Raw genomic sequence first — 115,343 nt, 5'->3', positions numbered from 1 at the left:
TTGCTGATACCTGCTGTGGTTAGCCAGATGTCAGGTACGGGCGGTCTTTTGATCCTGGCCCTGGGCCTGAATATGCTCCGGGAAAAAAAGATAAAGGTGGGCAATATGCTTCCGGCAATCTTTCTCCCCCTGATTTATTACCTGATTTGCCAGTTGTTTTAATTTTCCCAAGGATACGAACATAAAAAAAACGCCCCGGAGTTCAAATGGTTCCGGGGCGTTATTAATTATCAGCTTTAGCGTGTTTGTTCTCTCATGGTGATATCGTGTTTGCGTTCCTGAAGGGTCTTATGCCCCAAACTCCTGTCATGTTCCTCGGAATAGGGGGATGCACAGACTTTTTTTAGTTTCTCAACCTTACCTTCAACATCTTCCCGGTCTGCGCTGGAGAGTTCTTCAATGCAACTATTATAAGTCTTTTCAACTCTATTTTTAGCTTTTGTTGTCTGGTGCCTTCTCAGTGCTCTATCTTTCATATTCTGGCTCCTTTATAATAGTGTAGTTAAAACCTTCAATGAACACCTTTGCTTTATTATGGAAGCAAAGTCTTTGTTCGTGTATTAAAGGATAAACATCATGAAACTCTTTTTCAAGGGATTGATGAAAAAAAGTTTGTCTTGCCTAATAAAAAAAGGAGTTTTGTCATATTTAAAGTTTTCCCATCATGGTTGACAGCCTTATTGTATTTTTAAACCATAGTTAAAAACCTGTCACCATAGTGGTTCCAGCAATTTCGTCAACAATACAGGAATATTCTTTTCTGCCGCTTGCACTTGCCGGATCAGAGGTTCCACCCGTATGATAAATGGTTGCAAAAAAAAGTGTCGCATTACCACTGGCCCCCTGATTGCTATCTCCAACAATTGATGCTGCAACACCCTGAGATAATACAAAAATCGGACTTCTCGGATTTCCTGCCGAATCCATCCCTCCGACAGCTCCGCCTGTATTAATCTTAGTATAGTCAATGTCTTCATTGCTCATGGCTGCATTCGTGATACTATTCACTAGATTACGGGCATCTGACATGGCTGCAGAATCCATAGCCTTTGCCCTCATGGGCATATAGTTAAACATGGCAATTGATGCCAACACACTAATTATAGCGATGATTATCATCAATTCAACGAATGTAAATCCGCTTGTATCTTTTAAGGAGGTTTTTATGTTTCCTTTAAATAAATTCATTTGATCCTACCTTTTCTCATTTATTCCTACCTAATCTTTAATACTGGAATTCTGGTAATCAGTGTACTCAAACCAACCTTTGTCCCGGTATATAGAAAATTCTTTTTCATCCGGATATTGAGTGTCACTAAATCCGATAAAGCCATTTTTGCCTTTCCAAATGTAGAACCGAGTATCATCAAATGAAAGCAGAAATTTTTCATCTCTACCCAGATCTTTTTTAAAACTGCTCAAGGATTGCTTTGGCTTGGAAGTTTTAATTTTATTATTTATTTTCAAATTCCCAACCGGTTTTATTTTTTTTGATGATACCACCCTTTTCAAGTCATCGAGTGTCGCTTTGTTTTTGATATCAAGTTTTATTTTTGGGTGTTTAGGAGTGTCTGTTTTTTTTAAAAATTGTTTATTTTGAGGGGCATTAGCAGAAACAATCCGATTTTTAGGGTTCCCTGTTTTTAATTTCAGGTTAGGCCCTATTGAGGAGAATCTTTGTTCACCCTCCACATTCTTTTGCAAAAGATAACTTCCGTTTTCAGGAGAGTATTTCCATTTAAGGGTTGAAATAAAAGATTTATCCGGGATGAATTCAGGATAAAGGCCCATAAGCTTGTCCGGATAATGTCCCTTTATTTGATGGAATTTATTTAGCGCAGAAGCCATTTCAAGCAAACCAGCATGACTGCTTTTTTCTGCAATCTTTGTGATTTGTTTGAACCTTTGCATATTGTGGGCGGTCAGTTCATTGTTTTGTTTTTTATCCTGAATTAAATAAAGACCTCCAACGATTGCCAGGATCACAATTAAAAACAAGATTACATTTTTTGCATTCATAAAACCTCCATTATTGAATTAATTATGGATTAAGCAAAAAACATACCATATGTCAAAATTTTACCGAGGCCTTACCCAGCCGTTTTTTTTGACGTGTTCATCCAATATCAGCAGATGCTTGAAAGTATAAAAAAAAGCTCTATGGGTGACAATTTTTGTATCTATTTAACGTGGGTTGAAAAAAAATGCTTAAATCTAAAGATAGATGAAAAGGAGAAAAAATGAAAAGGGTCAGTGGCTTAAGCCGAAGACCCTTATCGTTGGTGGTGCGCCTGGACAGATTCGAACCGCCGACCCCCTGATTCGTAGTCAGGTACTCTATCCAGCTGAGCTACAGGCGCGCAAACAACCCAGAGTATATACCAGGGTTGTTCAAGGATTTCAAGTTTTATTGTTTGTAACTGTTTAAATTATGGTGCTGTTGCCGGGCATTAGTTTAAAAAAATATAAACACACACATCTAATTACTTGAATATTGCTCAAAAACACCGATTTTTGATATCAAGATTAACAGAACTCCATTCGGAACATTTTATCCACATATCCCTGGGTTCCCCAATTGTTCGTCGTTTTTTGTTCATGGTTCTAAAGAGGGTGCCAATGTTTTTTGTTTTTGATTTATGACGGTTTTTCGGTTAATGCAGGATCTGATGATTTTCATGGATTTATTGCCTTATTTTGTTTGCATTCAAAAAAAAAATATGCCAAATTTCAAAGGATTATAAACAGAGATCAATTTATCCCATGAAATTTAATCGGGGAAACCTTGAATTTTGAAAATTATTTGACCTCGGGAAAAAAGACTTATATAAGTATAGGTTGGAATATGAATGATGAATTTTACATGATGCTTGCTTTAGAGGAGGCGCAAAAAGCAGAAGAGATGGATGAGGTTCCAGTGGGAGCTGTCATTGTGGATGAACATCACCAGGTGATTGGGCAGGGTTTTAACCGGCCCATTTCAACCAACGACCCCACAAGCCATGCTGAAATCAATGCCCTGCGAATGGCATCAAAAAGGCTAAACAACTACCGGCTGACACAGACAACTTTGTATGTGACCATTGAACCTTGTATCATGTGTATGGGCGCTATTATCCATGCGAGAATAAAGCGAGTTGTATTCGGGGCATCTGATCCCAAATGGGGGGCTGTGCTCTCCTTATATGCTATGGCATCTGATCATCGATTAAATCACCGCCCTGAGATTAAGTCCGGGGTGTGTGAAGACGAGACAAGACAAATCATAAAAAATTTTTTTATGAATAAAAGGAGTAAATAGTGGCAAATACAGTAGTTGTGGGAACCCAATGGGGAGATGAAGGTAAAGGGAAAATAGTGGACCTGCTGAGCGAACATGCAGATTATGTTGTCAGATTTCAGGGTGGCAACAACGCCGGTCATACCATGGTTGTGAATGGAAAGGAAATCATCAGTCATCTCATCCCTTCCGGCATTATCCAGCAAAAAAAATGTTTTATCGGAAATGGCGTGGTGGTGGATCCCTTTGTCCTGCTGGATGAAATTGATTATTTGATCGCAAATAATATTGATGTTTCTCCGGAAATGCTCAAAGTAAGCAACCGGGCACATATCATCATGCCCTATCACCAGGAAATAGACAAAGCCCGGGAAGAAAAAAAAGGAAAAAATAAAATCGGTACCACGGGCCGGGGAATAGGCCCCTGCTATGAGGATAAGGCCACCCGGCGGGGTATCCGGTTCTGCGACCTTCTGGATTTGGACCTTTTTAAAGAAAGAGTCGCAATCATTCTGGAAGAAAAGAACTTTTACCTGAAACATTATTTTAAGGTCGATACCATTGACCTGGATCTGGTTATTGACCAGATCCTTAAGATCAGAGACCGGCTTCTTCCCTATATTGACGATGTATCGGTTGCATTGTATGAGGGGATTAATGCTGGCAAAACAATTTTGTTTGAAGGGGCCCAGGGAACCCACCTGGACATTGAGCATGGGACCTATCCCTTTGTTACCTCTTCTTCAACCGTAGCAGGAAATGCAGCAAATGGATCTGGTGTCGGCCCGGGGAACCTGAATGAAATAATTGGTATTGTAAAAGCTTATACCACGCGGGTAGGAGCCGGTCCTTTTCCCACTGAGCTTTTTGATGAAATCGGCGACAAAATACAAAAAACCGGATCGGAATTTGGTGCCACCACTGGACGGAAAAGAAGATGCGGCTGGCTGGACATGGTTGTCCTAAGGAATGCCGTCCGTTTGAACAGCCTTACCGGACTTGCCATTACCAAGCTGGATGTTTTGGACGATCTGGATGAAATAAAAATTTGTACCGGCTATGAGTACCAGGGAGAAATTATTCATGATTTCCCACCGGAAATCAAAATTTTAGAACAGTGTACCCCCGTGTATGAAACCCATCCGGGGTGGAAACAGGACACATCTACGACAACTGAATATAAGGATTTGCCGGAAAATGGGAAGAAATACCTGGACAGGGTGGTAGCGCTGGCAAATGTCCCCATAAAAATTGTGTCCGTGGGACCTGGAAGGGAAGCCACCATCATAAAAGAAAATATTTTCTAAATTGACTTTCACATAATTATAATATATCTAATAACGTCTTACAGTCGGGATGTGGCTCAGTCTGGTAGAGCACAGCGTTCGGGACGCTGGGGTCGGAGGTTCAAATCCTCTCATCCCGACCATTTAATTTCCTGAAGTCGTTATTTGGAATGGAATAACGACTTAATCCATCTTGTTATTCCATTTTTGGGGACGTTTGAGCCCCTATTGTTTAATGCGGCAGGATGGGACTGGCGGTCCGGAGAAGGTTTCGGCTTGGAAGGCGTTTTTTCCCCTGGGGGAGACACACCGGTTATGCTTTCCGATTTTTCCCCCAGTGTGGTCAGTATTTCTTTAACAATCCCTTGCTGGAACTCTTTTTTTGCCAGTGGACTGTCTGCTTGTCCTAAAATCCAAGTGGATTCAAGATCCATAAGGATCCCGTCCCCATTGCTGCCAATTTGTGAAATTGCGGCAATTTTGTAAGCCAATTGGGTCAATCCGGCTATTTCTCTATATTCTTTTGGGGCGGCGCCTGGGTCCTGATAAAACTCGACAGCATTGCAAATTCGGGAAGGCAGGTTCCAGGCAGTCATTAGCTTTGCTGCAATCATATTGTCTGTGGTGCCCAATTCATCGAGAAATACGGTGTGCAACGGCAGTTTATGTGTTCTGGCCTTTTCGATGCACATAAAAAATTCCCTGGAATGATGAATGGCCAGAATCAATTTTCCAATACCATGAAGCAGTCCTGTGATATAGAGTTCTCCCGGCAGGGTATTTGTCGTTAGATTTGGGTGCCCGAGTCGTCTGCCTGCCATTGCGCAAGCCCAGGAGAACGCCCAGTAATCTTTTGCGGAAAAGCCATGGAGCTCAGATAAATTTGGAAGAAATCTTTGTAAAAAATAAAGATTAACAGAATTAATGGCCTCCTCGAGACCAATTCTCGTAATGGCACTGCGCAGGCTGACAATTTCATCTACTCCCCTGTAAAAAGGAGAATTTGCCAGTTGTAAAACCATTGAAAAAAGGCCTGGATCCGGTTCAATCAATTTGCAAAATTCTGAAATATCGATATTTTTTAATGGTTCCTGGGCCATTGACATGAGCTTTGAACCATTGGTAGGCATGGGCGGTACTTTTATATCAGAGTTTAAAATATCAAAGGTGATATCTTTTCCAAAGGTTACAGTCTCCTGAGTGCCTTCCTGATTTTTCATATTCCCTATCCTTTATTGAAAACATCGTGAAATACCGCTATATACAAATTTAGTTAGCATCACATCAAACGTAAATTGAGTGTCAACAAATTTCCGGAATGATTCTGTAGACATCTAAAAATTTTTTTTTGCCTTTTACTTTTAATCTTCCGAGGGATTTAATACTTTGAATGTTTTTAAACTGCTCAATATCCGGTTCTATGTCATTATATACTGTTTTTGAGAGGTATATCTGGTTGCCGTTTGCAATGGATTGAAGTCTCTGGGAGGAGTTTACGGTATCTCCTATGACGGTATAGTTCATGTGATTTTCTGAGCCCAGGAATCCGGCAATTAAATCTCCTGAATTTATGCCGACACTCATTTTTAAATGACGGTACCTTTCGCCTATCTCCTGTTTAAACACGTGAAACGCTTCAAACATCTGAAGCGTTGTTGTGACCGCCTGAAAACTGCATCTCCTATCATCAATAGGTGCTCCGAAAATAGCCATGATGCAATCCCCCATAAGTTTATCAAGGGTTCCCTTATTTTTGAAAACAATTGGAATCATCGAAGAAAAAAAATAATTTAAGATCTCAACAACCTCTTCTGGTGTGGTCTTCTCGGAAAGAGAGGTGAAGCCTTCTAAGTCTGCAAAAATCACGCAAGCTCTTTTTTTTTCTCCTCCTAGCTTTGGGCTGCCGCTTTTTAATATTGTTTTGACAACATCTTTGGAAAAAAACCTGGAAAACTGGAAAATATGTTTTTCTTCCTTTATTTTGTCAGAATAAAATCTTCTGAATGTGATGGTATTCATTAAATGATCCCGGACGATGGCGTAAAAAAAACGATCTTCATTCTTAAAACCGTATTTTTTATCGTTGAACAAAATAAGCGCACCATGGAATTCATCCCCTGAAACAACCGGCAGTGCGTACAGAGACCCGGTAAGTTGAATACAATCCTCCCACTCCTCAAGATTATCGATGAGGATATTTTTTTTCTCGTTGATAATTTTTTTTAAGAGTTTGGAATTTTTTAGAAAGGAATAGTTGATGCCCGTATCAAAACTTGCGGATATATAGTTTTCTTTTTTGTTTTGAAAATCTTTAAACAAATAAAAAACCGCTCCGGATAGATTCTTGTATTTAATCAGGCAGTCGAGCTGTTGACGCCAGACCAAATCAGGATCCGTTAAGTCAATTGATTTCATTGACTCAACCATCTCCTTTAATATTGATAACTCATCTATTTTTTCTTCATATTTTTTTTGGAGGGAAAGAAAATTTTTCCTGAATAATTCAGGATGAGTTGGGTTCAGCGGGTTTAGTTTGTATATATTGTCTGCCATGATAGCCTTATCTATGTCAAGATAATAAAGAAAAAATTGCTTTATTATCTTGGATAATAGTTTTTGAGTTTTCCACCTCTCGTTCAATGGAATTAATCGTAAAATCATCAAATACGGATTCCAGGATATCCAGGTGGTCTTTTAACAGAAGCGTTATTTTGGACGAATGCTTTTGGTCATCAATACTGCAAAGGTAATTTGCAAAACCGATAATGGCGGCCAAATCAGCATGACTTTCCGACGATGAAGGATGATGATGGAAGGATATCGCCTGGATCAGGGATTCAGGTAAATTCCATTTTCTGGCAATAATGCCGCTTATAACACCATGGTTATATCCAAAGACCTCTTCTTCAAGGTCATATATTGGCAACTGCATTTCTCTGGAGAGTTCAAAAATTTTTCGATATTTATCTGGGAAATTTTCAATCAAAAACAGTTTGCCAAAATCATGGAGAATACAGGCGGCAAAAATTCCTTGGTCTGCAAGAGCTTTCTTTTCGCGGCAAAGATATTTGCCAATCAAAGCTGTTTCAACCGAATGTCTCCAAAGTGTTTTAGGTTCAATCAATCCCTCTAAACCGGGTCCTTTAAAAGAGGCAGAAAGGCTCAAACCAAACGCCATATTTGTTATCTCATCCGTCCCAAGAATGATGACCGCTTCCTTCACTGAATTGATTCTCTGGGACAAACCGTAGAACGAAGAGTTTACCAGTTTGAGGATTTTTAAGGTCATAACCTGATCCAGTTGTATGATCTCTTGAATGTCATCAATTCCAGATTTCGGATCTATGGCAACATTATAAATCTGCATAGCGACTGAGGGAATCGTCGAAAGAGATTCAAGCCTGTTTATTTTTGCAATGACAGCTGCTTGTTTTTTTTTCCTTTCAGTCAGGTTTTTTTCAAAATCCATTGTGGGGATAAGATTTTCTATCCACTTTTTAACATCAATCCCTTTTTTTTTAGAAGGTGTCTTATTTTTTATTTTTTCTGCCAGTATGTTTGTCAGAGGAACATTATAGGGAAGTCTTAAACAAAAGCGTGTCTGATCGGCAAGGGAAAGCTCGTGCAGCCCGTCCCATAATAATTCCAGGTCCATTGTGATTAATTTACTGAAGAGCGATCCCCGGGCGTCATTAAAAATATTGCTGTAACTGCTGTTTTTTATCGGAAGGTTGTTATGGTTGAATTTTGATTTTTCCTGCGATTTTTTGTCCAAAGAAAGCAGCTCTAATCCTTTTTTGGGGGTGGCATAGGCATCAAGTTTTTTTTGAATAACATGAATCAATTCATAAAAAGAATACCCGTCCCTTGGGAAAATGGCGTGACCGATCCTGATGATAACATCTTTCTGGACAATGTTTTTGATATTTTTTGATATTTTTGGAATCACTATCTCTATGCCGTTCTCATCTGTTGTGAATCCAAGAAATAAAATTTTATTGTCATCAATGGCATAGACTGAATCACTTTCTCGGAATTCTTTTTCGAGATCATTTTCTTTTCCTGTCAAAGGAATCAACTCCTCGCCTTTGTTTTTAGGCAAGACAATTATATACAGGAGGGCTGAATCGACGCCGGCCCGGAGGGTCATGTTTAATAATTTTGAAATCCATTTCAGCTGCCATTGGTCGATATAAAAAGAGAGTCTTTTATCTTTGATCACCCTGTGGACGGACACCCTCGCACCCAGAGCCTCAAGGTTTTTCAAAGCTGTTTTTATAATATTTTTAGAGGGATTTTCACATAAAACGGCAGGGGGTGACTTTAATATCAGCTCAGCTTTTTTTTTTGAAAAATTAAATTCGCTGGAAATATATTCAATAAAATCATTGGTATTTTTTGAATACAATTTTTTAAATATTATTCTGTATATGAGTTCTTTCATTCTTTAATTTAATTAACGTTAATTAACATTTGATGCAATAGGTATTTATAACAATTGGGAATGGTATCAATTCGACAAGGATGAGTCTAATTACCTTCATTTTATTTTTCGTTTTAAATTATGGGGGCGATTAACAGCCAATAAATAAGTAAAAACAACTTGTCCTTAATGGAAACATGCAATCGGTGTATCATGATTTAATTTGTTTCCAAAATCAACTATTAACGATACCCCTTAATAAACATCAGATATTGAATAATCTGATTTACCGGGTTTTGTCAAGCAAATCAATTGCCCCCTATCCATTCGCTATTTTTTTATATCTGTCTGTTATACCAGGCTCTCTATAAAAGTTCGCTATAGGCGTCATAATGATTAGTTCACCCATTGAAAATTAAGTGCTTTTACCTATTGCAAAATTCTTTTTTCTCTATTAAGTGCTTAAGAATAAAAAATACGTCAACCATGAAGTATTTAAAGGTGCTGGGAATGAATACAAAAATATCTATTGATAACCTCATAGACATTGTTGCAGCTCATGGTAAAGTTAAGACTGGCGTGGATGTATACAGCCCAAATGGTGTTTTGCTCCTGGCCAGGGATGTTCTTGTTGAAAAAGTAAGAACCCTTGAAATTTTAAGAGAGGCCGGCCTATACTCGGTCTCCATTGATACCGCTTTAGATGGCTGTCTATTGGATGGCCATGGTAATTTAGTCACGATCAATTCAGATGAGTTGGAGAGTATCCCGGCTGTTGATTCCCAAACAGGCGATTCTATTTTTCCAGATATCGCAACCAATGAAATTGAAATGAAGCTGGTTGAAATTGAAGAAATTAAAAAACAGGCCTCTTTGAAATACAACGAAGCAAAAAAGAGTATTAAAAAGGTTATAGCGGAAATAAAAGCGACGGGGGGGCAATTTGATTTTGATGAAGTCGAAGCGAATGTTTCTGTCCTCATTGAATTTTTGACAATTGGGGATAACCCCTTTTCCTATCTGACCCAGGAAATATTTTCCTATGACGATTATCTGTATAACCATTCAATCAATGTCTGTGCCATAGGAACCGCTGTTTTGAACAGGTTTAATACCTATTTTTCAAATACAGTTTCAGACCTTCTTAGGGATAACAGGTCTGATCATTACACCCCGTTTGAACGAAAGAGTGAACCCCAACAAAATTTTTTTTACTGTTATTATCCGGATGAGCTCAGGGATATTTCTCTTGGTTTTTTTCTCCATGATCTTGGAAAGGTTATGGTTAGCGATGACATTTTAAATAAACAGAGCGGTTTAACAAAAGAAGAGTTTACTGAAGTCCAAAAGCATTCCTATGAATATGGTGCACAACTCCTTGAAAAAAATCGAATAAAAAGTTCAGCGATTAAAAATATTATTTATTACCACCATGCTTCTTTATATGAGGGAGAAGAGAACTGTTATCCTCTTGATATAAAGCATACCCAGATTCCCCTTTATGTAAGGATTTGTAAACTAGCGGATATCTATGATGCCATGACATCCAAAAGATGTTACAAAGAAGCGATTAGCCCAATCAGTGTCGTGACAAAACTCTTTAGAACCTATGCAAAAAAAGACAAAATGCTTCAATATATCCTTCATTCATTTGTAAAAAGCATCGGCATCTACCCACCCGGCAGCATTTTGTTTTTGCGAAATGGACAAATGGCATATGTGCTGGACAGCAAAGGACCTTTTGTGGTTCCCTTCACGGATGAACAGGAAAATACCTTAACCCGTAAACCTGATCCGTTTATTATCAGTGCACAAGAGAGCGATCCAGCACGGCTGATTGATAACCGAAAAAGCTTAAAAACACCTAAAGACGTATATACGATTCTCCCTTCTTATATAAAAAACATAATAAGAACTGCGTAAAAAAAAAGTGGAAGATAATAAAACCGGGGGCCCCGATGCCTGCCCCCGGGAGGTAATAATGGTTCTATTATTTTAAACTAATTTTTTTTCGTGGCCTTGTTTTCCCATTCCTGGATGTGGGTGGTTTCATAAATTTCTTCCCACCCCGAGATCATGCCTGCAATATGGCTGAACAAAGAATGGCCCGTGGTTGTCATGTACACGTGAATGATCAGAAAATTCACCAGGAGAAATGCGACCAGGGTATGTACCACTGCCAGGATCGACAGAGAGATGCTTCCGGGCATAAAATTATACAGATAGTAGACAAGACCGGTTGTCATTTGCAGGGGCAGCAGCATGGCGGAAATACCCAGGTATGCCAATCTTTGCAAGGGATTGTGCTTGGCGCCTTTGGACTTTTGCACCGGGTGTTCATGGCCCTTGAAAATCCCGAAGGCATAGTAAAAGATAACAACAAAGAGCTTTTTGGTTGTGGGGATATATTGTTTCCATTCCCCGGTGGTCAAGAGCCAGAACACAAAGAAGGCAAACAGGACGAGCCAGGCAAGCCCCACAAAATTGTGAACAGTCACGGCTGTCTGAAATCCCATGAGTTTAAAGGTGCCGTGGACCTCAAATCCTGTGACCATGAGGACAATGATCATCAATCCCTGGAGCCAGTGCCAGATGCGTTCAAACCGTGTGTACAAATATACTTTTTTTATTGTTTTAACCACCATATCCTACTCCTCCTTTCCGTTCCGGGTGAAAAATCGGCCAAGACCATGGAGCATCACTCCGGCAAGGGCGGCCAGCACGGCAATTATCCCTAAGGTGTCGATGAAATTGGAGCGGTCCCGTCCGGGCAGATAAATACCGGTGATACTGGCCAGTCGGGAATTTTCCCGGATGTGGCATTCGTTGCAGCTTAAAGCATTTTCTCTAGGGGCCACCATATGGGTGATGGGAAAGGCATAGGTGGTTTCCACATAGTCAAATTCACCAGAATAGGGCACATCCAAAGTTTTATTGCCCCTTATAATGGCATCGTTCATGTCAAAGGTGGTCCAGAATCCCTTGGGACCCGATAGCAACGGGGCTACCATCTGCTGGTTAATTTTGTCATAGGGCTGTTTTCCCCTGTGGATTTTAAAGGGATGAATCCGTGCATCTGGATCATTCTTATCGCCCAGGGGATGGCTGACTTCAACAATGCCCGAGGGGTCAATCTTCTCTTTTATCGTGGTATTGGCAAATGATCCATTGTACCAGAAATATTCAGGCTGAACATTTTTTTCCCATCTAAATTCCCCTTTAATGGATTTATAGGTGGGCTTGCCGAATTCCCCTTTTACCACATAGGGTTTTCCGTCTTTGAGGTCACCGGCCTTGGTCCAGTCCCACCACATTTTGGTGGGATTGACCCTGGCAAATTCAGGGATATGACAGGATTGGCAGGCCACTTTGTCTGTATGGTCGTTCATTTTTGAAGCGGTTTTATGGGGCAGGTTGCTGTGGCAGGATTCACAGGTGATTTTTGTGGCCATGTCATCTTCAATAAGACTCGTACGTTCCGCTGCCGCAGGACGGGTGTAAAGGCGTCCTGCAATATTGTGTTTCACCGTTGTGTGGCACCTTGTACAGGTAAAGTCTGCTCCTTCGGCTGCCATGTGAACATCCAGCATCTTGTTGGGTTTGGCAAGGGAGGTATCCAGATCCCCGTGTTTAACCCCATCCCCACCGCCGCCTTTAAAATGGCATTCCCCGCAGTTTTCCCGCTGGGGCATGGTGATCTGGTGGACGGCATTCTTAACCTCTTCCTGGACTTCCTTGACGATTTCAAGGGTGTCTGGGTCATCATCCCCTTCAAAGGCTTTCAGATCCTCAAAGGCTTCTTTATAATTGAATTTTTCTTTGCCGTGGCAGGCCAGGCAATTGACTTCCCCTTGGGTGCCGTTCCAGCCCGCATGACAGCTGAGACATCCCTTGTCTTCCATGGCATTTCCGGAAATACAAAAGTTGTTAATGGCGTGTCCTGCCTTGCCGTTCATGACTCCTTCCTTTTCCGAAGGGACTTTCCAGGTCCAGTGGATGGTTTCTTCAAACTGCATGGACGCATCTGTGTGGCAGGAAAGGCAGGCCTGGGTAATTTGGTCTCCCGAGGTGAAATTTTGCTTCAGGATTTCCATTTTTGAATGATCTGTGGTAGTCCAGTGTTTGTCGGACCGGACTGCTTGTTTGGCCAGTTTGATCCCCAGGGCCTCATCCGCACCTGAAACTTGCTGGGAGGCAATGGCCCCGGGTAAGATCCCTGTCATAAATATCAGGGCTGCAAATATCAGCAATAGTGTTGTCTTGGGTCTTTGTTTCCCGCAGCTGGTTTTTGTTTTTCCCATTATACCTCCAAGTTTGAGTGTACAAGCGTCCGGGGATGGGGGTGACCCCCTCCCCGGAAACAAGATTATTTGCAGGTAGCAGGGGTGGGAGAGTCTGCTGCAAAATTGTAAAAATAGGAATAAATATCCAGAGCATCTGCGTCGCTTATGTCCGCCCATTCCTGGTCGCAGCCAAATTCGCCAAAGTTTTTACCCTCAAAAATGGCTTTCCATTCCGCCTGTTTTTTGTCAGCCGGGCTGACCTTGGGAGAGGCAGAATCAACCGCTCCCCTTTCGAAACAGGCTTTTACCACTTTCCGATAGGTATATTTGCCTTTTCTTTTGTTGCCACCAGGGCCTTCTGCGGCAAAGGCGGCGGATAAAGATCCCAGTGTGAACAAAATGAGAATACCGGTGATGAATACTTTTTTAAACATGTTATATCTCCTTGTTATTTATTAATAATTAGTTTTTTTTGAGTGTAAAGGTCCCATCTCGTTTAAAATCAATTTCAGCTTCCACATAGTAGGTTTCCAGATCGGATCTGACTTCTTTGGCCATGTAGTAAGCTTCACCGCTTCTGGCACCGGTGGAGCATAAAAATACCACGGGTTTGTCTGAAGGCAGGTCTTTTATTTTGGGTTCTAATTTTTCAACGGGAATGTTTGTGGCGGTTTTTAAATGGCCCTTGGAAAATTCATCTGCATCCCGGACATCTATCAGGGTGAAGGCTTCAGGCGTGGTTGTCACAACTTTTTTAAACCGTTCAAGATCAATGGAACCTTCCACTTCTCCAGCTTTGACGGCAACACCGGCACTGCCGGCACCAAATTGTTTCTTCCAGGCGGGGTAGCCTTCCTCAAAAACAGAAACATTTTTATAGCCCATGACAATGGCCCTGGCAGCAGATTTATGGCTCAACTTGCATTTAAGGCCGCCGCAATAGAAAATAATGGGGGTGGAAAGTTCCCTGGGCAGTTTTCCCTTTAAGGCATCAAACTGGGAAAAGGGAATATTGATGGCCGAGGGGATATGGCCCTGGTCATATGTTGGTTTCTGGGGCCTGGCATCCACAATCAGGGTATCGTTGGCAGCAATTTGAAACGCCACCTGTTCTGCTGTTATTGCGGCATAGGCACCTTTTTGTTTTTTCCATTCGGGATATCCCTTGGCAAAAACTTTGACATTGGTGAAGCCTAAGGCCTTGGCTTTTTTGGCAGATTTATGGCTCAGTTTGCATTTAAGACCGCCGCAATAATAGATGAGCAGGGTGGATTTGTCCTTGGGCAACAAGTCTATTTTTTTGTCAAACTTAGAAAACGGAATACTGACGGCTCCGGGGATATGGCCCTTGGTAAATTTAACCTGGTAAGGTCTGGCATCGATGATCATGACATTTTTTGCCATGGGAACACTTACCTTTGATATTACAAACGCAGCATCCACGATCTCATCATACATCCAGGGTTCTTTGGCATCCTGGGCACTAGCCGAGAAGGTTCCTGCCAGGATCACAAGGCCTACAGCCATGGCCAGGATCAGTGTTTTAAATTTGGATTTCATTTTGACTCCTAAATTAATGGTTATGATGTTTGCTTTTATTTTTAGGTCCCGGATCATACGCCGGGTTTGTTTCTATTCTTTGCCTATTGCCCGTAAAGGTATGCAAATAGATAGCAAAGGATGTGCCAGGGGGAAAAAGAATAAAGAGAATATCAATTCAACTGCCTTTATTTTAAAGTAAATTTTATGTATTTGCAACATTTTTTCAGGGGGCCAAATTGGATTGGGTGTTGCCAATGTGTTAATATGTATTAACTTATTCGTTAACTATGTTAATTAAGGGGAATGAGGATGGATATTGGAAAGCATTGGCGGCCTATCATTGACTCCGCCCAGGACGGGATCATTATTGTGGATGCCAAGGGGAATTTTATCGCGGCGAATCATTCTGCCCAACTGATGACAGGGTATTCGGAAGAGGAACTTAAGGGCCAATCCTGCAGACTGCTCAATTGTACGGGATGTAAACTTATTGGCCAGGGGGAGGGCAAGCAGTGGTGCGGTCTTTTTTCCGCAGGTCTTATCCGGGATAAAAAATGTGTGATCACCGCGGCCAACAACAGGGCCATCCCTATTGTCAAAACAGCCACCGTTCTCGTTGACGACAAGGGAGAAATCGTGGGGGCAGTGGAAACTCTCAAGGATATATCGGAAAATATCGGTTATAAGAATGAGTTGGCGTCCATCCGGCGCATTTACCACATTGATGATGGATTCCACGGCATCGTTGGCCGGACCCCGGTCATGCAGAATCTTTTTGAGCACATTGAAAGCGTGGCATCCCTGGACACCCCGGTGATGATCCTGGGTGAAAGTGGAACCGGCAAGGAAATGGTGGCCAAGGCCCTCCACGAAATCGGAAACAGGGCAGATAAGCCCTTTATCAAGGTCAATTGCGCAGCCTTGAGTGAAAGCATCCTGGAAAGTGAATTGTTCGGCCATGTAAAGGGTGCCTATACCGGTGCCGATGTTGACCGGGTAGGACGGTTTGAGGCGGCCCATACCGGTACCCTTTTTTTAGATGAGATAGGGGATATCCCTTTGTCGGTACAGGTCAAGCTTTTGCGGGTATTGGAAGAGAGAATGATCCAGCGGGTGGGGGAAAACAAATCCATCCCCATTGATGTGCGGATCATTACTGCCACCAACAAAAATCTTGAAAGCCTCATTGAACAGGAAAAATTTAGAGAAGATCTTTTCTTCAGGATCAATGTATTTCCCATGACCTGCCCGGCCCTGCGTCTTCGCAGGGATGACATCACCTTGATTATTCAGCATTTTATCAGTATCCATGCTGAAAAAACCGGGAAAAATATTTTGGGATTTACCCCGGAAGCCATGCGGGCAATGGTTTCCTATTCCTGGCCGGGTAATATCCGGGAGTTGAGAAACGCCGTGGAATACGCATTCGTCCTGGCAAAGGGGAAGAGTGTACGGCCGGAACATTTACCTGAAAAGGTGGTGAACCGGAGAGCCTTGTTTTCGCCTTCACCCCAAAAGGCCATGGTCATAGAAGAGGAACCATTAAAAGAGGACCAAGTGGTTGAGGCTGCCCCTTTTGAGCTCCCAGGGACAGCAGTGGTTGTGAAGCAGAGCGCAAGGGATTCCCTGATCCATGCATTAAGGCAGGCAGATGGGAATCAGACAAAGGCTGCACAGTATCTGGGAGTTTCCAGGGTTACCGTGTGGAAGCGTATGAAAAAATATAATATTACCGTGAAAAGTCGGTGAAAGTTTTCTGTTCCCTTTGTGAGAAATATTTGGCCGGAAGCGCTGACTTTAATCCTGGCCACAGGGCGGTACTTTCTTTTTTCTTCGATGAAAGTATGGTATTATTAAACCTGTCATATTAACAAATGGTTAACACGCCGCGGGAGCAGGGGAAATCCCGGGGATGGAAAAAATATAAATTTATGGGTGCAAAGATTGGCTTGGCAATGGATGAGACTGTTATTTTTCTGACATGTCTGGTGATGGGTCATTCATTGGCACTATGTTTGCTGAATATTATTATTGATTAATTATTGATTAATAATGTTTGATTGAATCTGAATCGGAAGAAGATTTTTGGTGATGTTCTTCTAGGAAAATGGGCAAAGGATATTAAATGAAAAAAGAAAATGTACTGGTGGTGGTCCTCATAGCTTTGGCAATTGCAGGGGGAATCATCTATAATAGATCAGAATCGTCTGCGCCGGTTATACAAGTTGCCGTTGCATCGGAAGCTTCAGCTAAAACTTCAGAGAAAACAAATTTGGCGATGATAGGGACTGCCATCGGCTGGCAAGACTATACACCCGGTATGGCCACAGCTGCCAAGGGAAGTAAGTCGGTCTTTCTTTATTTCCATGCCCCCTGGTGCACCTATTGTAGAAAACTTAAACAGACCACCTTTAAAGATAAAAAAATTTTGGCATATCTTGCAAAAAACTTTGTCAGTATCCAGGTGAATACCGATAAGCACAAAGAGCTTTCCAATGAGTGGAAGGTCAAAGGGCTTCCCACTCTGTGGTTTCTGGAGCCTGATGGTACAAAGATCAATAGTATTCCCGGGTATCTGGATGCCGCTCAATTGCTTCTGGTTCTAAAGTATATCCATACCAAAAACTATGATAAAATGAGTTTTCAGGAGTTTATGAAACAAGGATAATATTATGTTTCATAAACTCATTTTTCGGTTAAGGGAGAGAACAATATGAGATCAAAAATTTCAAGAAGGGCATTTTTAAAAGGCTCTTTTACGGCGGTCGGATCCGTGGCTGTTGCAAACCCTGTGGTGCAAGCCGCCGCCTCTTTGGCAAAAGAAGAGACAGAGCCCCTGGTGACACTCATTGACATCAGCAAATGCATTGGGTGCGAGGAATGCGTTTATGCTTGTCGGGAAGCCAATGCCGCAAAGTACCCGGCTCCTGAAAAACCGTTCCCCAAAATGTTTCCCAAACGGGTGCCCGTCCAGGACTGGTCGGATAAACAAGATGAAACAGACCGGTTGACGCCCTATAACTGGCTCTTTATCCAGCCGGCAACGGCAATGGTCAACGGGGAAGAACTGGAACTGAACATACCCAGGCGCTGTATGCATTGTGAAAATCCCCCCTGTGTGAAGCTGTGTCCCTGGGGTGCTGCCAAGCAGGAGCCCAACGGGCTCTCCCGGATTGATGCCGACATCTGCCTGGGCGGGTCTAAGTGCAATGCGGTCTGTCCCTGGGATGTGCCCCAGCGTCAGACCGGTGTGGGGCTTTACCTGGATATCCTGCCGAGCCTTGCCGGGAACGGTGTCATGTACAAGTGTGACCGGTGTTACCAGAAACTTGAACGAGGAGAAACCCCTGCTTGTATTGAAGCTTGCCCTGAAAATGTCCAAACCATTGGTCCCCGGTCCAAGATGATTGAAAAGGCCCATGCCCTTGCAAAGGAAACCCATGGGTATATTTACGGAGAAACCGAAAACGGCGGCACCAATACCCTTTATGTCTCTCCGGTTCCCTTTGACCAACTTATTCTTGAAACGGGAAAGGGACGACCTGCCATGGACGAGGTCGAGAATATGATGGCAGACGGTAGCAACCTTGCCCGGGCCATGCTCATTGCCCCCATTGCAGGTGCAGCTGCGGCATTTGGAAAATTTTACAAACGGGTAAAGGAGGAGGATTAATGTCTTCTGACCATAAAATTAGAAAAATTGTTTATGGCATTACGCTTTTTTTTATTGCCCTGACCGGGTTTGCCCAGATGCCGATTTTTAAGCGGTATTATATTGCTGATATCCCAGGGCTTGGGTGGCTTGCCCAGTTTTATGTCACCCATGCCATGCATTATATCTTTGCCTCCATTCTCATTGCTCTCTGTGTTTATGGAGTGCTGGATTTTATTATGAGTAAAAATAGGGTTTCCAAGGTTACGGTTTCCGGGGGGATCAAGGTGGCTCTTCTCCTTGGTCTTGTGGTGTCCGGCGGGCTCATGGTGGTCAAGAACCTGTCCGGGGTCTATTTTTCCCATACCCTGATTTATGTGATGGATATTGGCCATATCAGTCTTTGCATGGCCCTGTTCATGGTAAGCGCCTATGCCCTGGTAAAAAAGAAAACCTGGGTTAAATAAGACCTATGTTTCTCTATAGGGATAGGGGTTACCAGGTGGAATAGGGATGCTCGATGAGGTTTGAATTATAATAGCGGGGGTCATGGCTTACTTCTTCGCCAGCCCAGGGAGGGGTCTCAAAGGCTTGGGATTCGTGTTCCAATTCAATTTCCGCCACAATCAATCCCAAACTTTTTCCGGCGAATTGGTCAATCACCCACTCAAATCCCTTGAATTCAATTTTAAACCGGGTTTTTTCCACCAGGGGGGGGGCACAGAAAAGGTCCAGCATTTGCTGGGCGTCGGTCAGGGGAATTTCATATTCAAATTCCTGGCGCCGTGTATGGATGGTTTTCCCCTTGATGGTTAAAAATCCTTTGTTTCCCTTTGTTCGGATTCTAACCACCCGGTCTTCCTGGTTGACCATATAGCCCTGGCAGATGACAAGGCCGGGAGAAAGGTCGGGGGGGAGTTGCTTTACAAGAAATTTTCGTTCGATTTCAATGCCCATGGCAAAAAATAAGTTCCCAAGGATTATCGGAGAAACCCTAATTGTTTAAATTTATCGACCATTCCCTTTTTATTAAAGGGCTTGATCACATAGCCGTCACATTTTCCCGCACAGGCCTTGACGGTTTCCATGTCAGAGTGGGCGGTCACCATGAGAATTTTTGCCTGTTCCTCTTTGTCCATTCCCCGCCCCTTTTCCATTTCCCGGATGGTGGTCAACACCTCTATTCCGCTGATGTCCGGCATGGAAACGTCCAGGGTTATCAGATCATAGAGTTTCCACTCTGCCAGGGCTGTTTTAACCATATCCAATGCAGTTCTTCCGCTTTCAACTCCTTCACAGACGCCAAACTCATTTATAATTCGCATCATTTTTTTTCGACTGACAATTTCATCATCCACAACAAGCATTCTCATTCAAATTTTCCTTTACCGGTACCCACAAAATTTCATGTTTTATTTTCATTTACTTTAAAAAGATCATATCATATTTTTTTATGCTTTTGAGTGAAATTTTTTCTTTTCTTGGGAACCAATGCCAGCCCCACTCCAGACAAAATTACGGCAGAAGAAATGAAAAGGCGAAGACTCACTGGTTCTGCTAAAAATAAGATCCCGCCGACCGCTGCAATCACCGGCACGGTTAGCTGGACACTTGCTGCTCTGCCGGGGGAGAGTCCTTTTATGGCTGCGTACCAGATGACATACCCAATGCCCGAGGCCAGGGTTCCGGATAATATCGCTGCCCAGAATCCGCTCCCGTCCAAATTTGTTGGCAGGGTAAAACCAGATAAAAAGAAGATGGGGGCAATGACCAGGGGAACTGCCCAGATAAAATTAAATGCCGTTGCCGCTATGGGGTTTCGGACCTGTTTTCCCAGGAGGGAATAGATCCCCCAGGAGATGCCGGCCAGGGTCATTAAAAAAGCGCCCAGGGGGGAGGGGGCAGATAACCCCGGGGAAACCAGGTAGATCAGTCCCATGAGGGCGGTTGCCATGCCAAGGATCCGGACGAGTCCCGGTCGCTCTCCGGCCAGGACGCCTGCAGTGATCATGGTTGTCTGTACCGCACAAAACAGGATCAGGGCGCCGGTACCGGTACTAAGGTTGACATAGGCATAGGAAAAAAATAGGGCGTACAGGGCCAGCATCAGGGGCATGGCCCACGGTTTGTCGCCGTCTGTGACTGGCTGTCGGAAGGCGTGTCTTCCCGAAAGAATTCCCAGGACAATGGCCCCTGATACCAGACGGATCAGGGCAAAGATGCCGGCATCCATACCGCCTTCCCCAAGGGCAAATCGGCAAAAAATGGAATTGGCTGCAAATGCCGTCATGGCAAGGCAGGTCAGGACAATGGTTTTAAGGGACATCTCAACTCCATATACAAATATTTTTTTTTGATTCCTGAAGCGTATGGATATACCAAACCGCCTGGTTTGTATACCATGAACCCCACAAAGACTTGATAAATTAAACCATTTATGGTAGGCGCAGGAGTGGTTTTTTTAAATAATACATGATGTTTGCAGATATATTTGGATATGTAAAGGAGAGTAAGATGACAGTGGTTGGTATAATTGGCGGGTCTGGGCTGGATGATCCTGATATTTTGAAGGATCCCAGGGAAATTGAAGTTAAAACACCCTATGGCAAGCCATCTTCAAATTTTTTGTCCGGTGAAATAAATGGGGTGGATACCCTGATCCTTGCCCGGCATGGCAGACGACATCAATTCAGCCCCACCCAGGTGAACAACCGGGCCAATATCGATGCCTTAAAGCGTGCCGGTGCCACCCATATCCTTGCTACTACCGCCTGCGGCAGCCTGAAACAGGAAATAGACCGGGGGCATCTGGTGGTCTTGGATCAGTTCATTGATTTTACACGGTTTCGTAAAAATACTTTTACGGATTCCTTTGAGGACGGAGTCGTTCATACAGCCATGGCCCATCCCTTTGATGAAGCGCTTAGACGCTGTTTTTATGAATCTGCAAAGATCCTGGATCTTGCCGTCCATGAACGCGGCTGTGTGGTTACCATTGAGGGTCCGCGGCTTTCAACGGTGGCGGAATCTAGAATGTTTCGTCTCTGGGGGGCAGATGTGGTCAATATGTCCACGGCACCCGAGGCCATGCTGGCCAATGAGGCGGGTATCCCCTATGCCGCTGTTGCCATGTCAACGGATTATGATTGCTGGAAAGAGGATGAGGCTCCGGTGACCTGGGATGAAATTTTGGCTGTGTTCAATCACAACGCAGACAATGTCAAACGCTTGCTTGTCAACACCATTGGTAATTTGATACCTTAACCCGATAACCCAATCCTTAAATCAGGAGAATAAAAAAAGAAGATGGATTTAAAAGAGACGATCAGAAGCATTTCAGACTGGCCCATTAAAGGGGTTATTTTCAGAGACCTGACAACCTTGATGCAGGATCCCGCGGCATTCAGGGAATCTTGTGACATATTGTACAACCGGTACAAAGACATGGGCATTGACAAGATTGTGGGGATTGATGCCAGGGGGTTTGTCTTTGGTGCGGTTCTGGCTTATAAGATGGGCATCGGGTTTGTGCCGGTGCGTAAAAAAGGCAAACTGCCTTGCAAAACCATCCAGGAGACTTATAATCTTGAATATGGTTCAGACACCCTTGAAATCCATGAAGACGCCATTGAAAAAGGTGAGAAGGTCATTATTGTGGATGACCTCATTGCCACGGGCGGGACAGTGGGGGCCACGGTGAAACTGGTGGAAAAACTGGGGGCAAATCTGATTGAATGTGCCTTTGTTGTGGAATTGCCCGATCTGAAAGGCCGGGATAAAATCCCGGGATGTAAGGTGTTTGCCATTACAACATTTGAAGGTGAATAATTAAATGGTTGGGCAGATACGGCCAATGGTATTTGAGCGGGGTATCTGACTTAGGGTATCTGACCGAAATATCTGGCAAGAATTTTTTAAGGTGATGTCATGAAAACATTTTTTTGCAAGGCCTCTTGGGTCATAAATTTTTTATTGTTGTTGATGTTTGCCGGTGTCCTGGCAGGATGTGTGGGAAATTACGGAACCATTCGGACCAATACGGCATTGCTGGAACAGTATAAGGGCGGCGCATTGCCGGACAATTACAATTACTATTATTGCGGCCGTTCCTCAATCCCCTATGCCGTTGTGGGTATTGACAATACCTATGGATTCTCTGACAGATTCTGGTTCAAGATAGAATCCAAAGAAGAGGTATATAAAAAGATCGCCAACTTAAGTGACCTTCACAGAGATGCTATCCGTCTTTATACCTCGGATATCCTGGATACCCAGGGACAAAAATTAGGGATCTGGTTTTCTTTTTATAGCTATAGCCCGGTGCTGGTGGACCATGAAACCCGGACGGTGGAAGTCTATAGCCCTTATAAGCCAAATGAGGATCGTCACGGATTTTGATGGTTCCGGGGTAAATTTAGGAACTTATTCCCCGCTTGCCATCAGGGTCAAATTTTACTCTTTCCTTGAACTTATGCGGTGAATACGGTAAGAAAGGGAGCAAATCCTGATAATCGGTCAGGATTTTTTTTAATTATAAAAACTGGAGACAAACCCATGGGCGATAATGGCGGAGCACCCAATAACCTGGATTTCCAGGTCGACAAAACAAATCTTTACCGGGAAATATCACTTACAGATCTTAAAATTGCCAATATCCGGCAATTGATCCCTGTGACAATTGATGGCAAGGATGACACCACTCGGGAAACGATTTTCATCGGTAATACCCAGCTGGGAACCCCCCAGGGACCCATCCCCATGCAGGCGAAATTAGAAGCTACCACCCTGGAAGAAGCAATGGACCTGTTCCCCAAAGCCATGGAACTGGAAACCCAGAAGGTGATTGAAAATTTCAAGCGTATGGAAGCCCAGCAGAAAAAAGAAAAATCCAATATTATTATGCCGGGTATGAATTAACGCCTGATTTCCTATGATCCGTTCAGGTCAGACCTGACCTGAACGGATCTCTTTTCCGACTCCCCCCCCCCCAAAAAAAAAACAAGGTTTAACGGGAGCAGGGGATCTGGGAAACAACTCCTTCCAAAGAACCTTTTTCCGGCAGGATATGGATGGCAAACCCCCTGTCCGCTGTTTGAATCATCCGCAATTTTGCTTTAAATTTATTTCCCTTTGGGTCTTTTAGAACATAGGGCCTTGTGGTTTTTCCCTTCAAAAGGGTTTCTATATTTTCCGATGTCAGTTTCTTGCCTGAAATTTCTTTCCAGATGACAAACAGGCAATTCCCCTTTTCAGGTCGCCAATTGGTGCATCCCACCCCTTTTTTACCTTCAATTATTTGTCCGCCGCACAAGGGGCAGACAGGGTCTCTGGGGGTTGTTGTTTCTTTGGTTTTGGGGGTGGCACCTGATGGGGAATCCGGTTTGGCAAAATCAAAAGCGACCTGCCATTTGCCCTCTTGCTGATGGAGGATCAGGGAGGCTGAAAACCGTTTCTTTTTTTTTGAATAGAATCCTTTAAAAGGGCCTGATTTCCGATATTTCAACAGATTACCAGCCATTTTGGGAGAGAGGGATTTTCCGGCTATTTTTTTCCAGATGACAAACTGGCAGTCTCGATTGTCACAGGTGTATGCCTTTTTGGTTTCCTTTATCGGGTTGCCGCAGGCAGGACATTTGCCAACCATTACCATCGGGGCATCAGCCTTAAAATTTTTTAATTCAAACTCAGCTGTTTTCAGCTCATTCACCGCCCGGGTGACAAATTGTTTTATCTTGACCAGAAATTGGGTGTTGGTATCTTCTCCAAGGGAGATTCGGTTCAGGTCCATCTCCCATCGGGCCGTTTCCGAAGGCGAGGTGAGAACAGAAGAAATAGGGCAGCGTCTGAGCATATCCACAAGATAGGATCCCTTGTCCGTTGCCAAAAGCTTTTTTCCGGATCTTACAATATATTTACGGGCAATAAGGGTTTCAATGATCTGGGCCCGGGTTGACTGGGTGCCGATTCCCATATCCCCCCGAAAGAATTTTTTAATAGCCTCCTGGGATACATACCGCCCCGGATTTGTCATGTCTTTTAGCAGGAGTGCATCTGTATAGTCGGGCAGGGGGGTGGTCTGTTTCTCCTCAAGATTTATTTTTCTGGCGATGGCCCTGTCTCCCTGGACCAGAGGGGGAATCAGTTCCTCTAAGTCTTTATCTTGTCGGGTCGCCTGGTAAACCTGTCTCCAGCCCTGGACCAGGATGACGCGCCCCCGGGTCTGGAAGGTTTCATTGGCATAAAGGGTGACAACCCGGGTATTTTCAAACTCACAATCCCCATGGAATGCTGCGGCAAATCGTCTCATCACCAGATCAAAGATTTTTTTTTCATCGGATGATGCACTGGGCGATAGCGGTTTAAAGGGGATCAGACTATGGTGGTCGGTGAGTTTGGCATCATTAAAGACCCGTTTGTTAGACAGGGATACCCGTTGTGATTTAATTCCCGTAAAAATATCCGGGTAGGCTGTGGAAAGCTTTTGAATGATCGTTTGAACCATGTCAAGGTTCTGGGTGCCCAGGACCCGGGAGTCGGTTCTCGGGTAAGAGAGACACTTTTTGTCCTGGTATAAGCCCTGGGCAAGGTTCAAGGTCTTTTTTGCCGGAAATCCAAATTTTTTATTGGCCTCCTGCTGGAGGTCGGTCAGGGAAAAAAGAAGGGGGGGCAGTTCTTTTTTCTTTTCTTTTGTTAAAGATTGAACCTGTCCCGGTGATGTCTCATCGGTCAGTCGCTGGTATAGGGCCTGGGCCTCTTTTTTTTCGGTCAGCCGGGTCTCTTTGTCCTTAAACCAGCTTGCTGTCCAATTACCCTTGTCCCCGGTAAATAAGATGTTTAAAGTCCAATAGGTCTGGGGCACAAATTGCTCCCTCGCTTTTTTGCGATCCGTGAGAAGTGCCAAAACCGCCGTTTGAACCCGGCCCACGGAAAAAAGATCCTTTAACCGGACCGTGAGCACCCGGGTGCAGTTCATGCCGATGAGCCAATCGGAGACCTGTCTATAATATCCTGCCCGCCAGAGCCTGTCATAATCGGTCATGGGTCTCAGGGTTTTCATGGTATTTCGGACCACTTCGGGCACCAGGGCCTGGCTGGTCCAAAACCGCAGGATTCGGGCCTTGTCCAGGAAGCCGGCTTTAAGCAGAATGGTCCTGGCAATAACCTCGCCCTCCCGTCCGGCATCGGTTGCGATGATGACACGGCCAAAGCTTCTCTGGGTCAAAAGTTTTTTGATGGTTTTAAATTGCCCATAGGTCCTTTTAATGGGTTTGTATTCAAAGGTCGCAGGTATCAGGGGCAGGGTATCGAGTTTCCATTTTTTTAAGGAGGGATCATACTCATCGGGTTCAAGCAGAGTCACCAGATGGCCCACAGCCCAGGTGATGACAAAGTCAGCGCCTTCAAAACACCCGTCCCCTTTTTTATTTACTCCCAGGGCCTTGGCAAAATCCGCTGCCACGGAAAATTTTTCTGTCAGGATTAAATCGGTCATGGGTAATTTTTTATCTTAAATGAAGGATAATATCCATAGCTTTTCCAAGAATAATTTGAAGTTAGCCTTCTGGATATGATACGTTGTCCGGGGAAGAGGGGGGTTGTTAATTGAATAATTTTTTTTAAAGGTTTTTCCCATGATAAGAATCGGACGGACAAATGAAAGGCTAAATAACCATGGGGTTTAATAAAGCACAATTTATGGAGGTCCTGGCCCAAATAGCGCCCAACCGATATCTCCAGGCAGTGTTGATTATCCTCTTGTTTCTGGGGGTAGCAAAGGGGGTCGACCTGATTCTCTCCCGGATTGTAAAAGGGTGGTTCGAAAAGACAAAGTTCAAAATAGATGACCAGGTATTGGATATCTTTCACCGGCCCGTTTTTTTAAGCATTATCCTCTTTGGCCTGGCCCTTGCTACGGAAAGACTGGGCTTTCCCGAAATCATCGGTTTTATCACCCTGGGGTGTCTGAAAACCATTGCCATCTTTTATTGGGCCTTGGCCGCCACAAGGTTTCTCAAGCTGCTGCTCAACCTGGTGAGTCGTGACGAAAGCTGGTTCAAATTGATTCAGGACCAAACCCTGCCGCTGTTTAATAACCTTTTGATTCTTCTGGTCACCGGCCTGTCTATTTATATTGTGTTTTTGGTCTGGGATATCGATTTGACCGCCTGGGTCGCATCCGCCGGAATATTGGGCCTTGCGATATCCTTTGCCGCAAAAGACACCCTGGCCAATCTTTTTTCAGGGGTCTTTATCATGGCCGATGCCCCCTATAAACTCGGGGATTTTATTGTTCTGGATTCAGGTGAACGGGGGAATGTCACCAATATCGGTATCCGCAGCACCCGGATTCTAACAAGGGATGATGTGGAAATCACCGTGCCCAATTCCATCATGGGAAATACCAAGATTACCAATGAAGCCGGCGGCCGCCATGAAAAATTTCGTGTCCGTGTCAAGGTGGGAGTGGCCTATGGTTCAGACATTGACACGGTTCATAGGGTTTTGCTGGATGTGGCATCCGGCTTCCAGGAAGTTTGTAAAATTCCGGAACCCCGGGTGCGGTTTCGTGCCTTTGGCGATTCCAGTCTGGACCATGAATTGTTGTGCTGGGTCAGAAAACCGGTGTTTCGCGGCAAGGTGTTGCACCTGCTCAACACAGCTGTTTACAAACGGTTTATACAAGAGGGGATAGAAATTCCCTTTCCCCAGCAGGATGTCCATGTCCGGTCTGTATCAACAGACACCCAATTTATTGAAAAAAAGGTCATTGAAAAGGACACCATTGAAACCATCAAATGAAACCATTAAATGAAACCATTAAATGAAACCATCAAAGATTCATAAAAAAAACCTGTTGGCTGTGGATTCGGCCAACAGGTTTTTTTTATGAATAAACGCTTAAATGGGCATGTCAAAGGCACCGGGACCAATTTTCCAGGCATCATCTTCTTTGACAAGGGAAAGGGTGTCTTGAATCTCATGCTCTTCAAGGATACGAAAAATATATCCCACAATCCGGTATAAGGGGTTGATACTGCGAATGGTGGTTGCCTTAATCTGAATTTGGGCCGACGCATCATCCATGCTTAATACCGTGGTTTTTATAAGGATGGGTTTCATCTGCAGGTAGCTTGTTTGATATCCCCGGTTGTAGGCATCATTCTCCTGCAACCTGAGATAGAGTTCTACCATGTTGACATCATTCTCATTTATCAGGGCATCTTCGCTGAGGAAATCCGCCATTGAGGGATCCAGCATAGAATACGCTTTGGTAAAATCTTTTACCACTTGTGCGGGGGAATTGCCTTCTGCCCATGCGGATGCATGGAGGCATAGGCCAATTAACAGGGCTGCCACTAGGGAAATCAGTTTCGGGCTTTTTTTCATTCGTTGGTTCTCCTTTTTAATTTTTGTACCCTATACGGTATTTAAATATGGTAAATACTATAAACCAATAATTTTTAAAAAATAATTATCTGGAATCTAATAGCAAATACCAGATTAATATTCAATGGGTGGTGTCTCTTTGGACAGGCAAATTCCATGTGAATCTTGATTTGGGTTGAATAAAATCGACAATCGAGTAAAGAAAGCCACGGTTCAAAGGACAGTCATCTGATAGATTGTTTGCCAATAATCACTTTTTTTACGCCATAAATTGTGTGACAGCCTGTTAGACAAGCATGAAAGGCGAGTGTCACGGATTTTACCGGCTTGCTTCTGGGCAGTCTTGTCCATACAGTGCTTCATAAATAGTAATCAATTGAATCAAATCAACTTTTTTTTCATATATAGTTTAGAATGATTTTTATAATAGTTTTCTAAAATACCGAAAGTTTTGTATCCATAGTTTTCATAGAATCCCGGGGCTTGAAAACTGTAAGTATAAAGATATGAGCTATGGCAAGTTTGTTCTTTGGCAATTTTTTCAGCCTCAAACAATAGCCTTTCACCCAATCTTTTTTTCCTATAATGTTCCAAAACCCACAAACTGATTATTTCAAGCCATCCACCCCCTAATATACAATCTATCCCTGCAATCATCGATCCTGATTCGTCTGTCATTTTATAAAGGAAGCCTTTAAAAGCATATCCTTTAATTTTATTGCCATTGAACCCCATTAATTTGTCATCAAGATATTTTTGATCTTTCTTATTTGGCTGGTCGTTATAGACTAAATTTATAGTGTTCATTTGTAACCTTTATTTAAAGATATGTTTCTCTATCAAGTATGGAAGTAAAAGGACATGCCAATCTTTAGAAAATTGAACTTTTAGGAACCGGCCCTATTTTTTTGGATATTGATAGGGTCTGAGTATTTTACTTATTTTAGGGGCTGTATGGGTAAAAAAATATAGGGATACGTTATTTGGGTTTGATTGGTTCTGGCGGGTCTGGTATTGTACAAAAATTGAATCTAACGCTTTAACGGGTGGCAACCTTGCTCAACATGATCAAAAGCAATCGAATGGAAGGTCTCATGGATGGGTTGGCTGCCGTCCTTGCCCAGGTGCCCGAAGACCCCATGGCCCCAGAGTGGATTGGTATCCAGTCCAGGGGAATGAAACAATGGATTGCGACCCAGGTGACCCAAAGATTCGGGGTCTGCGCCAATCTTTCCTTTCTATTTCCCCGGCAGATGATAGAACTTTTTTTCACAGGTCCTGGCATCCGCCAGGATTCCATGCTCAGCGAGGATGTCCTGATGTGGTCCATCATGGAGACCATCCTTGAAAACCGTGATACCCCCTGTTTTGCAAGCCTTGAAAATTATATTGCAGGGGATCTGTCCGGCCGCAGGCTTTTTCAGCTGTCCACAAAAATCGCCCGGGTCTTTGATGATTACCAGGTTTACAGGCCCCAGATGCTCCTGGATTGGGAGAAGACCGATGACAATACGTGTTTTACCGATCCTGTTATGGCCTGGCAGTCAAAGATCTGGAAGCGGGTTGCTGTTGCCTGGCCCCACACCCATGTGGCGGTCCGGGCAGAACTTATAAAACAGGCTGCCCTCGGTAGATCCGTTGCTGACAAAGGGTCTGGTCTTCCCCTGCGGATATCTTTGTTCGGGGTTTCTGCCATGCCGCCGCGGTTTTTGGAACTCTTTGGGGCCCTGTCCCGGAACATGGATATTTATCTGTTTTTGCTCACCCCGTCGGACCAGTTTTTCTTTGATATTACATCCCTGCGACAGATGGAAAAAATGGGGTTGGTCCAAGCTGAGCTGAATAAAACGGACCCGGATCAACCCGAACCGAGTCAAAACCAACCGGATCAAACCGGCCTCCTGGACCCGGACCCAGATTATTATGAGATTGCCAATCCCCTGCTGTCCTCCCTGGGCCGGTCGGGCAGAGAGTTCCATGGCAGCCTTGAAGCCTTTGATTACCATGAGCCCCTGGGGGATCTGTTTGAAGAGCCCCTGGACCGTTCTGCCAACATGCTGGCTGTTCTCCAGTCAGATATCCTGAATCTGGTCTTTAGAAAGGCGGGCAGCGACAACCTGCCCCTGGCCGTGGACCCGGAAGATGCCTCCATTTGTATCCATGCCTGCCATTCCCCCATGCGGGAGGCCCAGGTGCTAAAGGACCTGCTCCTGGAAGCCTTTGAACAAGATCCAGATCTTCACCCCCACGAGGTCATTGTGATGATGCCGGATATTGAGGCCTATGCCCCTTATCTGGAAGCGGTGTTCGCTTCTGAGCATTGTCTGCCTTTTTCAATTTCAGACAGGAGAAAAAAATCTGAATCCCAGACCCTGGAGGCGTTTTTAAAGATTCTGGGGCTTAAGGACTCCCGGCTGGAGCAGGCAAGTGTCCTGGACCTTTTGCTCAGCCCTGCCATTGCCGCAAAATTTGATATCCTGGCCGAGGAGGTTCTGCCCATTGAGGTAAAAGTAAAGCAGGCGGGTATTCTATGGGGCAGGGATGGGGATCACAGACAAGAGCTGACAGGTGCAAGGTTTGATGAAAATACCTGGATGTTTGGACTTAAACGATTGTTCATGGGGTATGGACTGGCTGAGGGGGGGGAGGAACTGGTGGCAGGGGTACTTCCCTGTGATGCCTTTGAGGGGCTGGAAGCCCAGCTTTTAGGAAAGATTTCTCATTTCGGGTACACCCTGTTTGAGCGTCTATCTGACCTTTCTGCCCCTAAAACAATTACAGGATGGGGGGAAAGTTTTAAGGCCCTGGTAGGGTCCATGATGGAAAAAACCGTGTCCAATGAGGCGGATATGGTCTTTTTGATTCAAATCATTGATGAGTTTATCCAGGAGGGGGAGATAGCCGGGTATGGCCGGACCATCGATTTTTGTGTGGCCCGTGAGATCATTGAAACCAAACTGGACAAAACGATTGCCCAGGGTAATTTTTTGGCCGGAAGCCTCACCTTTTGTAATCTCATGCCCATGCGCAGTATCCCCTTTAAGGTGGTGGCGCTCATGGGAATGGATGAGCAGAGTTTTCCGAGAAAGGCCGGGGCTGTCGGCTTTGATTTGATGAAAAAATATCCCAAGATGGGGGATAAGCAGGAGCGCGATGAGGATCAATATCTTTTTCTGGAATCCCTTCTTTCCGCCCGGGACCGTCTGATCATAACCTATACGGGCATGAGCATAAAGGACAATTCCCCCATTCCCTGTTCAGGGGTGGTGGAAGAGTTAAAGGATGTGGTCACCCAAAGTTTTGAATTCCCAAAAGGCGTTGTATTTTGTTTTGAGCATCCCCTTCATCCCTTCAGCCCGAAATATTTTAGCCCTGGCGGGGCATTCTTCTCCTTTTCCCAGGACCAGTGCAAAATTGCCATGTCCCAGGCGGAAAGGGAAAAGAGGGGGAACAGCCCTGGGCCAACACCTTTTTTATCCCGGGAATTTTGTCTTGATCTGGAACAAGAAAGCAGCGCAACCCTGATCGAGTTGGTCCGGTTCTTTAGAAGACCGATTGAAACTTTCGTTACCCAGGGGTTGAATCTTTTGTTTCCCGACATTGAGGAACCGTCCCCTGATCGGGAGGTTTTCCAGCTGTCCGGGCTATCCCGGTACGGTCTGGGCAGTTATTATATGGACAAGACCCCCACAACAGATTTTTATCCCCTGGTCCGGGCAGGGGGATTGCTGCCCTTTGGCCAAAAGGGGAGGGCTGAATGGGAGAGGGTAAAGGCACTGGCCGATCCGGTGCTGGCCCTAGTCAATACCCTGGATCCAGGAGAGGCCATGCCGCCCTTGGGAGTGGATACCCGGGTGGGGGAGTTTCACATCACAGGAAGTATCCATGATCTGTATGGATCTGGCAGGTTTGTGGCGGGGTTTGGTCGCCTGACCCCGGCCCGACTGCTCACTCAATGGATTTATCATCTATTCTTAAATTCCCAGGCAAGCCCAGGCACCCCCCGTTGCACCCGGCTTATCGGTCAGGATCCCAAGGGAAAATTGCCGGCCGTGGTCTATTCTTTTGGTCCGGTACCCCTTTTTCAATCCCATATTGAAACCTTGATTTCTCTGTACCGCCAGGGTCAGAATCAGGTGCCGGCTTTTTTTTGTGAGACCTGCTTTTATCTGGTCAAGAGCCTCGCCCAAAAAAATTATGAAAGGACCCGGGAAAACCTGGAACTTGCCCTGGCGCAGTCCCGACGGTATTGGTTTGACCCCTTTTACGGGGGGGGAGAGCGCATGAACCGGTATGTGGAACTTATGTTCGGTCACAAGGATCCCTTTGAGAATGTAGACAACTTAACGGCATCGGGTATCCTAGACAATGCCCTTTTGGTCTATCAACCCCTTTTGGAGAATTTAACCAGCCCATGATGACGCCCCTGGATCCCTTTAACCTGGATCTCGAAAAAATCACCCTGATTGAAGCCAGTGCCGGTACCGGGAAAACCTATACCATCACCACCCTGGTGGCAAGGCTTATTGCACAAGGGTTTCCCATCGAGTCCATCCTGGTGGTGACCTTTACCGAGGCGGCTGCCGCAGAGCTCAAGCTTCGGGTCAGGGATCGGCTGTCCCAATGCCTCGCAGAACCATGGCCCCAGGGTCCCGGGGAGGCGGGTGAAATCCCTAGCGACGAACTTGCCCGGTTTTTCAATGACCAGCCGGATCCAGATCTTGTTCGTCGGCGACTGGCCCATGGGGTTACCTGTTTTGACCAGGCTTGCATCATGACCATCCATTCTTTTTGTTTTCAGACCTTAAAGGAAAATGCCTTTGAGAGTGGTGCCTATTTTGATATGGAGCTGCTCACGGATTCTTCCTCGTTCTTTGACCAGGTGTGCATGGATTTTTTCATGACCCGGATCAATGATCTGGACCCCCTGGTGTTGAAGTTTCTGGCCCAAAAAGGCGTGACACCGGAGGCGTTTAAATCCGGGTTCCGCCAGGTGGTCACAAGGCCCGGCCTTGATATTATTCCCCAAAAAGCTGCCTTCAGCGATGTCAGCGATGCCTATCGGGAACTTACCCAGAAAATATACAATCTTCTGGAAACCGATACTCAGGTTATCATTGATTTGATCCAGGCCCACAAAGGGGTGGACAAGCGAAGTTATACCAAAAAAAATCTTCCCAACTGGCTGGCCCTTTCCCGGGAAACTTTAGCGGTTCAGGGCAGGGATGCCCTTTTTGCCATGGCGGAAAAAGGGGATCCTCTCTTTAAGTTTACCCGGACACGACTGGCGGACAAGACAAAGGAGGGCCAGACGCCTCCGTCCCATGATTTTTTTGATTTATGCGAAAAATTGCTTGAATTGTCCCATGTCATGGAAATCAACCTCGTCAGTTTGAAGTTGGAATTTTTTACCTATTTTCGTTGCGAGCTTGAACAAATGAAGCAACGCGATGGCGCCTGTTTTTTTGATGACCTGATCAATGATCTGGCCGCAGCCCTCGATGGAGAAAGCCGTGAACAGCTTCGGGCGGCAGTGACAAAAAAATACAGGGCCTGCCTCATTGACGAGTTCCAGGATACAGATCCTGCCCAGTATCAGATTTTTTCCCGGCTTTTTGCCGGTCCCGGTCTGGATCATGCCCAACGACAGATGCCCTTTTTTATGATCGGTGATCCCAAACAGGCCATCTATGCCTTCAGAGGAGGAGATATTTTTGCCTATTTGTCGGCCAGCAAAGAGAGCGACCAGATGTTTACCCTGGAAAAAAATTATAGATCCGCTCCTTTGATGGTCGCTGCTGTGAACGACCTTTTTTCCCTGGAAGAAAATCCTTTTTTGTTTGAACAAATTGAATTCACCCGGGTCATAACCCCCCAAACCGCGGTCAACCGGCTGGTGGAGAAGGGCTCTTCCGTGCCGCCCCTCCAGTTTTCCTTTGTCAAAAGAGAGGCGTTTCCCCTTGACCGCGGGGGATACATTAAAAAAGAGGAGGCACTAAAGGCGATCCCCCGGATCCTGGCAACCGATATTCTTTCTATTCTAAATTCTGATAAACGGCTGTTGGAGGGAGCAGGTGATCAAACCTTCCCCCGCAAGATCGGTCCCGGCGACATGGCGGTGCTGGTGCGGACCAACAGCCAGGCCGAGGCCGTGTACCAGGCATTGTCAGCCATGAATATTCCCTCCTACCTGTCTAAAACGGGTTCTGTCTTTGACTCCAAGGAGGCCATCGATCTTTATGATATTTTGACGGCAGTCCATGAGCCCGACCATATAGATCGCCTTAAGGCTGCGCTTTCCTCCTCTGTTTTCGGTTTTACAGGGGAGATGCTGGCCGATTTGGAAAGGGATGAAGGTCAATTGTGGAAACACCAGGACCAATTTCGGGGATTTAGGCAGATTTGGGAACAAAAGGGCTTTGTTTCCATGATCATGGCGCTGTTCCATTCCGATGACGGGGTGTTAAGGACCTCATCTGCGTTGAGTGAGCGGGGATTGACCAATTTTTATCATTTAATAGAACTGGTTTCCCAGGCTGCCCAGCAGCACCATTTGTCCATGTTTTATCTTCTCAAATGGGTCAGGGAACAGCTCTTTGTTTCCACCCGAAATGAGCAGTCAGATGAGCTGCGGCTTGAAAGTGATAAAAAGGCAGTGGCCATTGTTACCATCCACAAAAGCAAGGGACTTGAGTATCCCGTTGTTTTTCTGCCGTATCTCTGGGCCGGTGGGGGTCCCCCCCGGGATCCCATTTTTTTTCATGATCCCGATAAAAACTTTCAGCTTCGCCTGGACCTTAGGCCTGGGGGGATGGACCGTGAATTGGCCGGTGAGTTGTTCCGGGCGGAACCGTGTCATGACCCGGATCGATCCAGGGAATGCATGGCCTTTGAACAGATGGCCGAAGAAAAGCGCCTGCTCTATGTGGCCCTGACAAGGGCTTCGGCCATGTGTAAAATTTTCTGGGCCGGGATTTCCTCGGTGGAGGGGTCTGCCCTTGGCGGTCTGCTCCACCCCGGGGGGTGCAAAACAGACGAGGGGATGGTGGCGGACCTGGAAAATCTTTGCCGGCAGGGGGAAAACCGGGTGGCAATCGGGCATCTTGCCTTGGTTCATGAGCCTTGCGGGCCTTATATATCCAAGGATTCGCCCCGATCAGCGTTGGTTGCCAGGCCCCGGAAGCGACAGGTCCTGCCTGCCTGGCGCATATCCAGTTTTTCCGCCCTCACCAGAACCGAGTATGAGCCCAATAAATTTGAGCCCAATAGATTTGAGACAAAGAAGCAGCAACCGGTCCAAGGGGAGAGCGCGGCAAACCAGGAAATCGTGTTAAAGGCGTTTCCCAAGGGTGCCGGATCCGGAGACTTTTTCCATGCCATTTTTGAGGAGCTTGATTTCAGGGATGCCCGTTCGGTTGAAGGGGTGGTGGATAAGAATCTGGCGAAATTTGGATTTAAGGACACAGCACTTGGCGATGTTGTCCTGGCTGCTGTGAGAGACATCCTTGCCACACCGCTTGATCCTGTTGGTAAAGGCGGTGGTACAAAGCCGGTGCATCCCTTTTGTCTTGAGGATATCTCCCTGGGTCAGCGGTTTACGGAATTGGAATTTTTCTTTGATGTGAACAATCTGGACCTGAGGGCCATTGGTGCCCTGTTTGCCGGGCAGTCTAACGCGAATACTTATGCAAAGCATTTGTTCACGCTTGGGGCCAAGCCCTTTAAGGGATTTGTCAAAGGATTCATAGATCTTGTTGTTCAACACCGGGGCAGATGGTATATCCTTGATTATAAGTCCAATTTTCTGGGAACTGCCCATGGGGACTATGGCAGATGCGCCATGGAAGAGGCCATGGAAAGCCATCATTATATCTTGCAATACCATTTATACCTGGTCGCCCTTCACCGTTACCTTGGTCACAGGTTAAAAGACTATTCCTATGACAGGGATTTTGGTGGCGTTTTTTATCTGTTCATCCGGGGTATGCATCCGAAGGGGGATCACGGCGTTTTTTTCGACCGACCGTCAAAGGATTTTTTGGACAGGTTTCTGGCCATCCTATAAAGGCAATTGTATTTTAATGTGAAATTGGGTAAAGTCTATCATATAAAGCGATTCATATTTCCATCACGCTTAAGGATTTTTTAAAAAAAACAGATGGCACAGGAGACTTGAAATGGGGTTAGATAAAAAATATGAAACAGGTATCCTCTGGCAGGATACCCAGCACCGGCAGTTGATTGATCTCATGGAAAAATTATCCGATTCCAATGCCAGGGAAGCAGATCCCAAAATGTTCACCTATACCACCGCTTTTCTGGCCATGTATGTCACCCATCATTTCAACCTGGAAGAGCAGTACATGAAAACCTATGGATATCCTGAACTGGAATTTCATTTAAAAGAGCACCAAAACTATATTGACATGGTCAAGACCTTTCGCAGGGATCACACCCAATTTTCCGTGGAAGGGGCCCTCTTCCTGGAAAAAAATATTCTGAAATGGATTTTAGACCATATCATGGACAATGACCAGAAACTGGGGGCATTTATCCGCATTGAAGAAAAAAAACGCATCCTGGCACAGGAAGGGTAACCACTTTTGATTTAAATCATCCACGATAAAGGGCCTCAATCCCAGGCATATATTTATCCAGGGCAATATTCCTTTTTAATTTCATGGTTTGGGTCAGCATACCATTTTCCAGGGAAAAATCTTCAGATAGAAAGATGAATTTTTTTGGAATTTCATAGGAACCAAAATTGTTTTTCAAATCAGTTGTAATGGCTTTTTTAATCAGCTCTTGAACTCTATTCGATGCAGCAAGACTTTCAGGGTCATTTTTTATTTTATGTTCATCCGCAAAGGTTTCAAGGGCCTCAAAATTCGGAACCACCATACAGATATTAAATGCTCTTCCCTCACCATAGATCAAGGTATTGGCCACATAGGGGTTGAGTTGTATTGCTTCTTCAATGGCTGCCGGGAAAACATATTTTCCATTTTCAAGCTTGTATTGTTCCTTGAATCTGCCGGTAATATACAAAAATCCATCACTGTCAAGGCGTCCCCGGTCTCCGGTTTTAAAGCCGCCATCCTCGGTCATCACCTTGGCGGTTTCTCCAGGGTTATTGTGATATCCATGCATAACATTGGGACCATATACAACAATTTCACCCTCATCACTGTCTGGCTCATGAAGCATCTTTTCGATAACCACTTTTACATCCTGGATGGGTCTGCCGACACTGCCAAACTTCATGGCACCAGGACAGTTCATGGTTACGGCAGGGGAGGTTTCAGACAGCCCATAGCAATCATAAACGGGAATACCAAGGTCTGAGAAAAAATGTCCAATCTCAACATTCATGGTCGCACTTGCCGTGATCGCTCCCTCAAGAAGACCTCCAAATTTTGCCCTGATTTTTTTAAATACAATTTTATCCGCAATGTTGTATTTCAAATTGGTAATGAACTCTGATTTTCCTTCCAGGGAAAGTTCCCGTTTCCTTTTGGCTGCATTGATTCCCATTAAAAATAATTTTTGGGGAAGACCGCCGGTCTCTTCCATTTTTGCCCAGAGACCTGCATATATTTTATTAAAAACCCTTGGAACAGCAATCAGAAGTGTGGGTTTTATCTTTTCCATGTCTTCACCAATTGTGCTTACTTTTTCCATGAAGCCTATGGAACCGCCAACATTGATGAAATTATAAAATTCAGCTGTCTGCCCGAAGGAGTGTGCCCAGGGAAGAATGGACAGACTTCTGCAGTTGTGTCGGAGCTCTTTGGGGTAAAGGATGCTTCCAGCATAAAAATTGGTACAAAAGTTTTTGTGGGAAAGCAGTACGCCTTTTGGGTTTCCTGTTGTTCCTGATGTATATATCAGAGCGGCAATGTCGTCGGGATCGGGATGAATGGCGGGAACAAGATTTTTTAAGCCCTGATCTTCAAGGGCCTTCATACTGAGTTCACCGCTGCCTTCGATGGTATAAACGTGTTCAAGCTCGGGAAGATTGTTTTTCTTGCTGAGAATTTTTTCTTGGATACTTTTATTTAACACCAAAAGAACTTTAATTGAACTGTCCTGAATGATGTATTCCCAGATTTTCTCCAGTTCTTTTTCATACATGGGAATAAACCGTGCACCCAGGCCGTAGGTTGCAAAGGCAGCAATACCCCACTCAGTACTGTTGTTAACAATAACACCCACTGAGTCCCCTCGTTTAATTCCGATTCCTGCCAGGCCGCTCCGCAGGTGATCCACCCTTTTCCCCACTTCAGCGTAGGTCACCCAGTCGTAGTTCCCCTGGGCATTTTTGGTTCCAAAAAGGGGGTTATCCGAAAATTCTTTGACACTTCCTTCAATCAGTTCTACAAGGTTTTTTGGGGCTTTGATTTGTTGTTTCAAGTGATCTCCTTCAAGTTTAAGCAACATCGTGTGGCGCCTGTTTTCTGATAAACAATATTCTTTTTAAAGGAATTTTGTTGTTTGTATGCTAACAGTAAAAAATTGTCTTTAAATCAAACTTTTCAGCAAGTGTTTGAAAAGGACCTTCTTTTTGTAGCGTCCTGTAGAGCTTTGGGTAACTTTGACATTAAACACAATCTCCTTTGTATGCGAACTAAATAGTAATATGAGATTGAAGTCAAGAATTTTTGTAATTATTCAGTAGAATTTTTCATAGCCAACATTAAAAATTGTGTTAAACACTACCCCGGCTATCGGAAAAATCGTCATCAAAAGTCTGTGTTATAATGTTTTCATTCAAGAAGACTGTTATTGAGGAAATGAAGGATGATAGAAGCAATAAATGCTGAAGCGCCAGGGGTCTTAAAGTTGGGATTCAATGGGAAGAAACCCCATGAGCCCGATGCCGAATCGTCGCCAAAAACCAGTATGGGGTTCGACAGTGAATGTCTTTGGGGTCCCATTTTCAAGGCCGTGCCACACAATTTTATCCTTTCCTCCCGGCCCCTTTGTAAGTTCCAGTTGAAAGGCGATCTTATGGATGTTCTGATCAAACCAGCCGGCCATACCGGCTGCGATTTCCTTTGAGGTGAAGACCACGCCGATTTCAGTGTTCTCTATCACGGATCGCGGGTCTAAGTTCAAAGAACCAATAAACACCTGGCTGCGGTCAAAGATGAAGGACTTGGCATGGAGGCTGGCCTTGGAGGAACCGGTGGGTCCTTTTTCCTCCTTGCGTTGCTTCCGGGTCAGTTTCTTGTTCATCTCGTGGAGCTCGACCCCGCCCCTTAACAGGGCTTTTCGGTATTTGGCATAACCGGCATGGACAATGCCCACATCGTTGGACGCCAGGGAGTTGGTCAGGATCCTTACCCGAATTCCCCGGGCAGCCAAGCCGGTTAAAAAAGCGACGCCTTCCTTGCCCGGCACAAAATAGGGTGAAAAAATGATGAGTTCTTTATCAATCCCTTCCAGGTAAGGCGCAAGTTTGGGGGCCATGTGAAATTGGGTTTCGTTCCGGTTATGGGTGATTTTATCTGGGGCATCGGAAATAACTTCGGCATCCCCCCAATGAAAGATAACTTGATTTTCTCTCAATTTTTTTGCCAGGTCTGAATTCTTTAATGCCTGGAGGTAGGTAGAGTCTGTTTGACGGGCAATAAATTTATTTAAATTTTCTCTTTTTTCGGTAATCTGCTCGGGGGAGGGCGGTTTTTCCATCAGTGTCAGGGCAGGATAGGCAAGCCCATGGTTCCAATATTGGTCAAAGGAGGTGGATACCTGGTTTACAACCGGGCCCATGGCCAGCACATCCAGGTCGGCAAAGGCCAGATCGGGTTGGGCATCAAAGTATTCATCTCCAATATTACGACCTCCCAGAATGGTGACCTGGTTGTCAATGGTAAAAGATTTATTGTGCATGCGCCGGGTCTTGGTGCCAAAACCTGTGATAAACTGAAGCATCCGGCCGGTTTTCCGGCTGAAGGGGTTGAATATTCTGAGCTCTATATTGGGATGAACATCCAGGGCCATCGCCCCCCGGTCCCTGCCTTCAAGGCCCATATCATCCACCAGCAGCCGAACCCGAACTCCCCGGTCGGCCGCCTTGATCAATTGATCCATGAACAGTTTGCCCGTAAGGTCATTGTGAAAAAGATAATACTGGGCATCAATACTTCGTTGGGCCGTGTGGGCCAGAACTGCCCGGGCCACAAAGGCGTCCAGGCCGTTTCCCAACAGTATGAATCCGGATTTATCCGGGTGGTCTGATTTTTCCCGGGCATTGGCTTGTCCCAAATAGGTGCTTTGTGTGTCTGTGTAGGCAACACTTTCACTGCGGTTCGTATTTGCCGGCAAGGTGGCGCAGCCACTGGCATTGATAAGACCTGCCAGCAAAAGTATCCATAGTAAAAATTTTCGGAGAGACATGCTGTTTTTTCCCCTGGTGTGGTTTATCGTTGGTTCATTTTGTAAACATACAGGTGTTCTCTCCATAGCAAAATTTTAACTGCCCGTCCATTAGATAAAAACAAGATCAGGCAAGTCCGCCACCATCCACCGTCAGGTTTGTTCCAGTGATCCATTCAGACATGGGGCTTGCAAAAAACAAGACTGCCTTTGCAACATCAAGGGGGGTTCCAACCCTGGCAAGGGGACGGTCCGCCGCTTCTTCCATAAAGCTTTTATCATCTTGTCCAAGTTGTTTCGCTTCGTCATGGAGAAGAGGGGTGTCAATATCCCCGGGACTCATGGAGTTTACGCGAATTCCCTGGGCGCCGTGATCAATGGCCATGGCACGGGTCATATTTACAATGCCGCCCTTGGCCGCACAATAGGAGACCGCTTTGTCCCCGCCCTTGAGCCCCCAGCCGGAACCGGTGTTGATAATACTTCCCCCTCCGTTTTCAGCCATCACCGGAACGGTGTATTTTGACAGCAGATAGGCGCCTTTCAGGGTAACATCAACCACGAGATCCCATTCGTTTTCCTCAAGATCAACAACGGTTTTTCTTCGAATGACACCGGCATTATTGAAAAGAATATCAATCCTGCCATGGGTTTTGGCGATTGATTCAATGGCAGACCGGCAGTCAGAATCAGAGGTCACATTGCATTTAATAAAGTCGGCCTTTCCACCCAAAATTGAAATTGTACGGACCGCTTGGGTCCCTTTTTTTTCGTCAATATCCAGTATAACCGATACCGCCCCTTTTAATGCAAGAAGCTCAGCTGTTCCATACCCTATTCCTGACGAGCCGCCAGAAATAACGGCAACTTTACCACTTAAGTCGAGAAGGGGATCTCTTGTTGTATTGCACATATTTCATTCTCCTGTTACCGCTATCGATTTAAATAAGAACGTTCTCGTGCTAGTAATGGTTCGCTCCACTTATAAAACCATGACTGTGAAAAGCAATGACTGTGCCAAATCCTTTAGATGATAGGAAAAGCCATGGGTTTGATTTTAAAACAGCTTTAAAATCAAAGAGTTAAAAAAAATATAATGGTTCAAAAATTAACTTCGGATGCACGGATTGGCCTGAAAACACCAAAGGCTTTGCCATAAATGATATGGAAAATGTCATTTATGGCAATTAACTGTCTCATGGGTCTGGCAATGGGCCAAAATAGCGATACACACTGAAGGCCTATGGATTTATGTTTTTTGGTATTGGCTATAGTGTGTGTGACCATGGCGGTATAACAACTTTTTCCAAATTAAAGGTACCGATATATAAAAAATACATCAGCCGTTTATTTATTTGTTTCCCCAGGGCGAATAGTCCCGGGTAACACCATGGGAAGTCTGGATATGGACCGGTTGTCCATGTTCAAACCTTCAGGATTTCGGCAAAAGGTCTGAGAACCTTATTTTTATCCTCAAACAGTCCCTCCACCGGCCACTCAATTAAGATATCCCCGATTCCGGAAAATACGAGCCCCCCTCCCAGCAACCGTTTTCCCGGCATATTGAGGAAGGTAAAAAGGGGCAGGCAGGCAATGGGAATGGTTTTGACAAACCAGCTTAATATGTGGGGCTCGGAATTCATAAAGGCTAAAAAGGCAGTGGAAAAGACTATGAACCCGGTGATCAGAAACCGATTGAACCCATTTTTTTCTTTTTTCACAACATCTCCTTTTTGTCCTCTGGTTTGGGAGACCTTACCATATTTGGATTTTGACTCGTCGTCAGCTTTTTATCTATACTTACGGGGAAATCGAAATTAATTTAATTCTATTTTTGAATTTAATTTTTTTTTAAGGTAATATAAATTATTTAAGAAGCAATTAATAATAAAATTTGTAAGATAGTAAATAATATTAAAATAATATTAAAATAATTTTATCTGTGGTTGATCCTGGTTTATACAAAAAATCAAAGAAAGTTGTACTTTTAATTAAAAGAAACGACATGGGGTATTGATGATTAAAAACAGACCATTCATTACATTAAGTATCGCTTTTTTGATTATTTTTTTGATTATTTATCCTGATATAGCAAAAAGCAATAATAATTCTGAAACAATACAAAATGCAATTAAGTCAGCAAGCGAATTAGATTATCCACCTTTTTCAATTGTACAAAGGGATGGAACTGCTGACGGTTTTTCAGTAGAGCTTCTAAAAGCTACTGTTGCTGCTATTGGTAAAGAGATCTCTTTTTTTGTTGGTCCTTGGCATGAAATAAAACAACAGCTTATTGAGGGTTATTTTGATGTTCTTCCCCTTGTGTCATATTCAGAGGCGAGGGATAAAGTCCTAGATTTTTCAACACCATATTTACGAATGCATGGTACGATTTTTGTCCGTAAAGGTGAACAAAGGATAAGTACAGAAGCTGATTTAGCAGACAAAGAATTGCTTGTAATGAAAGGCGATACTGCTCATGAATATGCTATTAGTGAAAAATTATCTGACAAGTTAATTTTAAAAGACAGCTTTGAAGAAGCAATGAAAGATCTTTCCAGCGGCAAACATGATGCGCTTATTGTTCAACAATTGGTCGGTTACCAATTGATAAAGAAATTAAAAATTTCAAATGTTGTAGACATAAATTTTTTTAAAGAAACAAATTTAAAACCAAAAAAAATACCTTTATCAGGTTTCGAACAAAAGTTTTGTTTTGCCGTTCCTGAAGGGGATAAAGAGCTATTAAGTCTTTTAAATGAAGGACTTTCCCTTATTATAGCAGATGGCACATTTGATAAAATCTATAACAAATGGTTTGGACCTATCCTCCCTCAAGCCTCAGTTCCTTTCGTAACTATAGTAAAATACCTTATGCTTTGTCTTGTTCCAATTTTATTTTTTATCGCAATATTTGGAATATGGTATTTGAAAAAAGAGGTCATCAAAAAAACAAAATATTTAAAAGATGAAATGAAAGAAAAGGAGTTGACCAAAACGGCATTGCAAGCGAGTGAAGAAAAATTCAAGAAAATGTTTGAGCGTGCTCCTTTGAGCTATCAGTCATTGGATGAGAACGGTAATTTCCTTGAGATCAATGCAACATGGTTAAACGTTCTAGGATATAAAAAACATGAAGTCATTGGGCATAATTTCAGCGAATTCTTGCATCCAGACTGGAAAGAACATTTTATAGAAAACTTTCCTCGGTTTAGAGCTATAGGTGAAATTTTGGGTGTTGAATTTGAGATGCAAAAAAAAGATGGTTCATTAATCCTTGTCTCATTTCATGGTAAAATTGGCAAAGATCAAAATAATAATTTCCAGCAGACGCATTGTATCTTTCAGGATATTACTGAAAAAAAACAAATAGAAAAAAGACTCCGAGCCAGTGAAAAAAAATATCGTTCAATGATGGAATCAATAGTAGATCCATTATATATTTGTTCCCCTGAAAAAAAAATCGAGTATCTAAATCCTGCTATGATTAAGCGCCTGGGTCGAGACGCTACAGGAGAGTTTTGTCATAAAGCACTTCATGGTTTAGATAAAGAATGTGAATGGTGCGCTTTTGACAAATTGAATGACCGCAAAGCAATTGAAACGACGATTGTAAGCCCACTTGACAATAGAACTTACAGATTAACGAATATGCCAATATATCAAAGTAACAACACTGTTTCCAAAATGACTATTTATAAAGATATAACAGATTATCTAAATGCTGTTTCAGAAAAAGAAAAAGCACAGGATCAGCTACTTCAAGCCCAAAAACTTGAAGCAATAGGAACCTTAGCCGGAGGGATTGCCCATGATTTCAACAATATCCTATACCCCATTATTGGTTTTACGGAAATGTCCATTGAAGATTTACCAGAAGATCACCCCATACAGGAAAATCTTGAAGACATTTTGAAAGGGACGAAAAGAGCCCGGGATTTAGTAAAACGAATTCTTTCATTCAGCAATCAAAGAGATATTGAGCAAAAAGCTTTGCCGCTTAAGCCTTTGATTGAAGAAACCCTCAATCTTTTAAAGTCAATTATTCCTTCGAATATATTAATTGAGAAGGATCTTTCTGAAAAGGACATTCATATTTTTGCCAACGCAACCGAAATTCATGAAATTATCATGAACCTGTGTACCAATGCCTATCATGCAATGGAAGGCAAAGGCGGGCTTCTAAAAGTGGCTTTAAATCAAAACCAGCCCGGCCCGGATATTAAAGTGTCTGCAGGAAACTACGGTTGCTTGAGTATCAGTGATACAGGTGCTGGTATTTCTTCAGATATAATTGGTAATATTTTTGATCCATATTTCACAACTAAAGACCAGGGGAAAGGGTCTGGTTTGGGTCTGTCGGTGATTCATGGTATTGTAAAAAGTTACCAAGGTGCAATTGAGGTGCGAAGTGAGTTGGGCCAAGGAACGGTGTTCAATGTTTTTCTTCCACTTACCTCAAAAAGAGAGATTCAGCTGTCTGAAATAAAGCACACCAGCAAATTGGGTAATGAACATATTTTATTTGTAGATGATGAAGACGCAATCGTTAAATTGGGCATTCGTATGCTCCAGCGATTGGGCTATACCGTCACAGGCAGAACAAGCAGCACAGAGGCATTTGAGGTATTCGAATCTAATCCTGATAAATTTGATCTTATCATTACAGATATGACCATGCCAATAATGCTCGGTACAGAGCTTGCGCAAAAAGTATTAGAAATCCGACAAGATATGCCCATCCTGATTTGTACCGGTTTCAGTGAACAAGTCGATAAGAAAACAGCAGAATCCTATGGAATAAAAGGCTATATAAACAAACCCATTTTAATGAACGAATTGTCCTCAAAGGTCAGAGATCTTCTTGATGCTGTGAAAAAAGTATAAAAATACTGATTATTGATGATGAGACCGCCCTCGTAAACTGGAGCATCCAATTCAATTTGTAATTTCAGAGTTTTAATGGGCTTAATACAGGGTTAAAGATACGTTCTTGATCCTATATAATATTTTTTAAAATATGGGTTGGTGAGATATCCATATGACACTGGTCTTCCTTGCCCTGGAGCATGGACAAAGGTGTTTCCACCAATAAAAATCCCCACATGATTCACTTTTTGAGCACTAGGGTTTTTAAAAAATACAAGATCTCCAGGCTTTAAATCTTTTTTGATAACAGATTTCCCTGATGAGAATTGTGCATTAGCTGTTCGTGGGATATAAATGTCGACTTTTTGGTATGTATAAACTATTAAGCCGCTGCAATCAAAACCTTTTGAAGGTGAATCCCCTCCCCATTTATAGGGCCGCCCAAGGCTATTAATCGCATGGTGAACAATTATTTTTCTTGATTCAGACGGTTTGTAAGGAAGATCTTGTTTTAAACTAGCCTGGTTGTGTGTAGAACACGAAACCAGCAATAACATCAATAGGAGAAAGGTGGATTTTATAAATAAACGATACATAAGCTCATCGGACTCCATCATATGCATGGGAATGACTAAACACTGTAGAATTTCCCCCGAGAAGGGCTAATATAGCAATGATATTTCATGACTTATATTTTGCATTAAGACCGGTTTCTTTTGTAAAAATAGATGACCACCATCAGCCTTGATTTTGTATTTCCAAGGCTTTTGCCCACATGGGGGACTATGGAGTCAAAGTAAATGTTATCCCCGGGATTTAAAATATAAGTATCTTCTCCATAGCAAAATTCCAACTGCCCGTCCATGACATAGATGAATTCTTCGCCTTCGTGGCTGTAGGTTCGGGTAATGTCAAAGGGGGCATGGATAATAAAGGGCTCCATGTTTTTGCCGGGCTTTCCATCCGCCAGAACTTCATAATCATACCCTGGGAACTGGTCGGTCTCCCGGATAACGGGTCGGTTTTTTCCCCTGGACAAACAGATTCGGACATCTTCCAGGGGCAGGACATCCTTTGACAGGATAGTGGTGACTTCAATGTCCAGGGCCCCGGCTATTTTGGTCAGGGTGGAGTAAGGCGGGGCTTTTTGGGATCGTTCTACCTTGGACAGATACCCTTTGGTCAGACCGGTTTTTTCGGCCAGGTCCTGGAGGGTCAGTCGCTTTTGGGTTCGAAGCCGTTTAAGATTGCCGGATATGATTTTTTCATCCATCTAATTCCTCCTGGGCTATTGTTTAAGGGCTGATATTAGCGTTTTATCTGGGCCAGTATATTTTCCGCAAAGGGGATAATATACCCTTTGCCAGAGAGGCTTTTAACGTAGCGATTGATATTGTCGGTATACTCAAATCCAAGTTCGCAGGTTTGTTCCCCGGTTAATTTTGAAGCAAGGGTCACCTGGAAGCGATTGAGAATATCAATCACCCTCAGGGCTACATAGGAGGGCATGTCAAAATCAGATACCAGCCGTTGGCCAAGTTTTTCCGGATTCTGTCTGAAACGTTTGAGCCCTTCGGCAAAAACAGGGTTGCCGATTCCCTGTTCACAACCCGCCACGAACAGTATCTGCCCTCCTTCTTTTACCACATTTGTGGCATTGAACAGGGCCTTTGTGGCCTGGTAGAGCTGGCCATCGGCCCGGTGCCCGCCGGCGGAAAGCAGAACAAAATCCCCAGGTTCTGGCACCTTTACACAACAGGCATGATCCAGGGCCCGGCAGCCTTCCATAAAGGTGTCATGGACATCCCCCACGGCCGCGTAAAAGAGCTCCCCGGTCCCGTTGGCGGCCACTGCCACATAACAAGAGGTTTTCTCCTTTAAAAAAATATTGGCCCCGTCCATGAGGTCTTCATTGACCGGGTTGCCCAAGAGCTTTGCCTGGCGAACCAGGGGATGGGGATGACCGTTTTTGTCGATGGCAAGGCTGTGATTATGCCGGATGGATGCCTCGCCTGCTATGCCGGGCAGAATATATTTGCGTCCCCCGCCAAACCCTGCCAGCATGTGGTGGAGAATGCCACCGAATATGATGATGTGATCAGCCTCCCAGGCCTCTTTGGTAACCAAAAGGGGGGTGCCCTTGTAGGTAGTGCCGATATTCACCAGTCGGTCCGGGTGCAGCCCTGCGGAATTTAAAATTTTGACATGCTCAGTACAATAGGTTCCAGCCAGGGAGGCAAACTGATCTGTCAGAATATCCCCATGGGTGCCAAGGGCAATGATGATTTGCATTCTGTCAAAGGCAAGTCCCAGGTTTGACAGGGTTTTGATAATCCGGGGCACAAACAGGTCCCCCCGGGCCCAGAGCCGGGTATCGTCGGGGATGATCACGGCACAGGTTTTGTTTTGGATATCCGTTGGCACACAGGCCCGGATTCCTCCATCGATAATATCACAAATTTTATCATGGGCGAGTTTGGGGACCTCTTTGCCCTGGATCACCTCCAGAACCTTTTCTTTGCCCAGGGTAAACTCCAGGCTTCCTTGTCCCTGTTCAAGGGTTATTTTCATGATTTTTCCAGGGGTTCTTTTTCCAGGGGTCCTTTTTTCAATGCATCGTGAATCAGGGTGACGGGGTGAAGCACCTGGATAGCTTCGGTTTCGCTTGTTTTATCAATATTTCCTGCAAGATTTATGCGGCAGACCGGGCAATCCGTGAGCCAGATGTTTGCCTTAACGGCCTTCACGTGGTGGATTTTTTTGTCCATCATTTTTTTTGCGATTTCGGGGTGCTCATAGAAAAAGGTGCCGCCACCGCCGCAGCATTCGGCTTCGTCCAGGGTCGGGGTGTAGTTTATAAAGGGCAGTTCCCTTAAAAGAGACTGGACAAGCGGCAGGGTATTAAAGTTGTTTCTGGAATGACAGGGGGCATGGTAGGCAATGTTGCCCAGATTGGGTGTGGTTTTGTCAAAGACAAGATCCTGTTTATGGGCAACAATAAACGAGAGGATGTCGAAGGTTTTATCGGCAATTTTCTGGGCCGCAGACGCCAGTTTTTCCCAGTATTCCAGGGATTTTTGGGGATCATTTGCCATGCGTTTTTTGATAAGAGCAGGGTATTCATCCTTGAGGGCTGCCCCGCAGGTGGTGCAGTCCACCAGGATGCCATCACATTCATGGGCGCCAAGGGCCGTTATATTGAGGATCATGTTTTTCACGGCCTCATCCACGGCTCCATGGAACATCAGGGGGATGCCGCAGCAGGTCTGGTCTTGGGGGATGATGACCTCATAGCCCAGGTGGGTGAGAATACCCACCATGGAAATACCGGTATCCGCATACATGTAATTTGTGGCACATCCGGTAAAATACACCAGGCTCCCTTTTTTGATCCCCTGGGGCGGGATGGTGGTGGCCACGGTTTTTCGAAAGGGGAGTAAATTGAGCTGAGGAAATTGTTTTAAAGGAATATTGCCCAGGCAATATTTATTGGCCAGCCAGGTTGGGGTTAGTTTTTGGACCCATCGTTGACCCAGTCTGGCCAGACCTGCTCCCCTGCGGATGCGGCTTTCCCTGGCCAGCAGGTAAATCAGACTGCGGATGGCCGGGGTTTCCCCTAAATCTTTCACCATTTTTTCGCGCATGTCCATGAATTGTTCATAGTGGTTGATACCGGAAGGACAGGCCACAACGCAGGACCCGCACATGAGGCATTTGGAGATGATCTCTTTTAATAGGGCAGAGGATTCAAGGGTGTTGTTTTCAAAGGCCTTGATCAGCTGGAGCCGGGCCCTTGGAGACGCCTGTTCCTCTTTTAATACCTTATACACCGGGCAGGCTGCGAGACAAAGACCGCATTTCCCGCAGTTTTTAAGTGGTTTCACTGGTGAATTTATGGGGGTGCTCATACAAATTTTCCCGGGTTGAGGATGTTGTCGGGATCAATGGCCTGTTTGATCCTAGTCATGAGGTTGATGGAATCCTGGTTCATTACCAGGGGCAGGTATCGGGCCTTGGCAAGGCCGATGCCGTGTTCTCCTGACAGGGTCCCTCCCAGATCTGCTGCCGCCGCAAATATTTCGTCAAAGGCTTTTTCCACCCGCGTCCATTCTTCTTCATTGCTCCTATCCGCTGGAATCATGGGGTGCATGTTGCCGTCCCCGGCATGGGCCAGTACGCCGGCCGTAAGCCCGTAAGCCTTGGCGATCTGCTTTATTCTACGGGTCATTTCAGGCACCTGGCTCACCGGCACGGTCACATCTTCGGAAACAATGTCCGGCGCCAGCTTGGCAAAAACCCCATAGGCCGAACGCCTTGCTGTCCACAGCCTCTCCCTGTCGGCATCATTGGCTGATTCCTGGATGTGGACGGCATTGTTTGCCTTTAGTTTTTCGATGATTTTACCCATTTCCTGTTCACAGGCTTCTTTGATGCCGTCGATTTCAATGAGCAAAGACCCTTCGGCTTCCCGGTCCAGGCCCAACCCAAAACTGTCTTCAATGGCGTTGAGGGTGAACTTGTCCATGAGCTCCATAGCGGCGGGTAGAATACCGGATCCGATGATATCGCTGACGGCATTTGCCGAATCATCCAGATCCTTGAAGGTGACCATGAGGGTTTTAGCAGTTTCAGGCAGGGGCACCACTTTTAAAATGGCCCGGGTGATAATTCCCAGGGTGCCTTCGGACCCGCAGAACAGAGAGGATAGTTTGTAACCGGTGACATCCTTTACATTTCTTGAACCAAAGGTGACGATTTCTCCTGAAGCCAGGACCACTTCCATTCCCAGGACATAGTCCATGGTGACCCCATATTTAAGACAGCGGGGTCCGCCGGCATTCTGGGCAATATTGCCGCCGATGGTGGCGATGTTCATGGAACCGGGGTCCGGGGGGTAGAAAAAACCAAAGGGGGCCAGGGCCTTTTGCACATCCCCATTGATCACTCCGGGCTGTACAATGATGTATCGGTCCCTTGTGTTGACCTCAATGATTTTGTCCATCTTGGAAAAGCAGAGCACAATTCCGTGTTTGACGGGAACCGATGCACTGCAAAGCGAGGTGCCGGCCCCCCTTCCCGTGATGGGTATTTTATGGAGGGAAGCAATTTTTAAAATACGGGAAACTTCTTCGGCTGTTTTCGGGAATATCACGGCATCGGGCATGGCTTCTTCCCAAAACGCATCATAGGCATAACAGGCCAGTTCTTCCACTTGGTCCAGATATCGTTTTGGGGTGACAATCTCGATCAATTGTTCTCGTATGGCAGCGGGTATGGGGTTTCTATCTTTAATTTTGGTCATGGGGGTTCCTTAACTGTAAATCCATCCGGGCAATGCCAGACAGATCCAGGGGATATAGGTCACTAACATCAGGCAAACCAGCATGATGAAAAGAAAGGGCAAAACCCCCATGGCAATTTTTACCAGGGGCTGTCGGGTAATGCCCGATGCAACAAATAAATTAAGCCCGAAGGGCGGGGTCAGCATGCCCATTTGTATGTTTAACACCATGACAATGCCAAAGTGGACCAGATCAATCCCGTATCGGTTCAGGGTTTCTAAAAATAAAGGCGCCAGGATGAGCATGGCAGAGACATCATCCATGAAACAGCCCAGGATAAGAAATAAAATATTCACCGTGAGCAGAAACATCCAGGGACTGTGGATATGCTCAATGATGATATCGGCCAGCTGGTGGGGAATCTGTTCGGCAGTCAGAAGCCAGATAAAGGTCATGGCGCAGGATAAAATAAAGAGGAGGCAGGCGGAAAGAACGGCCGCATCCCGGCAGATTTCAGTTATATCACCCCAGCCAAATTCCTTGTAGATAAATAGTTCAACAAACAGGGCATAGATGACCGAGACAGCAGCGGCTTCCGTGGGGGTGAAAATACCGGAGTAGATGCCGCCCAGGACAATAAAGGGAAGAAGCAGCGCCCAGATCCCTTCCCTGAATGTGCGGGCGAGTTCCGACAAAGAGGCATGGGTTTCAATGCGCCAATTATTTTTTTTGGCAATAAAATAGGTATAAACCATGAGGGCCAGCCCAATGAGAAGACCGGGCATGACCCCAGCCATGAAAAGTTTTGCCACGGATACATTCATGACCAGGCAATAAAGGATCATGGGGATGGAGGGGGGGATGACAATTCCCAGGGAGCCTGATACCGTTATCAACCCCAATGAGAAGCGTTTGCCATACCCCGCCTTGATCAGGGCCGGGATCATGACGGAACCGATGGCCACCACCGTGGCAGGGGAGGAACCTGATATGGCGGCAAAAAAGACACAGGCCAGGATGCCTGCCATGGCAAGCCCGCCGGGAAACCAGCCGACCATCGCATTGACAAAGGCAATGAGCTTTCTGGCAATCCCGCCCCGGGTCATGATGGCCCCGGCCAGGATAAAAAAGGGGATGGCCAGGAGCACAAATTTATCCAGGGCGTTAAAGAGCTGCTGGGGTATGATGTGCAGGGGGGTGGAGGAAAAAAAGACCAGGGAGACCAGGGTGGAAACCCCCAGAATCACGGCAATGGGAACCCCCAGCAAAAGGAGGCCGGCAAAACAAATGCAGATGGTCAGTATCACCTAAATCACCTCCGGGGTGCTGTGGGGCCGCAAAACAGCTCGGGAAAATCCAATTGCCTTGATCATGAACCTTATTGCGATAAAACCTGAGAAGACAGGGATGGGCAGATAGGCGATGTACATGGGGATTTCCATGGTGGGGGAAGTGGTTTCATATCCGTACATGCGCAGAACCAACTTCCAGGAATACCAGGCCACCGTGAAAAAAAAACCGGCAGACAGGCCGGCGGTCAGGGCCCGGGTCAGCTGCTGCCAGGGGTGCTTTAAATGGGAAACCATGAGATCCATGGCAAAGTGGCTGCCGGTTTTGACCCCCATGGAGGCCCCCAGGAACGCCACAAAAACGCCAAGATACCTTCCCAGCTCTTCAAACCAGGTAAAACTATAATTAAACACATACCGGGTGATCACCTGGACAAATCCAATCGAAGCAAGGCCCAGAATGGTCCATACCAGGGTAAAGTTTTCAATCTTGTCCAGTGTTTTAAACAAGCGGTTCATTATTGCTGGTGGGCTTTGATTTTTTTCAGCATGAAATCAAAGATGTCATCCCCGATTTTTTTACGGTATTTGTCCCATACCGGGGTCATGGCCACCTTGAAGGCCTCGCGCTCTTGAACTGTCAGGTCAATGATTTCAATTCCATTGTCCTTGGCATATTGGGCAATGGAAATATTGGTTTTGGGCAATGCCATATGGAGGCCTGCATTGACCGACCGGTTGGTTTTGATGGCCAGCTTGGCCGCCTCCCGGAAAATCTGTTGTTGGGCAGGGGGCAGACTCTCCCAATAATCGGTTCCCACAACGATAATACATTCGGTAAGGCAGTGCTGGGTAAGGGTCACATACTTTGTGACTTCGGTGAACTTCATGAGAACCGTGGTCATAATGGGGTTTTCCTGGGCATCAATGACCCCTGTCTGGAGGGCATTATAGATTTCGGGAAAGGGAATGCCCACAGGTGAGGCGCCCAATTGCTTGAAGGTGTCCAGATAGACCGGGGAGTTCATGACCCGGACCTTGAGACCCCTTATATCTTCCGGGGTGTGGACAGGGCGTTTATTGTTGGTGAAATCCCGAATTTCGTTTTCTGTCCATCCAATGGCTGTAAATCCTTTTTTGGGGAAGTAGGAAAAAATTTTTTTCTGAACATCTGGGTCATCCAGTGTGGCGTAGGCGGTTTTCCGGTCCGGGAAAATAAAGGGCATGTCCAGAATGGCACACTGGGGAACAAAGTTCTGGAGCACAGCAGTGGTAATGGTTGCAATCTGAAGGGTCCCTGACTGCACCTGTTCAGCCATGGAGCGTTCTCCGCCCAGCTGACCTGCGGGAAAGGTGGCAATATCTATTTTTCCGTTTGTCTTTTCTTTTACATAGGCGGCAAAGGCATCCACTCCCTTTGCCTGGCCATGGAAGGGGGGGGCCACATGGCCGAATTTTATCGTGTCAGCAAAGGCCGGCAGGGTAAACGCAGCTGCGAATAGGGTAACCATACCAATCATCAGACTGCTTTTTTTGAATCCACAGGTTTTCATTTTAAACGCCTCCTTAAACTAGGGGTTTGAGTACTGGTGTATCAGAACAAAAATATTTGCTTCTGAACTACCCAAATGTTTTCTATTTGTCAACTTAAATCCGGCCTTCCCCAAAGGGATGACAAGATTAAACCGGGTGAAATATTTAATAAATTATGGAAACTCCATGGTTCTTCTGCTATTATACACTCAACTCCTTGCCATAGACTGAATTATTAAATAAACAGTCGATTTTGATTAATAATCATATTTTGTCGTATCAGGAAACTTTTTGGAAGGCGGGTATGATTTTTTGGGGGGGGGATAAAATTTGCCAGCCATGGCGTCTTTTTTAAGGTTGCACAATATTCAACTGTTGTTGTGGGCATAATTCTGATAATTTAATGAAGATAATACTTTGTATAGGAGCAGATTATGGCGGGTGGTTGGTCCCGTGACGGGGCAGTGCAGGAACAGATAGACGCAAGTGTGAATGATGCCGTGAAACTTGCCAGGAGTCGGTTGCCCGAGGGGAAAGGTTTAACCCATTGCCAAGAGTGTGATGCCGCTATTCCAGAGGCCCGCCGCCGAGCAATTCCCGGGGTTCGCTTGTGCATCAACTGCCAGTCTGAGCTTGAAAAACAGCAAACGATTTCCACAGGTTTTAATCGACGGGGCAGCAAAGACAGTCAATTGAAGTAATATTAATTATCAGGTGAGATTCTTAAGATGGTATTGAAAGATAGGGTGGTAAAGTCTGGTTATGCGTTTAATCGCATGGAATTTTCCGGGGGACTTGGGGATCTGGGGACATTGCTTCCCTTATCCGTGGGAATGATCCTGGTTAATGGGTTGAGCCCTGTCGGGGTCTTTTTTTCCATTGGCCTCTTTTATATTCTTTCCGGGATCTATTACGGCATCACGGTTCCGGTTCAGCCCATGAAGGTCATTGGTGCCTATGCCATTGCCATGACATTGAGCGCTTCCCAAATTGCCGCCTCCGGGCTTCTGGTGGGCCTGTTTCTTTTGGTGATTGGCGGGACCGGTGCCATTGGTCTGCTGGGCAAATATATCCCCAAATCTGTCATCAGGGGGGTTCAGATGTCAACCGGGGCATTGCTCATGGCCCAGGGGGTTAAATTTGTGGCAGGCACCTCAACTTTCCAACTCCTCCACGGGGCAGCCGAACCCTATTTGAATCTTCAGAGCATCGGTCTGTTGCCCATTGGGGTGTTTTTGGGAATCATCGGTAGTATCATGACGCTTTTTTTTCTGGACAACAAAAAATTGCCGGCAGGGCTTTTGGTGATCCTGTCAGGCATTGTTTTTGGTCTGATTTGGGGTACCCATGAAGGATTTGCCAAATTTATGCCCGGAATTTACCTGCCCAGCCTATTGCCCTTCGGATTTCCCACCGGGGCGGATTTTTCCTTTGCACTCCTGATTCTGGTGCTTCCTCAATTGCCCATGACATTGGGAAATGCGGTCATTGCCAATGCGGATTTATCCCATCAATATTTTGAAAAAGCTTCTGAACGCGTCACTTATCGGGCATTGTGTTTCAGCATGGGCCTGGCAAATCTGTTCTGCTTTCTTGTGGGGGGAATCCCCCTGTGTCACGGGGCAGGGGGGCTGGCAGCCCATTACAGATTTGGTGCCCGCACAGCCGGATCCAATCTTATGATCGGCCTGGTTTTTGTGGGTCTGGCGATCTTTTTGGGGATACACAGCCTTGTCATTGTTTATCTGATCCCCTTTTCCGTGCTGGGCATACTCTTGATATTTGCCGGCAGCCAGCTGGCCCTTACCGTCATTGATATGAAGGAGAGAAGGGATCTTTTTGTGAGCATGATCATGCTGGGTATTACCCTGGCGTCTAATCTGGCCGTGGCCTTTGGAGTGGGAATTCTCCTGGCCTATGCATTGAAGTCTAAAAAACTGAATATTTAGCTGAATATTTAAAGGAGAATGAATCATAAAATATGGAATGTGATATACGGGTAAACATCAGATCAAATGGGTCATGGGATTTTCAATTGAGGCACCCCGCATGATCCCCTGGAAAGAGATTGACCGGGCCAAGGTTCCCGGAAATGAGGGGGAGGTGATCCTTCTGGCCCGGGGTGAGGAGTTTTCCATCCGAACGTCGGGTACCGAGTTGATGAACAGCCGTATCCATGGGTCTGAAGAATCCCTGGCCGAGCTGGCCTTAAGCCGCCTTGATCCAAAGGTCAATTGGCAGATTCTCATTGGAGGCTTGGGAATGGGCTATACCCTTGCCGCCACCCTTGAACAGTCCGGTTCAGACGCACAGATCCTTGTGGCTGAATTGATCCCGGCGGTTGTAAAATGGAACCAAAAATACCTAGGGCATCTGGCAGGCATCCCTTTGGAGGATCCCCGGGTGAGGGTGACCCAGGAGGATGTGGTGAAAACCATCGGGAAACAAAGAGCTGTCTGGGATGCCATCCTTCTGGATGTGGACAATGGACCGGCAGGGCTTACCCGCGAGGCCAATGATCGGCTCTACGGTAATTCGGGTTTAAAGGCTTCCTTTGATGCGCTGAGACAAGGAGGCATTCTGGCCGTCTGGTCTTCTGCCGTTGACGAGGCATTCACGGGGCGAATGAAGCGTACCGGGTTTAAAACAAAAATGGTTTCTGTGAGAGCTCGGAAATCCGGGAAGGGCAGCAAGCACACCATCTGGTTGGGGCAAAGACCCTGAACCAAAACACCAGATTAAATCAAAACACCTGGTCAAATCAAAACACCGGGTCAACAATAAGATTAACCAGGGCCATGGCCTGAAGGGAAATACAAAAATGGATGAAGAGCGTTTGGTAAAAATTGAAATGAAGATTGAATTTCAGGAACAGACCATCAAAGAGTTGAATGATGTGATTTGTGAGCAGCAAAATGAAATTCAACGTCTCGCCAAGATTTGTGACCTGTTGTCAACGCAGGGGAAAGAATTTTCAGAGTTTACATCGAGGATTGATGCACCGGCAAATGAAAAGCCTCCCCATTATTAACGGAGCGCTTTTATACAAATTGATACTATTAAAAAGGGGCATGAAGAAAAATACAATGATCTTCATGCCCCTTTGAGTGATGTATAAATTTAGTTTTTTCAGGCCGCTTTTTGGGTCATTTCTTCCCGGGTTTTCGCAACTTCCGTGCTTTCAATATATTCGTCAAAGGTCATGAGGCGATCAATGACCCCACCGGGTGTAATCTCAATAATCCGGTTTACCAGGCTGTTTACGAACTGATGGTCATGGGAGGTGAAAAGAACCACCTCATTGAATTTGAGCAGGCTGTTGTTTAAGGCGGTGATGGATTCCAGGTCCAGGTGGTTGGTGGGTTCATCCATCACCAGCACGTTGGAATTGGCAAGCATCATCCGGGAAAGCATGCAGCGAACTTTTTCCCCGCCCGAAAGTATGTCGATTTTTTTTGTGGCATCTTCTCCGGAAAAGAGCATGCGTCCCAAAAAGGTCCGGGCAAAATTTTCTCCCTCTTTTGGGGGGGCGTATTGCATGAGCCAGTCGATGAGGTTTTTATCCCCCTTAAAATAGGTGCTGTGCTCCTTGGGAAAATAGGAGTGGGAAATGGTGACGCCCCATTTGAAACTGCCGGCATCCGGTTCCATTTCTCCGGAAAGGATTTGGAAAAGGGTTGTCTTTGCAACGCTGTTGCTGCTCATGAAGACAATCTTATCATTGCCGTTCACGGTAAAACTGACATTATTTAATACCTTTTCGCCGTCAATGGTTTTGGTGAGTCCTTCAACTTCCAGGATCACATTGCCACAGGAACGTTCCGGCTGAAAACTGATAAAGGGGTATTTTCTTGAGGAAACCGGCATGTCTTCAATGGTGAGTTTTTCCAAAAGTTTTTTCCGGGAAGTGGCCTGTTTGGATTTAGAGGCATTTGAACTGAATCTTTGGATAAATGCCTTTAAGTCATCGGCCCGGTCCTTAACCTTTTTGTTCTCATTTTGTTTTTGTCTCAGGTTCAACTCGCTTGCCTGGTACCAGAAATCGTAGTTTCCCACATATACCGAGATTTGTCCAAAATCTATATCCGCAATGTGGGTGCACACCTGGTTCATGAAATGGCGGTCATGGGATACCACAATGACCGTATTTTTGAATCGAAAGAGAAATTCTTCAAGCCAGGCAATGGATTTGATGTCCAGGTTGTTGGTGGGCTCATCCAATAGCAGGACGTCCGGGTTCCCGAACAGGGCCTGGGCAAGAAGTACACGAACTTTTTCCCCTCCCTCAAGCTCTTTCATCTTTTTGGCGTGCAGATCTTCGGCAATCCCCAGATGATTCAAGAGAGTGGCGGCTTCAGGCTCAGCCTCATAGCCGTTCATTTCTGCAAACTCGAGCTCAAGCTCACCGGATTTGATGCCGTCTTCTTCTGAAAAATCGGGTTTGGCATAAAGGGCATCCCTTTTTGTCATGAGATTGTAGAGGGCTTGATGACCCATGATGACTGTGTTTAGAACATTCTGCTCGTCAAAGGCAAAGTGGTCCTGTCTCAGTACGGCGATTCGTTCACGCGGGCCAACAGTGACCATGCCTGAATCGGCTTCGATATCCTTGGCCAGAATTTTTAAAAAAGTGGATTTCCCGGCACCATTGGCGCCGATGAGTCCGTAACAATGGCCCGGAGCAAATTTTATATTAACGTCTTTGAACAATACCCGCTTGCCATAGGCCAGGGTGATGTTATTTGCGGTAATCATTGATTTTTATTTCCTTGGTATTAAATAAAAAAACCACAGGGGACTTTACCTGTGGTTAGATAATCGAAGAACTATACCATTATTAAGCATAAAAGGAAAGTTGTTTTTATTCCTTTGACAGGTTGATAGTGGAAGGCTAAAAGAAGAATGATAAAAAAAATAATTAATATGGCGTTAAGTTAAAGTATAGGAGATTTTTTTTGAAAGTATTTGTAAAAGATATTATGGCCACTGAGTTTGATACCATTGAGTCCGATGCAAGTGTTGAACGAGCGATTCAAATGATTACAAACGGCAGGGTAAGGGAAACCGGTGATAAGACTATTAGTCTCATGGTCCATGATAAGGTTCACATGTTTGTCGGGATCATCACCATGGCAGATATCCTCTATCATCTCCGGCCTGATGTTTTGAACCATGGCATCCGTGGTGATGAAATAGACTGGACCGGCCAGTTTGAAAGGTCCTTGAAGCAGGTCAAGGGGAAAACGGTAAGCCAGCTGATGAGCATCAACATCGTGGGCGCTTCTGCCGATGAACATTTAATGGTTATTTTGGATCGGATGGTTAAAAATAAATATAAGCGGTTACCAGTGCTGGAAAATGGAAGGCTTATCGGTGTCGTTTATATTTCCGATATTTATTATCACTTCTTTTCCTAAGATTTTTCCAAGGGATAAATAATGGCACTCATATTAAATATCATCTGGTTTGTTTTTGGCGGCGGATTTGTGGCCTGGCTTTTATGGGTCGTTCTGGGCGGTCTCTTGTTCTTAACGGTTGTGGGTATCCCCTTTGGTTTTGCCTCTTTCAGGATTGCCGGATTTGCGGCATTTCCCTTTGGCAAGGAGCTTGTGGATTCACGGGCGGTGGGGGAGGAACGGGTCCTGGGGACGGGGCTTGCCAATTTTTTATGGATTATCCTGGCCGGTATCTGGCTGGCCATTTCTCACATCCTGGCCGGTGCCACTCTTTGCCTGACCATTATCGGTATTCCCTTTGGATTTGCACATTTCAGACTGGCTACGGTTTGTTTTGCTCCCCTGGGAAAAAGGGCTGTTCCTAAATAGTAATTAGGTTCTGAAAAATAGCAAAAGGGGATAACAAAAAAGAGTGGGCCGAAGACAACAGAATGTTGTCTTCGGCCCCTTAGATTGGATGTTACATAGCACTCTCTGGGTGGAAGACATTGACCTCTTTGAGATCATCCCCCAGGTACTCCCTTTCATTGGGTCCAAGGATACCCAATGCCAGACAGATCAGGGTCCACATGTGAACCACGGGATAATTTCCCCCATAGTGCTCACTTAACTCGTGGATCTGGGCATGGCAGTTATGACAGCCGGCAATGCAATAGTCTGCACCGGTGGCTTTTATCTGGTTGTCCTTAATTTTTCCATAGGTAAGGCGCTCTTCCTTAAATCCTGCCTGGAGAAATCCGCCGCCGCCGCCGCAGCAATAGTTGTTGGAGCGGTTGGGTACCATATCGACAAAATTTTCTTCCCCTACAACGGCTCTAATAACATAACGCAGGTCTTCAGCAATGGGGTCTCCATAGCTTTTCCGGACGATCTGACAGGGATCCTGGACCGTGAATTTAATCTTCAGATCCTTGTTCCAGTCGGAGCTGACCGGAAGTTTTCCCTCACGGATCCATTTGGCATAATATTCATAAATATTTTTTACTTCAAAATCGTGTTTAATGTTGTATTTTTTCAGTCCTGCCAGGACTGAGTATGTTACGTGACCTCACTCGGTATTGAGAAAGATCTTGTTCTTTAGTTTGGTGGCTTGGTCAGCAGCGGTTTTGGTGACTTTTTTCCAGTCATCATCGTCGGCCAGGAACATGCAGTAGTTCTCTCCTGCCCATCCCTTGCTGCCGTATGTCCAGTTTGCACCGACCGTGTGGAGAATTTTCCACAGGGGGACCATCTCGTCGGGTTCTGTGACAGGTTCCCTTGAATTCTGATTCAAAAAGAACTCAGCCCCTTCCTTGTCAATAGGGGCTTCCATTTCTGCGAACTCGGGTTGGGATTCCTGGTATTCTTCCAGCACATCATTGACAACAAATTCGAAATCCTCTTCAGATGTTCCCATGGCAGAGGTGGTATCGTTTCTCAGGGCCATGTCGCAGGATTCCCGGATCCCTTTGGGCCTTTCCTCTCTTGGCCGCAACTGTCTGGCATTGAAAACCAGCTGGGGAATGTCAATTTTCATGGGGCAAACATAGATGCACCGCATGCACATGGTGCACATCCAGGGCCAGTCAGAGGCAATAATTTCTTCATCCATGCCCAGGGCTGCCATTCGTAAAAATTTTCTGGGATCCATATCACCGAGACCCGTGGCGGGACAGCCCGAAGCACAGGCGCCGCATGTCAGGCACGCATTGAGATTGCCGCCTTCGGGCAGCAGTTCTTTAACCTTGTCCATAAAGGTAGTTCTTTTACCTTTATGACCAAGCTTAATGACAGTTTCTGTCATCTTTATTTCCTTTCAAAAGGGTTAATGATAATCATGGGTTCCTAGTATTACATCAATACCGGTTTTTTCTTTTATGAGACCAGCAAGTTCTTCAGGGCTGTAGTAGGGGCATCCTGGCTTGGCATTGACCAGGCAGGAACTTAGATAGATTTTATCTGGTTTTATTTCAGATAGCTTGGCAGCCATTCCAAGGGTGGGGATGACAGCTCTGCCGGGGCACTCACATTTGACAAAGGCCACCACGGCAGAAGGTTTTTCAAATTTTCCATCCCCTTCGGATGCTGCTTTCAGGCATCTCCATTCTCCGGGGCAACCATGTCCCTGATCCATATATGTACCGCAGCCGACAACCGCAACTTTTTCCATTTTGAACATCTCCTCTGTTAATCTCAATTCATGGTAGCTTTTCCAATTCAAAATATCAAGAATCTTCAAAATTTTCAGAATATTCAGAATATCCAGTTAACCAAAAGCATAATGTATGCCAAAAAGTCTTGGGGAGAGGGATTTGATGGAAGTGGTTAAAAACGGCATAATATTAGATGGTTATGTTTTGGGGCGCTTTCGATGCCCAAAAAAAAGTCGCAGGCTTGCACTCTATAAAAAGGCAGGGGTTTCAAATCTGCTACCTCAATCTTGAAAATCACAGCCTTATTTTCATTCCACACCCCCGGCAAAAAGATTTGCTTTGGATAAAAATAAAAAAAAACTTTTATAGACCAGCATGTTGGGGTACAATATTTGAGCTAAAATAGGCAGAACCTAAGCCGTTGCATTATAATAAAAAAAGATGATTTAGTCATATGAACAGAAGAAAATTTTTAAAATTAGCCGCTGTTTCCATGGTGTTACCGGTACCGGATGTCCTTGGGTTTGCTCCTGGTTTTGAAAAACGTGATTCATCCCAGAGGGCTGGGGCGGATAGGGGTGTGAAAAATAGCCTTGCTCCTGACCATGGGGTCAAGGATCGGCTTATCAAAAGTCGGTTCTTTGATCATGCATTTAAAGATGATATCTTGCTGTCGCCAAATGATGTCGCCCTGCTTAACACGAGTCTTGCCCGGCTGACCCGGATACAAAAAGTGATTGGGTATGGTAACTTTTCCCTTCTAAATTTTGACGATGCGGTTGTCTATGCCAGGAGTTACTCACGAATCGGAAGGTTTTCAAAGGCAGAACTTTTTTTTCTTGAAAAAATTTTTTATGACCAGGTTACAAAATATGGGTTTATGGGAGAAAAAACCATTGAAACCATCACGGGAAAAATAAAGAAAAAAGAGGTTAAAAAAATTCCATCAACCGGTCATTACCTTTACCGGGGAAAACCCATTGCCGTCTACCAAGCCATTCAAAAAAAAATCGGGCCGGATGTGGTGTTGACCTCTGGAATTCGCAGTGTCATGAAGCAGTTTTTGCTGTTTTTGAACAAGACAGCAAAAAGTCGCGGTAACCTTTCCATGGCATCGCGCTCCCTTGCTCCTCCGGGGTATTCCTACCATGGGGTTGGGGATTTTGATGTGGGGAAAAAAGGGTTTGGGGTGGCCAATTTCACAGAACAATTTACCCAGACCCAGGTGTATAAGCGGCTGGCGGATCTAGGATATATCACCTTTAGATATGATCGGGGCAATGACCTGGGGGTTCGGTTTGAACCCTGGCACATTGAAGTGGTATGATCGCTGCCTGAAATTATAAATTAAAAACAGATGATCGGTTGGGTGGGGTTTGGCTTTTTTTCTTGTTGACTTTAGTGGATATTCAAAATAAAAGCGTATCAGTTCAGGTGCATTAAAATGCTTAATAGGGAACTCCTGTTTAAATCAGGGACGGGCCCGCCGCTGTGATTGGGGACGAATGCTTTACTCACGCCACTGCCAACGTTGAAGTTGATGGGAAGGCAAAAGTAATTCGGAAGATCCAAGAGTCAGAAGACCTACCTGGAATGTTGCACATCCTTCGAGGACGAAGGGGTGTTCATGGATCTTGGACTAAGCAAAGGGATACTCCAGATTGATTTTTAAAATCGGTCTGGAGTTTTTTTTTGTCCAAGGCCCGGGCATTTCAGGCCGGTTCCACAGCGGGTTGTTAATAAACTGGAAACTGAATGTGAAAACAAAAAAGAATAGGGGTCTGAAAAATTTTCTGGCTGCCTGGATGGGACTTGTCTGTCTGTTCACTAGTTTTACCTGTTTTGCCGCCATTGGTGTTACAGATTCCAAAGGCAATGATCTGGTGTTTAAAAACCCGCCTTTACGGGTGGTCTGTCTGGTGCCCAGTGCCGCTGAAATTTTGTTTGAAATTGGTGCAGGAGAGGCGGTTGTCGGTTTGACCTATCACGATGCCACCCTTGAAGGAGCAGCCGACAAAGCAGTTGTGGGTGGATTTTTCATGCCTTCCATTGAACGAATAAAAGTGCTCCAGCCGGATTTGATTATTTTGGCACCGTTTCAACAGCAGACCCTATATGATGGATTGGATGAATTGAAGACGGCAGGGGGGCAGATCTTTGTCTATGAAACCCAAAGCATTGAGCAGTCCCATGAAAATATCCTGGCCCTGGGCAAATTATTCCATCGGGAAACCCGTGCACGGCAGGTGGTCGAAAATAACCTCTTGGCAATGGGTCACATTGAAAAAAAACTGGTCAGGGCTGTTCCAGGTATTCGCAAACGGGTGATCCGCCTCATGGGCCGTGACAAAATCATGACCCCGGGTAACACCTCTTTTCAAAACGAACTGATACGCCTGGCTGGCGGTCTTCCGCCGGATTTTGGGAAAAAGGGCAGTGTGGTTGAGGTGACCTTGGAAGAATGGCAGGCCTTTAATCCCCAAGTGATATATGGCTGCGGCAATGACAGAGAAGCTAGTCAAAATTTTTTTTCGCGGCCGGGATGGAAAGAGGTGGATGCCGTAAAAAATAATCAGATCTATTATTTTCCCTGTGAGCTCACCTGCAGGGCATCCACCCATTCAGGGTATTTTGTCTCCTGGCTTTCCTCCATGATTTATATGGATGAATTTGCAAATCCGGCCAATGATATTCTGCCGATAAAAATCACCCGGTCACGCCCCATCCATATTGATCTGGACTATGTAAAGTCGGCTGTTATCAATACCGCTGACATCTATGATTTTGCCAACAAAACCCTGATGGTTGATTTTAAACGGCCCCAGACTATTGTCTCCACCCTTGAAGGCCAGCGGGACAATATTTTTACGGTGGGCAATCATTATTCACCCCCCCCCACCTGGGGGCCAGGGCACACGCTTGGGATCGATGACATCCGGACCAAAATTTTAAGGGCCAATGGTAAAGCAAAGGACACCACTTCCTTTTTGATCACAGGGGCGGATATGGACAATCTGAGCGTGATCCAAAAAACGTTTAAAGAAATGAAGGTGACATCCCTTGTCACAGCCGGTGTCCTGTCCAATGCAATTCGCATATCAAAGGATACGGGAGCGTTTTACGAGCCCGGCACCATTAATATCATTATTCTGACCAACATGAAATTATCCAGACGGGCCATGACCCGTGCGATCATTGCGGCAACAGAGGCAAAGACCGCAGCCCTTGAGGACATGGACATCAGAAGTGCCTATACGCCACTGTTAAATCAGGCCACGGGGACGGGGACCGATAACATTCTGGTGGTGCAGGGGGAAGGAAAGGCCATCAAAAATGCCGGGGGCCATTCAAAAATGGGGGAACTCATTGGAAAGGCCGTCTATGACGGCGTGAAAGGAGCGGTTTTAAAACAAAATAAAATCACTTCCAACCGTCATATTTTCCAGCGCCTCAAGGAAAGAAAAATCTCCTTGTACAGCCTTGCAACAGGGATGAACTGTGACTGCATTCATAAGAAGGGTATCGAAAAAAATGAGTTTGCCAAAATTGTGGAATACCTGGTGCTTGAAAAAAAATATGCCGCATTTTTAGAAGCAACCCTTGCCCTGAGTGATGCCTACGAACGCGGTCTGATAAGGGATTTAACCCTTTATGAAGAATGGTGCAAAACCATTGCCTCACAGATTGCCGGACACAAGGTTGATAACATCCAGGATTTAATTTTAGACCCGCAAATACCGCCGGTCCTTAAAACAGCGCTGAACGCCATATTTACCGGCGCTCTGGAACAGGTGATCCATGAATAGTCGCCCCATAAACGGGGTGATACTGCTCTTGGTTATTGCAGGGGTTTTGGTGGGTGCCCGGATAGGCTTGGCAACACCGGCTTTCCAGCGGGTGATTTCTCTTTCCCCCATTATCACCGAGACCATCTATCTTGTGGGGGCCGAAGGGAAGCTGATTGCCGACACTACCTATTGCAACACCCCGAAAGAGGCACAATTCAAAGAAAAAATCGGGTCGGTCACCCAGATGAATGTTGAAAAAATTATCCGGCTGCAGCCGGATCTGGTTATTGCCAGTGCCCTGTCCCGGGAAAAACAGCTCAAAATTTTAAAAGGGCAATCCATCCACATCCTTCGGGTCGGCAATCCGAAAACCTTTGAGCAGATGTGCGAAATAACCCTCATGATTGGAAAAACCCTGGGACAGGAACCGGCTGCCCGGATAATTGTGGACAAAGCCCAAAAACAGGCCAACAAAATTCTTGAGCGAACAAAAAACCTTGTCAAGCCAAAGGTTTTTTTGCAGATCGGACTTAAACCCCTCCATTCTGCCAATCACGAGATGTTTATCAATGAATATATCCGTTATGGCGGAGGGATCAACATAGCAGAGAATGAATCTTCCGGCATTTACAGCAGGGAAAAAGTGATCCGGGAAAATCCTGAGGTTATTCTCATTGCCACCATGGGAACCTCCAAACGCGCCGGGGAACTTGAACGGAAAAAATGGATGGCCTTTAAGAGCATTGATGCGGTGAAAAAAAACCGGGTTCATGTGCTGGACCCTGAAATGATTTGCAGTCCCACCCCTGACACCTTTGTTGCGGGGTTAGGGGTCGTTTTGCCCCTGCTTCATCCGGAGATCCGATGAACAAGCGGGTCAGGCGATGGGGGGTGATCCTTTTGGGACTTTCAGTCCTTGTAGCGGTCGTGGGAATTATAGCCCTGTGCACGGGCAGTGCCGGCATTCCCATAAACGATATTCCCGACATTTTGCTGGGAGGAAAGGACACGGCGGAATACAGTATCCTCATGGGGATACGCTTACCCAGAATCTTGTTGGCAATGTCCATCGGCGGAGCCCTGAGCCTTGCCGGGACCCTTCTCCAGGGCATGTTCAGAAACCCCCTGGTGGAACCCTACACCCTGGGGATTTCCGGTGGGGCCTCCCTGGGGGTCTGTGTGAATATTTTGTTTGAGTTCTACGCTGTCATCGGTATTGTTGCCTATCCCTTGTCCGGGTTTATCGGGGCCAGCCTGGTGATTTTTTTGGTTTACAATTTGAACCGCAACAATCAGAATGTCCGGTCCAATCGGATGCTGCTGACCGGGGTGATGATCTCCTATGTGGCATCTTCTCTGGTTATGCTGCTCATGGCCCTGGCTAAAACCGACGATCTCCAGAGCATTGTTCTCTGGATCATGGGATCCCTGGATGAACCCGACATCACCCTGATCAAGATTTCCTGCGCAGGGTCCATTGCCGGCCTTGTCATTTCCTATTTTTTTTGTATGGATCTCAACGCATTGCTTTTGGGGGATGAAGAAGCGGCCAACCTGGGCATCAATACCTCCCGGACCAAAAAGATTCTTTTTATCACGGCTTCATTTTTAACGGGCCTGAGCGTGGCCGTTGCCGGTATCATCATGTTTGTGGGCCTTATTGTCCCCCATTTTGTCCGCATGATCACAGGTCCGGACCATAGAATTCTTCTGGCAGCCTCCTTTCTTTCAGGGGCTGCTTTTCTTACCCTGTCCGATGTGATCGCCCGGGTGATCATTGCCCCCTTAGAGCTTCCCGTCGGGGTGATCACCGGGATCATCGGCGGGGTCCTGTTTATCTGGGCCCTTTCAAGAAAGCAGGTGACCCTGTGAACGATGACCCTGTGAACGATGACATGGTGAACGATGACATGGTGAACGAGAAGATGGCGGAGGACATGGCGAAAAACGTGCTGGAAATTAGGCACCTGAACTTTCGGTACAAGCAGGAGATCATCCTCAAGGATATCTCATTTTCCGTTGCTCAAGGGGAGTTTGTCTCTGTTATCGGGCCCAACGGCTGCGGCAAAACCACCTTGATCAAAACAATTTTAAGAAGCGTTGTGCCGGAAACCGGCACTATCCATATCCAGGGTCAGGAGGTGAAAACACTTGCCAACAAAGATCTTGCCCGTCACCTGGCCGTGGTGATGCAAACCATTGATCCGGCTGCCATGACCGTCAGGGACTATGTGCTGCTAGGCAGGCTGCCTTTTTTTGAGCGATACCAGTTTTTTGAAAGTCAAAAAGATCTGGCCATTGCCCAACGCTACATGGAAATGACAGGGATTGCCGCCCTCGCCCATGCCAAACTCAATGAAATCAGCGGAGGAGAGCGGCAGCTGGCAGCAATTGCAAGGGCATTGACCCAGGAACCGGCCTTGCTGGTTTTAGATGAACCCACGGCCCACCTGGACATTACCCACCAGGTAAGGGTGCTCAACCTTGTCAATACCCTTAAAACCCAATTGTCCCTGACCATTCTCATGGTGCTCCATGACCTGAACCTGGCATCAGAGTATTCCGACCGGCTGGTGCTCATGGACAAAAACCAGGGCAAAATTTTCAAGGCTGGCCCCCCGGAAGAGGTGTTGACCCAAGAATCCATCCAGGCGGTGTATCAAACAAGGGTTCAGGTCAGGCCCAATCCCATATCCGGCAAACCCTGGGTGTTTTTAATCAACCCCCACTCACAGGCGAAGAACAATAATGGCAACTAAACGGACAAGACCCGTCATTAAAAATCCCCTGGGTGTTTTGGCACTGATATTGCTCTGGCATGGATGAATATAAACCTTTAACATAATTGGATTGCCATGAAATTTTTAAAAAATCAGACAAGGGGTATCCGGGCAGGTATTTTGTTCTGGGGATGCGCTTTTGTTGCCATGCCTTCGTCCGGTCTATGCCAGGCCAACATTGCACAAAAATTGATCCAGCCCGTTGAACAATCGGTTACCACCCGTCAGGAAAGCCAGAAACAAAGGGACCAATGGGAGCAGGAACGATCAGACCTGGTCCTCGTGTACGAGCAGCTTGAACTGGAGCATGGGACACTGGTGTCGGAAAACCGGGAGCTGACCGCAGCACAACAGAGTCAAAAAGCCCAAAACTTGGCCCTTATGGAACAAAAACAGGCCTCATTGAGAATCCAAAAGGAGTTGTTTCCCTTTGTACAGAAGGTTTTTACAAGACTCGCTGCCTTTGTGGCAGCGGATGCCCCTTTCTTAAAACAAGAGCGGGCTGTGCGGATGACTTCTCTTGAAAAGGGGATCACTGACCCCGGGGTATCGGTGGCTGAAAAATACAGACGGGTGATGGAAGCCCTGTTTGTTGAGGCAGAATATGGCACAACCATCGAAGTATACCAGGAGAAGGTGATGATGGAAGGCAAAACAACCACGGGCAATATTTTTCGTCTGGGCCGGGTCTCCCTTTTCTTTTTATCCCTGGACCGGCAATCCTGCGCCCGCTTTAATGTGGCCCAAGCCGAATGGCAGCCCCTCGCCGACGAGTACCTGCCCGCGGTTCGTTCGGCAATTGAAATCGGTACCAAGAGAAAACCCGTGGAACTTTTGTCCCTTCCCATCGGACATCTGGCCCTTCAAGGAGAGGATCAATGAAAATTTCTTCGTTTTCTATCGGCATGTATATGGTTTTTCTGGCAGGCCTGCCCGGGGTTTGCTGGGCAGGTACCCCCACACCGGAGATTAAACCAGACATTACATCGGACACAAGGTCTGACATGCGATCGGACTACCAGGTCCGTGAACGCCAGCGAAGGCAATTGATCCAAAAGGCCATGGCGGAAAAACAAGAAGCCCTGAAAGAGGCCAGGACCCAGGCCCTTCTGATTAAAAATGATCGCCAGGCCCTAAAAAAAGCCATTGCAGACCTCAAGGCTGGTATAAAAATCGTGAAAGCCCAAAATAAAAAGATCGCTACCCGTATCAAAACCTTGAAGGAATCGGAAGACCAGCTTAACCAGGACCTTGAAAAGACCCGGGCCGTGAACCAGGAATTTTCAGGATTTGTCAGGAACAATGCCAAGGATTTGAAGACCCTTTTGCTGCAAAGCCTTCAATCGGGGCTTACCCCGGGGCGCCATGCATTTTTAGACCCCATTTTGGGCCGGGAAAACCCAAGCCATGAAAATTCAGATCAGAGAAAGTACCCCTCCATGGATGACCTGGAAATGATGACGGATCATCTGTTTGACGAGATCAATTTGTCCGGCCAGGTGACCCTGACCTCTGGCCGGATCATCGACCGAAAAGGAAAAGAACAGGAGGCAAACCTTTTGATCCTGGGAAATTTTACCGGGATTTATAAGCTGGACAAAGAGTTGGGGTTTTTCTTGTATTCTGACCATAGCCAGCAATATTTTGCCCTTTCCAAACTTCCTTCACAAGGGATAAGTCGCAAGATTGCCGCCTATATCCAGGGCCAAAGCGATGATGTCTATATTGACATCTCAAAGGGCGGGGCCATCCGGCAGCTGGCCCACAAACTCAATTTGGCCGATCAGATTCCCAAGGGTGGGGCCATTGTCTGGCCCATACTGATCATCCTGGTGCTGGCGGGTTGTCTTCTCATTGAAAGAATTGTCTTTTTTACCCGGAGAGGAACCAATGCGGAAAACTTGATGAAAACGGTCAAAGAACGGATCATGGCCGATGACTGGGAAGGCTGCCGGACATTTCTGGAATTGGGCCATCAAAAACTCATTCCCAAGGTGCTGCTGACCGCCCTGGCCTTTAAGGACCAGACCCGGCAGGACATGGAAAATGTTCTCCAGGAGGCTATCCTGGGAGAAATCCCCCGGATTGAACGCTTTTTATCCACCCTGGGGATGCTGGCGGCCATTGCCCCGTTGCTGGGCCTTTTGGGAACCGTCACCGGAATGATCAACACCTTTCATGTGATCACCTATTGTGGCACAGGAGACCCTCGGATGATGTCCGGTGGTATTTCAGAAGCCCTGGTTACCACCATGCTGGGCCTGACCGTGGCCATTCCCATCATGATGGCCCATACTTTTTTGAGCCGGAGGGTTGAAACCCAGATATCCAAAATGGAGGAAAAATCCGTGGCCTTTGTCAATCTGGTGTTCATGAACCGGAAGGGTTCCAGGCCATAAGCTCATGATTAAAACGTTTTTATTCTCCCTGGGAAATTATATCCAATCGGGAGGGGTGGTCATGGTCCCTATCCTTATCATATCCCTTTCCATGTGGGTTTTGATCATCAACAGAATTTTGTTCATGCGCAGGCTTTATGGTAGGAACATACCCCGGGAAAAAGCCGGCGAACTTGTGAAAACCAACCAGATGCCCCATGACCGATACCAGGGCATAACTTCGCTTCTGGTAAGGCAATTTATTTTGGCCAGAAGTCATGATCTCCATCTGGATGAATTTATCCTGGATGAAATTGTGGTAAGGCTGGTGGCATCGGTGGACACCTATCTTGCTGTTATCAGCATCCTGGCCGGGGTCGCCCCCCTTTTGGGGCTGTTGGGCACGGTCATGGGAATGATGGAGACCTTTGATGTCATTACCCATTTTGGCACGGGCAATGCCAATGCCATGGCAGGGGGTATTTCCGTGGCCCTGATCTCCACGCAAACTGGGCTCATGGTCTCCATCCCCGGCCTTTACATGGCGGGGTTTTTAACCAAAAGAGCCAATAACCTAAAGTATCGGGTCGCTGCCACGGGCATCTATCTAAAACGCTTTTTATAAATATTTTTGATAAATAAAGGAAAAACTTACCATGCTCAACATCAGTGCCGCCAGGCGGGCAAATTCAAAAAATCTTGAGTTAAATATTGCCCCGCTCATTGATATGGTGTTTATTTTATTGATTTTTTTTCTGGTCACCACCTCCTTTGTCAAAGAGACTGGTGTGGACATTGCAAGACCCACTGCGTCAACTGCCGTCAGCAAAACAAAAACCACGATCCTCATCGGTGTTACAAAGGACAACACCATCCACATTGACAGGCGAAAGGTGGATATCCGAGCGGTCCGGGCCAATGTGGAACGGGCCCTGGCAGAAAACCCGGAAGGCAATGTGGTGATTGTGGCGGACAAGGACAGCCTGACAGGTCTTGTGATCACGGTGATGGATGCCTGCAAACTTGCCGGTGCCCCAAATGTTGCCATCGCCGCAAACCAGGATCCGGGAGCCTAAGACAGCCCTATGCCTTCCCTTAAATCCATTGCTGGCTGGATCTTTGCCCTGGTTGGTTCCGTTTTGCTCAATGTCAGCCTCTTTGGCCTCATGCCGGGTCTTATCCAAAGGGGTCCGGTGCCAGAGGCCCTGGAGGAAATCCGGCAGGTCCGGGTTGTCCAGATCAAAAGTACCCCAACACCCCCCAAAAAAGAACTGGAAAAGCCAAGGCAAGTAAAACGTGAAAAGACAAAAATCCATCCACAATCTCTCAAACAAAGGTCAGAGATAAAATCAAGCCTTAAACCAGCCCTGAACCCAACCCTGAAACCACAGCTTGTTTTTCAGTTGAATCCAAAACTGCCCAAGGCCTCCATGGATCTTGTGATGCCGGGCCTTGAACATTTTTCCATGGAGGGTCCGATATTCAAAGCCCATTATACCATGGGTGAACTGGATTCCCCCCTTACCCCTCTGGTGAAGATTCCTCCCATCTATCCCATGCTGGCAACCCGCCGGGGAATTGAAGGATACGTAACCGTGGAATTTTTGGTAACCAAAAAGGGCCGGGTCCAACAGATCCGGATTGTTGACTCAAGGCCTGAACACGTATTTGATAAAAGCGTCACCAACTGCGTGTCCCAGTGGAAATTTAAGCCCGGAACCCTGGAGGGTATCCCGGTTGCTACACTAGCCCAGACCACCATCCGATTCAAACTGGAGAACCAATGAAACGAAGCACCAACCCCATTTTTCCAGGGGGTATCCCCGGTCCGGTTATATCACTTCTGGTCATACTCTTGTGGGGTTTTATCTCGCTTACCTACGGGGTTGCGAATGCCCAGACAAAAAATCTGGCCTCCAATCCCCATACCAATCAGGACAAGCTTTCCCTGGCCGCCGGCCTCTGCGTGACCCGTGCCCAGGTCCTGTTCCAGAACGGAGAGGTCAGCCACGCCATTTCACTTCTGGAAGAATTCAAAAAAAAGAAAGCCGCCACCCACTATTATATCCATTTTCTTTTGGGTAACTACTACCTCTCCCTTAATCAAAACCAAAATGCCATCCTGTGCTTTCAGGCATCGGTGCAGCAAAATCCCGCCTTTTGTGCCGGATGGCTCAACTTGGCAAAAAGCCTGTATGAGTCAGGTTTTTTTTCCAGGGCAGGGTTTGCCTTTGAAAACGGATACAAAACCTCTGAAATACCCAAACCCATTCATCTGTATTATGCCGGAATCTGCCATTTTCAGGCAGATGATCCGCAAAAGGCCCTGGCCGTGTTTGAAAGCTTTATCCAGGCCCATCCGGACAAGATTTGTCTTGAATGGAAAGAAAGTCTTGTCAATATCCTTTTCTCCTTGGAACGTTATTCCCAGGCCCTGCCGATCCTTGAGGAATTGGCCGCAAAAACCCGTGAACGGAAGAAAAAATGGCAGGAGATACTCCTGTATCAATACCTTAACTTGAAAATGGAGAAAAAGGCATTGGCCTTTACCCGGTTCCTGACCAGGACCGACCCCCTGGAACCCAAATGGTGGAAGGCCTTGTGCCAGATCCACCTGAACAACAATCAATTGAAACAGGGGGTGTCCGCCCTGGTCATTTACGGATATCTCACCCCCATGACCCACGAGGAGCTCATGTTGGCCGGTGATTTGTATCTTGGTCTTGAAGTCCCCGTCAAAGCCGTCCGGTTTTACCAGACAGCCATAAAAGAGACCTGGACCCCATCCCAGGTTCTGAAAATCAGCCAGGCCTGTGCCATGGCCCATGAACCGGACAAGGCCCTGGCCTGGATTGAAAAAGGGTTGGACATCGCCAAGGATATCAAACTTCTTCGCCTGAAAGCCCGGATATTGTACCGGCAAAAAAAATATGCAAGGGCAGCCGATGCCTATGAGTGCTTGGTGGAAGCACTTTTGACACCGCCCGTTGGCAAACCCGATCCGAAAACCTTGGGCCAGGCTTGGCTTATGCTGGGGTATGCCGCCTTGAACCAGAATCCCCAGGACCAGGACCGGCTTGACAGGGCTCATAAAGCATTTTCAAAGGCAGCTGCCTTTAAGTCCCAGAAAAAATCCACCCGGGCCGCTCTTGGACAGATCAAAATATTTGAAATCCATACCATCCAACAGGAAAATACATATGCAAAAAAAACCATTAAAAAATAGTATCCCCATTATCCTCACCGCATTCGGCACCACTGCCCGGGCATTTTCCACCTACGATCAAATGGACAAGATCTTTCGGCAAAGATTTCCGGAGCATCAGATCCATTGGGCCTATTCCTCCAGAATGGTGAAACACGCCATGAAGAAGAAAAAGAAACTGAATTTAAAAGATCCCGTTGAAACGGCCCGGTCCCTTGCAGAAAAGGGCCATGAATGGGTGGTGATCCAGTCCTTGCATCTGATTGGCGGCCATGAATTTGACCGCCTGGTCACGGAACGGGACCAGGTCAATATCCGGTCGGCCATGGGGTTGCCCCTGCTTACCTCCCACACGGATTATGCTGCTGTTGCAAAGGCCTTGTCTCCCGTAATTCCCCAGGACAAGGACCAGGCCGTCATCCTTGTGGGTCACGGCACAGACCATCCGGCCTGGACCGCATACCCGGCCCTGGAATTTATTTTGCGCCAACACTACGGCCAAAGATTATTTTTGGGGGTGGTGGAAGAATACCCCGGCATGGACCACACCCTTGAACGTATAAAAGCTGCCGGATTCACAAAGGTGTGGCTTGTGCCTTTCATGCTGGTGGCAGGGGTTCATTTTGCGGAAGATCTGACCTGCGAAGAAGATTCCTGGCAGAAAACTTTTGAGCAAAACGGGATAGAGGTCCATGTGGTGGATCATGGCATCGGCCGCATTGACGGTATCACAAGGATCTTCTGTGATCACATTTCCGATGCCCTGGATGTGATTCCTTTATAAATTAAAGGCACTCGGGCGCTGGTTAAATGTTTGCAACCGCTCTCTGGGCACTGCCCAAGGCGCCTTCAAGGTAGCCGCCGTAATGGTCTGCGGTTTCAGACCCGGCAAGCTGGATCATTCCATCCCAGATGGCAATTTGACCTGCCGGCGGTTGATATAGAGGATGTTCGTGCATGGGCGGCTGGTCGTACTGGGTTGCGGTGTATTTTTCCCGGGCCCAGTCCTGATAGTAAAAATGTGTGGGCTGTGCCGCCGACGGGCCGTAAATGGCGGCGAGTTGATCAAGAATTGACCGGGTCAGAGCATTTTTCCCATTGCGCTGGGCTGCGGGAATATTAAGAAATCCCATCAGTCCGTAGGGACCCTTATCCCTGTTGGATCCGTCATGGATTTCTCCCAGGGGGCCTCGCTGGCTGAAGGCCTGACCGGAAAAGCCTTTCTGTCGCCAATGGGGGGCAGAATAAAGGGCATAAAATTTTGCCTGCCCCGCCATCCATGTGCCCATTTTGAGCATGGCCTGGGTCAGGTCAAAGGACAGATCAGGGGTAAAGAGAATGGTGGCGGCGGCAAGGCGCGGCGGCAGTGCAAGAATCACCCTGGGGGATCTGAACCTTGCCCGGGGCGGTTTCCCGATTTCCCCGATATTGACAAGGGTATGGTTCTCTTCTCTTTCAATTTCACACACCGGAGAGTTCAGCCGGATCGACCCTTGTGGAATTTTTGCCTCAAGCCCTGCGATGAGGGCGGCCATACTTAGGTCAAGCCGCCAGCAGGGGGGGGAGGTTGCATATCCTTTAACCGTCTGGACAAGCCCGTGGGATAATTCGAAACGACCCATGCCCTGTTCAAATTGTTGATATCCCCTAAGCCCCAGGGTCTGGATGAGGTGCATCAGTTTTGGGTTTATTTCAGGCCAGTACCAGGAGGGGCCAAGATCGGGAAAAAACCCCTGGTGTTCCGCCGTTAAAATTCTGCCGCCCATGCGGTCCCGGGCTTCAAGGATAACAAAAGGCAGATTCTTTTGGGTGAGCAGGTAGGCAGCATACAAACCGCTGAGGCCGCCTCCTATGATAAGGGTCTCATTTGTTTGTGTGGGCATTGTAATTTTTCCATTTCATCAAAATGATTTTTCCATCGGCCAAAAGGCGTGTATCCTTGAAGGCTTTGGGTATTAACAAAAGGACTTCCAGTTTTTTTCCACCCGAAAGAACCGGGAATCTTGCCCGCATATGGGCAAAGTCACCATTTTCCAGCAGATAGGTTAATCCCTCAATTTGTTCCTCCATAAAAAATTTATCACGGCCCCTGGGGGGCATTTTAAGATAGGCCTTTACCAACCGTTCATGGCGTCTTTTGATTGCTGTCTGAATACATCCGTGATCCAGGGTTACTGAAACTTCCATGTGCGGGTATCCTCCTCTATTAACAATTGGGCTCGATTTCTATCCAAAGAGGTTAGCAAGGTTTATACCAATGCATTTGGGAAAATATTACGAATATTTTTAAATGGTTATTCAGATAAAAATATAGACAAGTCGCGATATTGCACTGTTCCTATATGCAAAGATCCATCCGCCCTGTTTAAACATTGACACGGCCCTGAAATTGAGATATCGTTTTTAAGTGGTGTAAAAATACTTAAAAGGGAATCTCGTTAGATTCGAGAGTGGTCCCGCCGCTGTAATCGGGGACGAAAACCGGAGAAAAAATCACTTTGATAAACAATCATCAAGGGAAGGTTCGGTAACTAGGATGATCCGTAAGCCAGAAGACCTGCCACATTGAGTTCGCTCAAACATGCGGTGTATACATGTATGCGTGCTAAATGGATTTTAAGGCCTAAGAAACAGGGTGCAGCCTTTCAGATGGAGTTTGTCTGAAAGGTTTTTTTGTTTTTGATCCTGTTTTTAACAGGGGTCCCATAAAATAAACAGTCAGAAGAATTAGAAATCCATTGATGTATGTATCCAAAGAAATTGAATTGTTCCAAGGACCGGAGTGACCTGCTCAAAAGATGGGAAATATTCAGGTCACAGTCATGTGGGTGACCATTCGGTCCCTGGACAAAACCTGTGTGGTGGTTATCGGGCATTAATGCCGCCCTTATCTCCGACCGCCCGCAGGTTACAATTTATTGTAACGAAATCCTAGCAAAAAATCCAATTTCCTGCAAGACTTTTATTGATTAAATTTAGGGCGAAATGAAATTTTTCAGGTTCCTGGACTGATCGAATCATGGGGTTGGTTATATTGATGGCATTGCGGGTATAAATGGAGATTCAGGAGACCAGGTTCTGGCAATGATTGATATTGGGTAGAGTTTTCAAGCCAGGGCTTCAGGCAGACCGCCTGTTTGAGCGTTTCCATTGTCCTGTGGGTAGTCTTTGTGCCCCATGGGAAAAGGTGATTGGAAAGGCCCCACCTAAACAAGGCAGGGCCAAACCCAATCCAACCAGACAAATGCATACAGTAAATGGAAATTTGTCTGATGTCACTTCTTAATTCCTTTAAAAGGTATATCTCAATCCGGCATAAAAGGTACGGCCCGGCATGGTGTACCCTTGAACGGCAGCATAGGACTCATCAAAAAGGTTCGTTATTTCAGCCTTTAAGGAAACAGCGCCATATTTTTCAAAGGAGAAAAGCCGTTTGGAAATCATCAGGTCGGCAACGGTGTATTTGTCGAGGGTGGTGGCGCCGGTGCCTTCATAGTCGGAGATATCCTGTTCGCCGATGTAGGAAAAATTCAGGCGGGAGGAAAACCCCTGTTCGCCGTTGGCAAACCGTAGACCATAGGAGGCAGTCCATTCCGGTGTATACTGAAGATTTTTACCTGTCTCTTCATTTTCGTATTCGGTTAAAGTGGTAAAAGAACCGTAGGGAACCAGTTCATAGGACCAGCCGAAAAGGCTCCCTATATCCCACTGCAGGGTTGCTTCTATGCCTGAGATGGTGGCGCCTTGGATATTTTCATAGCCCGTAATATTGGTCACCGCATCATAAGCATAGCCAATTTTGTCATCAAAGTCCGTATGGAAATAGGTGATGCCACTTGTCAGGCTGCCTTTGTTGTAATCCAGACCGATTTCATAGGTTTTGCTTTTTTCAGGGTTCAGGTCAGAGTTTCCAGCCCAGATACCCCAGGAACCGTAGTCATTGTACATAAAAAGTTCATCTGCAGTAGGCATCCTGAAGGCTTCGGCATAATTGGCCCGGACGCTTAAGTCCGATGTGAATTTATAGGCTGCGCCCACACTTGAGGACCAATTGGTATCATCTTTGCTCTGGCCGGTATCACCTTCTACCTCATACTTGTCATAGCGTCCCCCGGCTGAAAGAATCAGTTTGTCATCCATCAGACTGGTTTTCGCCAGGAGAAATGCCGCCGGGTTTTCATAGGTGTTTTCCTTTCCGGCAGCAGTATAGGTATTGCTAATGGCATAATCGGTCCAGTCAACTCCGGCTGTTACATGGGCGAAATCCCACTTGGCCGTCAGTTGGGCCTGGGCCCCCTGGTGGTCTGTATCCCGATAATAGTCACGTGCGTTGCTGGTTGACGGATCAAAGGTCTCGTACTCGTCTTTTCCCTTAAAATAGCGCAGGTTCCATAGTAAAAATCCGTCTGCAGTTTGCCCGTCATAAACAAGATCAAAACTTTTTAAGGAATTGTCTATATAATCGTCCAGATCATTGCTGCTCAAATAGTTCGGTTTTCCAATTTTTTTTCCTTCATATCCGGTGTAAGAAAAACTGACTCTGTTATCAGGCACAAACGTCCAGCCTGCATTGAAGCTGACCCGTTCCTTGGAATCATACCCGGTATTGTAATACCGGGTACCGTCAGCCGTGTCATAGTCATCCTGGGATGATTTCGAAAGGGTTGCTGAAATGTCAAAGGCCTTGAACTGACCGGAAAATCCGGCAGAGGCATCCTTGTAGTTCCAGCTTCCCAAGTTGCCTTCAACAAAGAAGGAAGGCTTGCGTTTCCCTTGTTTGGTAATGACATTGACAACCCCGCCCATGGCGGAAGCACCGTATTGAACCGACCCGGGACCTCGGATAACCTCAATACGCTCTACATTATCCATGGTAATTTTTGCCATGTTTCCGGTACCGGCACGTCGTCCATTGATTAGGATCAACACATGGCTGGCCAGGTCATTGCCATGGGTATCTGTTCGAAATCCACGGATCTCTACGGAACTGGTTGAATTGGGGTATTCCCGGATCATAAATCCTTCTTTGGCCAATAAATCACTCAAGTTCTGAACAGAGGCCTGCTGGATATCCTCTTGTGTGTAAATCGTAATATTGGTGGTCAGGTTTTCTTTTTTTTCCTTGATTCTTCCCGAGGTTACCACCATGGTTTCCATAACCTGGGGGGTTGTTTCAGAAGGAATCGCTTCTTCTCCCCAGGCAGGCAGGGAAAACGTCAACACGCATAAGAGCAAGGCAAGGCACCGGACAATCAAATGTTTCATTATTTAAAAATCTCCATTAAAATGTAGTGATCGGTCCGGAAAACAACAATCCCCGGACCGAAATTAACTTTCAATCCAGGGATTCCCTTTTTATCCTTAGAATATAAACAGGAAGCACCTTCGTCCCCAAGGCGTTTTCCTTTGACTACCGTTCAGGCAGGTCTTCTGACTTTTGGATCATTCTACCGGCTGCACCTTCCCAACCATAAGGTCAGTGGCATACTGCAGCTTTCGTCCCCAATTACAGCGGCGGGCCCGTCCACGACTTTAACGCGGTTCCCTATCAAGCTCTTACAATGAGCACCTGAATATGAAATATTATTACTGATTATAAAACACAAAGTCAAGTAAAAAAAAGAGGCAATTTAAGGTGAATTTTATTTTTTATCTAATCACCATAATATGATCACAAGGCCACTGTGAATGGGGGCGATTCCACCATTTTTATGTCGCAGAGAAGATACTTCTCAAGACTTTTCTTAAGTCCTTTGTTTTTGGCAGGTCCGCTGTATAGAAAAATAGAGAACCTGCATCCAGGGAAGTGGCAAAAAGAGGTGCCGGTACCAGGCAGAAGGCCAGAAAAATATATTAGAGTTAGAATTCTTTTCATGATCTATTTGATAAAATAGCCGGCTACCCGCCATGTGCCCTCGGATTCTTTCATGAGGGTGATGGATTCAACGGCATGGGCTTTATTGGCAAAACGGGTGACATATCGCAAAACCAGATAGCTCCCGTCGGGCATGCCTGGCAGGGTGGTGGTGAGCTGGTCATGGAAAAGGTCCCTTGATACAACATCTCCTAAGGGGTCCCTTACGGATTTTAGGGTGATTGCCCAAAAGAGCAGATTATAAAAATTGAGTCAAAGTCAAATGATTTTTTTTAGGGAACTGCCTTTTCAGCCCATTGCCAGGACGGCTGGGGTGATTATAATTAAAAAATTATTAATTTAAAAGCAAGTGGGGAACAGATGGATAAAAAGAAAGAAAATGGTCCAACGGGTTTGGTTCACAAACAGACCCTTTATATGGCAATCTTGGTCTCCATTACATTTGGATTTATGGTGGGGGCCATGTATACCTCATTTAAACTGGCTGGGGATACGCCAATGGCACCAATAGCACAGCAACCGTCAGATCCCCATGATCATCCGGAAGGACAGGAGATGTCGGCTGAGACGGGTTCCAGAATTTTAAAACTGGAACAATTCCTAAAGGAAAACCCGGATAATGTGGATGCCTGGAATCAACTGGGGAATCTGTTTTTTGATGCCAACCGGTTTGGGGATGCCATTGATGCCTATGAACGTTCATTGGCTCTGAAACCGGGTGATCCCGTTGTCTTGACCGATATGGGGGTGATGTACCGGCGGAACAAAAATCCCAAAAAGGCCGTTGAAACATTTGACCTGGCCATTGCTGCAGATCCTGGCTTTGAGACGGCCCGGTTCAACAAGGGAGTGGTGCTCATGCATGATATGGAGGATACGGCCGGCGGTATTCTTGCATGGGAAGCGTTGTTAACGGTGAATCCCATGGCAAAAGCACCCAATGGGAAATTGCTTTCCTCCCTGGTTGAAAGAATGAAACAGCAGAAGTGATATCGGATTTTTTCAAGGTGATTGACCATGGAATGGTCACGCCACCTACCGTTTCAATCTGGAAGCCAGGACAGCAGCGCCGATGGCCCCGTTTTCCTGGGGAAAATCGCCCACCAATATTTCAATGCCCAGGCGGCTTTCCAGGGCTTTGACCATCCCTTTGTTTTTGGCGACCCCGCCGGTCATGATCACGGGGCTCTGTAACTTGACCTTGGTGGCAAGACTGCCCACCCGTGCGGCCGCAGATTCATGGATGCCGGCAATGATATCTTCTCTTTTCTGCTGCCCGGCGATCATGGAAATCACTTCTGATTCTGCAAAAACAGTGCAGATGCTGGAAATTTTGGAGGGGGCATTGGAGCTCTGGCTCATGTTGCCAAGCTCATTGAGTTCGACCTCCAGAGCCTTGGCCATGACCTCCAGGAAACGGCCTGTCCCTGCCGCGCATTTGTCGTTCATGGCAAAATTTTCCACCTGGCCGCTGGTATCCAGGGCAATGGCTTTGCTGTCCTGTCCTCCTACATCAATAATGCCCCGGATCTTTGGGTTTAAAAAATGGGCACCCACCCCGTGGCAGATGATTTCGGTCATGGCTTTGTCTGCAAAGGCCACAGAGTTTCTGCCATATCCCGTGGCCACGATGGCCGTGACATCCTTGGGGTTGATTTTGGTTTGGGCCAACAGGTCGGAAAAGACCTTCTCCCCCGCAGTCACGGGGTTGTATCCCGTGGGGATTACAAGAGTTCCTATCAGTTTGCCATTTTTGATAAGGGCGGCTTTTGCCGTTATGGAGCCGATGTCTATGCCTGCAAAAATCATATGTTTAACCATTCCTTTATTCCTTTTGTTTGATAATTTCCATGAAGGCATCAATCCTTGTGTCTGTCTGGGAAAGGGAAAAGTTTCGCGGATCCACCATGTCTGCCTCGAACATGAGCACGGGAATACCGGTTTTTTTTCGGACAATTTCCATGATGTCCAGCTGGCCAAAGGAGTAGGGTTTGCAGGATCTGTTGGAGTGCATGACAAACCCATCCACATCATAGAGGCGGATCATGTCAATGACCTGATCTGCCATTTCGTCCACACCAATGTTTAGATAAATCCGGGTATAGGCTTGGGCCATGGAATCTAAAAATTTATTTTCATCAATATATTGAATGGCCGAGCACCAGGCAGAGGTATAGGTGTCTGCCACAAGGCAGGCATTGTGATCTGAAAATTTTTGGGACAACCATTTTAGCTGGTACCACACCGGCAAATTGTCCCAGAGCAGTCGGTAGCGTTCATGGGGAATGATGCTGATGCCCTTTCGTACCCGTTCTTCCATTTCCTGGGCCAATTCTTCGTAAAAATCCACGGCGATCTTTGTTCCTCTGAGGGTTACGATGAGGGCCAAAAAGAAAAAGGCATCAAAGGCGCTCATGGGAGAGGGCTTGTGGGTGGTGGTCTTGAGAACTTTCTGCCAGAGCTTCTGGCCCTGGAGGGCAAGATGTCCCACCTGCGTCATTTTATCGTGGTCAAATTTTTTCCCGGTCACGGTTTCAAGAAAAACAATGTATTCGTCTATCTGACGCCGGACATAGGCGGCAATTTGCCGGGAATATCCATTGTGGCAGACCGGGGTGTCCAGGATGAACAAGGGAACATTAAAGTGTCGGGCCTGGACTTCATACCATTTGAGTACCGTGCCGCAGATGTTGTTGCAGCAGACCAGCATGTCCGGCCTGGGGAGCCCGCCAATGGGTCCACCATTGACCTGGGCACAGGAAATGTCTGCCCTTGCATAGGAACAAAGATCTGAGCTGTATCCCATTTCTTCTGCCTTTACGCACAGGTCTTCCCCCATTTTGGAGGCCCCGATCATGGCGGCATGGTTTTCAGGATAGATGGGGATAATATCCATGGCGATCAGGGGTTCCACAGGCCCCCCTGAAGTGATCCATGCGATTTTTTTGTTGTTTTCCCGGGCTGTCATGGCTTCCAGGTAATAGGTGGTCATGATTTCCCGCATTTTTTTGGCGGATTTTATTTTTCGTTGTTCCTTGTCGTTGTCCTTTTCCTTGGCCGTGTCTTTGTTTTGGTTTGTATCCGTCATGGAATGTTTCCTTAAAATTTATAAAAAACAGGATTAAATCATGTGCATAAAGGTTTCAAGACGGGTGGAAAGCTGTCCTTGTCCCTGCTGCTGGTCATCTAATTCCAGGTGGAGACTCTTAATGGCAGCCTTGTCTAAAAATTCTTTCATATAGGGATAGTCAAAGGCATGGGGATCGCAAAATTTTAAGAGAGCAAAGATCACCCCGTCTGCCCTGTGGGTTTTGGCAAGGGCCAAAAGGGCTTCCCCCCGGACCGTGTTGCCCGAGTGTTTGGCCGGACAGATGGCCCTGTCCGAATACCGGGCGGTTAAGGCTTCCAAGGGGTCAATATCCACAGGAATAAGCCCTTCAAACCAACGGTTGCCCGTGCACAGATCATCTGCCACCACAGTGCCGCCACAGGCTTCGATGAGACTGTAAATATCGACCATGTCACAGATGGAGCCGGAAAGAATGATCCGTTTGGCCGAAGAAGGAGGGGGGTCTTTTTTTTCAAGGAGGAGGACAATGGTCTCAAGCCTTTGGGCAAGTTCCTCTCTGTCCATGATCATTGCGCCCTTGACAATGGCAAACAGATCAATTCCTTTGATAATGCCCGGGGACTGGCTTTTGAGTTCGTAGATCCGGGCCAGATTTTTGCGGATGCGGTTGAAAAGGCAAATGGAGGCCTCAAGATCTGCCGGGGTAATGGGATGGTCAATGGCCTTTTCAAGGTCGGTTTTGAACTTTTTGAGCACCTCTGTCATATAGTTTCTTGCACTTTCGGTGTTGAGCTTGGCCGGCATGACCACATCGGCAAAAAAACCATAGTTTGTGTTGAGCCGCCAGATATCACTTAAGCGCTGGATGGAATCACAGGTGTGGGGGAAAACCGTACCGTCTAAATAATCCAGGCGGCCGGCCAGGCTGTCTTCGAGCACCCCCCGGACCAGGGAGCAACAATAGGCCTGGAGATGGTTTTCCGCCAGGCTGATCTCTGATTTTGAGGAAAACAGCCGCATGGGGTGAAAACCGGCGGCATGGATGAGTTCTTCCGGGGCATAGGAACACATATACCCGATGATCTTGCCGGATTTTTCCCGGATGCCGGCAGCAAGGGCGGCTGGATCCTTTATGGCAATGTGGAAGGGATCGATTTCTTTCATCTTCAATGGTCTCCTGTGTATTCGCCTCGTTGGCGTAAAGTCTGTATTTCCTGGTCTTCCAGTGTTTTAAAGGCCACTTTGCCCACCAGGGTGGTGGGAAGGGTCAGTCTAAATTCAATGGTTCGCGGACAGCTCCATTTGATTAAATTTTTTTGACAGTGGGTGATAAGCTCCTTTTCCATGGCCGCATCGGGGAAAGCGCCCTCTTTAAGAACCACAAAGGCCTTGACCCGTTGAACCTGTTCCTTGTCCGGCACTCCAATGACACAAGTTTCTGCCACATGGGGGTGCAAGTAGAGGACATCTTCCACCTGGGCCGGGTAAACATTCATGCCCGAAGATTTGATCATCCGCTTCTGGCGCAGTTTAAAATAAAAAAATCCGTCCGCATCCTGGCTTGCGATGTCACCGGTGTGGAGCCAGGTTTTACCGTCCCCATGGATTTTCAGGGTCTTGTCGGTTTCTTCTTTCTGGTTTAAGTAGCCTTTCATCACAGCAGGGCCGCTGATGCAGATTTCGCCATCTTCCCCCAGGGGAGCCTCTTTAGTGGTGTTTTGTATGACAATTTTAGCGTCCATATCTGAAAAGGGAACCCCGATGCTGTTTTCGCGGTAGGTGTCCATGGGCATGGCCATGATGGCGGTGACAGCTTCGGTGAGGCCGTATCCTTCCAATAATTTGACATTGCCGCCCCGGGACCTGACAATGGTTTCAAATTCTTCTTTTACAACCCCGGGCAGGGTGTCGGCACCGCAGAAGGCCGCCTTGAGGCAGTCAAGGTCTGCAGTTCGGAAATCCTTGTTCTTGTTCAAAGCGGCATAGAGGGTGGGGACACCGATGATAAAGCTGGGTTTTTTGGTTCGTATGAGTTTGGCCACAATTTGGGGGGTGAACTGGGGAACCAATATGCTTTTGGCCCCTCCCATAAAGGCCGCATTGACACAAACCCCCAAGCCGAACCCATGGAAAATGGGCAGAATGGCCAAAATGGAATCGGTTTCATCCAGATTGCCCCAGGCCGCCACCATCATGCCCTGGGAAATAAAATTCATATTGGAGAGCAAGATTCCCTTGGGTTTTCCCGTGGTGCCGCCGCTGTATAAAATTACGGCGGTGTCGTGGGCTTCCATTTGCGTTTTGTTTTGTTTTGGAAAAGAACCGTTCATCAGGTCTTGCCACCATGAGATGTTTGAGTCCCGGGGGACCTTGGGGATTTTCCTCCCCTTGGTCAGCCAGAAACCCAATTGCTTGACAGGGGACAGGTAATCTCCTATCCGGGTCAGAATCAGTCGTTTGCACCGGGTTTTTTCCATGGCAGCCTTGAATTTGCCATAAAAGGCATCCAGGGTCAGGGCCATGGAAGAGTTGGAAATATTTAAATAAAATTCAATCTCATTTTCCGTGGACAGGGGATGGATCATGCTGGCCACTGCTCCCAGCTTGTTGGCGGCATAAAAGCAGATAATTCCCTGGGGAGAGGTAGGCATGGAGATGGTAATGATGTCTCCCTTTTTCAGTCCCAGGCCGGCAAGACCATCGGCGCAAAGGCAAATGGCTTCTGCAAATTTATTGTAGGTACACAGGGTGCCCATGAAATCCCAGGCAATTTTATCCGGAACCCGTTTGGCCGATTTCATCACAGCTTCGTACATGGTCACACTAGGGTAGTCTATGGAGTGGGGAACTTTTGCGTAATGGTCAAACCAGGGCCTTTTTACCTGCATTTCTTCTCCTTTTTCTGTGCCGTGTCAATGGGGATAAAAATCACAGAACGATTTTTTGTCTATTGGTTTTTATATCGAACACCGGTCGACATGTCAACCATTGCTTGATGATTTCTTCTGGGTGTGATATGGGAAAAGAGCAGGTCAGAACCCAAACAATACAGGACACCAATGAATACAAACAATACCCTCAGCAAACTAAAGGTAAAGGAAAGAAAACTTCGACAGCAGATTATTATTGATGCAGCCCGGGAAGTCTTTGGCCAGAAAACCTATGACAAGGCCAGTATGGCTGAGATTGCAAAGGTAGCGGGCATTGCAAAATCTTCCATCTACACCTATTTTAAAAGCCAGGAAGAATTGTATGCCAAAATCGCTTATATGGATTCCTGCAATTTCATAGATGATCTTCAATCGCGCATCCATAAGGCTGGTATGGGTCAGGCGGGTCGGAAGAAACCGGATAAGGACCCGATTAGTATGGACCGGGGGGAAATTTTTGTCAAGATTTGTATCACCCATTTTCTGGAATATTATATTACCCATACTGCCCAATGGCGGATGATTACCCATTTTGCCCTCCACGGAAACAAGGACATGGCGGCGGTGGACCAGCTCAATGAAATTGGCCGCAGGCTCATGGATTTGTTTGAATCGGTATTCAAGAAACTTGGGTGTGATCGAGAGGCACGGATTTTCGCCCATACCCTGTTTGCATGTCTTTCCGGTATTCTTATCGCCTTTCGAAATTATCCAGGCCGGACAGAAGTCGAGCGAATTGCGCATATGACACGCATCGGAGATGTGGTGGAAGCCATGGTTCTCTCCCTGGTTCGAAAAGAGAACGCGTGATCCTTATCGAAGATAACCGTTAAAAAAAATCATAGGACCACCTGATTTTGCACCCCCATGATATCCAAACACGTGTGCTTACCCAAAGAGATCTTAAATTTGCAGCTCAAATGGAATCAGGCATTGGCAAGTTTTGGCAGACTGTGATAGTGTAAAAGATCTTCCAGGTCGATTACAGCCGACGCCCCTTCCGGTGTGGGCTCTCATGAACAGGCATCTGCCTTGCCTGGGAGTTGAGTGACAACTTAAAACAGCCATTTACTCTTAACATGATGTTATTAGGAGGTGTTATTATGAAAGACGCCAATTGCCCTAAATGTGGTTCCGGAGAAGTCTATTCAGGTGCTGAACTGATCGTTAAAGACGGTCCTATCGCCAATCTTCTGAAAGGCGGACCTTTTGCCAGCAATTCAATCCCCATAAGCCTTTCAAGCATGGCTCCCATCGACAACTATGTCTGTGTCAACTGTGGCTATGTTGAGCATTATATCTCCGATGGTTCCAAACTAAAAGAGATCGCAAAAAAATGGGATAAAGTCTCTGCAGACAAATCGGCCGTCGCTTCTGACGAATGATTGTTTTGAGACTCGGTTTGAATTTTAAGCTGCTCTGGCGGCTTGTGCACATCCTCCGCGTTGTCGGCTGGTATGGGATCAGGGATATTGCCGGCCGTATTGCCAGGGGTGCGTCCAAGGCGCCTGGCGTTTCGGAAAAAAGCCGGGATGCTGCTGAGACCGATTTCCCGTCCCCCAGGATGGTCCGCTTCTGCATGGAGCGGCTCGGACCAAGCTTTATCAAGCTTGGTCAGCTGTTGAGCACCCGGGATGATATTTTGCCTTCTGAATTTGTAAATGAATTCAAAAAACTCCAGGATCAGGTACGCCCCCTTCCTGTGGCGGCTATTTCCAGCGTGGTGGAGAGGGAATTGGGCAAACCGCTGACAGTTCTGTTTGATCGCTTCAATCCAGAATCCATTGCCGCAGCGTCTGTGGCCCAGGTCCACGAAGCCTGGCTTTTTTCAGGAGAAAGGGTTGCTGTCAAGGTGATCCGGCCCGACATCCTTCCCATTATCCGCAAAGACATCCGGCTGATGTATTATCTTGCCCAAAAGATAGAGAATCGTTCTGAACGAGGCAGGATGCTGGGTGCCGTGAACCTTGTCAAAGAATTTGAAAGGACCGTCTTCAACGAACTGGACATGTTTGTGGAGGCCGGTAATATTGAACGGTTCAGAAATAATTTCAAGCATACACGCGAACTGCATATCTGCAAAGTCTATCGTGAATTCACAAGCCGGTCAGTTCTGGTGATGGAGTATATTGACGGTGTCAAGGTCGATCAGGTAGAGGCCATAAAAGCCGCGGGCATCGATCCCGGGGCGATTGGGCTTATCGGCCTGCGCTCCTTCTCCCGACAGCTCATGGAGTTCGGGTTTTTCCATGCCGATCCCCACCCGGGAAACACCATTGTCATGGCAGACGGCCGGGTCAGCATTATCGACTTCGGGCTGATGAGTTACGTGGATGATGAAATGATGAAGGAACTTGCCAATCTTTGCCTTGGGTTTGCAGATCACGATTATGATCAGGTGATGGACGCCTTGAAAGAGATGGGGCTCCTGGACGAAAAAAAGATCCGGCTCAAGGAATTCAAAGCAGACTTGAAGGAAGTCAGTGAACCCTTTTATGGCCGCTCTCTTCCCACCATCTCTGTCAGAGAGGTCTATGAAAAAGTAATGCAGCTGGTGCTCAAGCACCGGGTCACCATGCCAAGGAATCTGCTGCTGATTTTAAAGACCTTTGTTCAGAACGAAGCCATTGGGAAAAAACTGAGCAGCACGTCAAGTATTCTTCAAGTCGCCAGACCATATGCCGAAAAATTGATACGGCAGCGGCTTGAACCGGACCAACTTTTCAAACGATTCAATGCAGATGCACGTAAAATAGCAGGCCATCTTCACTCCATGCCGGCAAACGTCAGCAAACTATTTGCCAATGCAGCAGACAACCGCTTTTCCATGGAGATCCGGCACACAACCTCCTCCAGGCTTCACCAATCCATGGAAAAGGGAATCAACCGGCTGATTGTGGGGATTATCATTGCTGCCTCCACCATTGCTGCGGCCCTGATTCTTAATTCTTCCCAGAAACTTTTCAACATCGACCTTGGGTTTGCCGGGTTTTCAGAAATATCGCTAACCGGCCTTCTCGGCGTTACAGGATATGTCATAGCAACCTTTCTCGGGCTTTGGCTGATAATTTCAATCTTCCGTTCAGGACGCCTGTAAGACCCAGATACCATCACCTGACACTCCCATAAAAAAAGGGATATCCGCAGGCAAAAACGAACATCCCCTTTTTTGTGAAAGGTCTGTCTATACCAGAATGGCTTGAAAATTAACTTCCGGTTTGACAGGAAAGAAACCAGGGAATATAATTAATTACGTTTTTTTCTTACGCTAAAAAGGGGAGACACAGATTTCATTACCCAATAAAAAAGGCTGGTTGGCCATTTTATTTATTTTTTTCTGCCTGGCCGTACCCTTTGGGCTGACCTATTATGTGTCAACACCAAAGTCCAAGGAAAGGTCTGACTTGTGGAGGACCCAGGGGACTGCTGCAAATGTCAAAGCAGAATCCCAGATATCGGCCGGACAATTACGATTGATAAAAAATGATCGGGTAACGGTTAAAAATACCTGCCTGGTGTTTAAAGGGATTGAAAAGGGCCAGGTGGTTCTGGATCTATATCTGCTTGAACTGGATCCGGGATATGCCTATCCCCAGCGATTTTCAAGAGAACCCAATGGGAATGCCATCCGGCTGGGGAATGTGATCTATGCTGTAAAATCTGTAAACAATTCTATACTAACCTTAAAAATTCTCCAGGCCACGGAGACTTACTGATTTGAAATTTGATTTAAGATCTGTTAGCTCCCATGGTTGATGTTGTTATCATAGGGGCAGGTCCTGCCGGAACAGCTGCTGCCTTTGATTTGCTGTCCAGGGGTTTTTCCGTGCAGTTGCTGGACAAATATGCTTTTCCTAAAAAAAAAGCCTGTGCCGGTGGGATTACTCCCAAGGCCCTGGCATTATTCCGGTATGATATTTCTTCTCTCATCCGGCAGGAGTGCCGCAGTATAAAAATTTGTCCCCAACCTGGGAGAGCCTTTGTAATTCAGAATAAAAACCCCCTGTGCCATATGGTCCAGCGATGGGAGCTGGATCTTTTTTCTTTGAACATGGTTCAAAGAAAAGGAGCTCAATTCCAGGTGGTTAAAAAAATTGTTTCCATTGAAGAAAAAAAGCTTCATATAGAGATCAGAACCAGCGATCAATTGATAAAATCTTGTTACCTTATCGGTGCGGACGGGGCCAATTCCATTGTGAGGCGGTTGACCCATCCTTTTTGTCGGGTGAACCGTTCTCTTGCCCTTGAGGCGGATATCCGGGTGGATCATTCTGAACGTCATTCAATGGAGTTTGATTTTTCCATGCCGGGACGAGGTTATTTTTGGATTTTTCCCAAGGGAAATCATCTGAATATCGGTATTTATTCCACCACAGGTCATCCGGCTTTAAAACAAAGGCAATTGGTTGAGTATGCCCAGAAACGGTTTGGTACGGACCGGCTCCAGGCCGTGAAGGGATATCCCATTGGTGTGGGGGGATATGCCCATTGTCCCGGGTCAGGAAGGGTTCTTTTATCCGGGGACGCTGCCGGATTTGGAGAGAACCTTCTCGGGGAAGGAATCTATTTTGCCCTCAAAAGCGGACAGGCTGCTGCCCGGGCCATTGTCTCTGCTTGTACCCCTGGTGCGTTCCCTGACAATAGCGGGTTCCCTGATAATGTTGCATCCTCTGTTATTGATTCATCTCCTTATGCTGCTCCTTTTCCGGGCGCGGCCTATGACCGAGAGATTAAAAAAATAAGAACCGATCTCAGACTATACCACTTAAGCGCCAAGTGTCTCTATTCCTTCCCTTCTTTTTCATTAAAATTATTGTCCCTTCCTTTTTTTCATAAAAAATTTGCCCAAGGGTATGCCGATGGCAAAACCCTTGGGCAGATGCTCCTGTGTCGATAGTTCCCCTGATGTATTAAAATTTTAGTCTTCCTGTTGTTTTGCAGGAAAAAACAATTTTGTATTAAAAAGAGGTTAATTTTATGTCATATGCTATGAAATTACACTATTGAAACTAATTTAATTCCAATAATGTAATTTCATGCTCGGTTTCAAAAAAGAGTTTTAGAAATAAAACATTATAAAATCAAATAGTTATGATAAATTTTGCTTAAAAAATGCCTTTGGCACCCCTTTTGCTCTATGAAGAATTAAGAAATTAAGTTGTTTTTATTTAAATCTGAAAAAGGGAGAAAACATGAAAAAAATCTTGGCAATCATAAAACCATTTAAGGTGGATGAGGTAAAAGATGCCTTAACCAAAATAAATATTAACGGGATGACCATCACCGAGGTCAAGGGGTTTGGCCGGCAGAAGGGTCACAAGGAAATATACAGAGGCGCGGAATACCAGACAGATTTTATTCCCAAGGTGGAGCTGTCCATTGTTGTGGATGATGAAAGGGTGGATGCCGTGGTGGAGACCATTATTAACAGTGCTAAAACTGGAAAGATTGGTGATGGTAAAATTTTTATCCAGCCCATTGAAGATGTGATCCGCATCAGGACCAGTGAAACCGGCGTGGAAGCCCTATAACTAACCCTAAAAAAGGAGATATTCCAAATGAAATATATCGTAACCCTATTCACACTGCTTGTCTGTTTTTTGTCAACAGCCTTTGCCGGGGACGATACCCCCACAGTCCTTAGCAATAGCGAAGCCATTGGTCTGGTTCAGACCCATGCCGATTATGTCTGGACACTTGTTTGCGCAGTCCTGGTTTTTTTCATGCAGGCAGGATTTGCCATGGTGGAAGCCGGGTTTACCCGGGCGAAAAATGCCATTAATATCATGATGAAAAACCTCATGGATTTTTCAATGGGATCCATTGTGTATTGGGCTGTTGGGTTTGGTCTCATGTTCGGTGTTTCCAAAACCGGTTTTTTTGGGACCACCGGGTTTTTCCTGAGCGATTTTAAAGTAGGCGGAGATCCCTGGGTACTGGCTTTCTGGATGTTCCAGGTGGTATTTGCAGCCACTGCGGCTACCATCGTTTCCGGTGCCATGGCCGAGAGAACCAAGTTTATCGGGTATCTTTTGTATTCTGTGTGCATCACCGGTTTGATCTATCCGATTTTCGGATCCTGGGCATGGGGAAGTCTGTTTCACGGTTCCGGATGGCTGGAAGGTCTTGGCTTTATCGATTTTGCAGGGTCCACCGTGGTTCATTCCGTGGGGGGCTGGGCAGCCCTGGCCGGCGCCATGGTTCTGGGGCCCCGTCTGGGTAAATATACGGCCACAGGTGCTGTCAAACCCATCCTGGGTCATAATATCCCCCTGGCAGCCCTGGGCGTTTTTATCCTCTGGGTGGGCTGGTTCGGATTTAATCCCGGATCCACAACTGCCGCCAACACAGACATTGCCATGATTTTTGTCAACACCAACCTGGCGGCGGCTGCCGGTTGTATCGTTGCGATGTTTGTTTCCTGGTTTAAATTTGGAAAACCAGAGGTGGGCATGAGTCTCAATGGTGCCCTGGCAGGACTTGTGGGTATTACGGCAGGGTGTGCCAACGTGACCCCTTCAAGCGCAATTATTATCGGGTCTGTGGCCGGTGCCCTGGTGGTTTTTTCTGTACTGTTTTTTGACAAAATTAGAATTGATGACCCCGTGGGTGCCATCTCTGTTCACGGTGTCTGCGGAGCCTGGGGAACCCTGGGAGCCGGAATTTTTAATATCGGCGGTACGTCTTTGAAAATAATCGGTGTTCAGGTGATCGGCATTGGCGCTTGTTTTGTGTGGACCTTTGCTTGTGCCTTTGCCATCTTTAAACTGATTGATATGACCATCGGCCTGAGGGTCTCCAAGGAAGAAGAATTGGAGGGATTAGACGCCACGGAACACGGGGGGAACGCCTATCCGGATTTTACAACCATTAACCACTCCAGTATGGGATATACCGGCGGCGGATCTGGAGAGTTTGCCGGGGCGCCTGCTTCCTATACTTCCAAAAAGTTAGCCAGCGATCACTAGTAACGAGTCGCTGTAGGGGGACATTAATTTCCCCTGGTTATCCAGAAGTTTAGTAAATTAAAAAAACCTGCCATCCCTTTCATTGAGGTGGCAGGTTTTCCTGTTTTATGCTACCTTGTGGCTTTCTTAGACAGGCGAAGCCGGGCAAAAGTCGGGCAAAAGCCGGGCAAAAGTCAGGTGTAAATCGAATGAAAGGTGACGGATGAAACGGGCGGCAGGGGTTATAAAATCTGTGGTTTTATTGGGGATTCTGGCAGCTGTCCTGGTGGGGGGCTATCAGAACCTTGAGTATAATTGGCAATGGTACCGGTTGCCTCCCTATTTTTTTTCCATTGAAAAGGGGCAGTTTGTCAAGGGTCTGCTTTTGGACGGTCTTGTTATTACCCTGAAGATTTCCTCCCTGGGCCTTGTTTTTTCAATTTTGCTGGGGTCCTTTTCAGCCTTTGCCCGGTTGTCTGTTTCTCCCATGCTGCGATTGTCTGCCTGGGTATATGTGGAGACCATCCGGAACACCCCCCTGCTCATCCAGATTTTTATCCTTTATTTTGTGATTTCACCGGTATTGGATATTTCTGCTTTTTGGTCTGCCGTGATTGCCCTGAGCCTCTTTGAAGGGGCCTATGCCTCGGAGATCATCCGGTCCGGTATTATCAATATTCCTGCAGGTCAGGTTGAGGCGGCTCAGAGCATCGGCCTTTCGGCCTATGCCACCTATGTTAAGGTGATCATTCCCCAGATGCTGCGCCAGACACTTCCAATGCTGGCGGGGCAAAGCGTTTCCCTTATTAAGGATTCTGCCCTGGTCAGTACCATCTCTATTTATGATTTGACCATGCAGGGTCAAAAAATAGTCTCCGAGACATTTTTAACTTTTGAAATCTGGTTTGCTGTGGCAGTATGTTACCTGTCCATTACCGCAACGCTTTCTTTTTTAATCAGACGCGTTGAAAATAAAATGAAATATATAAACTAAAATCCAACCAACGAAAATCAAACCAAAGGAGATCAGGATGAAAAAATTGTTTTATTTACTGGCCGTGGGATTGGCTTTGCTGGGATACACCATGGCAGTCGCCGGTGAAACAGGGGCCAAGCTGTCCCAGGAAAGTATCATTGAAAAGATCCAGAAAGAAGGGGTTATCAGAGTGGGAATGGCCACCTTTGTCCCCTGGGCCATGAAAGACAAACAAGGGCAGCTCATCGGGTTTGAAATTGATGTGGCAAAAAAATTGGCCCAGGACATGGGGGTTGAAATTGAATTTATTCCCACTGCCTGGTCCGGAATTATTCCCGCATTGTTGACGGGGAAATTTGATGTGATCATCGGCGGCATGGGGGTAACGCCTGCGCGGAACCTTAAGGTGAATTTTACCGTGCCCTATGATTATTCCGGCATGTCCATGGTGGCCCATCAAAAACGAGCAAAAGGGTTTTCCCGCATCGAGGACTTTAATAAACCTGAGGTCATCATTGCGGTTCGCATGGGGACCACAGCTGAGCAGGCCGCTAGAAAATACATGCCCACGGCCCAGTTCAAACTTTTTGAAAACGAGAGCCAGGCATTGCAGGAATTGAACCTGGGCCGGGTCCATGCCGTGGTCTCTTCGGCTCCCATGCCAGCTTTCCATGCCTTAAAATATCCGGATAAACTCTTTATCCCCCTCAAGGAAAATTTTACCAAGGAACCCATTGGATTTGCCCTTAAAAAAGGGGATTATGATGCCTTGAATTATTTTAATAACTGGATTCTTAACATGCATGCCCAGGGGTTTTTAAAAGAGAGAAAAGCCTATTGGTTTGAATCAAAAAAATGGGAAAGCCTAATTAAATAAGAAATGTTAAGTAAGAAATGTTAAATAAAAAATCCAATAAATTTACCCTTGTGGATATGGCGGTGGTTCTGATCGTCATCGCTGCCATATCCTTTTTTTTCTCCCGCATGGGCAGTCTTTTGGATTATAAATGGGAGTGGGATCTAATCCCCGGGTATTTTATATTCAAGGATCCTGTCACCGGAACCTTTCACAGTAATATGCTGTTAACCGGTTTTTTTACCACCATCCGGTTGAGTTTTTGGGCCACGGTGCTGGGCTTTTTGCTGGGCACCATATCCGGAATGATGGGGGCAAAGGGCTCTTTTTCCCAGCGATTTGCAAGTCGCCTCTACGTGGAAACTATCCGCAATATCCCCTCCCTGGTATTGGTGATCCTGTTTTATTATTTTGTATCCAGTCAGTTTCTGGATGCGCTCCGTCTGGACCTGTGGCTGCGCAATCAATCTGATACTGTCCAGGGGGCAGTGGGGTTTTTTCTGGCAGGACCGGAACGGATCAATGCTTTTGTTTCTGCGGTGCTTGCCCTGGCCATTTATGAAGGGGCCTATATTTCAGAAATTGTCCGGGGGGGCATCAACGGGATTGATCAAGGACAGTGGGAGGCGGCTTGGTCTGTGGGGCTGTCGCATTTTAATACATTTTTACGGGTGATTCTTCCCCAGGCGTTTCGACGGGTGGCCTTTCCCCTGGCCGGTCAGTTTATTTCCACCATCAAAGATTCTGCCATTGTGTCGGTGATTTCCATCCAGGAATTGACATTCCAGGGCATGGAATTGATGGCAGCCACCTTTTTGACCTTTGAAATCTGGATCACCATCGCTATTTTGTATTTTATCCTCACCTTTTCCCTGTCCCGGATGGTTGCCATTCTTGAGAAGAAGTTTTCCTGGCAGCAATAACGGCTGATGTTAATCGCTTTTTTTTAAAGGGGCTTCACGATCTGTTTTATTTTTTCAGACTGAACGGCTTCAAAGAATTCATCCCCCAAGCGTTTATTCTTTTCAAGGACTATTTCCCAATAATCCCTGCGTTCCCCATCCTTTCCTTTGAAGGTCATAAAATCTTTCCGATCGGGTATTTTTTTAAGGGGAAGATCTTCAACAAACGAGGGTGAGGGGGCCACCAGCACCACGTTTTCCATGTTTTTTTCCGAGGGCTTGCGGTGCAACCCTTTATCAAACCATCCCGGGGTAATGGTTTCATAAAAATGGGGATATAATACAAGGTTGTCTGAATCGGGTAAAAAGGGAATGTCCAGGTGATAGTCAAGGATTCCGCCGTCCCTGAAAACGCCCGGTGCGCCGTTAATATCTGACACCCCCTCCATTGCGATGGGGATGGACCCCGAAGACAACAGGGCGGATTTAAAATTTTCCGGGGTCAGGTCATAGCGGTTCAAGGGAAATTGATCCATGGCCGCAAAGGGGGGAGTTTGACCAGGCCCGTAAAAAAGAGCTCTTTCCAGGAAATACCCAAGCCCATTCCGGCTCAACAGGTTCACACCTGCCGAAAGTATGAGGCCAATCCATTGAAGAAATAGCGGGTCTTGTTTGAGCAGGCCTTTGCATTTGTTGGACAGAAAGCAAATTTTCATGAAGGGATGATGGAGCATGGCGTCTATCTCATTATCATCAATATAGGCATCCAGGATTCGCTTGGTTTCCCGGGTGACCTCTTGTGGTGTGGGGTGAAGGGAATACTGCTGGGCAATATATTCTTGTTCAAGTTTTTCGATGGCTGCCAGGGGGTCTCGTTGACAAAAAGCCGCCATTCGAAAAGAGCCGATTGAGGTTCCAATAAGATAGAGCGGATCTGTCCTATTCTTGAATAAAGAGACCAATACTCTGTCAATTCCGGTCAGCACAAGAAATTTGGCGGAGCCGGACGCACCTGCCAGCACTTTTACCCGGGACAGGTCTAATCCTTCATCCCGGATGATGTTAATGGCTTTGGATCCGGCCCGTATGGAGATATTATCCAACATGGTATACAATATCAGGTGCGTTTCGTTTGGGGGCCCTGGCATATTTGAATTTGGGGAATCCCACCATAAGGGCGCCATGGCAGCTGTGTCGTTCAGGGAAGTTGAGCATTTTGGCAAGGGGGGGCCACTGGCCAACCGCATAGTTGACATACCCGGCCCAGCAGCTTCCAAGGCCAAGTCCCGGCAACGCAAGTTCCAAATAGGCAAGGGCGGTGTGGCAATCGGCACCTCCTGAGCCAAACTCATCGGAAGCATAGGCAAATACAAGCTGGGGTGCGTCCCGGGCAATTCGGTCGATCCCCTGATCCCATTGGGAAATCAAGGCTTCCATATTCAGCATCTGGGCAATTTTCGGATGGTTTTTAACGACATATTGCATCCAATCAATCACATGGCCGGCAATTTTTTGGACATCTGACCGTTTGTCTATAATCAGCCATTTTACGGTTTGCCGGTTACTGCCGGTTGGGGCGCAGCATGCAATTGACACTGCACGTTCAAAGATCTGCTTTGGAACCGGTTTTTCCTTGTACCGCCGGATGGACCTGCGGGACCTTAAAAAATGTTCGGTATGATCCGCTGTGAGCATCAATTTTTTTTCAATGGGCATGCATTGGTCGGGGGATAAAAACGATAGACTAAAAGCCCCTTTGGGGCAAATGGCCACACAATGGCCACATTGGATACAAAAATCTTGGGCATTGGCCACAGGAACCGGGCCTTCTTTTGTCATTTTAATGACGTGGGCAGGGCATTCAATGGCACAAATACCATCCTTATCGCATTTGTTTGTATCAATCGTGAATAAACTCATCTGTATACCTTTCCTATTTGTCAGGTGCCTCTTTTTATTAAATCAAGTTTTAAATCAGGCATAAAATCAACTAAATTACCATGCTCTCTTCTAAAAATCCAATACCAAAAAGAAACACTGGCTTTAATTGCGGCTTTTATGGTTGCTCAAACCCACTCCCAGGATAACAATGCCAATGGCGACTCCCTGTTTAAGGTTCAAGGTTTCTTCCAGGAAGATCCAGCCAAGGAGGATGGCCGTCACCGGGATCAGGTTGATGCAAATGGAGGCTTTGGATACGGATATTGTTTTGATGCCGTAATTATAGAGGCCAAAGGCGCCCAATGAGACACAAGGACCTAGAAAAAGAAGCAGCAATATCAACTTTGAACTCCATATGGCGGGATCTGCTGCCAAAAGGGGGAGAATACCTGGGAGAAAAAACAGGGTTCCCCCCAGCACCTGCATAGCGGTGAGGGTCCAGGTGTTATAACGGGAACTGAGTTGTTTGACCAGGATCATATATCCGCAGGCAGCGACCATTGCCAAAAGTTCCAGAGAATTGCCAAGGACAGGATTTGGCGCTGCCGCTCCCCGGCTCTGGAAAAGGGTTAACAGCACCACTCCTGTGATGGACAGAACAAGGCCGACAATAATCTTGGTATTTATGGCTTCCGACAAAAAAATCCAGGCTGCCACTGCCACCATCAGGGGAAGGCATGCGGAAACGATGGCTGCCTGGGAAGAGGTGGTATAGATCAATGCCCGGGATTCAAAGGTAAAATAGAGGCAGGGCTGGAACAGCACCATACCCCCCAGAATTTTCCAATCCCCTCGCTTATAATTGCGGGGGAAGAGTTTACCGGTAAAGGGAAGAATGCAGAGGCTGGCAATGAAAAGGCGTAAAAATATGGCGGACATGGGGTCCAGGACATTTAATACCATCCGCATGGTTGAAAAGGAACTGCCCCATAAGAAAACTGCTGTGAGGATGGCTGCCATGGGGAATAGGTGTTTAATCTCTGCTGTCTGTTTCATCGGTGATCTGGTAACCCTTGAAAATTTTCTCTTCATTAATGTTTGGGCATTTATTATTCGATTCAGCTTTTTTAATCAAGTCCAATTCGTGTCTGTGGCAGACCTATCCAATCCTATTTTTTACAATTTTAAAAGACTTGTTCCTCGAAACAATGTAAAGTGGATTATCCATGAGCTGAAAGGAAAGTTTTTTAAATTAAACTTCATATTGCTTTCTTGTTTGAAAGTGTGTTTGATATTGCAGAATAAATGGGTAAAAAAATAGTAAAATTTATTATCAAGATAGTTTAAAGGAAGGATATCGGAGGGGCCCATCGAACAGAAAAATGGCATACTTGATACGTTTACCCGGAAAAAAACCGTATCTGGTTCTCTTCGAATCCTCATCCCTTTGTTTGTGACTTATGTCATTTTCGTATTCAGTATTTTTTTAATCTTTATTCCCCAGCAAAAAAAACAATTACTGGATCAAAAAAAGGAAAGCATTCTTCAGCTGACAAACAGTGCGCTCAGTTTATTATTCGAATTTGATTTAAGAATAAAAAAAGGGGAGATTGCACCTGCTCGAGCACGCAAACAAGCAATCAATCAAATTCGCAATCTTAGATTCGGTCCGGAAGGCAAGGATTATTTCTGGATTAATGATATGCATCCTTTTATGGTTATGCATCCTTACCGCCCGGATCTTGAAGGAAGAGACCTGACGCTTTTCAAAGACGCTGCAGGGGAATATCCATTTGTCGCAATGGTGGAAACGGTGATGAAAAATAACAGCGGCTATGTGAATTATTCCTGGCAATGGAAGGACATGCCACAAAAAGTAGTGCCGAAAATTTCCTATGTTAAGGGGTTCTCTCCCTGGGGATGGATTATAGGGACCGGGATCTATATGGAGGATATTGATCAAGATATAACAGTGATTCGTCAAAAATTTTTACAGATTTTGGGAGGGCTCCTGGTTTTTATTATTCTGTTATCCCTCTATATTACCCAACAGGTGGTTCAAATTGAGCAGAAAAAAAATTTGGCTGAGCAAGCAAGGGATCTGGAAGAGCTGCGATTGAAAAAATTGCTTGAACTAAGCCAGATGACCAAAGCATCGATGGGTACCCTGACAAAATTTGCTCTGGAAGAAGTGATCCATTTAACCCAGAGCCAAATTGGATACCTGGCATTTCTAAATGAAGATGAGTCCCAGCTGACCATGCACACCTGGTCAAAGCAGGCCATGGAAAAATGTGAAACTGAAGATAAAACACTGATATATAATGTTGCGGACACAGGCCTTTGGGGTGAAGCTGTCCGGTCCAGAAAATCCCTCATCATTAATGACTATTCGAATTTTTCTTTGTCGGGGAAAAAAGGATATCCTGATGGGCATGTGAAAATTTTAAGGGTAATGAATGTTCCCATATTTGACGGTGACAAGATGGTTGCCCTCACCGGCGTTGCAAATAAAAATACGGATTATGATGCTTCGGACGTCCGTCAATTGGAATTGATGATGGATGGGATGTGGAAAATTCTTCAAAGAAAGAGGGCTGTGGTTGATCTGCGTAAAAGTGAGGAACGCTATCGGCTGCTGGCAGAGAATGCAACCGATGGGATTTGGATTTTACAGATTTCCGATTTTACTTTCTCCTATGTCAGTCCTGCCATGGAATACCTGTCAGGGTATGCCCCGGTGGAATACATTGGTTCGGAGATGTCGAGCCATTTGGTTCAAAAATCCCGGGAAAAAATAGTTGCTGTCATTTCCGAAGAACTGGACCGAGCCACTGGGGAGGGTGCGGATGAAAACCGATTCAGGGTGCTTGAATTAGAAATGATTCAAAAATCAGGCGCGACCATATGGATTGAAGTCAATGCCCGGTTTCTAAACGATGACAGGGGGATTCCAGACAGAATATTGGGAATCTCAAGAGATATTACCCATCGCAAGGGTTTGGAAAAAAAACTGATACAAAGCAACACAGAACTTCGGCTCGCCCAGGAAATTGCCGGTGTGGGAAATTGGTCCATCGATCCTGAAACAGATGTTCGTGTCTGGTCTAAAGAACTTTACCAGATTTATGAACGGGACCCCAAGCTGGGTCCCTATTCTTATATTGAACTTCAAAAAATATATGTAGGGGATTGGTGGGAGAAGTATAAGTCTGCTGTTCAAAAGGCTATTAAAGAAGGACTCCCCTTTGATATCGAGTTAAAGATTGCACTGCCTTCGGGAAAGGTGAAATGGGTGAATGCGATCTGCGAACCAGAACTAAAAACAGGCCCCGGCGGTCACTATCTTCGGGGAACCGTTCAGAATATTACCGGGCGGAAAAAAATGGAAGCACATATCCAGCAAACCCAGAAGATGGAAGCCCTCGGAACTCTTGCCGGGGGGATTGCCCATGATTTTAATAATATTCTTTCGGCAATATTCGGGTTTACGGAACTTGCAAAGCTCACTTCAAAGGGGAATGAGGAGACGGTCAACAACCTGAACCAAGTTTTGGCAGCCGGGGTGAGGGCCAGGGAACTGGTGAAGCATATATTGACATTCAGCCGCAAAGCGGATGCTCAGAAAGATCTGGTACAGATTGCTTCCCTGGCAAAAGAATGCTTGAAATTTTTAAAAGCCTCAATATCCCCGGACATAGAGATACAAACCCATTTTTTTCAGCCCGATAGCAGGGTCCTGGCAGATCCGACCCAATTGCACCAAGTTTTCATGAACCTTTTTACCAATGCGGCCCATGCCATGAAAGAAAAAGGAGGGGTGCTTGATGTGGGACTTAAGTCCATTGATATATCTGAGGATGCTATCTTTCAGTTAAAAAACATACGGCCGGGACGCTATGTCCAGTTGACGGTTTCAGATACCGGATGCGGTATCTCCAAAAATGTGATGGGGAAAATTTTTGAACCTTTTTTCACGACAAAAGTTAAGGGAGAAGGAACGGGGATGGGACTTTCCCTGGTTTACGGTATCATTAAGGAGATGCAGGGCAATGTTGCCGTTTACAGCGAATCGGGTATGGGGACAACCTTTGAGGTTTTGATTCCGGAACAGCTCCATGGAACAGGAACCGATGAAAACAATGGGAGCCAATCGCTTAAACCCGGGAAAGGCAGGATACTTATCGTAGATGATGAACCCGCCATTGTTGAATGGACCTCCCAGATGTTAATGGCGCTTGGTTATGAAATTGTCGGCATGAACAATGGCCTGGATGCAGCTGAAACATTAAAACAGGATCCCATGGGGTTTGATCTTGTTTTAACAGACCTGGTCATGCCCGGGATGACGGGTCTTGAATTGTCAAATCTCATTAGATCTGTGAGAGCCGATATCCCCATTGTCCTTTGTACCGGTTTCAGTGGCAAATTGACAGAAGAGAGTATGAACGCCTGCGGTATTTCGGGTGTGATCATGAAACCCATTGTCGCAAGTGATCTATCCCGAATTATAAACGCGTCATTGAACAAAAAGATATAACAGGATTCAAAAATGGTCAATGTGTTGGTAATAGATGATGATTTAAAAATTTGTTTGTTTTTCAGCAAACTGCTCGAACAAATGGGGCATTGTTTTGAAATAGCCCATACGGTTAAAGACGGACGGAATCTCTTCGGCAGCCAGAGATTTGACCTGGTCCTTCTGGACCTGGAACTACCCGATGGAAACGGATTGGAGTTGCTGCCTGAATTTACAGACGCCCATCATTGCCCCGAGGTGATCATCATTACCGGAACCGGAGATGCCAGAGGTGCAGAACTGGCATTTAAATACGGGGCATGGGATTATGTTCAAAAACCCTTTCTTCTGGATGAAGTATCCCTTCCCATTACAAGAGCCCTTCAATATCGTAAGGAAAAACTTGCTACCCCCCAGTTGATTCCCCTGGTTCGACCGGGCATTGTCGGCGAGTCTGATGCGATTAGAAAATGTTTAGAAGAAGTTGGAAAGGCGGCGGCAACAGATGCGAGTGTGTTGATTACCGGCGAAACCGGAACCGGTAAGGAGTTGTTCGCAAAAGCGATCCATGAGAACAGCAAAAGAGCGGGTGAACCCTTTGTCGCAGTTGATTGCGGTGCCCTGCCCGAAACATTGCTGGAAAGTACATTGTTCGGACATGAGAAAGGGGCTTTTACCGGTGCCGGGAAAAAACAGGCGGGCCTTCTGGTTCAGGCCAATGGCGGCACATTGATGCTCGATGAGGTTGGAGATCTGCCGTTGACAGCTCAAAAATCTTTTTTGCGAACCCTCCAGGAAAGATGTGTCCGCCCCATTGGAGGGAGCAGGGAAATCCCCGTTGATATCCGCTTGGTTGCCGCAACAAACCTGGACCTGGATGAAATGGTCAATAAAAATTTGTTCAGGCAGGACCTGCTGTATCGTATCCGTGCCATAGAGCTTAAACTGCCGCCTCTGAGGGATCGACAAAAGGATATTGAAGAAATAGTCATCAAAAAAAACCACGAACTTTCGAACCGATACAAGATGGAAACCAAAGCTGTCTCGCCTGAGTTTTTGGAGATATTGTCCAAACACAATTGGCCCGGCAATGTGCGTGAATTGATCAATGTGTTAGAATATGTGCTGGCCTTTGCAGGCAGCGATCCAACACTTTATCCCAAACATTTGCCACCGGAATACAGGATATCGGATCTCGAATTTGATCCGGTTTTGAAAGACACCTTTCGCACACAAGCCCCCATGGGGGTTGAAAAGGGAAATGAACTGCCCACGTTTAATGATTTTAGAACCACGCTTGAAAAAAACTATTTAAAAGAGTTGATCAGCCGTTCAAACGGCAATCGCAAGCATGCCTGCAGGATTTCGGGCATCTCGCAATCCCGGTTATATGGGCTTTTAAATAAGCATGACCTTCCTGGTTTTGGTTCGTCCTAGGTTTTTAGCCCCTCTGATTTAGTCTCTATTCACTTTATTCTGTATTCCTGTAAACAGGAATAGTGGCATTCCTATTTATGGGAATAACCAGCCGTTTTTATTTTTTAAATCATTTCATTGTTTTTATAACATGCTGTTATAAAAGATAAAAATTGGAAACCTGCTTTATGGCACACTTCCTGCTAATAATAGCAAAGAACAATAAAAGCAATATAGAGATGGAATAAAAGGGATAAATTCCAATAAAATGAAAATTATCTTATACGCAGATGACAAAGAAGCAATGGGAAAAAATTTTGGGAAACTGATTCAAAATCAGTTTCCAGATATTCAAATGGATATCCTAGGATCAGTTCGTTGCTTATCTGAAAAACTTTGTCGGCCATTAAACCGAATATCGGTTATCGTAATTTTTGTGACCTGTGAACGAGATATCGACGGATTGCTCACCTTAAAACCCTTGTTTGACAATATTCGTCTAATTCTGGTTTTACCCGATAGAACAAGGGGTATGATGGCCCATGGGCTTCAATTAAATCCCTGTTTTATCAGTTATTTAGACAGTGATTTTTCGGATATTATTTCTGTTTTAAAAAAATTATATACCGGAGAAAAGAGGCGTTGGAATGACAGGTAGGCATGAATGAAAACTGATATTGACAGTTCAATATTGAATAACCCAGGGTTAAAGAAGCAGATAATAATATTAAATTAAGGATGGGAAAAATGAAACAAAGATCACTCAAATTCAAACTTATTGTCGGAGGGGTTCTGGTGGCTATCATCCCTTTAATGGTCGTCGGACTTTTTTCAATCAGCAAATCATCCACGGCACTTCTTTCCCTTGCAAAGGGTCAGGCCCAGATGGTGGCTAAAAACATGGCCACCACGGTTGATCTGGTCATGATGCAGGAAATCAAGTTTGCAAAAGGGATGGCTGTTGATCCGCGAATAAGGGATGCTGCTGCTGAAGTGGCCCGGGTTGGGGTGGACAATGCCATGACCGATTTAAAGGCCCTGGACAGTTTTCTGGGAGATGCGTTTAATGAAGTTGGAAAAGATTATAATCTTTTCTTTGTCACGGATGCGCGAGGAACCGTCATATCCGACAACAAGGGTGGCGTCAATCGAACAAATAAATTATCTATAAAAGACAGGGAATATTTCTCTTTAGTTCAAAAAAGTGGAACCGTCATCATTGGCTCACCAGCATTATCCAAGTCGACAGGGCTCCCCATTACCGTGGTGGCCGTACCGCTCAAAACTGCTTCCGGAAATTTTATAGGGATGTTCGGGATAACGGTTAAACTGGATATTTTATCAAAGGTAATCACCCAGGTAAAAATGGGTAATACCGGTTACCCCTTTATGGCAGACAAAAAAGGGATGATCATTGCCCACCCAAACCAGGACCATATACTCAAACTGGACATTACAAAACTCAATGGTATGGAGACGATTGTGGGTGATATGCTGGCTCAAAAATCCGGCGTTAACACCTATACCTTCAAGGGAATTGATAAAATAGCCGGGTTTGCACCGGTTGCCGCAACCGGGTGGAGTATTTGTGTGACCCAGGATGAGGCTGAATTTATGGCGCCGGTTGTTGAGATTCAAAATATTGTTCTGCTGGCAGGGGGTATTTTTCTGGTCCTTACCCTCGTGGGGGTTCTCTGGTTTGTCCGGGGTATCATGGCGCAATTGGGACATGATCCTTCTGAAATCGCCAGGATTGCCGACAGTATTGCCAAAGGGGATCTTACGGTTGAGTTCAATACAGACGGTAAAGAAATTACAGGTGTCTATGGCAATATGAAAGAAATGACAGATAATTTGAACAATATGTTCACGGATATTACCGGTGGCGTCCAGACATTGACCTCTTCTTCCACAGAGCTTTCCGCCATTTCACAACAGATGGCGTCGGGTTCTGAGCAATCCTCTCAAAAAGCAAATAATGTGGCAACGGCGGCCGAAGAAATGGCAACCAGTATGAACAGTGTGGCCGCTGCCACCGAACAGACCACGGCCAGTCTTCAAATGATTGTTTCGGCAGCTGAAGAGATGTCTGCAACCATTAATGAAATTGCGAAAAATACAGCCAAAGGAAGTCAGACCACGTCCGAGGCCGTTGACAAAGCAGGACATATTTCCAGAAAAGTGGATGAACTGGGCAAGGCGGCCTCGGAAATCTCCAAGGTAACAGAAACCATTTCAGATATTTCCGAACAGACAAATCTGCTGGCACTCAACGCCACCATAGAGGCGGCAAGAGCGGGTGAGGCAGGGAAAGGCTTTGCCGTGGTTGCCGCGGAAATCAAGGCCCTTGCCCAGCAGACGGCAGAAGCCACCCAGGAGATCGGTTCACGGATTGGAGATGTGCAGGCAAGCACCAAGGAGTCTGTCTCAGCCATTGGATCCATCGTTGATATTATCAATGAGATCGATATGATTGTCACCTCTGTGGCAACCGCTATTGAAGAACAATCAGCCACCACCCAGGAAATTTCCAGCAACGTCAGCCAGGCTGCTGCCGGGGTTCAGGAAGTAAACGAAAACGTTAACCAGACATCTGCTGTGGCAGGAGAGGTTACCGAGGATGTTCACAAGGTAAGTGAGGCAGCTGAGGAGATGAATGCAGGAAGCCTTCAGGTGAATACAAGTGCGTTGGAATTGTCTAAGCTGGCTGAAAATCTCAATGAAATGGTCAGCCGGTTTAAGCTAAATTAAAAAGGGTGCGGCCTTCCAGAGGGTATATCTGGAAGGCCTTTTAAAATTTAAGGAAATGCGCAATGACCGACACACGTATGAAATCAACGACTGCAGCTGAAGATAAAAGTGATAAGGCAAAGGCCTCCATAAGAGTCAAGGTGGGGCTTTTAGATACCTTGATGACCCTTGCAGGCGAACTTGTTTTGAGCCGAAATCAGTTGCTCCAGGGTGTCAGCACCGAGAATGTCAGGGCCACAGAGGTCTCCAGCCAGCGTATCGATATGATTACCTCTGAACTTCAGGAAACCATCATGAGAACCCGGATGCAGCCCATGTCCAATATTTTAAATACATTTAACCGCCTTGTCAGGGATTTATCCGGGCAATTGGGTAAATCCGTTGATCTTGTCATTGAAGGCAACGAGGTGGAGCTGGACAAAACCATCCTGGAATCCATCAGTGATCCCTTAACTCATCTGGTGAAAAATTCGGTTCTCCACGGGATAGAAACCCCTGTGGAAAGGGAAAAATCCGGCAAAAATGCCAGAGGTAAAATTATCCTGCGGGCCTTCCATGATGCCGGCCATATAAATATTGTTATTTCCGATGACGGCAAAGGGCTTGACCCTGAAAAACTTTCAGCCATAGCTGTTTCAAAAGGGCTGGTCACTGAACAACAGATTGCGGGGTTTTCTGAACGACAGAAAATGGAACTGGTTTTTTTGCCCGGTTTTTCAACAGAGAAAATTACCGAGGTTTCTGCCGGCAGTATCGGGATGGATGTGGTTTCTGGAAATATTGAAAACCTCGGCGGCATCATAGACTTGAGTTCTGAGAAAGGTGCGGGTACAGATATCCAAATCAAGCTGCCCTTAACCCTTGCGATTATTCCCAGCCAGATAACCTCTGTGGGCTGCGACCGTTATGCGGTTCCCCAGGTTAATCTGGATGAACTTCTCAGAATCCCTGTTGATCAGATCAAAGAAAAAATTGAAAAGGTCGGTGATGCGGATGTCGTTCGTTTAAGGGGAGAACTGCTCCCTCTGCTGGATCTTTCAAAAATGCTCGGCATTGAAAATAAATATGTTGACCCGGAAAAAGGCGTAAAATTGTCGGACAGACGGACCCATATTTCTGACAGACGGTCAAAACAACACCTTGTCAGCGCGGAAACCGTCACCCCAAATTCAAAAGATTTGGTTTCAAGCTGGCAGACAAGAGAAACAAAGGATCGAAGATCCGGTGTCAACAATGCCATCAACATTGCGGTGGTTTCTTCAGGTGCCTATAAATATGGTCTTGTCGTCGGTCAATTGCATGATTCGGAAGAGATTGTGGTAAAGCCTGTGGGGAGACATCTTAAAAAATATACTGCTTTTGCCGGTGCAACGGTCATGGGGGACGGCAAGGTCGCCCTGATTCTGGATATTGCCAGCCTTGCCCAAATGGCCGAGCTGTCAACCTTATCCGAAGTAAAAAAATTAACATTATCTGAGGAAGGTACGGCGGAAACAGGGAAAGAAAAGGCATCCCTTTTAACGTTTAACAATTTGGAAAACGAATTTTTTGCAGTCCCCTTGAACAGGGTGGAGCGAATTGAAAGAATTCAAACCGCTGCCATTGAGAATATCGGTGAAAACAAAGTTGTTCAGTACAGGGGGGGGGCACTTTCCCTCTGCGAGTTGTCACAAATTTTAGATGTCGCGCCTTTGGCCCCGGGAGAACAGCAGGAAATTATTGTTTTTAAGGTAGGGGATCGGGAATTGGGGCTAATGGTTAACCCTCCATTAGATACCTTTGAGGTCTCGTTTGATGTCGATGAAAGCACGTTAAAGCAGCCGGGTATCAGCGGATCAATGATCATTCGGGATCATACAACACTTATCATAGATATATCTGAGTTGGCCAGGGCGATATCGCCTGAATGGTTTGATTAAATTCAGGAGATATTCAATCTTTTGAAAAAGGGGAATTGAAAAAAAATGAAAAATCTGTCATTTATCCTTTCATGCTCATGCCCTTTACCCAACGAGTGCTGCAGGTGATTAAATCAATTCCCCAAGGAAAGGTGCTCGCCTATGGAAGGGTCGCTGCCCTGGCCGGAAATACCAGGGGGGCCCGGCAGGTATCCAGGATACTTCACAGTATGTCCGGCAAGCATGATCTGCCCTGGCACAGGGTGGTTAATTGTCGGGGAAAGATCTCCCTGCCCCGGGGCAGGGGGTATGAACTTCAAAGGGCATTGCTGGAATCCGAAGGGGTGAGTTTTTCCCCTGTTCATACCATCGATTTGAAAAAATACCTGTGGCAGGCCCCATCTGATTGAAACGGGAGGATGCCACAGGCCCTATTGTTCTCTTTTTTTTTCAATGGCCAGCTGCATCTCTCGTATTTTCGGCCCGTCTTTTTTCCACATTCGGCAGGAATCAATGAGGAATCCTTTCTCTTCTAAATCGTCCAGGGAGACCGGGAGAGGTGCTTTTTTGGACCTTTTTTGGGCCAGCCATCCCTGGAAAATTTCCTGGCCCATGGCGACAACAAGGGTGCAAAGATGGGTACAACCTCTGTTGCCGCCCATGATTTTCCGGATTTGGCTTGAAAATCCGGATTTTATTTCAACCCCGATAAGCTGTTCTACAAGGTCAAGTGTGGCCGGGCATTCTGCCATGGGAACGGAGAGCATTTGGGCCTCGGCCTGGACGATTGTCAAAGGGTTTGGAGCAATTAACAAGGTGACTCTCATGTGATGGACCATTCCCGGGGCCTTTGCCTTGCCGGTTACATCAAATACACGAATATACCGCTGATCCTTTAGAATTCCTTGCACCAGTACACGGTCGTCGGTGCAAGGATAGGTGGTCAGACTGATATTCCTTGTGTGGATTTTAGACTGTTTTTTTATCATATCCTTGAGCATGGATCCGGTCCTTTTTAAAGGTTCTGGTTTGGCAACCTATTCCATTTAGTCGTGTAAATCAAATCTTTTCCCTTGACCTGGGCCCGATAAATCTTTACCTTCCATTTTTATGTAAAAGGAAAAGGCCATGTCAGTTCATAAGTTTTATAAACACCCGGTGGCGGTTTTAATTTTTGGTGCCATTATCATTAGCTTTTCCGGTGTCTTTGTTAAGACTTCCCAGGTGTATCCCCTGGTTTCTGCTTTTTACAGGGTCTTTTTTGGCTGTCTGTTTCTGATCTGTGCCTGCTGGCTAAAAAGAGAGTTTAAAGCAAAAAGCCTGAAAAAGAATTTGCTGGCCATCCTCTGCGGCCTGGTATTCAGCCTGGATCTTTTTTGCTGGCATATGAGTATCCACTATGTAGGCCCCGGCCTTGCCACCATCCTGGGGAACTGTCAGGTGTTTGTGCTGGCCATTTTTGGGTGGCTGGTTTTTAAAGAAGGGTTGGGCACCTGGTTTGTCTTTTCCATCCCCCTGGCATTCACAGGACTTTTTATGGTGATCGGGCTGGATATGGATCATTTGAGTTCTGAGTATCTTTTGGGAGTTCTTTTGGGAGGGCTCACGGCTGTTTGTTATAGTACTTTTCTGTTGCTGCTTCGGTATGTCCAGTCAGATGACCCATCGGCAAAAGGGGCTGGAGGATCTGTTTTTTACTACCAGATGGTGTTGACGGCTGCCTGTTCCTTCTTTCTGGGCGTTGCCATACTTGTTTCGGGCCATTCTTTTAGCATACCAGGGACCACTTCGCTCCTCTCTTTGCTGGGGTTGGGGTTTTTCGGCCAGGCCTTTGCCTGGGCGCTGATTTCCAATTCCCTGCCAAGGATAGCCGCCTCCCGGGCCGGGTTGATCCTATTGCTCCAGCCGGCGCTTTCCTTCTTCTGGGATGTCCTCTTTTTTAACCGGCAGACCGGCATTGCCGGGTGGGCAGGGGTGGTAATGGTTTTGGCGGCTATCTATCTGGGGATGACAGGCAGGACAAACCCTAAAATCTTAAACGATAAAATTTTAAAAAAAGGAGTACAGAATGACATGTCAGCTGGACAAACACTTAATTGAACGAACCATTTCATTCCATGGGCATTCATGCCCCGGACTTGCCATTGGCATCCGGACAGCAGAGCTTGCCATTCAAAAATTGAAGATTACCCCTGATTCATCCATTGTCTGTGTGGTCGAAACCGATATGTGTGCGGTGGATGGGATTCAGTTTTTAACCGGATGTACCTTTGGCAAGGGAAATCTGGTGCACAAAGACTTTGGAAAAGCCGGGTTTACTTTTTTTGACAGACGAGCAGACAAGGGATTTCGTGCTGTTTTTTTGGATGATGCCATCAAGGATCTGCCAGACCCGGATGGTCTCGCCGGGAAAGAAGCCAGCATTTTTCACATCATGGCGGCAGATATCCGTGATTTGTTTGCGGTAAAAGCGATTGCCCTTCCGCCGGTTAAACCTGCAAGAATCCTAGAAAGTATTACCTGCCAGGAATGCGGGGAAAAGGTCATGGAATCTAGGCTGAGACGGTTTGGCGGAAAGGAACTTTGTATCCCCTGTTTCATGGAGCATGAACAGAAAATTTGATTATCCATGGGCCCGGAATGCCCGACATTTATTTGGGGGCATTGTCCGTCGTTGAAGCGTTATGCTCTTTGGTGGCCCTGTCGATATCAATAACCCTGCCCTGGGGGAATTGTTTTGTTTCGTAACGGGTGATTTTGATCAGATTCTGGATTGTCTTGGACATACGTTCCACTTGTTCCTGGATTTTGTTGAGCCGTTTTGACAGGGGATGGTCAGGTGCTAGGTCCAGTAACATGATTTCTGAATTGCCCAGGATTGTCTGCAGGGGCTGGCTTAGTTCATGGCAGACCGCCCCTGCCATTTCCATAACCCCTTCCAGTTTTTCATGCTGCCGCAGCTGTTCTTCGGCCTGGTGGCGTTTTTGGATCTGGCGGGTTAGAAAAAATATGCCCAAAAGCGTTCCTGAAACACCGGTTATCCATAGGAAGATGTAGATGAGGCTCAGGGTTGTGATATTGGCGCGTTCGATGATCTCATGGGGGGCCATGGGAATGGAGATGCTGATACCGCCCCTGACATCCCCTATTTTGTATCCCTGGTCTGCATGGCAGGTCAGGCATCCTTTTTCTGTGATTAAGGGACTCATGAGGCGCAAATATTTTGTGTTGTCTAATATTTCAATGGAACTGACCTCGGTCTCTCCTTGTTCAAACCGGTTCAGTGCCTGTCGTTCCCAGGGATCCGGAGCGTTCTGGGGGCGGATGGGATTCAGGCTGGTGATATGGCCTTTGTGTCCAGATGTTTTTTCTGCCAGTTCATGGACTTGCCGGGTCATGTAGGCCGGGTTTATTTTTGTCAGAAGGATGCCCTCTGGGGTCTGGATTTCCCGATGGTCTGTCTTGAGGTATGGATTGGGGGGTGTTTCTGCGGTTACCGGGGCATAGAGCCCTCCATGACTTGCATTCCATCGGCGGTATATTACATCGTTTCGAAACGCGGTTCTTGCTTCTATCCTGGCTGTTTCAACGGTTCCGGAACGGATGACCTGGGTCAGCCAGATCCAGGAAACAAGAATGAACAGGGTCCATATACAAATAATGGCAAATGCGTTGGACCATAATCGAAGGGGTTTGTGGCGATTTATGGTGTTGTCCGGTTTTTCCAAGCCATTTTCCTGATGAAGTGGAGGTGAGTAGTTTAAAACAGTGTATGGCGGTATTTTGCAATTTTATCCGGGCCAGGTCAAGGAAAGAGTTTTTCTTTAAGTTTGTTTCAGGGTCTTTGAAAATGGAAATATAACCGAGACCGTTGTGTGGCCATCACATGGGGGGTCTGTTTTTTTTGTGCAGGCTTCAATACTGCCCGGACAGATGTCTGTGTCCTTTGACAGGCGGCTGCAGCGCTTGGATGTCATCTTGATTTTAAAATGGTGCCGTTCAGAAAAAATTTTCATCCGCAGCAGGTCTGCGCCTTTTCCTCCGGCCCCAAAATCGTAGGGGCGTTTAGACGAGTAATTCAGGGTGGCCTGGGGGGTAAAAAACCCTTCAAATATCCTTCGTTGGGCTTCTTGTGTTAATCCGACTCCCTGGTCTTGGACAATGAATTCAACCCCCTTTCCCCTGGCATGGACCAGTATCTCTATTTTTCCCCCGTCCGGGGTGTTTTCAACTGCATTTCGGATCAGCCCGTCAATTGTTTTTTTTAAGGGGTCCAGGGGCATTCTAATGGGGGCAGATGCCTTGAGGCGGACAGAGGCGTTTACATCCCTATGGGCAAACAGGGGCGCAAGTTGTTCAATCCTGTTTTCAACAAATTGGTTCAAGTAGACCTTTTGTACCACAAGATCCCTTGAAGAAAAAATATCATCCAGTCTCGTTCGAACTTTTGCAATCACCCCTCGTTCCCCGATTTCTTCAGCAATCAAAGCTTCCATGGTGTCTTCACATTGCTCAAAAATAAGGGAAAATATATTCTCGTGTATAAAGGATTTTTTTTCGACGATGTCGTAAACTTCATCTTCAATACCCAAGATCCGGTCCAGGTTCCTGTGGATCCTATCCATGGTGGGTTCCCAGTTTTTCTCCGGCAGAAGATCTAATTTTCTGGACAGAATTTTAAAGGAACTGAGCAGGATAGCCACCGGTGTTTTTAGTTCATGGGCCAGGTGGCTGATCATTTTGTCTTTTGCCGCATTCAGCCCTTTTAGTTCTTCATTGGCCTTTCTCAGTTTCTCTGAAACCCCTGCATTCTCAATGGAAAGTGCCACGCTGGCAGCAATGGTATTTAAGATTTCCAGGTCTGTTTTGTCAAATTCACCCTCTTTTTTATTGTCTGCCGTAATCGTGCCGATGATGTGTTCTTTGGTTCGCAGGGGAACCACCATGACGTTTTTGACCTTGTGTCCAATCTTTTTATCCCGGTTCTGGTGAAGGCGATGGTCGTCCGGCAGGGAGGTCATGATAACTGGATTTCCGGTTTTGACCACCTGGCCCGAGATGAGTTCATCCACGGGGAACCGAATTTTTTTGATCCGTTCCTGGGTGCCGGGATCATCGTGGACAACGCTTAAAAAATAAAATTCTTTCCGGCTCTCATCCAGTAAAATAACATTGGCACCTTCGGTCCCCAGCAGCTCCTTGATTTCAACACTCACATATTGCATGATTTTGTTCAGTTCCGGATATTGAGGTAATACCTGGCTGATGCGGTTCATGGTATTTTGGATCCGCTTGATCCGTTTTTCCATGGTCACGTCCCTGAGAACAATGATCATACTGGTCGGCTGATTTTTTTTATTCCTCTCAATCCCCACTCGCATGGAGACATTCAGAATTTTTCCTTCCCGGGTCAGCCGTTTTGTGTTTAGTTTGATTACATTTTTTTTAGGCGGCAGGTCCATTATTCTATTGGACAGCTCATCTTCTAATGGTTCGGGAATATATTGCCGACCCTTTTTTCCTTTCAGCTCTTCAAGTGTCCATCCAAAGGTGTGGGTAAAGGCGGGGTTAAGATAGGTGACCAGCCCTTTTTCATCCCGGATCAGGACCGGGTAGGGAAGAAATTTTAAAAATCGGGTATAATTTTTCCGCGCGGTTTTGTCTTTTTCCCCCAGGGAAAGTCTGAGATCAGCTTCCTTTTCAAGGCTTTTGATACGCACTTCAAGTTCTTCATAGGTGGGCTTTACTGTCATATATCCCTTATGCCTTAATGGTTGCGGTGTTTAATGGATTTCCGGTGGATGTCAGGGGAAAATACAAATGATACCATGGGCAATTTAATAATTATTTACCCATTTTGTCAACCAGCAAGAAAGGACAGTGAAATTAGGGCAATCCCAGGCAGCGTTTTGATTTTTGGCGACAGCAATAATCAATACTGCAACCTGGCATCATATTTATTTTTTTAATGGTCTGTCGGGTGGCAAAACTGTCAAGGAAGTCCAAGGCATTTCCCGTCACAAAGGAGATGAGTTTGATATCGTTTTCCACTATGAAATCTGCAGGTTTTGTGGAGATGGCACCGCAGATTAAAGTGGTGACTTCCATTCTGTTAAGAATTCGAATCAATTCCTGGGGGGAGTCCGGGTCAAAGGGCTCATAGGTTTTGTTGAGGATCATCCTGTTTTCGACCTGGGCCGTCAGAAGGGTATGGGCAGCGTCAAAAACAGGGGAAATTCGGTTTCCCCATATGGTAATGGCTATTTTCACTGGCAACCTCCTATTATTTAAATTTACCCAATGGTGCACGGATATTTCTGACACTATCAATTTGCAAGGCCTGTGCCGGGTTGATGATATTTCGGTAAGATGCTAAATTATTAAACAAAATAAGGTAGTTGTAACCCCTTTCCAGTTTTGGGAATGGGGTGTCGGTTTCCAGAGGAGTCGCAAAAACAAGACAATTGCCGGGGCAATGGGTTGCGATTGCTATCCCTTACAAGGTTATTCCCAGTTTTTTAATTCGTCGGAAAAGGGTACTTTTGTGAATTCCCAGGGATCGGGCAGCCGCATTCCTATTGTAATTGTTCCGGGTAAGTGCGTCGATAATCAACTTGGTCTGGGCGGATTTGACCGGGTCGTCATTTTGCTCGCATTTAAGATCAATGGTTTGGGATAAAAAACCAGGCAGGTGCTGGGGGGTTATAATCCCTTCTGAGCAGAGCACAAAGGCATGTTCAATAATATTTTCCAGCTCCCGGATATTACCAGGAAAATCATGGGCCATGAATGAGGAGAGCACGTTTTGGTTGATGCCCTGTATTAATTTACCCTGGCGCAGGTTTAATTTGGCGATGAATCGCTCCACCAGAAGGGGGATATCTTCCATTCGTTGCCGCAGGGGGGGCAGGGTAAGGCGGATAACATTAATTCGGTAGTACAGATCCTGACGGAATTGATTATTTTCAACCTGGTCAGCCAGGTTCAGGTTGGTGGCTGCAATGATTCGAATATTTGTTTTTTCCTTGGCAATTCCTCCTAGCGGGGTATATTCATGCTCCTGGAGGACCCGTAACATGCTGACCTGGAAGGCGGGACTGGTCTCGCCGATTTCATCTAAAAAAACAGTTCCCCCGTCGGCCAGGCTGAATTGTCCGGGTTTATCCTTCACGGCATTGGTAAAGGCCCCTTTTTTGTATCCAAACAATTCAGATTCCAGCAGGGTGTCGGGAAGCGCACCGCAGTTGATAGCGATAAACGGCTTCTCCTTTCGGTGGCTCATGTTGTGAATAGCCCGTGCCATCAGTTCTTTGCCCGTGCCGGTCTCTCCCTCAATTAATACGGAGGAATCAGAGTCCGCAATCTGGGGAAGGATATTAAAGATGCTTCTCATGGCAGATGAATTGCTGACAATGTCTTCCACCTGAAAATTACTGGAGAGTTCTTTCCTCAATTCTTCGACCAAAGAATGGTCTCGGAATGATTCAACCCCGCCGATCACATCTCCTTTCCCATCAAGGAGCAGGGAGGTAGAGGCGGTAATGGGGATCTTTTTTTTGTCGGCGTTTATGATATAGGCGGATGTGCTGATAAAGGGTTTTCCCTCTTCCATTGTTTTTTTTAAGGCACAATCCTCTTCACACATATTGGACCTGAAAACTTCCCAGCAGTGCCGGCCCATGGCTTCTTTTTTGGAAATGCCGGTTATTTCTTCAGCGGCCCGGTTAAAAGAAGTGATTTGCCAGTTGTAATCGATGGTAAAAACACCGTCGGAGATACAATCGAGTATGCCCTTCATGGCATCTTCTTCAAGGGGGCCAAATATTTTATTGTTATGCATATGGTAAGCGTCCCAAAATTTATTATTATCTCTATATTTTACGCTATTGTTTGCAACTTTGCAACCCATCGGTTCAATTATAGGTGAATAGATAGCAATGGACGTGCCAGGTGAATTGTATTAATAAGATATGTGGAAATAGCTTATAGGATAGCACTTCAGATATTTTATTTGTTTTGATCGATCCCGTATGGCGCAAAAATGAGACTGATTTATATGGGTTGGTCGCAAAACTGAAGGCTATGTTGAGACAAGGAGATGCAAACCTGATTTGTCCGGGAGAAAAATACTGCGGTTTTTTCCTTAAGCTTTTTGTCCAGGGAACCGACAATAAGTTTAACTAGAAGAGATCCGTTAATATTTGGAAGTTTATTGGAGTGATCCAGAGGAAATATCAGAGACTGATTTTGCTTGGAAATGTTTAGTAAACGAGGAGAAGAATCATGGATAGTGCAGCCATCAAAGTGAACGACCAACAAGTTGTTGATATTTCCCAATTGAAATCCCCTGACGCAATAGGTAGTGCATCAATGGAT

Annotated in this window: 102 protein-coding genes, 2 tRNA genes and 3 riboswitches (2 of these 107 only partly in view); of the genes, 56 read left to right on the top strand and 48 right to left on the bottom strand. The window is 46.1% G+C overall.

Annotation, left to right across the window (positions count from 1 at the left end):
* Positions 1 to 162: the final stretch of a DUF554 domain-containing protein gene (locus ACZ45G_RS19330; protein WP_464172135.1), read on the top strand. Its footprint begins 522 nt before the window's first position; the window shows 162 of its 684 coding nt (coding positions 523–684); its start codon lies off the left edge, out of view; the stop codon is at positions 160 to 162.
* Between the two features lie 74 nt (positions 163 to 236).
* Here ACZ45G_RS19330 and ACZ45G_RS19325 read toward each other — a convergent pair whose 3' ends face one another.
* The 4 genes from ACZ45G_RS19325 to ACZ45G_RS19310 all read right to left on the bottom strand — a co-directional run bounded on the left by ACZ45G_RS19325 (position 237) and on the right by ACZ45G_RS19310 (position 2,360).
* On the bottom strand, positions 237 to 476 hold the full coding sequence (locus ACZ45G_RS19325) for a hypothetical protein (protein WP_464172134.1): 240 nt from the start codon (positions 474 to 476) through the stop codon (positions 237 to 239).
* Positions 477 to 699: 223 nt separating this feature from the next.
* Positions 700 to 1,188, bottom strand: coding sequence for a type II secretion system protein (locus ACZ45G_RS19320; protein ID WP_464172133.1), 489 nt, complete (start codon positions 1,186 to 1,188; stop codon positions 700 to 702).
* A 30-nt stretch (positions 1,189 to 1,218) separates the two neighbouring features.
* Positions 1,219 to 2,019 (bottom strand): hypothetical protein, encoded by an 801-nt coding sequence (locus tag ACZ45G_RS19315; protein ID WP_464172132.1) that lies wholly within the window; start codon positions 2,017 to 2,019, stop codon positions 1,219 to 1,221.
* Between the two features lie 264 nt (positions 2,020 to 2,283).
* Positions 2,284 to 2,360: transfer RNA gene (locus ACZ45G_RS19310), tRNA-Arg, on the bottom strand.
* A gap of 485 nt (positions 2,361 to 2,845) precedes the next feature.
* On the opposite strand from ACZ45G_RS19310, the gene tadA reads away from it, so the two are divergent.
* From tadA to ACZ45G_RS19295, 3 genes are all read left to right on the top strand, one after another.
* Complete coding sequence (tadA, locus tag ACZ45G_RS19305; protein WP_464172131.1) at positions 2,846 to 3,301, top strand: tRNA adenosine(34) deaminase TadA; 456 nt, start codon at positions 2,846 to 2,848, stop codon at positions 3,299 to 3,301.
* Positions 3,301 to 4,587, top strand: coding sequence for an adenylosuccinate synthase (locus ACZ45G_RS19300; protein ID WP_464172130.1), 1,287 nt, complete (start codon positions 3,301 to 3,303; stop codon positions 4,585 to 4,587). Before tadA ends, ACZ45G_RS19300 begins: the two co-directional genes overlap by 1 nt.
* A 45-nt stretch (positions 4,588 to 4,632) precedes the next feature.
* Positions 4,633 to 4,709, top strand: a tRNA-Pro gene (locus tag ACZ45G_RS19295).
* Between the two features lie 18 nt (positions 4,710 to 4,727).
* Here ACZ45G_RS19295 and ACZ45G_RS19290 read toward each other — a convergent pair.
* The 3 genes from ACZ45G_RS19290 to ACZ45G_RS19280 all read right to left on the bottom strand — a co-directional run bounded on the left by ACZ45G_RS19290 (position 4,728) and on the right by ACZ45G_RS19280 (position 8,788).
* Entirely contained in the window at positions 4,728 to 5,786 is a 1,059-nt protein-coding gene (locus ACZ45G_RS19290; protein WP_464172129.1) for an HDOD domain-containing protein, read from the bottom strand.
* Between the two features lie 82 nt (positions 5,787 to 5,868).
* Positions 5,869 to 6,981 carry an adenylate/guanylate cyclase domain-containing protein gene (locus ACZ45G_RS19285; RefSeq protein WP_464172128.1) on the bottom strand — a complete coding sequence of 371 codons (1,113 nt, stop codon included), beginning with the start codon at positions 6,979 to 6,981 and terminating at the stop codon, positions 5,869 to 5,871.
* Positions 6,982 to 7,135: 154 nt separating this feature from the next.
* Positions 7,136 to 8,788: an HDOD domain-containing protein gene (locus ACZ45G_RS19280; protein ID WP_464172127.1), complete on the bottom strand. Its 1,653-nt coding sequence runs from the start codon at positions 8,786 to 8,788 to the stop codon at positions 7,136 to 7,138.
* 711 nt (positions 8,789 to 9,499) lie between these two features.
* Between ACZ45G_RS19280 and ACZ45G_RS19275 the strand changes: the two genes are divergently transcribed.
* Positions 9,500 to 10,912, top strand: a complete 1,413-nt coding sequence (locus ACZ45G_RS19275; protein WP_464172126.1) for an HD-GYP domain-containing protein — start codon at positions 9,500 to 9,502, stop codon at positions 10,910 to 10,912.
* Positions 10,913 to 10,989: 77 nt separating this feature from the next.
* Here ACZ45G_RS19275 and ACZ45G_RS19270 read toward each other — a convergent pair whose 3' ends face one another.
* The 4 genes from ACZ45G_RS19270 to ACZ45G_RS19255 all read right to left on the bottom strand — a co-directional run bounded on the left by ACZ45G_RS19270 (position 10,990) and on the right by ACZ45G_RS19255 (position 14,832).
* A complete protein-coding gene (locus tag ACZ45G_RS19270; RefSeq protein WP_464172125.1) occupies positions 10,990 to 11,634 on the bottom strand; it encodes a cytochrome b/b6 domain-containing protein in 645 nt (214 codons plus the stop codon).
* A 3-nt stretch (positions 11,635 to 11,637) separates the two neighbouring features.
* A complete protein-coding gene (locus ACZ45G_RS19265; protein WP_464172124.1) occupies positions 11,638 to 13,290 on the bottom strand; it encodes a tetrathionate reductase family octaheme c-type cytochrome in 1,653 nt (550 codons plus the stop codon).
* A 65-nt stretch (positions 13,291 to 13,355) separates the two neighbouring features.
* Positions 13,356 to 13,706 carry a cytochrome c family protein gene (locus ACZ45G_RS19260; RefSeq protein ID WP_464172123.1) on the bottom strand — a complete coding sequence of 117 codons (351 nt, stop codon included), beginning with the start codon at positions 13,704 to 13,706 and terminating at the stop codon, positions 13,356 to 13,358.
* Between the two features lie 28 nt (positions 13,707 to 13,734).
* Positions 13,735 to 14,832 carry a rhodanese-like domain-containing protein gene (locus tag ACZ45G_RS19255; RefSeq protein WP_464172122.1) on the bottom strand — a complete coding sequence of 366 codons (1,098 nt, stop codon included), beginning with the start codon at positions 14,830 to 14,832 and terminating at the stop codon, positions 13,735 to 13,737.
* A gap of 291 nt (positions 14,833 to 15,123) precedes the next feature.
* Here ACZ45G_RS19255 and ACZ45G_RS19250 point away from each other — a divergent pair, with 291 nt between their 5' ends.
* From ACZ45G_RS19250 to ACZ45G_RS19235, 4 genes are all read left to right on the top strand, one after another.
* The gene (locus ACZ45G_RS19250) at positions 15,124 to 16,563 is read left to right on the top strand and encodes a sigma-54 interaction domain-containing protein (protein ID WP_464172121.1); all 1,440 of its coding nucleotides are present in this window, start codon (positions 15,124 to 15,126) and stop codon (positions 16,561 to 16,563) included.
* A gap of 376 nt (positions 16,564 to 16,939) precedes the next feature.
* The gene (locus ACZ45G_RS19245) at positions 16,940 to 17,482 is read left to right on the top strand and encodes a thioredoxin family protein (protein ID WP_464172120.1); all 543 of its coding nucleotides are present in this window, start codon (positions 16,940 to 16,942) and stop codon (positions 17,480 to 17,482) included.
* 45 nt (positions 17,483 to 17,527) lie between these two features.
* Positions 17,528 to 18,487, top strand: a complete 960-nt coding sequence (locus tag ACZ45G_RS19240) for a 4Fe-4S dicluster domain-containing protein (protein ID WP_464172119.1) — start codon at positions 17,528 to 17,530, stop codon at positions 18,485 to 18,487.
* Positions 18,487 to 18,933, top strand: coding sequence for a hypothetical protein (locus ACZ45G_RS19235; protein WP_464172118.1), 447 nt, complete (start codon positions 18,487 to 18,489; stop codon positions 18,931 to 18,933). Before ACZ45G_RS19240 ends, ACZ45G_RS19235 begins: the two co-directional genes overlap by 1 nt.
* 28 nt (positions 18,934 to 18,961) lie before the next feature.
* Here ACZ45G_RS19235 and ACZ45G_RS19230 read toward each other — a convergent pair whose 3' ends face one another.
* The 3 genes from ACZ45G_RS19230 to ACZ45G_RS19220 form a co-directional block, all read right to left on the bottom strand.
* On the bottom strand, positions 18,962 to 19,423 hold the full coding sequence (locus tag ACZ45G_RS19230) for a CYTH domain-containing protein (RefSeq protein ID WP_464172117.1): 462 nt from the start codon (positions 19,421 to 19,423) through the stop codon (positions 18,962 to 18,964).
* A 23-nt stretch (positions 19,424 to 19,446) separates the two neighbouring features.
* Positions 19,447 to 19,839, bottom strand: coding sequence for a response regulator (locus ACZ45G_RS19225; RefSeq protein ID WP_464172116.1), 393 nt, complete (start codon positions 19,837 to 19,839; stop codon positions 19,447 to 19,449).
* A gap of 68 nt (positions 19,840 to 19,907) precedes the next feature.
* Entirely contained in the window at positions 19,908 to 20,792 is an 885-nt protein-coding gene (locus ACZ45G_RS19220; protein ID WP_464172115.1) for a DMT family transporter, read from the bottom strand.
* Positions 20,793 to 20,980: 188 nt separating this feature from the next.
* On the opposite strand from ACZ45G_RS19220, the gene mtnP reads away from it, so the two are divergent.
* From mtnP to ACZ45G_RS19200, 4 genes are all read left to right on the top strand, one after another.
* Positions 20,981 to 21,730, top strand: coding sequence for an S-methyl-5'-thioadenosine phosphorylase (gene mtnP / locus ACZ45G_RS19215; protein WP_464172114.1), 750 nt, complete (start codon positions 20,981 to 20,983; stop codon positions 21,728 to 21,730).
* A gap of 42 nt (positions 21,731 to 21,772) precedes the next feature.
* Entirely contained in the window at positions 21,773 to 22,294 is a 522-nt protein-coding gene (locus ACZ45G_RS19210; protein WP_464172113.1) for an adenine phosphoribosyltransferase, read from the top strand.
* A gap of 99 nt (positions 22,295 to 22,393) precedes the next feature.
* The gene (locus ACZ45G_RS19205) at positions 22,394 to 22,864 is read left to right on the top strand and encodes a hypothetical protein (protein ID WP_464172112.1); all 471 of its coding nucleotides are present in this window, start codon (positions 22,394 to 22,396) and stop codon (positions 22,862 to 22,864) included.
* Positions 22,865 to 23,020: 156 nt separating this feature from the next.
* Positions 23,021 to 23,383: a cytoplasmic protein gene (locus ACZ45G_RS19200; RefSeq protein ID WP_464172111.1), complete on the top strand. Its 363-nt coding sequence runs from the start codon at positions 23,021 to 23,023 to the stop codon at positions 23,381 to 23,383.
* 88 nt (positions 23,384 to 23,471) lie between these two features.
* On the opposite strand, the gene ACZ45G_RS19195 is transcribed toward ACZ45G_RS19200, so the two are convergent.
* Positions 23,472 to 25,958 (bottom strand): type IA DNA topoisomerase, encoded by a 2,487-nt coding sequence (locus ACZ45G_RS19195; protein ID WP_464172110.1) that lies wholly within the window; start codon positions 25,956 to 25,958, stop codon positions 23,472 to 23,474.
* A 179-nt stretch (positions 25,959 to 26,137) separates the two neighbouring features.
* Here ACZ45G_RS19195 and ACZ45G_RS19190 point away from each other — a divergent pair, with 179 nt between their 5' ends.
* Positions 26,138 to 27,265 carry a mechanosensitive ion channel family protein gene (locus tag ACZ45G_RS19190; RefSeq protein ID WP_464172109.1) on the top strand — a complete coding sequence of 376 codons (1,128 nt, stop codon included), beginning with the start codon at positions 26,138 to 26,140 and terminating at the stop codon, positions 27,263 to 27,265.
* Positions 27,266 to 27,364: 99 nt separating this feature from the next.
* Here ACZ45G_RS19190 and ACZ45G_RS19185 read toward each other — a convergent pair whose 3' ends face one another.
* Entirely contained in the window at positions 27,365 to 27,853 is a 489-nt protein-coding gene (locus ACZ45G_RS19185; RefSeq protein ID WP_464172108.1) for a hypothetical protein, read from the bottom strand.
* Positions 27,854 to 28,234: 381 nt separating this feature from the next.
* Complete coding sequence (locus tag ACZ45G_RS19180) at positions 28,235 to 28,660, bottom strand: GNAT family N-acetyltransferase (protein ID WP_464172107.1); 426 nt, start codon at positions 28,658 to 28,660, stop codon at positions 28,235 to 28,237.
* 257 nt (positions 28,661 to 28,917) lie between these two features.
* On the opposite strand from ACZ45G_RS19180, the gene recC reads away from it, so the two are divergent.
* From recC to ACZ45G_RS19165, 3 genes are all read left to right on the top strand, one after another.
* Positions 28,918 to 32,271 (top strand): exodeoxyribonuclease V subunit gamma, encoded by a 3,354-nt coding sequence (gene recC, locus ACZ45G_RS19175; RefSeq protein ID WP_464172106.1) that lies wholly within the window; start codon positions 28,918 to 28,920, stop codon positions 32,269 to 32,271.
* Complete coding sequence (gene recB / locus ACZ45G_RS19170; RefSeq protein WP_464172105.1) at positions 32,268 to 35,918, top strand: exodeoxyribonuclease V subunit beta; 3,651 nt, start codon at positions 32,268 to 32,270, stop codon at positions 35,916 to 35,918. Before recC ends, recB begins: the two co-directional genes overlap by 4 nt.
* A 112-nt stretch (positions 35,919 to 36,030) precedes the next feature.
* A complete protein-coding gene (locus tag ACZ45G_RS19165) occupies positions 36,031 to 36,450 on the top strand; it encodes a bacteriohemerythrin (RefSeq protein WP_464172104.1) in 420 nt (139 codons plus the stop codon).
* A gap of 16 nt (positions 36,451 to 36,466) precedes the next feature.
* On the opposite strand, the gene ACZ45G_RS19160 is transcribed toward ACZ45G_RS19165, so the two are convergent.
* The 4 genes from ACZ45G_RS19160 to ACZ45G_RS19145 form a co-directional block, all read right to left on the bottom strand.
* Positions 36,467 to 38,266 carry an AMP-dependent synthetase/ligase gene (locus tag ACZ45G_RS19160; RefSeq protein WP_464172103.1) on the bottom strand — a complete coding sequence of 600 codons (1,800 nt, stop codon included), beginning with the start codon at positions 38,264 to 38,266 and terminating at the stop codon, positions 36,467 to 36,469.
* A 423-nt stretch (positions 38,267 to 38,689) separates the two neighbouring features.
* Positions 38,690 to 40,255 (bottom strand): phospholipase D family protein, encoded by a 1,566-nt coding sequence (locus tag ACZ45G_RS19155; RefSeq protein WP_464172102.1) that lies wholly within the window; start codon positions 40,253 to 40,255, stop codon positions 38,690 to 38,692.
* 106 nt (positions 40,256 to 40,361) lie between these two features.
* Positions 40,362 to 41,147: an SDR family NAD(P)-dependent oxidoreductase gene (locus ACZ45G_RS19150; RefSeq protein WP_464172101.1), complete on the bottom strand. Its 786-nt coding sequence runs from the start codon at positions 41,145 to 41,147 to the stop codon at positions 40,362 to 40,364.
* Between the two features lie 511 nt (positions 41,148 to 41,658).
* Positions 41,659 to 41,955, bottom strand: coding sequence for a hypothetical protein (locus ACZ45G_RS19145; protein WP_464172100.1), 297 nt, complete (start codon positions 41,953 to 41,955; stop codon positions 41,659 to 41,661).
* A gap of 295 nt (positions 41,956 to 42,250) precedes the next feature.
* Between ACZ45G_RS19145 and ACZ45G_RS19140 the strand changes: the two genes are divergently transcribed.
* Positions 42,251 to 45,121 carry a transporter substrate-binding domain-containing protein gene (locus tag ACZ45G_RS19140; RefSeq protein WP_464172099.1) on the top strand — a complete coding sequence of 957 codons (2,871 nt, stop codon included), beginning with the start codon at positions 42,251 to 42,253 and terminating at the stop codon, positions 45,119 to 45,121.
* Positions 45,122 to 45,213: 92 nt separating this feature from the next.
* Here the strand turns inward: ACZ45G_RS19140 and ACZ45G_RS19135 are convergent, their stop codons facing one another.
* The 8 genes from ACZ45G_RS19135 to ACZ45G_RS19100 form a co-directional block, all read right to left on the bottom strand.
* A complete protein-coding gene (locus tag ACZ45G_RS19135) occupies positions 45,214 to 45,699 on the bottom strand; it encodes a C40 family peptidase (protein ID WP_464172098.1) in 486 nt (161 codons plus the stop codon).
* 104 nt (positions 45,700 to 45,803) lie between these two features.
* Complete coding sequence (locus tag ACZ45G_RS19130; RefSeq protein ID WP_464172097.1) at positions 45,804 to 46,376, bottom strand: helix-turn-helix domain-containing protein; 573 nt, start codon at positions 46,374 to 46,376, stop codon at positions 45,804 to 45,806.
* 35 nt (positions 46,377 to 46,411) lie between these two features.
* Entirely contained in the window at positions 46,412 to 47,674 is a 1,263-nt protein-coding gene (locus tag ACZ45G_RS19125) for a lactate racemase domain-containing protein (RefSeq protein WP_464172096.1), read from the bottom strand.
* Positions 47,671 to 49,011 carry a (Fe-S)-binding protein gene (locus ACZ45G_RS19120; protein WP_464172095.1) on the bottom strand — a complete coding sequence of 447 codons (1,341 nt, stop codon included), beginning with the start codon at positions 49,009 to 49,011 and terminating at the stop codon, positions 47,671 to 47,673. The genes ACZ45G_RS19125 and ACZ45G_RS19120 overlap by 4 nt, the downstream gene beginning before the upstream one ends.
* Positions 49,008 to 50,405, bottom strand: a complete 1,398-nt coding sequence (locus ACZ45G_RS19115) for an FAD-binding oxidoreductase (protein WP_464172094.1) — start codon at positions 50,403 to 50,405, stop codon at positions 49,008 to 49,010. The genes ACZ45G_RS19120 and ACZ45G_RS19115 overlap by 4 nt, the downstream gene beginning before the upstream one ends.
* Positions 50,406 to 50,414: 9 nt before the next feature.
* Positions 50,415 to 51,692, bottom strand: a complete 1,278-nt coding sequence (locus ACZ45G_RS19110; protein WP_464172093.1) for a TRAP transporter large permease — start codon at positions 51,690 to 51,692, stop codon at positions 50,415 to 50,417.
* The gene (locus ACZ45G_RS19105; RefSeq protein WP_464172092.1) at positions 51,693 to 52,193 is read right to left on the bottom strand and encodes a TRAP transporter small permease; all 501 of its coding nucleotides are present in this window, start codon (positions 52,191 to 52,193) and stop codon (positions 51,693 to 51,695) included.
* Positions 52,193 to 53,227, bottom strand: a complete 1,035-nt coding sequence (locus ACZ45G_RS19100) for a TRAP transporter substrate-binding protein (RefSeq protein WP_464172091.1) — start codon at positions 53,225 to 53,227, stop codon at positions 52,193 to 52,195. Before ACZ45G_RS19100 ends, ACZ45G_RS19105 begins: the two co-directional genes overlap by 1 nt.
* 414 nt (positions 53,228 to 53,641) lie before the next feature.
* On the opposite strand from ACZ45G_RS19100, the gene ACZ45G_RS19095 reads away from it, so the two are divergent.
* The 4 genes from ACZ45G_RS19095 (at position 53,642) to ACZ45G_RS19080 (ending at position 56,238) form a co-directional block, all read left to right on the top strand.
* Positions 53,642 to 53,908: a DksA/TraR family C4-type zinc finger protein gene (locus ACZ45G_RS19095; protein WP_464172090.1), complete on the top strand. Its 267-nt coding sequence runs from the start codon at positions 53,642 to 53,644 to the stop codon at positions 53,906 to 53,908.
* Positions 53,909 to 53,935: 27 nt separating this feature from the next.
* Entirely contained in the window at positions 53,936 to 55,156 is a 1,221-nt protein-coding gene (locus ACZ45G_RS19090) for a putative sulfate/molybdate transporter (RefSeq protein WP_464172089.1), read from the top strand.
* 73 nt (positions 55,157 to 55,229) lie between these two features.
* Positions 55,230 to 55,931, top strand: a complete 702-nt coding sequence (locus tag ACZ45G_RS19085; RefSeq protein ID WP_464172088.1) for a spermine/spermidine synthase domain-containing protein — start codon at positions 55,230 to 55,232, stop codon at positions 55,929 to 55,931.
* Positions 55,932 to 56,028: 97 nt separating this feature from the next.
* Positions 56,029 to 56,238, top strand: a complete 210-nt coding sequence (locus ACZ45G_RS19080; protein ID WP_464172087.1) for a SlyX family protein — start codon at positions 56,029 to 56,031, stop codon at positions 56,236 to 56,238.
* Between the two features lie 98 nt (positions 56,239 to 56,336).
* Here ACZ45G_RS19080 and ACZ45G_RS19075 read toward each other — a convergent pair whose 3' ends face one another.
* Positions 56,337 to 57,962, bottom strand: a complete 1,626-nt coding sequence (locus ACZ45G_RS19075) for an ABC-F family ATP-binding cassette domain-containing protein (RefSeq protein WP_464172086.1) — start codon at positions 57,960 to 57,962, stop codon at positions 56,337 to 56,339.
* A 200-nt stretch (positions 57,963 to 58,162) separates the two neighbouring features.
* Here ACZ45G_RS19075 and ACZ45G_RS19070 point away from each other — a divergent pair, with 200 nt between their 5' ends.
* Positions 58,163 to 58,624 (top strand): CBS domain-containing protein, encoded by a 462-nt coding sequence (locus tag ACZ45G_RS19070; protein ID WP_464172085.1) that lies wholly within the window; start codon positions 58,163 to 58,165, stop codon positions 58,622 to 58,624.
* A gap of 21 nt (positions 58,625 to 58,645) precedes the next feature.
* Complete coding sequence (locus ACZ45G_RS19065; protein WP_464172084.1) at positions 58,646 to 59,032, top strand: YccF domain-containing protein; 387 nt, start codon at positions 58,646 to 58,648, stop codon at positions 59,030 to 59,032.
* 91 nt (positions 59,033 to 59,123) lie between these two features.
* Here the strand turns inward: ACZ45G_RS19065 and ACZ45G_RS19060 are convergent, their stop codons facing one another.
* Together ACZ45G_RS19060 and ACZ45G_RS19055 are read right to left on the bottom strand one after the other, a co-directional pair.
* The gene (locus ACZ45G_RS19060; protein ID WP_464172083.1) at positions 59,124 to 60,446 is read right to left on the bottom strand and encodes a (Fe-S)-binding protein; all 1,323 of its coding nucleotides are present in this window, start codon (positions 60,444 to 60,446) and stop codon (positions 59,124 to 59,126) included.
* 21 nt (positions 60,447 to 60,467) lie between these two features.
* Positions 60,468 to 60,812, bottom strand: coding sequence for a CGGC domain-containing protein (locus ACZ45G_RS19055; protein ID WP_464172082.1), 345 nt, complete (start codon positions 60,810 to 60,812; stop codon positions 60,468 to 60,470).
* Positions 60,813 to 61,249: 437 nt separating this feature from the next.
* Between ACZ45G_RS19055 and ACZ45G_RS19050 the strand changes: the two genes are divergently transcribed.
* The 12 genes from ACZ45G_RS19050 (at position 61,250) to ACZ45G_RS18995 (ending at position 73,730) form a co-directional block, all read left to right on the top strand.
* Positions 61,250 to 62,122, top strand: a complete 873-nt coding sequence (locus tag ACZ45G_RS19050) for a M15 family metallopeptidase (protein ID WP_464172081.1) — start codon at positions 61,250 to 61,252, stop codon at positions 62,120 to 62,122.
* A gap of 88 nt (positions 62,123 to 62,210) precedes the next feature.
* A riboswitch (cobalamin riboswitch) is annotated at positions 62,211 to 62,401 on the top strand.
* Between the two features lie 151 nt (positions 62,402 to 62,552).
* Positions 62,553 to 64,601: an adenosylcobinamide amidohydrolase gene (locus ACZ45G_RS19045; RefSeq protein WP_464172080.1), complete on the top strand. Its 2,049-nt coding sequence runs from the start codon at positions 62,553 to 62,555 to the stop codon at positions 64,599 to 64,601.
* Positions 64,594 to 65,451: an ABC transporter substrate-binding protein gene (locus ACZ45G_RS19040; protein WP_464172079.1), complete on the top strand. Its 858-nt coding sequence runs from the start codon at positions 64,594 to 64,596 to the stop codon at positions 65,449 to 65,451. The genes ACZ45G_RS19045 and ACZ45G_RS19040 overlap by 8 nt, the downstream gene beginning before the upstream one ends.
* Complete coding sequence (locus ACZ45G_RS19035; protein ID WP_464172078.1) at positions 65,448 to 66,455, top strand: FecCD family ABC transporter permease; 1,008 nt, start codon at positions 65,448 to 65,450, stop codon at positions 66,453 to 66,455. Before ACZ45G_RS19040 ends, ACZ45G_RS19035 begins: the two co-directional genes overlap by 4 nt.
* On the top strand, positions 66,452 to 67,342 hold the full coding sequence (locus ACZ45G_RS19030) for an ABC transporter ATP-binding protein (RefSeq protein WP_464172077.1): 891 nt from the start codon (positions 66,452 to 66,454) through the stop codon (positions 67,340 to 67,342). The genes ACZ45G_RS19035 and ACZ45G_RS19030 overlap by 4 nt, the downstream gene beginning before the upstream one ends.
* Before the next feature lie 96 nt (positions 67,343 to 67,438).
* Entirely contained in the window at positions 67,439 to 68,245 is an 807-nt protein-coding gene (locus tag ACZ45G_RS19025) for a DUF3450 domain-containing protein (RefSeq protein WP_464172076.1), read from the top strand.
* Entirely contained in the window at positions 68,242 to 69,762 is a 1,521-nt protein-coding gene (locus ACZ45G_RS19020) for a MotA/TolQ/ExbB proton channel family protein (protein WP_464172075.1), read from the top strand. Before ACZ45G_RS19025 ends, ACZ45G_RS19020 begins: the two co-directional genes overlap by 4 nt.
* 4 nt (positions 69,763 to 69,766) lie before the next feature.
* A complete protein-coding gene (locus ACZ45G_RS19015) occupies positions 69,767 to 70,366 on the top strand; it encodes a MotA/TolQ/ExbB proton channel family protein (protein WP_464172074.1) in 600 nt (199 codons plus the stop codon).
* A gap of 31 nt (positions 70,367 to 70,397) precedes the next feature.
* Positions 70,398 to 70,817 carry an ExbD/TolR family protein gene (locus ACZ45G_RS19010; RefSeq protein ID WP_464172073.1) on the top strand — a complete coding sequence of 140 codons (420 nt, stop codon included), beginning with the start codon at positions 70,398 to 70,400 and terminating at the stop codon, positions 70,815 to 70,817.
* Positions 70,818 to 70,826: 9 nt separating this feature from the next.
* Positions 70,827 to 71,528 (top strand): energy transducer TonB, encoded by a 702-nt coding sequence (locus ACZ45G_RS19005; protein ID WP_464172072.1) that lies wholly within the window; start codon positions 70,827 to 70,829, stop codon positions 71,526 to 71,528.
* Entirely contained in the window at positions 71,525 to 72,967 is a 1,443-nt protein-coding gene (locus tag ACZ45G_RS19000; RefSeq protein ID WP_464172071.1) for a tetratricopeptide repeat protein, read from the top strand. The genes ACZ45G_RS19005 and ACZ45G_RS19000 overlap by 4 nt, the downstream gene beginning before the upstream one ends.
* Positions 72,942 to 73,730, top strand: coding sequence for a sirohydrochlorin cobaltochelatase (locus tag ACZ45G_RS18995; RefSeq protein WP_464172070.1), 789 nt, complete (start codon positions 72,942 to 72,944; stop codon positions 73,728 to 73,730). The genes ACZ45G_RS19000 and ACZ45G_RS18995 overlap by 26 nt, the downstream gene beginning before the upstream one ends.
* 22 nt (positions 73,731 to 73,752) lie before the next feature.
* Here the strand turns inward: ACZ45G_RS18995 and ACZ45G_RS18990 are convergent, their stop codons facing one another.
* The 4 genes from ACZ45G_RS18990 to ACZ45G_RS18975 all read right to left on the bottom strand — a co-directional run bounded on the left by ACZ45G_RS18990 (position 73,753) and on the right by ACZ45G_RS18975 (position 79,043).
* Complete coding sequence (locus tag ACZ45G_RS18990) at positions 73,753 to 74,829, bottom strand: flavin monoamine oxidase family protein (RefSeq protein ID WP_464172069.1); 1,077 nt, start codon at positions 74,827 to 74,829, stop codon at positions 73,753 to 73,755.
* Positions 74,810 to 75,133: a hypothetical protein gene (locus tag ACZ45G_RS18985; RefSeq protein ID WP_464172068.1), complete on the bottom strand. Its 324-nt coding sequence runs from the start codon at positions 75,131 to 75,133 to the stop codon at positions 74,810 to 74,812. The genes ACZ45G_RS18990 and ACZ45G_RS18985 overlap by 20 nt, the downstream gene beginning before the upstream one ends.
* Positions 75,134 to 75,337: 204 nt before the next feature.
* Positions 75,338 to 75,525, top strand: a riboswitch (cobalamin riboswitch).
* A gap of 712 nt (positions 75,526 to 76,237) precedes the next feature.
* Positions 76,238 to 78,211: a TonB-dependent receptor plug domain-containing protein gene (locus tag ACZ45G_RS18980; protein ID WP_464172067.1), complete on the bottom strand. Its 1,974-nt coding sequence runs from the start codon at positions 78,209 to 78,211 to the stop codon at positions 76,238 to 76,240.
* Positions 78,212 to 78,349: 138 nt separating this feature from the next.
* Positions 78,350 to 78,534: riboswitch (cobalamin riboswitch) on the bottom strand.
* A gap of 290 nt (positions 78,535 to 78,824) precedes the next feature.
* Entirely contained in the window at positions 78,825 to 79,043 is a 219-nt protein-coding gene (locus ACZ45G_RS18975; protein WP_464179975.1) for a DUF4019 domain-containing protein, read from the bottom strand.
* A gap of 138 nt (positions 79,044 to 79,181) precedes the next feature.
* Here ACZ45G_RS18975 and ACZ45G_RS18970 point away from each other — a divergent pair, with 138 nt between their 5' ends.
* Positions 79,182 to 79,811 carry a tetratricopeptide repeat protein gene (locus ACZ45G_RS18970; protein ID WP_464172066.1) on the top strand — a complete coding sequence of 210 codons (630 nt, stop codon included), beginning with the start codon at positions 79,182 to 79,184 and terminating at the stop codon, positions 79,809 to 79,811.
* 45 nt (positions 79,812 to 79,856) lie between these two features.
* On the opposite strand, the gene ACZ45G_RS18965 is transcribed toward ACZ45G_RS18970, so the two are convergent.
* Genes ACZ45G_RS18965 through ACZ45G_RS18950 form a run of 4 tightly spaced genes read right to left on the bottom strand, consistent with a single transcriptional unit; the run spans position 79,857 to position 84,779 of the window.
* Complete coding sequence (locus tag ACZ45G_RS18965) at positions 79,857 to 80,642, bottom strand: acyl-CoA dehydratase activase (protein ID WP_464172065.1); 786 nt, start codon at positions 80,640 to 80,642, stop codon at positions 79,857 to 79,859.
* A gap of 4 nt (positions 80,643 to 80,646) precedes the next feature.
* The gene (locus ACZ45G_RS18960) at positions 80,647 to 81,909 is read right to left on the bottom strand and encodes a 2-hydroxyacyl-CoA dehydratase subunit D (protein WP_464172064.1); all 1,263 of its coding nucleotides are present in this window, start codon (positions 81,907 to 81,909) and stop codon (positions 80,647 to 80,649) included.
* Positions 81,910 to 81,942: 33 nt separating this feature from the next.
* Positions 81,943 to 83,055, bottom strand: coding sequence for a 2-hydroxyacyl-CoA dehydratase subunit D (locus tag ACZ45G_RS18955; RefSeq protein ID WP_464172063.1), 1,113 nt, complete (start codon positions 83,053 to 83,055; stop codon positions 81,943 to 81,945).
* Positions 83,056 to 83,057: 2 nt separating this feature from the next.
* Positions 83,058 to 84,779 (bottom strand): AMP-binding protein, encoded by a 1,722-nt coding sequence (locus tag ACZ45G_RS18950; RefSeq protein ID WP_464172062.1) that lies wholly within the window; start codon positions 84,777 to 84,779, stop codon positions 83,058 to 83,060.
* A gap of 171 nt (positions 84,780 to 84,950) precedes the next feature.
* Between ACZ45G_RS18950 and ACZ45G_RS18945 the strand changes: the two genes are divergently transcribed.
* From ACZ45G_RS18945 to ACZ45G_RS18900, 10 genes are all read left to right on the top strand, one after another.
* Positions 84,951 to 85,631: a TetR/AcrR family transcriptional regulator gene (locus ACZ45G_RS18945; protein ID WP_464172061.1), complete on the top strand. Its 681-nt coding sequence runs from the start codon at positions 84,951 to 84,953 to the stop codon at positions 85,629 to 85,631.
* Between the two features lie 293 nt (positions 85,632 to 85,924).
* Positions 85,925 to 86,206: a hypothetical protein gene (locus ACZ45G_RS18940; protein ID WP_464172060.1), complete on the top strand. Its 282-nt coding sequence runs from the start codon at positions 85,925 to 85,927 to the stop codon at positions 86,204 to 86,206.
* 17 nt (positions 86,207 to 86,223) lie between these two features.
* Entirely contained in the window at positions 86,224 to 87,918 is a 1,695-nt protein-coding gene (locus ACZ45G_RS18935; RefSeq protein ID WP_464172058.1) for an ABC1 kinase family protein, read from the top strand.
* A 217-nt stretch (positions 87,919 to 88,135) separates the two neighbouring features.
* Positions 88,136 to 88,537, top strand: coding sequence for a hypothetical protein (locus ACZ45G_RS18930; RefSeq protein WP_464172057.1), 402 nt, complete (start codon positions 88,136 to 88,138; stop codon positions 88,535 to 88,537).
* A gap of 32 nt (positions 88,538 to 88,569) precedes the next feature.
* Positions 88,570 to 89,718, top strand: coding sequence for a geranylgeranyl reductase family protein (locus ACZ45G_RS18925; RefSeq protein ID WP_464172056.1), 1,149 nt, complete (start codon positions 88,570 to 88,572; stop codon positions 89,716 to 89,718).
* Between the two features lie 295 nt (positions 89,719 to 90,013).
* A complete protein-coding gene (locus ACZ45G_RS18920) occupies positions 90,014 to 90,352 on the top strand; it encodes a P-II family nitrogen regulator (protein ID WP_464172055.1) in 339 nt (112 codons plus the stop codon).
* Between the two features lie 27 nt (positions 90,353 to 90,379).
* Positions 90,380 to 91,789 carry an ammonium transporter gene (locus tag ACZ45G_RS18915; RefSeq protein ID WP_464172054.1) on the top strand — a complete coding sequence of 470 codons (1,410 nt, stop codon included), beginning with the start codon at positions 90,380 to 90,382 and terminating at the stop codon, positions 91,787 to 91,789.
* A gap of 202 nt (positions 91,790 to 91,991) precedes the next feature.
* Positions 91,992 to 92,762 (top strand): amino acid ABC transporter permease, encoded by a 771-nt coding sequence (locus ACZ45G_RS18910; RefSeq protein ID WP_464172053.1) that lies wholly within the window; start codon positions 91,992 to 91,994, stop codon positions 92,760 to 92,762.
* A 37-nt stretch (positions 92,763 to 92,799) separates the two neighbouring features.
* Positions 92,800 to 93,621 carry a transporter substrate-binding domain-containing protein gene (locus ACZ45G_RS18905; RefSeq protein ID WP_464172052.1) on the top strand — a complete coding sequence of 274 codons (822 nt, stop codon included), beginning with the start codon at positions 92,800 to 92,802 and terminating at the stop codon, positions 93,619 to 93,621.
* Positions 93,622 to 93,638: 17 nt separating this feature from the next.
* A complete protein-coding gene (locus ACZ45G_RS18900; RefSeq protein ID WP_464172051.1) occupies positions 93,639 to 94,523 on the top strand; it encodes an amino acid ABC transporter permease in 885 nt (294 codons plus the stop codon).
* A gap of 23 nt (positions 94,524 to 94,546) precedes the next feature.
* Here ACZ45G_RS18900 and ACZ45G_RS18895 read toward each other — a convergent pair whose 3' ends face one another.
* The 3 genes from ACZ45G_RS18895 to ACZ45G_RS18885 form a co-directional block, all read right to left on the bottom strand.
* The gene (locus tag ACZ45G_RS18895; protein ID WP_464172050.1) at positions 94,547 to 95,608 is read right to left on the bottom strand and encodes a patatin-like phospholipase family protein; all 1,062 of its coding nucleotides are present in this window, start codon (positions 95,606 to 95,608) and stop codon (positions 94,547 to 94,549) included.
* Positions 95,598 to 96,422: a nitroreductase family protein gene (locus tag ACZ45G_RS18890; RefSeq protein ID WP_464172049.1), complete on the bottom strand. Its 825-nt coding sequence runs from the start codon at positions 96,420 to 96,422 to the stop codon at positions 95,598 to 95,600. The genes ACZ45G_RS18895 and ACZ45G_RS18890 overlap by 11 nt, the downstream gene beginning before the upstream one ends.
* A gap of 123 nt (positions 96,423 to 96,545) precedes the next feature.
* Positions 96,546 to 97,439, bottom strand: a complete 894-nt coding sequence (locus ACZ45G_RS18885; protein WP_464172048.1) for a DMT family transporter — start codon at positions 97,437 to 97,439, stop codon at positions 96,546 to 96,548.
* 397 nt (positions 97,440 to 97,836) lie between these two features.
* On the opposite strand from ACZ45G_RS18885, the gene ACZ45G_RS18880 reads away from it, so the two are divergent.
* The 6 genes from ACZ45G_RS18880 to ACZ45G_RS18855 all read left to right on the top strand — a co-directional run bounded on the left by ACZ45G_RS18880 (position 97,837) and on the right by ACZ45G_RS18855 (position 107,377).
* Entirely contained in the window at positions 97,837 to 100,923 is a 3,087-nt protein-coding gene (locus tag ACZ45G_RS18880) for a cache domain-containing protein (RefSeq protein WP_464172047.1), read from the top strand.
* A gap of 12 nt (positions 100,924 to 100,935) precedes the next feature.
* A complete protein-coding gene (locus tag ACZ45G_RS18875; protein ID WP_464172046.1) occupies positions 100,936 to 102,339 on the top strand; it encodes a sigma-54-dependent transcriptional regulator in 1,404 nt (467 codons plus the stop codon).
* Between the two features lie 247 nt (positions 102,340 to 102,586).
* Complete coding sequence (locus tag ACZ45G_RS18870) at positions 102,587 to 102,976, top strand: hypothetical protein (RefSeq protein ID WP_464172045.1); 390 nt, start codon at positions 102,587 to 102,589, stop codon at positions 102,974 to 102,976.
* Between the two features lie 89 nt (positions 102,977 to 103,065).
* Complete coding sequence (locus ACZ45G_RS18865) at positions 103,066 to 105,069, top strand: methyl-accepting chemotaxis protein (RefSeq protein ID WP_464172044.1); 2,004 nt, start codon at positions 103,066 to 103,068, stop codon at positions 105,067 to 105,069.
* A 62-nt stretch (positions 105,070 to 105,131) separates the two neighbouring features.
* Entirely contained in the window at positions 105,132 to 106,988 is a 1,857-nt protein-coding gene (locus tag ACZ45G_RS18860; RefSeq protein WP_464172043.1) for a chemotaxis protein CheA, read from the top strand.
* Positions 106,989 to 107,023: 35 nt separating this feature from the next.
* Positions 107,024 to 107,377, top strand: coding sequence for an MGMT family protein (locus ACZ45G_RS18855; protein WP_464172042.1), 354 nt, complete (start codon positions 107,024 to 107,026; stop codon positions 107,375 to 107,377).
* Between the two features lie 21 nt (positions 107,378 to 107,398).
* Here the strand turns inward: ACZ45G_RS18855 and ACZ45G_RS18850 are convergent, their stop codons facing one another.
* Complete coding sequence (locus ACZ45G_RS18850; RefSeq protein WP_464172041.1) at positions 107,399 to 107,968, bottom strand: DUF2889 domain-containing protein; 570 nt, start codon at positions 107,966 to 107,968, stop codon at positions 107,399 to 107,401.
* Between the two features lie 127 nt (positions 107,969 to 108,095).
* On the opposite strand from ACZ45G_RS18850, the gene ACZ45G_RS18845 reads away from it, so the two are divergent.
* Positions 108,096 to 109,067: a DMT family transporter gene (locus tag ACZ45G_RS18845; protein ID WP_464172040.1), complete on the top strand. Its 972-nt coding sequence runs from the start codon at positions 108,096 to 108,098 to the stop codon at positions 109,065 to 109,067.
* Positions 109,036 to 109,590: an FmdE family protein gene (locus ACZ45G_RS18840; RefSeq protein WP_464172038.1), complete on the top strand. Its 555-nt coding sequence runs from the start codon at positions 109,036 to 109,038 to the stop codon at positions 109,588 to 109,590. The genes ACZ45G_RS18845 and ACZ45G_RS18840 overlap by 32 nt, the downstream gene beginning before the upstream one ends.
* A gap of 28 nt (positions 109,591 to 109,618) precedes the next feature.
* Here the strand turns inward: ACZ45G_RS18840 and ACZ45G_RS18835 are convergent, their stop codons facing one another.
* The 4 genes from ACZ45G_RS18835 to ACZ45G_RS18820 form a co-directional block, all read right to left on the bottom strand.
* Positions 109,619 to 110,695: a c-type heme family protein gene (locus tag ACZ45G_RS18835; RefSeq protein ID WP_464172037.1), complete on the bottom strand. Its 1,077-nt coding sequence runs from the start codon at positions 110,693 to 110,695 to the stop codon at positions 109,619 to 109,621.
* Between the two features lie 96 nt (positions 110,696 to 110,791).
* Positions 110,792 to 112,720 (bottom strand): PAS domain S-box protein, encoded by a 1,929-nt coding sequence (locus ACZ45G_RS18830; protein ID WP_464172036.1) that lies wholly within the window; start codon positions 112,718 to 112,720, stop codon positions 110,792 to 110,794.
* 133 nt (positions 112,721 to 112,853) lie between these two features.
* Entirely contained in the window at positions 112,854 to 113,237 is a 384-nt protein-coding gene (locus tag ACZ45G_RS18825) for a NifB/NifX family molybdenum-iron cluster-binding protein (RefSeq protein ID WP_464172035.1), read from the bottom strand.
* 226 nt (positions 113,238 to 113,463) lie between these two features.
* Complete coding sequence (locus ACZ45G_RS18820) at positions 113,464 to 114,807, bottom strand: sigma-54 interaction domain-containing protein (RefSeq protein ID WP_464172034.1); 1,344 nt, start codon at positions 114,805 to 114,807, stop codon at positions 113,464 to 113,466.
* Between the two features lie 443 nt (positions 114,808 to 115,250).
* On the opposite strand from ACZ45G_RS18820, the gene ACZ45G_RS18815 reads away from it, so the two are divergent.
* Positions 115,251 to 115,343, top strand: the 5' portion of a protein-coding gene (locus tag ACZ45G_RS18815) for a flagellar protein FlaG (RefSeq protein WP_464172033.1). Its footprint extends 300 nt past the window's final position; only the first 93 of its 393 coding nucleotides appear in the window; the start codon lies at positions 115,251 to 115,253; its stop codon lies beyond the right edge, outside the window.

The organism is Desulfoconvexum algidum (assembly GCF_055382125.1).
Note: the sequence above shows the minus strand (reverse complement) of the source record. Positions and strands in the feature narration are given on the sequence as shown.

What these genes read in the sequence shown, in the direction of transcription:
- ACZ45G_RS19315 (WP_464172132.1), bottom strand. Translation starts at nt 2,019, where the DNA reads ATGAATGCAAAAAATGTAATCTTGTTTTTAATTGTGATCCTGGCAATC.
- ACZ45G_RS19255 (WP_464172122.1), bottom strand. Translation starts at nt 14,832, where the DNA reads ATGAAATCCAAATTTAAAACACTGATCCTGGCCATGGCTGTAGGCCTT.
- ACZ45G_RS19010 (WP_464172073.1), top strand. Translation starts at nt 70,398, where the DNA reads ATGCTCAACATCAGTGCCGCCAGGCGGGCAAATTCAAAAAATCTTGAG.
- ACZ45G_RS18885 (WP_464172048.1), bottom strand. Translation starts at nt 97,439, where the DNA reads ATGAAACAGACAGCAGAGATTAAACACCTATTCCCCATGGCAGCCATC.
- ACZ45G_RS19095 (WP_464172090.1), top strand. Translation starts at nt 53,642, where the DNA reads ATGGCGGGTGGTTGGTCCCGTGACGGGGCAGTGCAGGAACAGATAGAC.
- ACZ45G_RS18970 (WP_464172066.1), top strand. Translation starts at nt 79,182, where the DNA reads ATGGATAAAAAGAAAGAAAATGGTCCAACGGGTTTGGTTCACAAACAG.
- ACZ45G_RS19020 (WP_464172075.1), top strand. Translation starts at nt 68,242, where the DNA reads ATGAAAATTTCTTCGTTTTCTATCGGCATGTATATGGTTTTTCTGGCA.
- ACZ45G_RS19260 (WP_464172123.1), bottom strand. Translation starts at nt 13,706, where the DNA reads ATGTTTAAAAAAGTATTCATCACCGGTATTCTCATTTTGTTCACACTG.
- ACZ45G_RS19225 (WP_464172116.1), bottom strand. Translation starts at nt 19,839, where the DNA reads ATGAGAATGCTTGTTGTGGATGATGAAATTGTCAGTCGAAAAAAAATG.
- ACZ45G_RS19285 (WP_464172128.1), bottom strand. Translation starts at nt 6,981, where the DNA reads ATGAAATCAATTGACTTAACGGATCCTGATTTGGTCTGGCGTCAACAG.
- ACZ45G_RS18950 (WP_464172062.1), bottom strand. Translation starts at nt 84,779, where the DNA reads ATGCAGGTAAAAAGGCCCTGGTTTGACCATTACGCAAAAGTTCCCCAC.
- ACZ45G_RS18905 (WP_464172052.1), top strand. Translation starts at nt 92,800, where the DNA reads ATGAAAAAATTGTTTTATTTACTGGCCGTGGGATTGGCTTTGCTGGGA.
- mtnP (WP_464172114.1), top strand. Translation starts at nt 20,981, where the DNA reads ATGACAGTGGTTGGTATAATTGGCGGGTCTGGGCTGGATGATCCTGAT.
- recC (WP_464172106.1), top strand. Translation starts at nt 28,918, where the DNA reads ATGATCAAAAGCAATCGAATGGAAGGTCTCATGGATGGGTTGGCTGCC.
- ACZ45G_RS19220 (WP_464172115.1), bottom strand. Translation starts at nt 20,792, where the DNA reads ATGTCCCTTAAAACCATTGTCCTGACCTGCCTTGCCATGACGGCATTT.
- ACZ45G_RS18840 (WP_464172038.1), top strand. Translation starts at nt 109,036, where the DNA reads ATGACATGTCAGCTGGACAAACACTTAATTGAACGAACCATTTCATTC.
- ACZ45G_RS19250 (WP_464172121.1), top strand. Translation starts at nt 15,124, where the DNA reads ATGGATATTGGAAAGCATTGGCGGCCTATCATTGACTCCGCCCAGGAC.
- ACZ45G_RS19270 (WP_464172125.1), bottom strand. Translation starts at nt 11,634, where the DNA reads ATGGTGGTTAAAACAATAAAAAAAGTATATTTGTACACACGGTTTGAA.
- ACZ45G_RS19140 (WP_464172099.1), top strand. Translation starts at nt 42,251, where the DNA reads ATGATTAAAAACAGACCATTCATTACATTAAGTATCGCTTTTTTGATT.
- tadA (WP_464172131.1), top strand. Translation starts at nt 2,846, where the DNA reads ATGAATGATGAATTTTACATGATGCTTGCTTTAGAGGAGGCGCAAAAA.
- ACZ45G_RS19265 (WP_464172124.1), bottom strand. Translation starts at nt 13,290, where the DNA reads ATGGGAAAAACAAAAACCAGCTGCGGGAAACAAAGACCCAAGACAACA.
- ACZ45G_RS18860 (WP_464172043.1), top strand. Translation starts at nt 105,132, where the DNA reads ATGACCGACACACGTATGAAATCAACGACTGCAGCTGAAGATAAAAGT.
- ACZ45G_RS19190 (WP_464172109.1), top strand. Translation starts at nt 26,138, where the DNA reads ATGGGGTTTAATAAAGCACAATTTATGGAGGTCCTGGCCCAAATAGCG.
- ACZ45G_RS18965 (WP_464172065.1), bottom strand. Translation starts at nt 80,642, where the DNA reads ATGGTTAAACATATGATTTTTGCAGGCATAGACATCGGCTCCATAACG.
- ACZ45G_RS19245 (WP_464172120.1), top strand. Translation starts at nt 16,940, where the DNA reads ATGAAAAAAGAAAATGTACTGGTGGTGGTCCTCATAGCTTTGGCAATT.
- ACZ45G_RS18910 (WP_464172053.1), top strand. Translation starts at nt 91,992, where the DNA reads ATGAAACGGGCGGCAGGGGTTATAAAATCTGTGGTTTTATTGGGGATT.
- ACZ45G_RS18895 (WP_464172050.1), bottom strand. Translation starts at nt 95,608, where the DNA reads ATGTTGGATAATATCTCCATACGGGCCGGATCCAAAGCCATTAACATC.
- ACZ45G_RS19210 (WP_464172113.1), top strand. Translation starts at nt 21,773, where the DNA reads ATGGATTTAAAAGAGACGATCAGAAGCATTTCAGACTGGCCCATTAAA.
- ACZ45G_RS19185 (WP_464172108.1), bottom strand. Translation starts at nt 27,853, where the DNA reads ATGAAAAAAAGCCCGAAACTGATTTCCCTAGTGGCAGCCCTGTTAATT.
- ACZ45G_RS18980 (WP_464172067.1), bottom strand. Translation starts at nt 78,211, where the DNA reads ATGAAACATTTGATTGTCCGGTGCCTTGCCTTGCTCTTATGCGTGTTG.
- ACZ45G_RS19005 (WP_464172072.1), top strand. Translation starts at nt 70,827, where the DNA reads ATGCCTTCCCTTAAATCCATTGCTGGCTGGATCTTTGCCCTGGTTGGT.
- ACZ45G_RS19235 (WP_464172118.1), top strand. Translation starts at nt 18,487, where the DNA reads ATGTCTTCTGACCATAAAATTAGAAAAATTGTTTATGGCATTACGCTT.
- ACZ45G_RS19015 (WP_464172074.1), top strand. Translation starts at nt 69,767, where the DNA reads ATGATTAAAACGTTTTTATTCTCCCTGGGAAATTATATCCAATCGGGA.
- ACZ45G_RS18990 (WP_464172069.1), bottom strand. Translation starts at nt 74,829, where the DNA reads ATGCCCACACAAACAAATGAGACCCTTATCATAGGAGGCGGCCTCAGC.
- ACZ45G_RS19080 (WP_464172087.1), top strand. Translation starts at nt 56,029, where the DNA reads ATGGATGAAGAGCGTTTGGTAAAAATTGAAATGAAGATTGAATTTCAG.
- ACZ45G_RS18900 (WP_464172051.1), top strand. Translation starts at nt 93,639, where the DNA reads ATGTTAAATAAAAAATCCAATAAATTTACCCTTGTGGATATGGCGGTG.
- ACZ45G_RS18915 (WP_464172054.1), top strand. Translation starts at nt 90,380, where the DNA reads ATGAAATATATCGTAACCCTATTCACACTGCTTGTCTGTTTTTTGTCA.
- ACZ45G_RS19205 (WP_464172112.1), top strand. Translation starts at nt 22,394, where the DNA reads ATGAAAACATTTTTTTGCAAGGCCTCTTGGGTCATAAATTTTTTATTG.
- ACZ45G_RS19000 (WP_464172071.1), top strand. Translation starts at nt 71,525, where the DNA reads ATGAAACGAAGCACCAACCCCATTTTTCCAGGGGGTATCCCCGGTCCG.
- ACZ45G_RS19075 (WP_464172086.1), bottom strand. Translation starts at nt 57,962, where the DNA reads ATGATTACCGCAAATAACATCACCCTGGCCTATGGCAAGCGGGTATTG.
- ACZ45G_RS19090 (WP_464172089.1), top strand. Translation starts at nt 53,936, where the DNA reads ATGGTATTGAAAGATAGGGTGGTAAAGTCTGGTTATGCGTTTAATCGC.
- ACZ45G_RS19155 (WP_464172102.1), bottom strand. Translation starts at nt 40,255, where the DNA reads ATGTCTCTCCGAAAATTTTTACTATGGATACTTTTGCTGGCAGGTCTT.
- ACZ45G_RS18960 (WP_464172064.1), bottom strand. Translation starts at nt 81,909, where the DNA reads ATGACGGATACAAACCAAAACAAAGACACGGCCAAGGAAAAGGACAAC.
- ACZ45G_RS19240 (WP_464172119.1), top strand. Translation starts at nt 17,528, where the DNA reads ATGAGATCAAAAATTTCAAGAAGGGCATTTTTAAAAGGCTCTTTTACG.
- ACZ45G_RS18995 (WP_464172070.1), top strand. Translation starts at nt 72,942, where the DNA reads ATGCAAAAAAAACCATTAAAAAATAGTATCCCCATTATCCTCACCGCA.
- ACZ45G_RS19120 (WP_464172095.1), bottom strand. Translation starts at nt 49,011, where the DNA reads ATGAGCACCCCCATAAATTCACCAGTGAAACCACTTAAAAACTGCGGG.
- ACZ45G_RS19275 (WP_464172126.1), top strand. Translation starts at nt 9,500, where the DNA reads ATGAATACAAAAATATCTATTGATAACCTCATAGACATTGTTGCAGCT.
- ACZ45G_RS19105 (WP_464172092.1), bottom strand. Translation starts at nt 52,193, where the DNA reads ATGAACCGCTTGTTTAAAACACTGGACAAGATTGAAAACTTTACCCTG.
- ACZ45G_RS19290 (WP_464172129.1), bottom strand. Translation starts at nt 5,786, where the DNA reads ATGAAAAATCAGGAAGGCACTCAGGAGACTGTAACCTTTGGAAAAGAT.
- ACZ45G_RS19050 (WP_464172081.1), top strand. Translation starts at nt 61,250, where the DNA reads ATGAACAGAAGAAAATTTTTAAAATTAGCCGCTGTTTCCATGGTGTTA.
- ACZ45G_RS18820 (WP_464172034.1), bottom strand. Translation starts at nt 114,807, where the DNA reads ATGCATAACAATAAAATATTTGGCCCCCTTGAAGAAGATGCCATGAAG.
- ACZ45G_RS19025 (WP_464172076.1), top strand. Translation starts at nt 67,439, where the DNA reads ATGAAATTTTTAAAAAATCAGACAAGGGGTATCCGGGCAGGTATTTTG.
- ACZ45G_RS19065 (WP_464172084.1), top strand. Translation starts at nt 58,646, where the DNA reads ATGGCACTCATATTAAATATCATCTGGTTTGTTTTTGGCGGCGGATTT.
- ACZ45G_RS19200 (WP_464172111.1), top strand. Translation starts at nt 23,021, where the DNA reads ATGGGCGATAATGGCGGAGCACCCAATAACCTGGATTTCCAGGTCGAC.
- ACZ45G_RS18845 (WP_464172040.1), top strand. Translation starts at nt 108,096, where the DNA reads ATGTCAGTTCATAAGTTTTATAAACACCCGGTGGCGGTTTTAATTTTT.
- ACZ45G_RS19195 (WP_464172110.1), bottom strand. Translation starts at nt 25,958, where the DNA reads ATGACCGATTTAATCCTGACAGAAAAATTTTCCGTGGCAGCGGATTTT.
- ACZ45G_RS19320 (WP_464172133.1), bottom strand. Translation starts at nt 1,188, where the DNA reads ATGAATTTATTTAAAGGAAACATAAAAACCTCCTTAAAAGATACAAGC.
- ACZ45G_RS18875 (WP_464172046.1), top strand. Translation starts at nt 100,936, where the DNA reads ATGGTCAATGTGTTGGTAATAGATGATGATTTAAAAATTTGTTTGTTT.
- ACZ45G_RS19115 (WP_464172094.1), bottom strand. Translation starts at nt 50,405, where the DNA reads ATGACCAAAATTAAAGATAGAAACCCCATACCCGCTGCCATACGAGAA.
- ACZ45G_RS19100 (WP_464172091.1), bottom strand. Translation starts at nt 53,227, where the DNA reads ATGAAAACCTGTGGATTCAAAAAAAGCAGTCTGATGATTGGTATGGTT.
- ACZ45G_RS19130 (WP_464172097.1), bottom strand. Translation starts at nt 46,376, where the DNA reads ATGGATGAAAAAATCATATCCGGCAATCTTAAACGGCTTCGAACCCAA.
- ACZ45G_RS19230 (WP_464172117.1), bottom strand. Translation starts at nt 19,423, where the DNA reads ATGGGCATTGAAATCGAACGAAAATTTCTTGTAAAGCAACTCCCCCCC.
- ACZ45G_RS18955 (WP_464172063.1), bottom strand. Translation starts at nt 83,055, where the DNA reads ATGAAAGAAATCGATCCCTTCCACATTGCCATAAAGGATCCAGCCGCC.
- ACZ45G_RS18945 (WP_464172061.1), top strand. Translation starts at nt 84,951, where the DNA reads ATGAATACAAACAATACCCTCAGCAAACTAAAGGTAAAGGAAAGAAAA.
- ACZ45G_RS19150 (WP_464172101.1), bottom strand. Translation starts at nt 41,147, where the DNA reads ATGTGCAATACAACAAGAGATCCCCTTCTCGACTTAAGTGGTAAAGTT.
- ACZ45G_RS19125 (WP_464172096.1), bottom strand. Translation starts at nt 47,674, where the DNA reads ATGAAAATAACCCTTGAACAGGGACAAGGAAGCCTGGAGTTTACCCTG.
- ACZ45G_RS19165 (WP_464172104.1), top strand. Translation starts at nt 36,031, where the DNA reads ATGGGGTTAGATAAAAAATATGAAACAGGTATCCTCTGGCAGGATACC.
- ACZ45G_RS18985 (WP_464172068.1), bottom strand. Translation starts at nt 75,133, where the DNA reads ATGGAAGTTTCAGTAACCCTGGATCACGGATGTATTCAGACAGCAATC.
- ACZ45G_RS19135 (WP_464172098.1), bottom strand. Translation starts at nt 45,699, where the DNA reads ATGTATCGTTTATTTATAAAATCCACCTTTCTCCTATTGATGTTATTG.
- ACZ45G_RS19040 (WP_464172079.1), top strand. Translation starts at nt 64,594, where the DNA reads ATGAATAGTCGCCCCATAAACGGGGTGATACTGCTCTTGGTTATTGCA.
- ACZ45G_RS19325 (WP_464172134.1), bottom strand. Translation starts at nt 476, where the DNA reads ATGAAAGATAGAGCACTGAGAAGGCACCAGACAACAAAAGCTAAAAAT.
- ACZ45G_RS18865 (WP_464172044.1), top strand. Translation starts at nt 103,066, where the DNA reads ATGAAACAAAGATCACTCAAATTCAAACTTATTGTCGGAGGGGTTCTG.
- ACZ45G_RS19035 (WP_464172078.1), top strand. Translation starts at nt 65,448, where the DNA reads ATGAACAAGCGGGTCAGGCGATGGGGGGTGATCCTTTTGGGACTTTCA.
- ACZ45G_RS19055 (WP_464172082.1), bottom strand. Translation starts at nt 60,812, where the DNA reads ATGGAAAAAGTTGCGGTTGTCGGCTGCGGTACATATATGGATCAGGGA.
- recB (WP_464172105.1), top strand. Translation starts at nt 32,268, where the DNA reads ATGATGACGCCCCTGGATCCCTTTAACCTGGATCTCGAAAAAATCACC.
- ACZ45G_RS18870 (WP_464172045.1), top strand. Translation starts at nt 102,587, where the DNA reads ATGAAAATTATCTTATACGCAGATGACAAAGAAGCAATGGGAAAAAAT.
- ACZ45G_RS18920 (WP_464172055.1), top strand. Translation starts at nt 90,014, where the DNA reads ATGAAAAAAATCTTGGCAATCATAAAACCATTTAAGGTGGATGAGGTA.
- ACZ45G_RS18940 (WP_464172060.1), top strand. Translation starts at nt 85,925, where the DNA reads ATGAAAGACGCCAATTGCCCTAAATGTGGTTCCGGAGAAGTCTATTCA.
- ACZ45G_RS18925 (WP_464172056.1), top strand. Translation starts at nt 88,570, where the DNA reads ATGGTTGATGTTGTTATCATAGGGGCAGGTCCTGCCGGAACAGCTGCT.
- ACZ45G_RS18890 (WP_464172049.1), bottom strand. Translation starts at nt 96,422, where the DNA reads ATGAGTTTATTCACGATTGATACAAACAAATGCGATAAGGATGGTATT.
- ACZ45G_RS18830 (WP_464172036.1), bottom strand. Translation starts at nt 112,720, where the DNA reads ATGACAGTAAAGCCCACCTATGAAGAACTTGAAGTGCGTATCAAAAGC.
- ACZ45G_RS19085 (WP_464172088.1), top strand. Translation starts at nt 55,230, where the DNA reads ATGGGATTTTCAATTGAGGCACCCCGCATGATCCCCTGGAAAGAGATT.
- ACZ45G_RS19180 (WP_464172107.1), bottom strand. Translation starts at nt 28,660, where the DNA reads ATGAACACTATAAATTTAGTCTATAACGACCAGCCAAATAAGAAAGAT.
- ACZ45G_RS18850 (WP_464172041.1), bottom strand. Translation starts at nt 107,968, where the DNA reads ATGCTCAAGGATATGATAAAAAAACAGTCTAAAATCCACACAAGGAAT.